This is a genomic window from Paenibacillus sp. FSL A5-0031 (assembly GCF_001956295.1).
GTDB lineage: Bacteria > Bacillota > Bacilli > Paenibacillales > Paenibacillaceae > Pristimantibacillus.
Map to the genome: position 1 here is coordinate 288,358 of NZ_MRTD01000006.1, position 82,299 is coordinate 370,656.

The window sequence follows — 82,299 nt, forward strand, 5'->3', positions numbered from 1 at the left end:
CAAACGTCGTTGCCATATGCATTCATCAAATCAATCAATACGGCATCCGTTTCAAATCCTTTTGCCAAATACTTCACATATTCGAGCTCCACCTCATCACCTCTCTAATTAAGAAGACCCTTCTGCATTCCAAAAGTTCCCGAATAGATGAGGAAAGGACATCCATTTGTGATAGTCAAAATCAGGCCCCTTAATTTCGAGTAAGCAAAAGAAATATCGGTACAACTCTCGCACCTGCAATAAATCAGGGAAAGGCAGCACTTCGTTATAACCTTTGCGGAAATAATGAGCTCCCGCCTCATCCAACGAGCATTCAATCGCTATTAAATCCATTTCACGAGGGCCAAACACATACGCTTCTGTATCAACGATCGCGCTAACCCGTTCTCCATTTGATAGAAACTGCCTCGGATCCATATCGAGCATGATGCATGAGGCATACGTCGGTACCGGCATATTTTCAGCTAATGAACAGTAGTAATCAAGAGATTCATGGATTGCCGCATTTTCCTTGTAATAACGGGCAGCCATCACCCTTAATGCATCTGCTAGCTTCTGAGGGAAATCCGCTAATGCATGCCGAACTGAGCCATTTAGAGAACCCCATTCCTTACCTTTATCGGAATGGATCTCCGCAATCGACCGTCCGAAATCCTCCATCATCATCGCGGGTTTATTTTGAAATGACAATGGAATTCCATTTATTTTTTCAACCGAAATCACTTGTCTTCCATCGATCACGGCCTTGCCAAGTACACTGGGAATAGCGATATTGCTTGTCAATCGTGAGAGATATTGATTAATAGTCTCCATATCAAACGTCTGGCTTAATTGTTTCCCGAACAAATTACTGCATGCCCATACAAAAGGAGCATCAACGGTCTCATCTACGCCGGATGATCGAACAACGTATTCCCCTGCTTCCGTGATGACTAGAAACACGTCACTAGCAAAGCCACCCAGAGTGGACTGTGACATAATAGGTTCAGAAAATAATGATTGTAGGTTCATGCTGTACCTCCCATCCAAGATAATCAAATTTTTACATATTATCATACAAAAATATAGACTTATAATTACGGCTCTGTTATGATGTTGAATAAGGTCTTTACAAAATTCCCGACTCCTCAAAACATCAAAGGACTGCTTAAAAAGTACATTTCCCGGCTTTCATTAAACGGGAGTACCTTTATAAGCAGTCCTTTTTATTTCAACATTTATTAGTAGGCAAGAACAGATTCACCGCTAATGATGGTACCATTGTTTCCGCCTTCACAAATTTCTTTCATGGATCCGGGCTTGTCGAAGTTGAACACATGCATAGGCAAATGATAGTCTCTAGCCAATATAAAGGCTGACTGATCCATTACCTTCAAATTATATTGCAAAACATCATTGTAATGGAGGGATTTGAACCGCCTTGCATCAGCATCGTATTTAGGATCGGCATTATAAATGCCATCTACGCCTTGTTTTGCAACCAAAAGCGCCTCACTATTCACTTCAATGGCCCTTTGTACCGAAGGATAATCCGTTGTTACGTAGGGTTGACCGTTGCCTCCAGCAAATATGACGATATAACCTTGCTCCAAATGGTGGATTGCACGCAGTCTGATGTATGGCTCAGCGACCGAAGTAATCGGTATTGCTGTCATTACGCGAACTTCTTTGTCTGTTTTAGCTTTCAGCACCCCGCGTAGCATCAAACTATTAATGACGGTCGCAAGTGTACCGATGTTGTCTGCTTCCGCTCTTTCGATTCCCCAGCTTTCCGCCATATTGCCGCGAAATATGTTCCCCCCGCCAATAACGAGCGACACCTCAACACCTAAACGGACCACGGATATAATTTCATTCGCAATGTAATTTAACCGTTCAGGCTCAAAACCGAATTCAGCATTTCCTGCAACTGCCCCGCCGCTAAGCTTAATAAGAACTCTCTTGTACCTCATTCGCCGTTACACCTCCATAGGATAAAAAAAAACACTAAAGCAATAGATGCTTTAGTGTAAAAGTGAAATGGGAATATGAAAAACACAATTGGATAACGTAACCCTGCACTTGATCCTCATATTCCCACTCCTTCCATTTATTAATTCTCACCTATTTTATACTGAGTACGAGCAAAAAAGCAACAACCCATTAGCAGCAATCATTTCTACTCCACTTTTGTCGCATGCTTCTGAGCAAGAAGCGACAGCTCAGCAGCTTTGAAAGCATGCTCCTGCGTCATGGCAAGCTCAGTGCCGTTCAAGCAATCGAGAATGAGTTGGCCAAAATAAGGGAAGCCGACTTTGCCGCGAAGCTGAATATGCTGCTCGCCATCTGCATTTACCAAATAAAGCTGGTCCCCATCCTTATCTTTAGCGATATCAATGTACTTCCTCATCTCGATGTAGCCTTCCGTTCCGAGAATCATAGTACGACCGTCGCCCCATGTTCCAAGACCGCTTGGTGTTAGCCAATCGACACGGAAGTAGCCGGTTGCCCCATTCTCGCCAACAAGCGTCATATCACCAAAATCCTCAAGCTCAGGGTACTCCTTATTGGCATAGTTGGCCACCTTGCTGTTTACAACATTGGCATTCTGATTGCCTGTAAAATATAGAAATTGTTCAATTTGATGCGATCCGATATCACAAATGATGCCGCCATACTTTTCCTTCTCAAAAAACCATGACGGACGAGAGGCAGCGTTCAAACGATGCGGCCCTAGTCCAATGACTTGAACAACACGTCCAATGGCACCTTGTTCGATCAATTGGCCCGCATAAACCGCGCATTCCACATGCAATCTCTCGCTGTAATATACTGCGTATTTTTTACCTGTATTTGCGTATGCAGCGCGAGCGTCCGCGAGCTGTTCAAGCGTCGTAAATGGCGCTTTATCGGTAAAATAATGTTTGCCGCTGCGCATAACGCGAACGCCTAGCGGTCCGCGCTCCGATGTAACCGCTGCAGCTGCAACCAGCTGCACCTCATCATCGGAGAGCACCTGCTCTTCCGACTCTGCTGCTCGTACCTGCGGATATTGACGGATAAATGCTTCAACCTTAGCGGGGTCAGCGTCGTATACCCATTTTAAAATGGCGCCCGCTTCCACAAGTCCGTTGCACATGCCATAAATATGACCGTGATCAAGACTAACAGCGGCGATTACGAATTGCCCATCCTCAACTACTCTATTCGGCTTTCCCTTTGGCGCATATTTCATGCCATCTGCATTACTCATCGATCTAGTCCTCCTTCTGATAGGCTGAGCTTGCGATTTTCTCTTGCAGATGCTTATAAAATAACTCCTCATCAATCGGCAAATCTACCCAGCCATCCGTCCATGTTGATAGCAGCATCGCATTCGAGAGCATAAGCCCTTTGATGCCTTCCTCGCCAGGAGCAATCAATGGTTCATTAAACAGAATCGCATTCACCCAGTTTTGTGTAATGCCTTTATGGTCGGGGTTGCTGCCATGAATCGGAATTTCACATTTCCAACATTCCGGCTGACCGAAGCCGCCTTTGAACTGCTTGTTGAATTCCGGCTCAGGAACCGTTAGACGCCAGAACGTTAATTGGTTATTTTCAATTACAATTTTACCGCGATCACCGCTCACTTCCAGTCTGTTCGTTCCCGGCGCTTCGCCAGTCGTCGTCACGAACACGCCAGTAGCTCCGTTCTCGTACTCTACGAATGCAGTTACATCATCCTCAACCTCGATGTCACGATGCTTGCCGAAGTAGCAGAAAGCACGGACGCGCTTTGGCATCATACTGATTGTCCATTGCCACAAATCGAGCTGATGCGGATCTTGGTTCAGCAGTACTCCGCCGCCTTCACCAGCCCAAGTTGCACGCCAAGTACCGGAGTCATAATAACTTTGAGAGCGATACCAATTGGTTATAATCCAATTGGTTCTTCTTATTTCACCTAGCTCGCCGTTATCTATCAATTCTTTCAGCTTCACGTATATCGGGTTTGTGCGTTGGTTATACATCATGCTGAATTTCACATTTGTTTGGCTGGCTGCATCATTCATCTCGCGAACCTGCTTCGTATAAACACCTGCCGGCTTCTCGCAAAGCACATGCAGACCACGCTTAAAGCAAGCAATAGAGAGATCTGGATGGGAGAAATGCGGCGTTGCAATGAGCACTCCATCAACAAGTCCAGAGTCCATCATTTCATAAGGATCCTCATATAATCCGACTTGATCGCCAAGCTTTTCTTTTGCCCACGCAAGATTTGCTTGTACACAATCACTAACTGCGGTTATTTCAACTCCACTGACTTCACCTTTTACTAAGTAGCCAATATGACCCTTGCCCATATTTCCTAGTCCGATAATTCCCAAACGAACGATCTGCATCCGAATACCGCCCCTTTATTTACAATGTTATAATAGCAGCTGCTTTCACAATCGTTTTGCCTGCCTATATGGTAGCATTTTGGGATACAGTGGGCTTCATTCGCATTAACTTGTTTACGCTTTTATTTGACTGTGGTTGGTGTATAATGATGGTATTTATGAGTGGAGGCGAAATGATGAGCAAGCAGCAACAAATCCAATTACCGTTCACAATGGGAACCAGCTCTGATTTTAATGCTCATATTCCCTATCATAGTCACTTTCATTACGAAATCTATTATTTCCATGGCGGCAAAGTAAACTATCTTATTAATGACCGCATCTATGTTCTGGAGCCTGGTGACTTGCTGCTTATGCACGGGATGACACTGCACCGGGCGCATGTCGATCCAAGCGCAGTTTACCACCGGTCGATCCTACATTTTGATCCGTATTACTTCAAGCAATTTATTCAGCCTTCATTTGCAGCGGATCTGCTCGAGCCCTTCGAGAAGCTTCAAAATATACGTTTGCAGCTGAGGGGCAATGAGAAAGCGGAAATAGAAGCTAGTCTTCACAAGCTTGAACAGCTTTACGTCCTGCAGGACAGCTTCTCCATTCAGCGATTTCAAGCTTTAATGCTTGATTTTCTTATTCAGATCAATCAGCTTTGCCAGAAGCCGCTGAAGGATAAGCCATCCTTTCCAACCTCCAAGGAACGACATGTTCAAGCGATTATCTCCTATTTGGAGTGCCATTATCATAATGATATTACGCTAGAGGCGATTCAAGCAGAGCTGCACTTAAGCAAATACTATTTGGCTAAAACATTCAAAGAAGTTACTGGATTTACAATCTTCCAGTTTCTCATGCAGCGTAGAATCTATCAGGCCAAAATCGAACTTATCAACACCATTCACCCCATCACCGACATTGGTTATGATGTTGGTTTTAAGCATCCCTCTCATTTCAGCCGCGCTTTCAAGCTGCATACCGACCTTACACCCGAACAATATCGCAAGCAAAATCATGTCTATTCCGATCAATTGTAAACCGCTTCATTCCAAATTTGTGGATTGAAGCTCTTGACCCATTTAGTTGTTAAGCGTATTATTGTCATAACAAGTAAATGAAAACAGCAGGTGAAAGCAATGGAAATTATACAATCAGTAGGCTATATGCTCAGCAATACAGGCCGTAAACTAAACCTTCGGCTGCATCAGCTTTTTCAAGATTATGACGTTACGCCTGAACAATGGTCGCTGCTCATGTATCTTGATGAGCACGATGGCATGACTCATAAAGATTTGGCACAGCGCTCCGATAAGGACCCCGCCAACATTACACGGCTTGTTGACCAGCTTGAACGAAAAGCGCTTGTCCGACGTGTCGCCAATCCGAATGACCGCCGCTCGCAGCTGCTTTATTTAACCGCTAATGGCAGAACATGCTCTAATGAACTGGCACCTATCGAAGAAAAATTTGTTGCACAGCTGTTGACAGATATTTCCGAAGATGAAATTCAATCCTTCAAAAAATTTATGGCCAAAATAACTAAAAACGCAGAACTGAACCACGAATCAAACACAAAAACGAGTGAATGATCGGCGAACATCTGAGAGGGGAACCTATAATGAATACGAATAAACTATGGAGCGCCGACTTCATTAAAATATGTTTAAGCAGCTTTTTTCTATTTTTTGCTTTTTATACATTAGCAACAGCGTTGTCCGTTTATGTGACCAATGGACTTGGAGGATCTGACACGCAGGCCGGATTATCGATGACTGTTTTCGTTATCGCCTCAGTACTGCTTCGGCCCTTCGCCGGCCAATTGATGACCCGTTACGGGGAGCGGAAGATCGTTATTATTTCGTTGCTGCTGTTCCTATTGTTTTCGATCGCATACTTAGGTGTTTTTGGCTACGCGATGCTGCTGCTAGTTCGTTTTTTTCATGGCGGCACGTTCGCTATCGCAACTACCTCTACGAATACGACTGCAATCGGAATCATACCCGAGCATCGCAAAGGAGAGGGAATTAGTTACTTCAGCTTATTTATGAGCCTCGCGATGGTCATTGGTCCTTTCGTTGGCTTAACGATAACAACGCATGGCGGCTTTACAGCGATGTTCGCATTATGCGCTGTCTGCGCGCTCATCGCCTTCATCCTAGGCGCTTCAACAGCCAAAAAATCCGCCGCTGCCAAAGCTGAACAACCGATCATAAAAACGAAGAGCAAGCTGCATTGGCGCGATCTTGTAGAGAAGAAAGCTGTGCCCATTGCACTTAGCGGGTTTGTAGTCGCGTTCGCCTACAGCGGGCTCGTAACGTTTATGTCGGTTTATGCACATGAACAGGCTATTGATCAATATGCCAGCTATTTCTTTGTGTGCTTCGGCATTATGATAGTATTGCCTCGTCCGCTTGTCGGAAAATTGCTAGATCGTGTGGGAGAACATGTCATTGTATATCCCAGCATCGTTATTTTTGCCATCGGCATGCTGCTGCTTAGCCAAGCAAGCTCGCCAGTTATTCTGCTTGTTTCCGGAGCTGTCATTGGCCTCGGATACGGCGCCCTGCTGCCTTGCTTTCAGACCATAGCCGTGCTTGCTGCTCCGGCTCATCGCAGAGGGCTCGCTACAGCAACGTTTTATTTGCTGTTCGACCTTGGATATGGCATTGGATCCTACACGCTTGGCTCCTTGGCTTCAAGCTACGGATACAGTGTTATGTATGTACTTTGTGCCATTATAATTGCCTTATCTTCCGTCATTTATTTCACACTTCACCATAAACGCAAAAGATTGTTGGCCACATTAGATGATAACGCCTATAGCTCATCCTAGGCCTATCGTTAGCTGATCCTCAATAGGCAGCATAATTTCCACAACTGTTCCTTCGTTCATCACACTGCTAATTTGAAGCGTACCCTTGTGCGCTTCAATAATGCGGTTGCTGATCATTATGCCAAGCCCAGTCCCTTTTTCTTTCGTTGTTAGAAAAGGCTCTCCGATTTTCGAAATAAGCTCCTCCGGTATACCTGGACCGCCATCTATAATTCGGATATGAGCAAAGCCATCCTCCAAGCTTGCAACCGTCACAACAACTTCGCCACCCTGCGGCATTGCCTCTAACGCGTTTTTAATAATATTCAAAAAAACCTGCTTAAGCTGGTCCACATTACAAAATATACTCGGCCGGGTATGGTCAAAACAAACCTTCAACTCCACATTTATAAGAATAGCTTGTGTTTCAAGCAAAGATAATACACTTCGCAGTATCGGCTCTAGAGGCTCGCTGCGATAGTTCGCGAAATGCGGCTTCGCTAACGTCATAAACTCATTTACGATTAAAGTAATACGGTCAATTTCATTGGCCATAATTGAAAAATAATGCGGGTTCTCAGGGTATTTACTGCTCAAAAGCTGTGTAAAGCCCTTTAGCGCTGTTAACGGATTTCGAATTTCATGCGCTACTCCTGCGGCAAGCTGACCAATTGCCGACAGCTTCTCCGAACGAATAAGAACCTCCTCCGAGCGTTTACGGTCGGTCAAATCACGAATCACACTGAGCATGACATCCTTGCCCAAATAATTGTTAATTCGGATACTTGAAACTTCCACATCCAGTAATTTTCCGTCCATACGAATAAGAACACGTTCCTCAAAAGGTGTTGCCTCGTCCGTCGACATAATGAGATGCATTTTCTCAAGCGTTAATGCATGGTGGCTCTGATGAATAAATTCGAACACACTTGTTCCAATTATCTTTGCTTCCGATTCAATTCCTAGCACTTCCAAAGCTAGCTTGTTCGCGTAAAGCACGATCCCTTGATCACTCATAACGATCGGTTCGGGAACAAACTTTATAATTTTTTGATACAACTTGGCATTTTCCATTAACAATTTTTCTTTTTCACGTTTAGGTGTAACGTCTTGAACGGTTCCAAGCAAGGACAGTTCTCCATTGAACATAATAACTGTACTGTTTCCCTCCAAATAGATGCGGCTGCCGTCTTTTTTTATTCCTTTACTTTTGATAGGGAATTGACTTAATCCAATACCCATTCCACTTAAAATCTTGCTTTTGTGAAAATTGATTTCATCCTGATCCATCAAATCGTTGACCGAGATGGCGTACATCTCCTCAACCGTATAACCATACATCTCCGCTAGATACGGGTTGGCATAAACAATCTTATCCCTTAGCCCTACGAATACACCTGCTACAACGTTTTCCATCAAGCTTTTATATAAATATTCCTTCTCGAGCAAGGAGGCTTCCATTCGCTTCTGCTTGGTTATATCATGAATTATAAGCTGGACAGCATTTTTACCATCAAATTTCACAGCTACTGCTCTCATTTCAACCTCTATCGCTTCCTGATCCAGACGAAGCAGCTCGTAATAGGTAAACGTAGAAGGATTAGCCTCTAGAATCAAATAGTTGATCATAGCTGGAAACCGCTCCATAAACTCGGGATGTATGAATTTGTTTATGGGGTCTCCAATGATATCATCGAAATTACTAATGCCCAGCATAGTTAGCATTGCGTGATTAGCAAATACAATATTACCTTCTAACACAACAATAAGCCCGTCAGGAAGCATATGAACTAAATGCTGATATCTCTCTTCGCTTTCCCTCAATTGTTCATTAACCTCGACGATTTTAATCCCCTCATCTCATCTCATTTCATCAAGCAGCTTCATCCTGTTGATTACTTTCAACATCTCCAGCCTTCTTCCTGCTCCGCTTCGATTTTAAAATACAAAAAAACATTGCCGCCAGCAAGTGTATCGATTAGCGGCAATGTCTATAAGAGAGTCATTTAATCCGTTTTACTACTCATTCATAAAGCCGTGCCACTAAACTCTAGCTGATAAAATGCTAACCTTTCACCCCAGCTACATTAAGTCCACCCATAATGTAACGCTGGAAAATAAGGAAAAATATTAGCGGCGGAACCATTGTAATGGAGAGCACCGCAAACTTCACATTCCACTGAATCGTGGAGCCGGAATACACCACATATCTGAAAATACCTGTTGCAAGTGGATACATATCCTTCTCCAGCATAACAAGTGACGGCCAATAAAAATCATTCCATGTGCTGGAGAAATAGAAAATGATAAGCGTCATTAGGATAGGTACCGACAAAGGAATCGCGATCCGAATGAAGCATAGAAACTCACTAGCTCCGTCGATTCTGCCTGCTTCAAACAGTTCCTTATGCAGTCCATCGAAGAAGTTTTTCATGAGCAGCAAATAAAAAGCATTCGCGCCTGCTGGAAGCCAAAAGGCCCAGTAGCTGTTTAGCAAACCTAAGCTTTGCAAGTTAAGGAAGTTTGGAATTAAATAAGTAGCAGATGGAATCATCAGGGTAGACAAGAAAAACAGCATGACCACTTTCTTGAAAGGTACCCTCATATGAGACAACGCGAATGACGTCATGCCAATAAAGACAAGGGCGAAAACAACTGTTCCAATAAAAATCATCAGCGTGTTTTTCAAAAACTTAAGCATTGGAATAACATGCCATGCATCAATATAGTTATGCCACAGCCAATCTTTTGGGAAAAACGGCGCAGGGAAAGCAAAAAATTCCCCAGTCGTCTTCAGAGAGCTAAGCAGCGTATTCAGAAAGGGATACAGCATGGATACAATGATTATGCCAATAAAAAGCACCATCACAGCGTAACCAAGCTTTACTTGCCAACGTTTGAAATCAAATGATGAGATTATGGAACGCTCGGTATTTTTCATCCTTTTTCACTCCTATTCTGCACTTTCAGGTAGAAGAAGGAGAGCACCATCATAACGGCGAACATCATCGTACCCATTGCTGTTGCTTTGCCAAAATCCAAATAAGTAAATGCATTTCTGTTCATAAGCAGCATATAAGTTAAAGTCGCGTTGTCCGGACCTCCGGCAGTCATAGCCAGTTGTGCTTGGAAGCTTTGCGAGGTGTTAATGATTTGCAGTAAAAACATTAGAAAAAGCAATGAACGCAAATTAGGCAATGTAATAAATTTAATCCGCTGCCACACGCTTGCACCGTCAATTTCCGCAGCTTCATACAGATCCCGCGGTATGCCAACGATTGAGGCTAAATATATGAGCACCGCACCGCCAAAGTTTTGCCATGTTTCCATAATAACGATCGAGATCATGGACATGCCTTTTGTGAAAAAATCAATTGCCGGCAATCCGATGCCCATAAGGAATGCATTAATTGGTCCGATTGGATCATAAAACCAAACCCACATGCCGTATAGCACGATAGCTGGTATTACACTTGGCAAATAACCCGCAACGCGAGCTAGCCCTTGAAATCTTCTGAGCTCCGATACAGCAATAGCAACCGCAGCAGGCACCCAAAAACCAATGACTACGCAAAGCCCCATATAATACAGCGTATTTTTTATTGCGATATAAAAGTCACTTGAACTCGTAATATCGATGTAGTTTTGCAGTCCAACAAAAACATTCCCTTTAACGAAATCCACCTCTTGAAAGCTGTACAGAACTCCCTTAATAATAGGAATCCAGAGAAAAAGCAAGAAAACGATAATTTCGGGAAGTACAAACAAGGCCCCCCACATATAGAGGTTCCACTTTCGCTTTTTCTTCGTGCTTATCGTTGATGTAATCGTTTGTGTTGCCATGGTTCTCCCCCTCCCAAGGTGCAGCGATACTTATGATCACTTCTAATTTGAAAAAAAACGGGCCAATACCGAGGTTATTGGTATTGGCCCTTGGTGTCGCGGCTTATTATTGGATCGTAATTTTGTCGTAGAATTCCGATTGGACTTTAGCTGCTGCTTCATCCAACACTTTTTTCAAATCAACATCTTTTGTCGTGAACACTTTTTGAATAACGTTAGCCATTTCAGCATAGAAAGCTTGTGTTTCATACTGCGGCTCTGGCTTACCATCAAGCAAAGCCATCAAAGCAGGGTCATATGTGAACACGTTGTCGTGTTTAGCTAACATTGTATCCCATTTTTTACCAAACTCAGATTCTGGTGTCCAGTAGAAAATCGTTTGTGGAATATATACTTTGTTTTCTGCTTTACGTGTAGTGACTTCACCGTCGATTGCATTTATGAATTCGTCAGTGAAGTATTCCGAAGTCAACCAGTCAAATGCTGTTTTTTGCTGTGCAGCATCTGCTTTAGGGTTGATGACTTTGAAGCTGCCGCCTAGTACGCCAGTGTGCTTGCCGCCTTTAGTTACGGATGGGATCGGATAAATAACGACATCGTCTTTGCTGATACCGCCTGTGTTGATGGCTGCATCCGCTGCGTTGCCGCTTCCGCACATAACCATTGCACCGCGTCCTTGGTTAAACAGGTTAAGTGCATCGCCGTAGCCTAGAGCCCAGTTTTTCGGAAGAACGTCAGCATCTTTTAGCTGCTTGTAAAACTCCAACGCTTTCAAACCTTGTTCGCTGTTAAATGTTGCTTTTACTTTGCCGTTCTCAACTGTTTGAATGTCGCCGCCCGCTGCAAACAAGAAGTTCGTCCAGTTCCAGCCCGCTTCTGTGCCTTTGCCCATTGGGATAAAGCCAGCAATCCCTTTAGCCGGATCGTTTACTTTTTTCGCCGTTTCAATCAGCTCTTCCCAAGTCCAGTCAAGCGATGGAAGCGGAACGCCTTTTTCTTCGAAAATTTTCTTGTTAAGCGTAATTGTCATAACATAAGCATCTACTGGAATACCGTAAATTTTACCGTCAACAGAGAACGGACCCGTCATAATTGGATTTAAATCATCTTTGTTTTTCCAATTTTCAATAAGGCTCGTAACATCAGCTGCCCAGCCTTTTTCAGCTAGAACACGTCCTTCTGTCAAATAAGCATTAAATTCTGTTGGCGCATTGTTAGCAGCCATTTTAATTCCGATTTCAGATGGATTGTACTGCCAATCATCTGTTTTGATCGTAACGTTAGGGTTTGCTTTTTTGAAACGCTCAATTTTTAGGTTCAATTGCTCGATTGCTTCTGTTCTATCCGGCGGTTGGCCTTGAACCGTAATTTCAACAGGCTCTGCTGGTTTCTCAGTTGCCGGCTGCTCCTCTGTTTTATTTACAGCTGCATTCGTTGCTTTTCCAGCATTCTCTTCTTTTCCTTTATTCCCGCCATTGTTACTGCCGCCGCTGCAGCCTGCTAATACAATCATCAATACGAGCATGCTGATTACGATTCCCCTGATCTTCATCGTGTTAGTTCCCCTCTCAATTAGGTCTTTTGTTGCTTGCATCCTCATTATAAGTCAGCTTCTTCTCTCTACACGATGGTCGCTGTTACGGTTAAGGTGTGCGCTGTTATGATTTCGACATATGGTTCGACATATAAAAACTGCTCGCGCAGCAGCACGAGCAGAAATGTTATTTTTTTAAATCTGATAGATTATAGCCAAAGTACTTTTTAAACATTTTGCTAAAATGCTCCGGCGACTCATAACCAATCTCATCCGCAATCTCGTATCTCCGCATATCAGTCGTAAGCAGCAGCCTTCTTCCCGCTTCCATTCTCTGCTTCGTCAAGTAGTCCCATATCGTAATATTAAGCACCTTTTTAAATAAATAGCTCAAATAATTGGGACTTAGATGAACAGCGTCAGCAATATCTTGCAGCTTCATTCCTTTTTTACTAAAATGTTTGTCTATGTAGCCTCTCGCTTCCTGAATATCCCCATTATGATCCTCAGTAGATTTTTTGTCTGACATATCCTCGGCCAAAAACACATGATGATCAGGATGAACCTCTGTCATTTTTAACGCGGATATCGCTTCCTTATAAAGCTCTGCCCAACTGAAAAGCCCTTCCTTAATCGTACTAATCCCAATCGTGCATTGGACATTTAAATATTCCAGCAAATGCGCATGAAGCTGTTGTCCGATCGTCGTCAGCAAGCTGCTTCGCATCGAATGGTCCAGCTCCTTCGCTGAAAGCTGCAGCACGACAGTCAGAGCTCCATTCGGTGAATAAAACAATAACTTATCCCAGCTGCTGATCGTTTCCTCTACCACGTTGTAGCAGGCATACTTAAGCAAATTCCGATCACGCAAGGACTGAATGTCTTTATCCGTTTTACCAGCGTTTTTCAAATGCAGCTGGATCGTAAATAAACTGAAGTAGGGGCCATCCATCTTTAATCCTAATGATTGAAATAAAGCTTCAACCTCCGACTCGCCAAGCCCTTCCGTAATTAATTCGTTAAGCAGCATATGCTGCTTTGGATTCGTTTCCTCCAAATAAAACTTGCGATTGAACGCAGCATCGGATGCCGTACGAAGCTCACTTTCTTTATGTCTTAGCAAACCTCCAACTATTTGAATAAGCTGCTTCGGCATGACTGGCTTCACGATATACTCTTTGGCGCCGAACTTCATTGCTTTTTGTGCATAAGCAAATTCTCCATGCGCTGAAAGCACGATAATCGGGACCGCACTATTTTCTACAAATATCGTTTCCATAAGCTCAATGCCGTTCATATGCTCCATCTGAATATCTGTAATGATCAAATCTATTTTTTCCAGTCGAAAATAATCCAAAGCTTCAAAGCCATTGCCAGCCGTAAACAGCTCGCCGATTTGAATATCCGACTGCCTTAATATTGAGCTGATCCCTTTACAAATCATTGGTTCATCATCAACAATCAGTATATTATACATGCTCTTCCTCCCTCATGAGGTCATCTATGGTATGTGAGATTGGTATCGTAAGCTGAGCCCGAAGCCCGCCTTCCGCACGCAAAGCATATTCCAAACCGAATAACTCGCCAAAATGCAATTGGATTCGTTTATTGACGTTTCGAATGCCGTATCCCGCATCCGGATTTCGGCCTTCCAAAATATCATAAATGTGCGCAACATCCTTCAAGCGATATCCGTTGTCTTCTATTGCAATGACGATGTAATCCAGCTCCAGCTTGATCGTTATCCATAGCTCGCCATCACTATCCATTCGCTTGATACCATGTACGATTGCATTTTCGATAAGCGGCTGCAGTACAACCTTCGGAATTAGACAGCTCTTCGCTTCCTCTTGAATGATCCAATTGACATTAAAATTATAGTCATAACGTTTTAGCTGCAGCCTTACATAAGCCTCTGCATGCTGCAGTTCTTCTTCAATCGTAATTAATGATTTGCCGCGGCTAAGACCAATTCGCATAACAAGAGACAGATCACGAACCATTTCCGCTGACTCGTCCGTTCCCTCAAGCGTCATCCGCCAATAAATTGACTCCAGCGTATTGTACAGCAGATGCGGATTGATTTGTGAGTGAAGGATCGACAGCTCCGCTTCCTTTTGCTTCAGCTCAAGCACATATTTATCGTTGATCGTTTCATTTAATCGCTCTGTCATATCCATAAAATTGTTGTTTAAAATTTCGATTTCATCTTTAGTACGCTGCGGATACTGTGTTAATCCTAGCGGTTTGCCTGGCTCATAAGAGCGTGTATGTCTAGCGAGTCTAGAAATTGGACGAACAATGGAACGAATAAAGTAAACGCCTAATAGGAGCAAGAGCAGGAAATAACCCATCATTGAATAATAAACGAGCTGCTCGATAACCTCATGATCACCAATAATGGATTGCAGCGGTGTTTTGTAGAGCAGCTTTGTTTTGCTTTCATCGCTTTGATGAATGGCATACAGCCACTTCTTGCCATCAACCTCCAGCGTATAATATCCACTCGGCGAACTCGATACATAGTCCGGCAAAGGGAGGATCTTTCCAATGGAGTAGTTGCTTGTTGTTGAGATGATCGTATTATCTTCATTTAAAATCAACAACTCGCCGTCCTTCGCCACATTATCAGGATCAAGATCACTTGCCAGCACACGTTCAAGTCCCGACGCGATCAAGTAACCCGCTTCTGGTGAGCGCCCATTCGTTATGCTGTTCATTTGTTTAACCATAACAAGCGTCTCCAGATCGGACGGATTATCTCCGAATTGATGCAGTACTTTCAGCACTCCCCTCCCCTGTGCACGATATGCCTCCTTATACCATGGAAGCGCATCCACATTAGTAGAGAAGTAGATGCCTCGCGTCTGAATATCCAAAGAAGGCACAAAAGAGTAAAGGCTTTCAGAATCCGGCATAAAAAAAGAATACGCTATTTTAGGAGATGTTTGTTTCAGCAGCATCTCATCCAGAGACGTGAATCGTCTAAAACGCTCGTAGGATGAAGACAACGGGATATTAAGCATTTCCTGAATTTCCTTGGTCATCATGATCGAATTCATGGTCTCTTCCATATGCATGATTGTTCGATCAATCGTTACGTGACTCGATTCCACCCACTTCACCAGCGTCGAACCCACTTGCCGCTCCGTAATTTCTGCGACATTGCGCGAGACAACCCAATCCATAAAAATAACAGGTATAACGACGAGTACAATAAACAACGCGATGAACCGCTGGAGCATCGTGAGATTAGTAAAGGATTCTCGCATCTATTATGCAGCCTCTCTCCATTGAATACTTCTTAAATCTTAATTGTAGCCGATAATACGCCCGCTTCCATGTTCAATATTATGTTTATTGTAATCGATATTCAGATCTTTTTTCGACATCTTTTTTCATAACATAATAAAATGGCCAACTTAATCGCAAAAAAAAGAGACTGTCCTTTGAGTAGATCACTCTACTTAAAGGACAGTCTCTAATGTAATGCTTTAAATTTAGCCTTCGAGAAGAAGTGCTTCTGGATCTTCTAGAAGCGCTTTGACGGTTACGAGGAAGCGAACAGCTTCGCTGCCATCTACGATACGGTGATCGTAAGACAATGCAAGATACATCATCGGACGGTTTTCCATACGAACGTCATCGATTGCTACAGGACGAATTTGAATTTTGTGCATGCCGAGAATACCAACTTGCGGTGCATTAAGAATTGGCGTGGACAGCAAGGAGCCAAATACGCCGCCATTCGTAATAGTGAAGCTTCCGCCTTGCAAATCAGAAATGGCAAGTGTGTTTGATCTTGCTTTGCCAGCAAGCTCAACGATATTTTTCTCGATTTCAGCGAAGCTTAGACGGTCCGCGTCACGAACGACCGGAACGACAAGACCTTCTTTTGCAGATACTGCAATGCCGATATCATAGAATTTTTTCGTAACAATATCTTCGCCGTCAATTTCAGCATTAAGCAGCGGGAATGCTTTAAGCGCACCAACTACAGCTTTCGTAAAGAATGACATAAAACCTAGGTTTACATCATTTTTCTCGAAGAAAGCTTGCTTGCGGCGTTTGCGCAAATCAAGAATCGCAGTCATATCCACTTCATTGAAAGTCGTCAGCATCGCTGCTGTGCGTTGTGCTTCAACTAGGCGGTTAGCAATCGTAACCCGGCGACGAGACATCCGTTTGCGTTCAGTCGGCTTCACATCTTTGCCTGCGTTAGCAGGTTCTGATTGTGTTAGCGGAGCAGATTTAACCGGAGTGGCAACCGCTGGTGCAGGTGCAGCAGCAGGAGCTTGTCCTTGCGCTGATAGATCAATGCCTTGCTCACGAGCACGTTTACGAGCAGCTGGCGATGCATTAATCGTTGCTGCACTTTCATTTGCAGAAGAGGCAACAGGCGCCGCTGGAGCAGCAGCTGGTGCCGCTACTGCGGCAGGAGCAGCAACAGGAGCTGACTCAGCTGCCGGAGCAGCAGGTGCGGCTGCGCCGCCCGCTGCTTCTCCAATCGAACCGATCGCTTCGCCTACAAGTACAACTTCTCCGTCTTGTTTAGCGATGCGAGATACAACACCGCTATTGTCAGCGCTAATTTCTATGTTAACCTTATCGGTTTCAAGCTCTAGTAGGACATCTCCCTGATTGACGGAGTCGCCTTCCTTCACGAACCATTTGGTAATTGTGCCCTCAGAAATGGACTCGCCTAGTTCCGGTACAATAATTTCAGCCATTAGTCACTACCCCCTAATCAAACTTGTTTCAACTGGTTTGCCGTTCAATGCTGTCGAAATAATCCATTTTTGTTCTGCGGCATGTACTTCTTGGTGTCCGCTTGCAGTACTTGAACGATCAGGTCTGCCAACGTAGCGAACAGCTGCCTTCTTAGGCGCTAACGCGCGAAGACGCGGTTCCATGAAGCTCCATGACCCCATGTTTTGCGGTTCTTCTTGTACCCATACGATTTCTTCAAGCTTGTCGAATTGCTTCACAATACGTTCAATTTCTGCATGAGGGAACGGATACAGCTGCTCTACTCTTGCAACGCGCAGCCATTCGTAATCTTCAGCATTTGTCGATGCAAGCGCCTCTTCAATATCGATAGCTACTTTACCTGTGCAAAGAAGCAAACGTTTTACTTTATCCTTCTGTTCCTTCGGCTCTGTCAGCTTGAATTGCGGAAGCACCGGCTTGAATGAGCCTTCGCTGAATGCAACACCATGCGACGCAACACGAGGGTTACGGATCAAGCTCTTAGGCGCCATTAGAACGAGCGGACGAACATGCTCCGTGCCAAGCGACGCTGCTTGCTTGCGCAGCAAGTGGAAATATTGAGCGGACGTTGAAAGGTTCGCAACGGTCCAGTTGTTATCAGCTGAAAGCTGAAGGAAACGTTCAAGTCTAGCGCTTGAATGCTCTGGTCCTTGGCCTTCATAGCCATGCGGCAGCAAAATCGTAATGCCTGATTTTTGCGACCATTTCGCACGGCCAGCTGAGATGAATTGGTCAAAAATAACTTGGGCAACGTTGGCAAAGTCACCATATTGCGCTTCCCAGATAACAAAGGTTTCAGGCGCAAAAACGTTGTAGCCATATTCAAAGCCGAGTACTGCCGTTTCCGACAATGGGCTGTTATGAACGGCAAAGGATGCTTTCGCTTGCGGCAAAATGTGCAGCGGCGAGAACTTAGCTGCCGTCGCATTATCATTAAGCATGATGTGACGATGTGCAAACGTTCCGCGCTCCGAATCCTGACCGCTTAGACGAATAGGTGTACCGTCTGCAAGAATCGTTGCGAATGCAAGCGTCTCGGCATGTGCCCAGTCAACCTTTTCCCCATCGTTCAAAGCTGAAGCTCTGCGCTGCAAAATACGTTGAAGCTTCGTATATTCGGTGAAGCCTTCTGGACGGTTAAGCAGCTCCAGGTTGATTTCACGAAGCGTTTCAAGCGGAACTGCAGTGCGTACTTCCTCGCCGGTAGGCAGCGTTGTTTTGTTTTGCTCACCGCGAAGCTTCGGCTCGCCTTCCTTCGCTTTCATTGCATCATAGGCTGCTTGCAGCTTGCCGTTCGTACGTTGACGCAATTCTTCAACCTGCGCTTCCGTAATCGCCTTCTCACCCTTCAACTGCTCGCTGTAAAGCACGCTAACGGTCGGATGATTGCGAACCTTTGCATACATCAGCGGTTGTGTTACTTCTGGATCGTCCATTTCATTATGACCGAAACGACGGTAACCAATCAAATCAATAACAAAACCTTTATTGTAGCGGAGACGGTATTCACAAGCGAGGCGTACTGCTGCCAAGCAAGCTTCCGGCTCATCCGCATTTACGTGTACGATAGGAATGTCGAAACCTTTCGCAAGATCACTTGCGTAATGCGTCGAGCGTGAATCTATGCTGTTCGTCGTAAAGCCAAGGCGATTATTCGCGATAATATGAATCGTACCGCCATTGTGATAACCTTGCAGCTTGTTGAAATTGAGCGTTTCCGCAACAATTCCTTCTCCAATGAAAGCCGCGTCGCCGTGAACGGCAATCGTCACTGCTTTCGCTGGATCTTGTGTAGGCATTCCCCGCTTGCTGCGATCTTCTTGAGCAGCGCGTGTGAAGCCTTCAACTACTGGATTAACAAATTCCAAGTGGCTCGGGTTGTTCGCAAGGGTAAGATTCGCACGAATCGTTTCGCCTTCCTTTACAGCTCTGTCAGCACCTAGATGATATTTTACGTCGCCGGTCCAGCCGTAATTAAGGCCCATTGATCCTTCAGACGGAATAAGCTCTTTATTCGGAGCATGGTGAAACTCAGAAAATATTTTCTCATAAGGCTTGCCAAGTACATGCGTCAGTACGTTGAGACGACCGCGATGCGCCATGCCCATAAGAATATGGTGTGCTCCATCGTGCGCAACGGAGCGGACGATTTCATCAAGCACTGGCACGAGCATGTCTACGCCCTCGATAGAGAAACGTTTTTGTCCAACGAATGTGCGGTGCAGGAAGTTCTCGAAATACTCAACTTCCATTAGACGCTCAAGCAGCGCTGAACGTTCTCTTGCTGACAGCGGTGCTGGGAAACTTCCCGACTCCGCCTGTTTGTTAAGCCAATTGCGTTCACTCTCATCATGAATATGTGTAAATTCATACGCCGCTGAACGGGTATAAATCTCTCTCAAGCGGTTGATTGCTTCCCAGCCATTCGAGATTGATGCTGGCGCATTATCCCAAATAAGCGATGCTGGAATAGAAGTTAAATCCGCTTGCGTAAGTCCGAAAGTTTCTGGCTCAAGCAGCTTTGTATCAGCAGCAGGGCTGAAGCCGAGCGGATCAATATCTGCAGCTAAATGGCCGTATCTGCGAATGTTCAGCATTAGCTGATGCGCAGCGACAACCTTTTTCAACATATTTGAATCAATCGGACCAGGTGCTGCTGCATGTGATGCAGCCTTTTGCTCGCTTGGCTTAGCCGTAATGCTCGGAGCTTCTCCTTGTAGTGTAGCCGGAGGTTCCCCGAAACGTACAAATAGCTCACGAACTGTAGACTCCACGGAGTCTGGATCAGTTAAGAACCGCTCGTATTGCTCCTGCACATACCCAAGGTTGGGGCCATAGTAGCTTTGCCAAGGCGAATAATTTCGCTCATCATGGTTGCTCATTGCAGAAAATTCCACCCTCTCTATTCATTGCCATCCTATTATTTTCTAAGGCGATGCTCGCCATACATGCTCGCCAACTTGCACTTGCCTAAATCGTTTTCAATAATAATCAAGCAAACACTAATCCCTTAACATATAAAGGGAAAAGTAAGAAAAATGAACATGTGTCAGGGACACCGTTTTATAGCTCATATATATTCTAGTACATAGTACGCTCTCCATCCATAACCATATTGGCATCGATATCATCCATTTGAAGCATTGATTGTCTCTTTTGGACAACTAATTGAGCATTAATTCTTATCTTGCTGCTCGATTGCATCAATTGAAGGCTTTAGGCCGTTTTTCAGCGCTTCCTGTAAAAACAAAATCGATTCTCGGTTCTGGTATTCGCTTACCTCATGCCCTGAAAATGGATAATCATTTAGCTGCTTAAGCGATCGTATCCGATTGTATACGGCGTAGATTGTCTCTGGCATACATACGGTATCTTTCCAGCCAACCGACATCAACACAGGCGCCTTAATGCGTTCAGCCAAATTCAACAGGTCAAAATGAGCAAGCGTAGACAGCACTGCGTTAAGCCGCTCAGGATACCTTTTAATGTACTGAGCAATTTCCGTAAGCGAGCTCGTCGAATTCATTAGGCCAAAATCCATATGGCACATGTTCGGAATATCGGCAACGACCGCGCTTACCTTGGAGTTCAGCGCTGCAGCAAGCAATGACAATCCGCCTCCTTGGCTAGCGCCAACAACCGCAATCCGCGACTCATCCACCTCATCCTGTAGGGCAGCTGTATCCACCGCTCTAACGGCATCCATTGTAATCGCCTGGTAGTAGCTGCGCTCGGTATTCGTTATTCCCTGTGAAACCCAGCCTTTGACGAAACCTTCATCAGAGGTTAGCAAGTTGCCTGTTTCGCCACCTTGCCCTCTAGCATCAACTGCAAATACGGCATAACCCAGCAGCAGCCATGCAGCATAACGCTCTGGTAGTCCCTTGTCGCCTGTATAACCCTGATAAATAACGACACAAGGCAGCTTCGCACCGTTTAATCCTTGCTGAGGCACGATGTATAACCCGTGAATAGGCGTATCATCTCCGCCTTTATAAGTTAAACGCTCCGTTCTCACCGTCGTGATTGGCGTTTCAACCGTTTGTCTCTTCACATCAAGCGGCCTCTCTGCATAGCTGTTTAATACATTTTCCCAGTATTGATTTAACTCTTCAACATCCATCGTTACGGATGGCCGATAAGCTAATAAATCATTTTTCCTTCTATTTATTGCATGCATATAAGTATACCCCTATTCCACTATGTATTTTCGTTCCGACACACAAAGAAATTGTTCTTTGAGGCATAAATAAAATAAGCTATCTCAAGTTTAACTCATTGAGCCAAACCAAAAATAGCCTTTTTTTGAAAATGAATTGTTCATTATATACCATAAGATATTAACAGTTAGCAGATACATGTTTTTTTCTTAACGCCTGCTTTGCCCAAAGAAACTGTTTTTTGGATATAATCACTAGCTAACGGGACCTTGCACGCTGTATTTCCGACATCTACATGCACCTTGCCGATGAATGCTGCAACGGCCTCTGCTTCTTCACGCAGCTCCGAGACATAAATACCGACAATCATAACGAAGGTGTTCATCGTATAACGAACACGATTTTTCTCCGTATGAATAGTTTCCTTTATTCTGTTTAACAAAAAGCGTATCTCATCAAAATTCAGCTGCTCGTCCGGTGTAATAGAAATGTAATTCGCATAAGTGCTCCAGCCGCACGTGGACACCATCTCTTCCGAGGAGTCTATCCATTCTACTGCCAGCTCATGGGCAAAAGGGCTTTCCGCTGCGACACCTGCTACCGTATATTCTGCTGCCATGTACCAATAAGCTTGTTTGACCCATTGCTGCAGCGTCTCTTTAGCAATGGTTTTTGGATTAACTGAAAGTCCCGCCAAATACATCGCATCGCTATTACTGGACGCAAACAGCTTTAGCGCTAGCTCTTCGTCTTTTTTCACATATTTAACAAGCTTCTTCAAATCACCGATTTTCACACCAAAGAGCGGCTCCATGGCTCCATGACGGATAAAGGTCATTTTCGTTTGCTCATTGCCAAGCCGCTCTAATTCCTTCATTATCTCTTCATAGGTCATATGTCAGCCCTCCATTTTAGTCCGCTTATTACTGCGCAAATAAAGGAGGTACGCCAGAAGCGGCGAACCTCCAAATCATCACATCTCAAAGCTTATTCTTGATGTACAATCAATTCAACTAAAGTTCTAACCATGACGCCGGTAGCTCCCTTGGGCTCCCAGCCTCTGCTCGAATCCAGCCATGCAGTTCCGGCAATATCGAGATGCACCCACGGCAATCCTTCGGCAAAATGTCCAATGAACAATCCGCCTGTAATCGTACCGCCATATCTTCCGCCGCTATTTTTCAAATCTGCTGCATCGCTTCTAATCTGCCGCTTATATTCCGGATAAGAAGGAAGCTGCCAGATTCGTTCGCCAGCTCTCTCTGACGCAAGCTGCACCTGTTTGTAGAGCTCTTCATTGTTTGTAATCGCGCCTGTTGCGTGCGTACCCAAGGCAACGGATACGGCACCAGTTAAAGTTGCCACATCTATCAGCTTCGTTGCTCCCCTTGTAATGGCGGTCGTAAGTCCGTCTGCCAGCACTAATCTGCCTTCAGCATCGGTATTCACAATCTCAACGGTATGGCCGCTCATCATGCGCAGCACATCTCCAGGTTTAATCGCTCGGTCCGAAGGCATATTCTCAGCTGTTGGAATGACTGCAATGACGTTGATTGCTGGTTTCAGCTCTCCAATGACGCGAATAGCACCCAGCACAGCAGCTGCGCCGCCCATGTCGGAAATCATATCCTGCATGCCTTCCGCTCTCTTCAAGGAAATACCGCCCGTATCAAATGTAATTCCTTTTCCGATTAGTCCCCATGCCTCTTCTGAATTTGGATTGCCTTTATAGTGAATAACGATCATACGCGGTGGATTTATGCTGCCTTGACCAACGCCTAATAGACCGCCCATCCGCTGCTCAGCCGCACTCCACTCATCAATGACTTCTATTTCCAAATCAAGCTCACGCGCTAATTCTTCTGCATGATACGCCAACCGTTCTGGCGTAAGGTCATTGCCAGGTAAATTCGTAAGATCTCTCGCCAAAATGACTCCTTCAACATACAACCGGCCTTTTGTTATCCCTTGCGACCACAACGCGGCTTCCTCTGCTGATGCAGCTGCTCCCTGTGGTACGAGTGCAACCTCTTTCAGTGAAAATCGCTCTGCTTTCTCCCGTTTTAACGGTTGCCGATCATGAAGCGCGAGCAGCAAGCCCTCAGTCAGCGCTTGTGCAGTAGACTCCGCTCCAAGGCTAGCAGCCGGCCCTTCAACAATTGAATCAGACAGTAGTACTTGTACATTTACCGCCTGTATTTTTTTCAACGCTTTGGCTGCAGCCGCTGCTGCAAGCCGCAGGCTCGTAGCTCCGCCATCCTGTTCAAGCCCAACAAACACGATATGAGACGCAGGATACAATCCAAGCGTCGGCATAATCTCCGTTTGCTCTGAATCCGCTTTAAACAACCCTTTAGCATAACGCCCTCTAAGCGCTTCATCGATTTGCGGCTGTACGATCGGGGTAGCTGCATCTGATTGCGTCAACTCTTTTTTACTGACAAAACGAATAACCGCATCTGCATTTGCTTGCTCTGTACCGCGAACCCCGTATGTAAAATGAATATTCATTATTATTTCCTCGCTCTCAATCGCTTTTTTCAAACTCATTATACCTAAGCATTCTCCTCTTTGCCATGTTTATAATTGCAAACTTGTCACTCAGCTAACATGATATGAAAAAGCAAAATACTCCCCGCCCACGATTGGGGGGAGAGCATCCGATTCAATTCAGCTAAGCCAATTCTTTTGTAGTTAGCATTAAGCTAATGGCAGTGTCAGAATAAATTCAGTCCCTACCCCTAATTGACTATCCACTCTAATCGTACCGTTATGATTGCGAACAATTCTGTAGCTTACCGATAAGCCTAACCCTGTACCCGACTGCTTCGTCGTAAAGAAGGGGTCAAACAATCTGCTCATCGTTGCTTTGTCCATGCCTTTTCCATTATCCTTAATAATAATTTCGGCAAATTGTCCATTTCCACGCGTAATAATATCAATAAGGCCTCTTCGCTCGCTCTGAACTTCTTCAATCGCATCGAGTGAATTTTTAATAATGTTCAAAATAACCTGCTTCACTTGTTTAACATCAATCGAGACGAGATGCTCTGAGCAATAACACTCCGCTTTAATTTCGCAATTCCGCATCAAAGCTTCACTTTCGGTCAGAAGTACAACCTCTTTTATTAAATGATCGATAGACACCAATTGTTTCATTGGTGCTGATGGCTTGGACGAATTTAGAAATTCATAAATGATATCATTTGCCCGGTCAATTTCCGTTAAAATAATACGAGCGTATTCCTCTTTGCCCACTTCCAGTAAATATGGCCGCAATAGCTGAATAAAGCCGCGAATACTTGTCAACGGATTACGAATTTCATGTGCAATTGCAGCAGCAATTTTCCCGAGCATGGCAAGCTTGTCGTTTTGCAATGCCGTCTGCTCAATTTGCTTATATTCAGAAACATCCTTAACGCTAATTAAAAAATCACCGTCTAACTGATCACCGTATGTAACCGTTACCAATAGATGTTTACCATCTTTGTGTTGGAACTCATAATACTTGCTATGCATGAGAAACATTTCTTTGTAGAGTCTAAGAACTGTTCGCTTCGTGCTGCTAGTAAGCCGCCGATGTCTTAATATTTCCTTTATCGTACAACCAATTAATGTTTTCCGAGGGATGTCGAGTAGCTTGGCCATTTGCACATTAATAAACGATAAAATTCCATCACTGTCAAACAAAGCAATTCCGCTGTCCATGTGCTGCAAAACATTCTCATACTTATTTTTGACTCGTTCAAAAGAGCGGTTGGATCTGAAAAGCATCTCTCGCATTTCAGTGAATTTTTGCTCTGTTGATCTCTCTGGCTGCAAACGAAATCGGCAAGCAACCATAATCTCCATTAAAAAAACAAAGGAACGATTATATAATCGCACAGCCTCCTCCGAGTCAACATTTGCAGCCAAAGACTGTATGCATTCCTCATGTACGGCAATAATTTCTTCAGGGTTTATTCCGTAAAGCTCCTTGCCAAGCTCGTTAGCATGGAATAATGATACTTCCTTACCACTCCGAATATACTCGGCAAGCGCCGGGAAATAGCGCTTTCGAATGGCCAACATCTTGTACTCCTCCCCGGCAACATCTATAAATAACGGTTACAGTTACTACTAATCATAGGGCGAGTTTACAATCGCTGTCAATCGGAAATCCTGTCGAATTATGCACCGTAAATAGGCAAAAAGTCTGCCCGAAAGTCATCTAGGACTTTAGCCTACTGCATTCATTTCCTGCTATTTGTTCATTTTTATATCGGAAGTCTAATCATTATTGTTGCTCCCCCGACCTTTATACCATCTATTCCAATCGTGCTTCCATTCCTTATTTTTCTTATCATCATATCGATTTTTCCAATTATGATTTTCTTGCTTGCCTTGAGGACTGTTTACGTTATTATTGCGATTATTGTTGCTATCATTATTTCTATCCTTGCGATCTCGATTTCGATCATTGTCATCATCATTATTATTTCGATCGTGATTATGATTGTTATTATTTTTGTCGTCATCTTTATTATCGTTTTTACCGCCGCTCGGCATTGTAGGCTGAACTGGCTTAGTTGGTTTCCCTGGCGTAATTACCGGCTTATTGCCCCATGTCCCGTTTTTATTGGGCTTATTAGTTGCGTTGCCTTTATTTACTCCGCTAACGACAGGCTTAGTTGGTTTTTCCACTTTTACAGGCTTGGTTGCAGTTGGAGTCGTAGTCGGTTTAATCGGTTTCGGTTTCGTCTTTGTTTCTTCCTTTTGCTGCTTAACCTTATCCTCTTTTTCCAGTGCTACCAGCTTCTTGAGCTTTTCTTTGCTCGTATCTCCCGCATTGCTAACAATCGTCTTCACTCCGCCGATAGACGCTGTTGCCTGATCGATGGATTGCTTTTTCAATTGCTCCAATTCGATACTGTAGCCTTCATCCTTTGCCATTAAATATACGGCCATCTTGCCTGAAGAAATACCATTTATAGCTGCTTCCTCACGCACCTCATTAGGCAGCGACAACGTTGTAATTGTAGCACTTGCTGCTTCTGCCTCAAGCTGCGTGAGCAGCATTTTCAGTTTCTCATCGACTTTTCCCGTCAAAATATTCTCAAAATCGCCTTTACTCGCAAAATTGTCGTCTAATAAAACACTCGTAATAAAAATATCTTTGTTTGGCGTATCCAGATAATGTGAGCCTTTAGCCCTCTTCAAAATAGAAGCAGCAACCTCTTCCACATGAATACCTGCGTATTTGAGCCCTTTAATAATGACTTCTCCATCTTCATTAAGTGCGCGAAGCTCACGTACTTTCTCGTTTTCATCGACGCCCAGCTCTACGCTTGGATTAATATCCATGCTCACGTAAGCAACTATGGATTGTGAATCTCTTTGCATGAAAAATAAAAGTGGAACAAACAGAATCAAAATAAGAGCGGCAGCACTCCCATACCAATAAATCGGCCTCTGGATGACGCGCTTCTTAAACTCTTCTTCGAATGTCACTTCTTCTCCGATTTGTGTAGTTCCCTGAATAGGGGCTTGCAAAAATTGACCGTCTGCCGTCATCACAACTGCATACTGCTTATGAATGCTCATAACGACTCCACGTTTCATTTGCTTGCCTCCTTATTCTCAATGATGCGCTCATCGGATATATGTAAATAATCATGCATGTAAGGGTATGCTCCAGAAATAATAAGTGCGATAGCAATAATATATTTCCGATTTCTTTCCACCGTTTTGCGGGAAACGCCGCACATTTCGGTCAGCTCTTTTACAGCCAGCTTATTCGTTTGCCTTAAAGAATCTAATAATTCCGTTTCACTTACGAGCGTTTGCGCGATACCAATCAACAGCTTTCTTGAATCGGTATGCTTGGGAGAATTGTCTACCAATTCTGCAAAGGAAATGCCAAATCGCAAAAGCTCTTGATTAAGCTCAGTAATCTCAAGCCTTCTCTCGTCCTCTGTGCGCTTCATTTCAAATGCAGTCATCGCTTGTCTTGTCTCGACTGAATTATATTGTGGCTGCTCCTCATCCTCTGAGTCGAACATGCTGTAAGGCACAACCTGAGAATGCCTCTGTTCTTTCCGGACATGGTCAATAAGCCGACGACGAATGACGGTTTCAGCAAATCCGAGAAATGATTTTCCAGCACTGCTGGAAAACTGATTGATGGCTTCGTTAAAAGCGAGCAGCGCTATGCTGAACTCATCATCTCGACTCGGATCGATATACCGTTTACAAAATCGACTTGTAACTTTCATTATATAAGGCTTATAGTCTGCTATGAACTGCTCACGCAGCAGCTCGTCACCTTCATGAATATGAGCAACCCATTGTTCTGGAGTGAGCTTCTGCTCATCCTCTGCTGCTTTGGCAGAAACAGACTTCCGCAGAAAGCGTTTGAACAAAACAAGTAACAACCGCTCCACCTCACTATTAGTATGATTCGTTTCTGTCTGCCCGGTTTCGGGGGGTACATTCTGAGAAAATCTTAATTTACATTTAAAAGCATCTTTAGTGCCCTTTATATCGCCAAAAAACCGTTGATTGAGAAACAAACGAATTTAATAAAATTACAAAATGATACATTTTTATATGATCAAAATAAAGAAAAGCCCCCGTGAAGGAGGCTCACCATTCATGTTTAAAAAACTAAACGGAAGTACGGCGTTGACGGAGCTTATTCCTTCTATTGTTAAGCATCCCTAGACGCTTCTTAAGAACAAGCTGCCATTCCGTATCCTCAATTTGCTTAGCAAAGCTTAGCAAATCAAGCGCCATATCGATTTGACTGTGGACAACATCCATTGGATCCTCATTCTCATGGTTAACGCAATTCTCAAGCAGCGCCTTGCCTTCTTGCTCTACGTACTCCTGAAAATCAACTTCAGCAGCACCGTCGCCATGTGCATATTCGGCTAGTATCTCATATTCATTTTCGATTAGATAATGAATATCTACACGGTGACAGACAGGACAAAACATAATGGGCACATTGTGAATATGCGTCCGAATATGCTTAAGTGTACCTTTTGTTCCAATCATACTAGCTCCACAGCAAAAACTCATTGACGACTCCTCCTTAGAGGTTTGCGCAGCAAACCTATCTTCGTAAGCATCAACTTAGGTTTGTGAAGACAAACCTATCTTCGTAAGCATCATCTTAGGCTTGCGTAAGCAAACCTATCTTCAAAACCATCATCTAAAGTTTGCGTTAACAAACCTATCATTTTTTATTATCTGTTGCTAAGTATACCATATTCGCTCTGCATGGACGAAATTCCTGCTTTCTCTCCACATTATCCGTATCGTTATGTAGACAAAAACAAAACCCGTACCATTAAATGGCACGGGTTTTGTTAATTCTGCTATTCGAAATATATTATTTCGATACCAAAGTTTGTTGACCTGGTTTCCAGTTGATTGGGCAAAGACCACCGGATTGCAAAGCTTGCAATACGCGAAGAGTTTCGTCTACGCTGCGGCCAACGTTGTTGTGGTTAACAACTTGATATTGTACTTCGCCTTCTGGATTGATGATGAATAGACCGCGAAGAGCGATACCTTCTTCTTCAATCAATACACCGTAGTCACGAGCTACGCTTTTCGTAATATCAGCAGCAAGAGGGAATTCTAGTTGACCTAGACCATTATCGTTAACCGGCGTGTTGATCCATGCACGGTGACTATGTTTGCTATCAATGCTGACACCAAGAATTTCAGTGTTCAAGCTTTTGAACTCAGCTGCAGCCATGCTTAGTGCAGTAATTTCAGTTGGACATACGAATGTGAAATCTAGTGGGTAGAAGAACAATACCAACCATTTTCCTTTATAATCTGCAAGTGATGCTGTACCGAAATCTTTACCGTCACCTGTTGCTGTTTCCATTGAAAAATCAGGGGCCTGACGGCCTACCAAACGCTCTGCCATAATAGAAAACCTCCTTGACCTATCCATAAATTTTATTGTTTATGCCACTTCGTCTGTGTGACTTACCTAGTAAATAGTATCACTAGTTTATAAACAAGTCAATATTATAATTAATATTTATTTATAATAATTATAATCTGGATACTATTTTCTTAGAGCAGCTACGATCAAATCGCCCATTTCTGTTGTGCCAATTGCTGTGCTCTTATCAACAGCAATATCACCTGTACGGTGGCCTGCATCAAGAACTTCTTTCACCGCTGCTTCAATTGCTGCAGCAGCCTCGTGGTAACCAAATGTAAGGCGGAACATAAGCGCTACGGAAAGGATTGTTGCAATTGGGTTGGAGATGCCTTGACCCGCGATGTCAGGTGCTGAGCCGTGTACCGGCTCATACAAGCCGAAGCTGCCTTCGCCAAGCGATGCAGATGAGAGCATTCCGATTGATCCAGTCAGCATTGCAGCTTCATCACTAAGAATGTCGCCGAACATATTTTCTGTAACGATGACATCAAAGCTCGAAGGACGGCGAAGCAATTGCATTGCACAGTTGTCAACAAGCACGTGCTCTAGCTCTACCTCTGGGTATTCAGGAGCGATCCGGTTTACTACTTCACGCCATAGGCGGGATGTTTCTAGTACGTTTGCTTTATCAACAGAAGCAAGACGTTTGCTGCGAGTCATAGCGATATCGAATGCTTGACGCACGATGCGCTCGATTTCTTGCACGTTGTATACGCATGTATCAACCGCTTCTTCGCCGCCAGCGCCTTCACGACGGAATTTCTCGCCAAAGTAAATACCGCCAGTCAATTCACGAACAACGATGAGATCTGTGCCTTCAAGCACTTCCGGCTTCAAAGTTGAAGCTTCTTTCAAGCAATCGAATACGGTAGCTGGACGAATGTTTGAGAAAAGGCCAAGTGCTTTGCGAATGCCGAGCAAGCCTGTTTCTGGACGAAGCTCCTTGGAGTTGTTGTCCCATTTTGGTCCGCCTACTGCGCCAAGCAATACCGCGTCTGCACCTTTGCAAAGGTCAAGTGTTTCTTGCGGCAATGGTGTGCCTTTCTCGTCAATTGCAATACCGCCGAACAAGCCGTGTTCTGTTTCGAATTTGTAGCCGTAAAGCTCTTCAGTTTTTTTGAGCACTTTAAGTGCTTCGCCAACTACCTCAGGGCCGATACCGTCGCCGGCAATAACTGCAATTTTTTTAACTTCTGACATAATAATGTAACACTCCTCGTTTTGAGTTAAACTTGTCCATTCAACGTTTTCAAAAATATAAGAATTTATAAGTTTGTTAGCTTATAAAGGGCTTATATTTCACCGTCAAAGCTACTTCAGCGTCCAAAGGACGCCAAAGGCGTTTTGCTTGGCGAATCCTGTTGAAAAATACAAGTCTACACATTCATTCTCATTCTATTATCATTTGTACCATAAAAACGAGTTGATTACCAAGATATAAAATCTATTTACTCTATAGGCTGTAACTATAGAGTCATTGATTATCCCTTTTTTGAAGCTATATCTATTAAAGAACAAAAAAAAACAGTCCGCCCAAAGGTTAAACTCTGGCGAACTGCTTTCTTTTTAGATTAGACTCATCTTATCGCGGCGACCTGGCGTCTTGCGCTTCTCGATCAGTCGGTTAAGCGCATCGATGTATGCTCGCGCGCTAGCTTCAAGAATGTCCGTGCTAAGTCCACGTCCTTGAGCAGAAACATCATCCTGCTTTAGTACAACATGAACCTCGCCTTGCGCATCCTTGCCTTGCGATACGGATTTGATCGAATAATCTTCAAGCTCCACGACTTCCTGTGTCACCTTGTCGATCGCGTTATAGATGGCGTCTACGGAACCGTTGCCGATTGCCGCTTCATCGATGACCTCACCCTCCGCTTTACGAATCCGAACGGATGCGCTTGGCGTAGATTGATTGCCATAACTTACTTGGATCATCTCTAATTTGAATACTTCCGGCGTATCAATGAGCTTCTCTTCAAGCAGAGCAAGAATATCCTCATCACTTACGGTTTTCTTGCGATCTGCCAAATCTTTAAATTTAGCAAAAGCAGCATTAACCGCTTCGTCCTCAAGCTCATAACCTAGGTCGATCAGCTTCTCACGAAACGCATGGCGTCCCGAATGCTTGCCAAGCACCAGCTTGGATTCCTTCAGTCCGATCGTATCCGGTGAAATGATTTCATACGTCGTTTTTTCTTTCAGCATGCCATCCTGATGAATACCAGATTCATGCGCGAATGCATTGGCACCAACAATTGCTTTGTTGCCTGGAACGACCATGCCCGTCAGCTTGCTGACAAGGCGGCTCGTCTTGGCAATTTCTTTCAGGTTCAGCGTCGTTTGAGCTCCGAAGTAGTCCGGGCGCGTAGCAAGCGCCATTGCAATCTCTTCGATCGCTGTGTTACCTGCGCGCTCCCCGATACCATTGATCGTACCCTCAACTTGATCTGCACCATTCAAGATCGCTGCCAGCGAATTTGCAGTCGCCATGCCGAGATCATTGTGACAATGTGCGCTCAACTGAATTTTTTCGATATTCGGCACATTTTCCTTCAACACCTTAAAGATGTTCCCGAATTCTTGCGGATTCATATAACCGACCGTGTCCGGAATGTTTACGACCGTTGCTCCCGCTTTAATGGCCATCTCAACGACCTGACACAGAAAGTCCAGCTCTGTACGTCCAGCATCCTCTGCTGAGAATTCAACTTTGTCAAAATATTGCTTTGCATACCGAATGGCACGCTCTGCCGTTTCAAGTACCTGCTCCTTCTCCATCCGCAGCTTGTGCTTGCGGTGAATTGGACTTGTAGCAAGAAATACGTGAATGCACGGATCCTGTGCGCCGATAAGCGCTTCACGAACAGCATCGATATCCTGCTCACGCGAGCGTGAGAGTCCGATAACTGTAGCATTTTTAACTGCTCGCGCTACCGCATTAACTGCAGCAAGGTCCCCCGGAGACGCAGCAGGGAAGCCAGCTTCCATGCGGTCCACTCCCAGCCTTTCAAGCTGAAGGGCAATCTCTACCTTTTCCTTCGTGTTCAGGTTAACCCCAGGAGATTGCTCTCCGTCACGAAGCGTTGTATCGAAAACATATATTTTCCGCATTTGTGCAATGCACCTCCGTGAACAAAATGATCCCGGTGCGCTCGGACCACATGGCGATACAACGTGCTCATCGTCAAACGATCCGGCGAACCGGGATATTTTCCTACATTCTATCTTTTATTACTTCTTGATCCAGTGCATCAATTCACGAAGCTGTGCGCCTGTTTTTTCAATCGGGTGAGCAGCTTCATTACGGCGAGTAGCTGTAAGCATTGCACGGTTCGATTGGTTTTCCAAGATGAAGTCACGAGCAAAACGACCGGATTGGATGTCTTCCAATACACGTTTCATTTCTTTTTTCGTTTCTTCAGTAACAATGCGAGGACCAGTTACATAATCGCCGTATTCAGCTGTGTTGGAGATAGAATCGCGCATGGACGCCATTCCGCCTTCATACATCATATCAACGATCAATTTAAGCTCGTGCAAGCACTCGAAGTAAGCCATTTCTGGAGCGTAGCCAGCTTCAACAAGCGTTTCAAAACCAGCTTTAACTAGTGCAGTAGCACCACCGCAAAGAACGGCTTGCTCACCGAACAAATCTGTTTCTGTTTCTTCTTTGAAAGAAGTTTCGATAACGCCTGCACGAGTACAGCCGATACCTTTAGCATATGCAAGACCGATAGCTTTAGCATTGCCAGTAGCATCTTGCTCAATAGCAATTAGTCCAGGAACGCCAAAGCCTTCTTGGTACGTACGGCGAACCATGTGACCAGGAGATTTTGGAGCTACCAAGAATACATCTGTATCTTTGTTTGGAACGATTTGTCCGTAGTGAATGTTGAAGCCGTGGGAGAACATAAGAGCCGCGCCTTTTTTCAAGTTAGGAGCGATTTCATCATTGTACACTTTCGCTTGTGTTTCATCAGGAAGCAAAATTTGAACAACGTCAGCCACTTTAGTTGCTTCAGCAACTGTAAGTACTTCGAAACCATCTTTTTTAGCAACGTCTGCGGATTTACCAGGACGAAGACCAATAACAACTTTCAAGCCGCTGTCGCGAAGATTTTGTGCTTGAGCGTGGCCTTGGCTGCCGTAACCGATAACTGCAATTGTTTTACCTTGTAGTACGCCTTGATCAGCGTCTTTTTCATAGTACATTGTAACTGCCATATTAATAATTGCCTCCTTTAGTTTAACCCTTTTGAGCGGGTGTTTAAGCAGAGAATGACCCTTAAGCAGCGGTTCTCCCCTTAAACTCCCGCTCAAAGCGGGATGTTGAATGATGAACTCTTATTACTTGGAATTGCCTCTGTTTAATGCTGTTACTCCTGTGCGCGACAGTTCACGAATGCCATACGGTTTAAGCAATTCAACCATAGCATCGATTTTTTCAGTGTCCCCTACTACTTGTACCATAAGCGAATGAGTGCCAATGTCCACAACCGCTGCGCGGAAAGTTTCAACAACACCTAAAATTTCCGGACGAGATGCTGGCTCTGCATTCACTTTAATGAGTGCAAGCTCGCGGCCAACCATCGGATTTGAGCTAAGATCAATGACCTTAATAACGTCAATCAGCTTATAAAGCTGCTTCGTTACTTGCTCGAGCGTATGATCATCACCAGAAGTGACGATGACCATACGCGACAAGCCTGCTTCTTCACTGGAACCAACCGTTATGCTTTCAATGTTGAAGCCGCGGCGTCCGAACAAACCAGATACGCGCTGTAGAACGCCGGGCTGATCGTTAACGATTACTGCGATCGTGTGTTTTTTCATTCCGCATCCCCCATGATCATTTCGTCGATGGTGCTTCCTTGCGCTACCATTGGGTACACGTTCTCTTCTTTGCGAACGACGAACTCAACAACAGCTGGACCAGGATGGCGTAATGCTTCTTCCCATGCGGCACGCGCTTCTTCTTTGTTCGTTGCGCGGAAGCCTTTAACTCCGTAAGCTTCTGACAGCTTAACAAAGTCTGGGCTGCCTGAGAGATCAATATGACTGTAGCGGTTGTCATAGATAAGCTCCTGCCACTGTCTTACCATACCAAGCACCTGATTATTGATAATTACTACCTTAACCGGAATGTTGTTAATTGCGCAAATCGCAAGCTCTTGCGCACACATTTGCATCCCGCCGTCACCATTAATGGAAACGACTACGCGATCCGGATTCGCCATTTGAGCGCCGATAGCAGAAGGGAATCCGAAGCCCATTGTACCTAGCCCTCCGGAAGTAACCCATGAACGAGGCTTGTTGAATTTGTAATACTGTGCAGCCCACATTTGATGTTGACCAACGTCAGTTGTTACAATCGCATCGCCATTCGTTGTCTCATGGATCAGCTCAACAACCCACTGCGGCTTAAGCTCAACGTCAGAATCCGTATAGCTGAATGGATATTCCGCACATGAAGCTTTGAGCTTCGCACGCCAATCATCCGCTTTGTCTGCACGTTTCGCAAGCTTATTCACAATCTCAAGAACAGTCTTTACATCACCGACAATCGGGATGTCTGTTGGTACGTTTTTGCCGATTTCCGCTGGATCGATATCGATGTGTACGATTTTCGCCAGTGGAGCAAAGCCCGCAAGCTTGCCGGTTACGCGGTCATCGAAGCGAGCGCCAATATTAATTAGCAAGTCTGCGCTTTGAATCGATTTATTAGCCGTATATGTGCCATGCATGCCTGGCATGCCTAGGAATAAATCATTGCCGCTTGGGAAAGCTCCCAAACCAAGCAATGTTGTTGTAATTGGTATTTGCGTTTTAGTAACGAATTCGAACAGCTCTTCATGTCCGCCAGAGTAAACGACTCCGCCGCCTGCTAGTATTAACGGGCGCTCCGCTTGTTCAATCGCCTTAATCAGCTTATCCACTTGATTTTTGTTAGGCGTAACTGTCGGGTTGTAACCACGGATGTTAACTTCTGTTACTGGCTTGAACAATGTCTTAGCCGCTGAGATGTCCTTCGGAATATCGATCAATACTGGACCTTTGCGCCCCGTGTTGGCAATATGGAATGCTTCGTGAATAATACGAGGCAAATCCTCAACGTCGCGAACCAAGTAGCTGTGTTTAGTGATTGGCATTGTGATACCCGTAATGTCTGCCTCTTGGAATGCATCGCTGCCAATCAGACTGGAGATGACATTACCGGTAATAACAACTAGTGGTACGGAATCCATATATGCAGTTGCAATTCCCGTCACGAGGTTTGTTGCACCAGGACCTGATGTAGCGATACATACGCCTACTTTGCCGCTTGCGCGGGCATAACCGTCTGCCGCGTGAATCGCGCCTTGCTCATGCCGTGTTAATAAATGATTGAAATCGGGGTTTCCGTGCATCGCGTCATAAATGTACAACACTGCTCCACCTGGATAGCCGAACACACAATCTACACCCTCAAGCAATAGACTTCTTAGCAAAATTTCCGAACCAGAAATAACCTCAGGTTTCGAAATTCTTTCCTTCATTTCCTCTTTTGACTTCAGTGTTGCACCTTGCGTTATCATCAGTCATCCTCCTCTCAGAAAAAACAAAAAAACCTCTCGTTCCTCATGCTTCAATACGAAGCAACGAGGGACGAAAGGTATATCTTCCGTGGTACCACCCAAATTCGTTACACATCTCCCGATGTATAACCTCTACAAGTAAGAACGTCATGCATATACGTTCTACCAATGGCACTGTAACGCTTGCCCTGCGATTCCCCCTAATAGGCAACACATGGTTGCTTTTCAAGGAAACAGCTCCGAGGTGAGCTCGTAGAAAAGGGATTTTGGCGATGGTTGCAGCTAATCCATCCGCTCTCTGTTCAAAAGGGCCCTAAGCACTTCGTCCTCATCAATGCTGATTTTGTATTTACCACATGGTACGAATACCAGTACGTGGTAGATAAGACTTTCCTTATTATATGCCGTGAATCTCAGTTCGTCAAGAACCATAAACAACTCTTGTTGTAAAATGTATTCGGCGCAATCCTTTAGCGCGCTACATATACTAGTTTAGCCCTAATGCGGCAAATTCATGCTGCGTCCCAGATCCATTTGGCGCGGTAGAAATGGAATGATGAGCATGATTCGTATTTATGAGCCAAGGTATGACCAAGCCGAAGTGGTTCGCCTCATTCGCAATGAGCTTATTCCCTTATCCCATACGGTACATCAGCATGATGCGCAAACGATTCGAGAGCTCCCTAAGCGTTTCCGTCGCGGCGTTACTTTTGTAGCATCCTTATCTAAAAAAAGCCCTCCAGTCTCCTTCATCCATTTTGAAGTGATGGGTGAGGTGCTTTATTTAGATATGATGGTCACGCATCCTGATCACCGGAATAGACAATGGGGCAGAAAATTAATAGCTCATAGCGAAGCTTACGGCAAAACGCAGAATTGCAAAGTTGCCAGGCTGTTTGTCGATCAGGTTAATGGTAAAGCACATCAACTCTATAGTAAGCTTGGTTACTATACCGTCCAATACTATCCTGAGCTGCGCTGCTACGAATTACTTAAACCGCTCACCCCGCTATGATTACTTAATTGCCATTAAAAACCGTTGTAGCCCTGGTTTCCATAACCGCCATAGCCAGCATTGCCGTTATAACCAGCATTGCCGCCATAACCTCCATAGTTGCCATTGCCGTATTGGTTAAAGTTGTTGTTGCAGCAGTTGCCGCCACCGTAGCCACCGCCAAAACCACCACCAAAGCCGCCACCCCATAAAGGAAGCGTGCCGATGGCAAGAAGGTCAAACAATACGAGAGGCAAAATTGCTTTCGTCTGCACGAGCTTGCCTTTGTCTTTTTCAAGTGGAGCGACGATCAGTTTATTTTGGTGTACCCGAACGAGCTTGCCAGTGACGACAGAGCCGTCAGGACGTACTGCATAAATGGATTTGCCGACCAGTTTCCGTACTTGCTGCTTGGAAACGTTACGCATGCGAAATCCCTCCCTTCCCGTTGTCCTACAGCATATTCGCGGAGGGTGGCATCCGTCTGTTTATTTGTCCTCTGCTCCTATAAATGTGCGCATGTCGGTTCATTTTCGCAAAAAAAAACGCAAAAAAGGCTGTCCAAAAATCATCGATTAGATGACTTGGACAGCCCTTATATGCGGTCAACGCCTAAGCGTTAATTTTTTCTTTTGCAATGCCAGCAAGCGAGTTGAACGAAGTCATATCGTTAACTGCAAGGTCAGCAAGGATTTTGCGGTTTACTTCTACGCCCGCAAGTTTCAAGCCGTGCATGAATTTGTTGTACGAAAGTCCGTTAATACGAGCTGCCGCGTTAATACGAACGATCCACAGTCTGCGGATGTCACGTTTTTTGTTGCGACGGTCACGGTAAGCGTACATTAGGGACTTACCAACTTGCTCCTTCGCTGTTTTAAACAGACGATGTTTCGAACCGAAATAACCTTTAGCTAGCTTTAGAATTCTTTTGCGACGACGAGTGCGGACAAAACCGCCTTTAACTCTTGCCATGAGTGGAAACCTCCTGTAGGTTGAATTAGCTTATTTGGTGTAGCTTATTATTACAAGTTAGCAAGGCCTTGTTTCAAACGACGAACATCGCCAGCAGCCATAAGCGGTTGACCAGCAAGTACGCGTTTTTGACGACCGGATTTGTGTGAAAGCAAGTGGTTACGGTAAGCTTTGTAACGTTTTACTTTACCAGTTCCAGTAATTTTAAAGCGGTCTTTCAGACTGCTGTGAGTTTTCATCTTAGGCATATCAGTTATCCTCCTTAAAGTTCTTCATCAGTTGTTAGCTGTTGGTTTTGGGTGCCAAAATCATAATCATGCTCCGGCCTTCCAGCTTAGGAGCGCGCTCAACGCTGCATAATTCGGCAACCTCTTTTGAAAGACGATCCAAAATCTTTTGGCCTAGAGATGCATGAGCAATCTCACGACCGCGGAATCTTACGGATGCTTTCACTTTATCGCCTTCATTGAGAAACTTAACAACGTTACGAAACTTCGTTTGGTAGTCATTTTCATCAATGTTAGCACGGAACCAAACTTCTTTAAGATCAACGATCTTTTGGTTTTTGCGTGCTTCTTTTTCTTTCTTCTGCTGCTCATAACGGAATTTTCCGTAGTCCATGATGCGGCATACCGGCGGTTTAGCCGTCGGTGCGACGTTCACCAGGTCCAAATTCAGCTCGATAGCAAGCTGCATAGCATCGCGAATGGATTTAATACCGATTTGCTCGCCTTCAGCGCCTACTAAACGCACTTCTCTGGCCCGGATTTCATCATTGATTTGATGTTCTCTGCTAATAACGTGCCACCTCCAAAAATGGTTTGTTCATGTCTCCACGCAATAAAAAAATGCGGGTTCGCTCGAACCCGCATCTCATAACCGTACATGTATGTCAGAGCATCACTTCAGTTGAAATGATGGAATGACTAATCGATTATCGCGAACCAGCCAGCCTGAGCCGAAAGGTGAGAAGCGGGTGCTTCTGCTTGTGCGTATTAAGTTAGTTGTAAATGTTACCGTGTTACTATACCATGGCCTACAAAGCCTTGTCAACAAGCGATTAAACTTGTTTGCTTTGAACTTCTTCAAGACGGATGACGCGTGTATGCTGGGTATGACTCCACTTTTTGTTGTTTTGCGTGAAGAATGCATGCACCGTTATCGGCCACCATGACAAGGTGAACAATAGAAAGGTCGGAATCCGCAAATATAGCTTCCACGAAACTTTAGCCATATACATGGATAAAGGTATTTGCACAAAAATATATGCCATGTACGGAATGCTCAGCCAAATTGGAAGCAGGTTGTACACGGAGGTGACGTTATCTCCGCCTGAGAGCAGGATGTCTCCCCAAATGATCGCTGCAATAAAAAATCCAGCCAAATAATTATAAGCATTGAACACATAAAGGGCCGCATCAATCTTTGTCATGCTGCGATCCTTGATTCCCTGCCAAAGCAGAGGAAGCATATGTTTACGAGTAACATCAAAGTGTCCTTGCATCCAGCGAAGCCTTTGGCGAGCTGATGCTTGGAACGTAATCGGCTTCTCGTCGAACACCTTTGCCTCAAAGTTGAACTTCGGATAAATTCCGCGTTTAATGCAGCGGACTGTAAATTCTAAATCTTCAACCAAGCTTGTAGCTCCCCAGCCCATTTCCTGAAGCAGCTTTGAATCAAAGCACATGCCTGTTCCACCTAGAAAGTTGGCAAGGCCAAGATTTGTACGCGGAAGCTGCCAAAGCCGGTTGCAGAACCAGTAGTTGATTGCATTTGCTGAGCTGACCCAAGAATCATTTGGATTTTTTGTATCCAGGTAGCCTTGAATAACTCTGAACCCATTGCTCAAATCATTGTTCATGTACTGCAAGAAATCAGTCGCTACAAGGTTATCGGCATCAAAGATCGCTACGCCGTCGTAGCTCTTTGGCATAGCCCACAACTCTTTAAGCATCCACTCAACCGCAAAGCCCTTGCCGCGTTGATTTGGATTTTCACGAACACATGCATATACTCCATCATAACTATTTACAACATCGACTGTACCATCGGTGCAATTATCGCAAATTACAAAAATATCATAAAGCTCCCGTGGATATTTCATTTTTTGCAAGTTTTCAATCAGTGCGCCAACAACCTGCTCTTCGTTATGTGCTGCTATCAGCAGTGCGAATGTTTTTTTCGGTGCATGAGAAAGATCTTCTTTTTTACGCCGCCATCCGAAAAACGTTAAAAACAGCTGATACACACCTAACAACGCAAATAGAATTTGAACCACAAACATAATCGTATTGAACATGCGGCATTACCCCTTTAGACCCCATTTTTTTTGCTTTTTTCAGCATCCACCCGTGGCTGCCGTAAGCTTTTTATTATATATTTTCTCTTTGTATGAGTGTTTCTCTGCAAACACTCTCGGACCTTAATTGATTCTCCACAGAAACAACTTCTTTGTCAAAAGTTGAATTAGTCTTCATTGCGCTTAATCTCGGCAGAAAAACGCTTGCATTGCTCACGGATGAATACATTACCTCCTTTTACGACGACTCAGCCTTATTTTCAACCAATTGCTAAGTTTTTAGCACTAACGTCCTTATTTACGTTAAAATGTGTGAAAATGTTTCTTAAATCGAAATAGGTCTATGTGACGAACAAGTGAACGAGAAAGTTCCGTTCCGACATCTTTTGCGGTTTCGACAGACCCTGTCACAACCGCGTGGAATTTGTCCATTACAGTTTTACCATCAAATGCACATTATTAAACAGTAATTTGAAATCAATATTTATTCCCTGTATTTGGAGCGAAAACAGGATACCGATAGACGCATGACAGCGCATTCTCATCAGGCAGCACCCATGGAAAGCAAGTTAGTGCTATAATACTTACTTATCCTTAATATAGGGACAAGAAATAGTTTACGCTCAGCGAACAAAAACATGCTAAAATTAAGTCTGGAATTGATAAATGTTATAGAAGTAAGCCACCGTTAGGAGGATGACAGCGATGGAACGAATGATAGGCTGGCTGAAAACGAGTGAGCAAAGATTATTGATTTGGGCAAACCGGAGACCTTCAGGGAGAAAAAGACATCGAATTCTGGGGAAATGGTTAAGTACGGTCACACATATGGGCGGCGCAACCTTTACGCTCGCAACCGCCCTTCTATATGCATTACTTGCACCTGCTCCTTGGAGCCTTACTGGGTGGCAATGCTTGACTGCGGTCGTCATAAGCCACTTGCCAGTAGCAATTGTAAAGCGTAAATTCAAACGGCTTCGACCTTATCAAGCGCTGCCTGATGTAAATACATGTCATAAGCCGCTTGTCGATTCTTCATTTCCATCCGGACACACAACAGCGATCTTCGCATGGCTAGTCCCTATATTGCTGACTAGCGGGATATGGATGACTCTGCTGGTGCCGCTTGCGTTAATAATTGGACTATCCGTTGGATGGTCAAGAATGTATTTAGGGCTGCATTACCCATCTGATGTTGCAGCTGGCGCACTGATCGGAACGATAACAGCTTTGGCAGTCAATTATTCTTGGGTATCGTCTGCAGTAGGACTAAATTAATTATCCTCGTCATCCGAATCATTCGAGACGGATTCTGATGCCTCAGCTTCCTCTTTAAGCGACTTCTCATGTTTCGCTTCACGATGCTTCCGAATAGCCTCGGAGCCGATAACGGCTTCAACACGATAAATATTTTGTCCTTTTTCCATAAACTTCATCTCATATTCCGTAAACACAAGGTCCTCTCGAGGGCCTTCTTTGTGTAAATGAAGCGAAATATTGCGCATGATAAGCTCCATTTCCGCGAAACTGTTCAATGAAAACTCAAACAGAGATTGTGAATCCGTCTTAAAATGGATCTCGCCGCGCTCGTTAAGCAGTTCAATATACTTGGCAACAAGTCTTGGATGCGTTAGTCTTCTGCGCGCATGCTTAGCCTTTGGCCATGGATCGCTAAAATTCAGATGGACGCGTTCAAGCTCACCCGGAGCAAACATCGTCTCGATTCCTTCAATATTAGCGCGAAGCAGCGCAAGATTGGGCGGATGCGACTCCCCTTTTTGCTCCCATACGATGCGTGCCTTCTCGCTTGCGCGGCGAAGAAGCTCATCATACATGTCAACGCCAATAAAATTGATGTGCGGGTAGCGAGCGCTCATTTGACTAATAAAACGACCCTTGCCCATGCCAAGCTCTACATATATAGGCTGGTCGTTGCCAAAAAACTCACGCCACTTGCCTTTGTGCGGCGCAGCATCGAGCACGACTAGCTCCGGCTGACCCTCTAAACTTTCACGAATACCTTTTCTTCCTCTTAAACGCATATGCAGTGATTCCTCCATTTATCGTAGACGATGCAACGAATAGACTAGTCCTTATTGTGCCCAAGAAATTGAGCAATGTAAAGAGGATAGAAAAAAGCCGCAGCCAATTATCGGCGATGCGGCTTGCTTATCATGTCATTGGATGTATAGTCGTTACAGCAAAAGCTGATACGGAATCGGAGCGTTCTCTTTCTGCTCACGCTCGTATGTTCCCACTAATACTTCATTCAACTTCTTGCGAGCGGAAATTTCTACACCATGATTATTGTGAAAGCGGACGCCTGTAAGCGCCATCAATTCTTTTACAGTTAGCTCAACAGTTACAGTATCGTCGCCGTGCGGTATTTTGGTTACATTATTCATCTCTAATCACCTCATCGATTTATTAGTAAGAGTATTTCCATTTAATCGACGTTTCATGAATGCAGGTGCATATGGGCTATGTTAGGTTTATTTGTTGTTTTGTCGCACTTTTAATATAACACTTCATGTAAGGTTATGCAAGTCTAAAAACACCCATTTCAAAAATTTTTTCCAATTAAAGCGTTTTCCGAACATTCAATATCTATTCGCATGACAAACGTGGCTTTTCCACTCGTTTTTCGCTAAAATATAGGGTGTAGGTCTTGAATGAAGGGGAAAACGATGATTAAATTATCAACATCGCAACACCAGCAGCCACTGCTTTGGGGCGATAAACGATTTCATACATGGAATTACGAAATGCATGAACAGTTGGGAGGCAAGGTATTCAAGGTTACGCTTGATGCCGGCTTCACTTGCCCGAATCGTGACGGGTCCATTGCGAAGGGCGGCTGTACATTTTGCAGCGCTCGCGGCTCCGGTGATTTCGCGGGCAGCAGGCGGGACGACCTCGTTACACAATTCAATAAAATAAGGGACCGTCAGCATCAAAAATGGCAAAATGCGCAGTATATTGGGTATTTCCAAGCTTATACAAATACGTATGCGCCCGTTGAAGAGCTAAGGGAATATTATGAAGTCATTTTGCAGCAGCCTGGCGTTGTTGGTTTGTCCATTGCAACACGACCTGATTGCTTGCCCGATGATGTAGTCGATTATTTGGCTGAGCTGAATGAACGAACCTACCTTTGGGTGGAGATGGGACTTCAAACCGTGCACGAATCTACTTCAGAGCTCATTAACCGTGCACATGATACGGCCTGCTATCTCGATGCCGTAAAGCGTCTTCGGGAACGCGGCATTCGTGTATGTGCGCATATCATTTACGGTCTTCCTCAGGAAACGCATGAAATGATGCTAGATACAGGTCGCGCCGTCGCCAAGATGGACGTGCAAGGCATTAAAATTCATTTGCTTCATCTCATGCGCAAGACGCCGATGGTACGTCAGTACGAGGCTGGTCTGCTTCAATTTCTTGAGCAGGATGAATATGTGAAATTGATTGTTGATACACTTGAGTTTCTGCCGCCAGAAATGATCGTGCATCGCCTTACGGGAGATGCGCCGCGTGACCTGTTGATTGGTCCGATGTGGAGCATGAATAAATGGTCAGTGCTGAATGCCTTCGACGACGAGCTTACGCGCCGCAATACGTGGCAAGGCAAGCTATGGCAGCAGGAGGTTTAGCGAAATATGGGGTTTCTATCAGTCCTAAGCATGGCTCACAAATGGATCAACGAGCGTACCTCGCCGGGTGACATTGTCATTGATGCTACTGCCGGCGGCGGTGTAGATACACTTGCGCTTGCCGAGCTTGTTGGACCTAACGGCACGGTATATGCCTTTGATATCCAGCAGGAGGCGCTTGATCGCACGCAAGAGCGCCTTTCTTCCCTTCAAAATAACAATAAGCTTCCCGATATTAAACTTGTGCTGAGCAATCACGCAAGTATGGCTGAGACTGTTGATCCTTCTATTATCGGACAAGTCTCAGCCGTAATGTTCAATCTCGGTTATTTGCCGGGAAGCGATGATCTCACGATCATAACCGAGCCTGCAACAACACTGGCTGCGCTCGATGCAGCTATCATGCTGCTTCGTCCTGGAGGTATTGTGACCTGCGTATTGTATCCAGGACATCCTGGCGGTGCTGAGGAAGCCGCCGCGGTAGAGTCTTGGGCAGCACAGCTGCCTCAAAGCTTAGCGCAGACCGTTATTTACAGGCAGACCCAGCGCAAGGCAGCACCTTACCTTATAGCGGCCGAGAAGCGTCCAACTGCTCGTTAATTTTTTTGCAACGCGCTCACCTTACAGCTCTTTAAAGCCAATTGCTCTGAATGTTATTTTTTAGCTGCAGTAGAACGACATACTACCGATATGGGAGAGATAAATAATGACAGTAAAACCTTATCCATTACAATTTAAAGCGGAAATGAAAGAACGTATTTGGGGAGGACGCGCACTAGAAGGTTTTGGCCTTGAAATGCCTGAAGGCTCAATTGGCGAAGGCTGGATGATCAGTGATCACCCTAACGGCATTACAAAAGTAATGAACGGCGAGCTTGCTGGCGTTGGACTTGACCAAATTCGTGAAACTTACGGACCTGTATGGTTTGGCTCACAAGGCTTTTCCGAGAAAAATGGACGTTTCCCGCTCCTTATCAAGCTGCTCGATTGCAATGATGACCTATCCATTCAAGTCCATCCTACAGATGCGTACGAAGGGCTGCCTGAAGGCGAGCTTGGCAAAACAGAAATGTGGTACATCCTCGACGCTAAGCCAGGCGCAAAAATCATCTATGGCCTAAAAGACGGCATTGACCGTGCGGCGATGGAAGCAGCAATCACTGAAGGCCGCATTATGGACGCGCTACAAGAAGTGACTGTTGAAGCCGGAGATGCCTTTTACATTCCTGCAGGAACCGTTCATGCTCTCTGCTCTGGCGTTGTTGTAGCTGAGATTCAACAAAACTCCGACACTACTTATCGCTTGCATGACTACAATCGCCTTGGGCTTGATGGTCAGCTGCGCGAGCTTCATATTGAAGATTCTCTTAATGTCATTGCCTATGAAGGCGCAGGCGCTGAGCGGATGAAAACAGACAGCGCAGTAGCTGGCCAGTGGCTGACCATCGCTTCTTCTCCTTACTTCATCGTTGAGAAAGGTATCGTAGCCGCGCCTTGGAAGCTGTCCACATCGCTTGATAGCTTCGTTATCCTTGTAGTTGCCGATGGTGAGGGACAAGTAAAATGGGCAGATGGCGAGCAATCCGTTAAAGCAGGCGAGTGCTTCCTCCTTCCCGCTAACCTTGGCGACTATGAGCTTTCCGGCAGCATGACTGTACTTCGCAGTATTGTACCTGCTTCTGTTTAATTTCATATTTTCAAACTAATAACAAAGAACCTCCAAACCCGTTTGCTTCATGGGTTTGGAGGTTCTTTTCATTTCAATCAGGACTACTTAATCATCGCTTCTTGACCAGCTTTAGTCTTTAAAGTGAAAGGACGCGGCTTCGGTTTGCTGCTGCCTGCCTCAAGTGCATACAGAACAACGAGCAGCGTATGATGTTCGCGATCAACCTCTCCTGTAGCAAGGAATGCTGCAAGATCAAACGGCAGCTTCTCAATAACCGCATGTTTGTGAAGCTCCTTCTCGCCAAATCGCAGTGCTGCGAATTCAGGAGATACATCCTCTGGGCGATCCGCTAAGTGGCGCATCCAGCCGCTCCACAGCGACTTGTCCATCGTAAACTCCCACCAAATTTTGCGAGGCTTATAATTATGATTAAGGAAATAATCGTATTTCATTAGCCCCAGCACGACGTCCTTATCAAGGCGTTCCCCTGCAATTGCGAGTATCTCTTCTTGAGATGCGGAAACTCTCTTCGTATCCTCTTGCAGTGCTGGCACAAGCTCGCTGTTCTTCTCCACTGAGATAGGCAGCGATCCAAGAAACGCCGAGAGCCGCGAGAACAGATCCTCCAGCTGATGGCCGATCTTTTGCCAGCCGCTTCGTTCCCAGAAATCGCCGAACGCCTGGAAGAAGTCGAATGGCGATGGAAACACACGATCAACCAAATAAAGCAGCGTATGATCCATTCGGTGCGCATTCCAATATTTCTCCAATACATCCTCTACCCGCTTAATCCGTACGATATCGCCAAATGGCATCAAATCATTGCCCAGCATTTCATAAGGCGATCTGTCCATATAAATATAGCCCCATTTATCTGCTTCACGGCGCAGACCCGTACCGCGCAGCATTTTGAGAAAGCCTAGCTGCAGCTCCTCGGGACGCAGCTCGAATACATCATTAAACGTTCCGCGGAACGTATCATAGTTCTCAAGCGGCAGACCGGCAATCAAATCAAGATGCTGATCGATTTTTTGAGAATTTTTCACTTTCATAACGGTACGCACCAGCTTCATCCAGTTTTGGCGACGCTGAACCGCTTCATTTGTTGGATCATTCGTAGATTGTACGCCAATTTCAAAGCGGAATATGCCTGGAGGGGCATTTTCAGCTAAATAATCAAGCACCTCAGGTCTCATGATATCTGCTGTTATTTCAAATTGAAAAACACAGCCCTGGTGGTTTTTAATCAAAAACTCAAAAATTTCAAGCGCGTAATCCCGTTTAATATTAAATGTTCGATCGACGAATTTAATAAGCTTGGCACCTTTTTCGATCAAATACAAAATATCTGCTTTCGTCCGCTCCATATCATAATAACGAACGCCAACCTCGATACTGGATAGGCAAAACTGGCAGCTGAACGGGCAGCCTCGGCTTGTCTCAAAATAAACGACACGGCTTCCCAAATGAGGAATATCCTCATCAAAGCGATGCGGGGATGGCAGCTCATTCAGATTCAGCTTGGGACGCGGCGGATTAATCAGCACCTCGACGCGATCCTCGCGCTGCTTCCGATACGTAATTCCGAATACCATATGGTATTTGCCATCGCCTTCAATCTCAGTAAGCAAATGATGGAAGGTCTCTTCGCCTTCGCCTACCACGATAAAATCAACCTCTTGCACACGCTCCATCCAATAGTCCATATCATAGCTGACCTCAGGACCGCCTAAAATAATTTTGATTTCAGGCATGATTTTGCGCAGCATATTAATAACCGTAATCGTTTCTTCGATGTTCCAAATGTAGCAGGAGAATCCGACTACATCAGGTTTTCTCGAAAAAATATCGGACACGATGTTCATCACTGGATCTTTGATGGTGTACTCTGCAATTTCAATATCGAATCGATCGCCGCTAAACGCCTTCAAACAGCGCAGCGCCAGTGATGTGTGTATAAACTTGGCATTTAATGTGGACAGTACCACTTTCATAAGTAATAACCTCTCTAACTTAAGCATTTGCCTATAAAGCACGCTTGCGAAAGCCTTCAGCGCTTATAGCAAGATGCCTTCTATTGTACAGAAAAAAATCAAAAAAAAGAAGAGGCATCCCTTGCCGCAGATCGCAGCAGCAGATGCCTCCATTTTTTTACACTCTTACTTTAATATAAAGCTCATTTTTGAGCTGCATATCGATGATTGGATAGCGAACACGCCATTTGTCGCCGCCAAGTGCTGTAACCTCGCCCGATTCAAAGCCGCGCGGCTCGAAACCATAATCGCGCTCGAAGGAAATGAGCACTTGAATTTTCTCATCCGGCAGCATCTTATGGAACTCATTCCCTAGATTAATTGCCCAAAGCCTGAGCTCCTGAGACATCGATGCTCCGTATAACATATAAAACCTAGGATCAATATCTGCTGTCAGCACGAGCCAGCCAGCGGAATCACGTTTGGCTTCCCACTTCGTAAACTTAGCCTCGCCTTCAGTAGTAGATACAGAAGAGAATTGATCTTTCAGCACCTTCTCGATATCAGCCAAAGGAGCGCCAACGAGCGTATCCGGCAAGCTTGAAGGTAAAAACTTGGCGTTCTTTATTTTCTCCTCTGTCACTTCGCTATTCAAACTAGCAGCATGAATAACGGATACAGCAAAATTCAAATCCGCGCTCGTCCCAGAGTATCCAAGCGTGGTGATGCCAATAAGGTCTCCGAACTCATTAAACAATGCCCCGCCTGAGCTGCCGTGATCGATCGGAGCACTTGTCTGAATGTATCGGATACCGTCTTCATAGGTGATGTTGCTAATCAGACCGTCAGAAACTGTATTTTGCAGCCCAAGCGGACTTCCAATGGCAACGACTTTGCCGCCTTTATACGAGTTTAATCCGTAACCTAGAACGACCGGCGGAATGTCTATTGATTTTTCTGTTTTAACAATAGCTAGATCTGCTGCCTTATCATAATGAACTACGCCTGTAATCTTCAGCTCGTCACCATAAACATCCAGCATAGTAGCGGAGGCTGCATCTCCGATAACATGATAATTAGTAAGAATCAGGTTATCTCCAATAACAACGCCGCTGCCTTGAGCGCGATTGGTCATAATAAGAACAACGCTCTCATCATATTTATCTACGATTTCTTTAGGAGTAAGTCTAGGAATGTTTTTCTGCTGCTCAAGCCACTCGTTGTATTCTGCTTGCTCGGCAGCCTCTTGCGATGTGATTCGAACCGCGTTAGCCGCTTTATCCCATTTCACATTTGCGTTAAGAGCTTCCGAGATGAACCGAACGGGTACAAACGTAACGCCTTTGCGAACGACAGCAGGTGAATCGAGCTTCACTGTTTTACCGTTAATGACCGCTTGCTTCATGCCTACTTTAAGAGAAATAGAACGATTGCCTTTACGTCCAATAATCGTCTCCGTCTTGCCTTCCCAAGTTACTGTAGCGCCCAGTGCTGTAAAAATATCGCGCATCGGAACAAATGTGACGCCTTTCTCTGCATACGCGCCGGCTGATAGAGATAATTTCTTGCCATCTACAATCACCTGCAGTTGTTGCGTCGATACGGCAACCGTCTTGCTTGCAGCGCTGGCTGCCGCTACAGAATCTACGCTAAGTGTTGACAATGGGGCAAGCAATAACCCGGCAATGAGCATAGGACTTAGCATAGTCTTTAAAATTTTTGTTTTCACGCGATCATTTCCTCCAAACTTTTCCTTTTTCACCATTTGGTAAATCTATCATTAATCCTACCACTCCTCTTAACTCTTTGTCTATTAGATCGAGATTCATAGAACGTTGTTAAACTGCTAAACAGAAGATTAGAACTGAAGCCCATACTCATGGTATAGTAGGAGCATTGAATCTAGGAGGTTTTTTGGCATGCACAGGGGAAAAAAGCGCGGAGCTCCTCAATCACAAGCAGATAAGAGCAAGTCTTACCCGGTTAACGAACCGATGGAACTGCTTCCCTTTCTCATAAAAAATATTTCAGGTGCTGGACGCAATGTAGTGAAATCCATATTAGCGAACGGACAAGTATCTGTAGGCGGAAAATCAACGACCGCTTACAACTATCCGCTTCAGCCCGGTCAAACCGTTACGGTTGGCAGAGACCGGCCGCAGGATAAAATACCGCTGGAAGGGCTCGCGATCCTGTTTGAGGATGAGCATATTATCGTTATAAAGAAGGAATCGGGGCTTCTGTCCATATCTTCTGATTCCGCGCCAGAAAATGAAGTGACCGCCTATCGTCAGCTTATGGCGCATGTACGGGTCGAAAATACGAAAAACCGGATTTACGTTGTGCATCGTCTGGATCGTGATACGTCAGGCGTCATGATGTTTGCAAAGAGCGAGGCGGTTCAGCAGCAGCTGCAAAACAGCTGGCAGGATTCGGTTCAAGAACGAAGCTATATCGCGCTTGTAGAAGGATTGGTTAAGAAGGAGCAAGGTACAATCAGTTCGTGGCTGAAGGAAAGCAAAACGCTCAAAATGTATTCCAGCTCCTATCCGAACGATGGTCTGCACGCCGTTACCCATTATAAGGTGCTTCGTTCCAATAAAAACTTCTCGCTACTCGAAGTGAATCTCGAGACAGGCCGAAAAAATCAAATTCGCGTTCATATGGAGGACATTGGCCATCCCGTTGTTGGCGACAAAAAATACGGCGCACGCACACGCATCATTGGCCGCCTTGGCTTGCATGCCCGCGTATTGTCCTTCACGCATCCGATAACCGGCAAGCTGGTCAAGTTTGAAACTGAAATTCCTAAGCTGTTTCTTAAGCCGTTTCATGTGACGGAGTAAACAGCAGCAAACAAACAAGCATCAATCGTTATACTGGAATGCCCACTGATTGTGAATCAGACGGCATTCCCTGGTATAAAGCGGCTGATGCTTTTTTTTGTTATACTACTATGGATAATTAATCTATCTATGCAGGAGGAACAGTATAATGCCACATTTATTATTCCGCGGAGTACCGTCCGAGCAGTTAAAGTCCGTTTCGGCACCGCTTGCTGCTGAGCTTGCCGCTATTTGCGAGTGCGGTACCGATAATTTTACAATGGCTTGTCTAAATGCGACCAGCGTTTTTGGCACTGAGACAGATGATCAAGGGTTTGCATTTATCGAGGTCGGGTGGTTCGAGCGGGGACAGCAAGTAAGAAATCGTTTTGCACAGGCAGTTACCAAATACGTCAGCCAGATTGGCTTATCCGAAATTGAAATCGTGTTTCATGCTTATCGCGAGGACAGTTATTATATTAACGGTGAAGCCGTATCGGAATAATTTCACTCCATGTATCGTGTGATGGACGTTATTTTCCAGTTGTCGTTGGAATCTTCCCACTCCCGGAGTCCCAATCCAAATGGTTTTGAGACTCCTCCATCTTTCTATTAAGCATGCTTGCTCCACGCCACATCATCGACATTTAACCAGCCCGCCCCTCCGGTAAAATAGATAGAAACGGTGTCCCCCATGTTCACGGATACAACAGGCAGCTTAACTTCTACATATTGCTCTTGTGCGTTAATCGCAAGATCTTCAATCTTTACTCCATTGATGGAAACCCCAATCATTCCACCAGCAGCGCTCGTACTCACTTTAGCAGAAAGAATATAGTCACCGTCATCAGCAACCGAGAAGGTCTGGGAAACGACACGACCGTTGCCTGGGTCAACATACATTAAGTTGGAACCGCTGTAAGGACGGTTTGAGCCGATCCCCGTGCCGGAAGTAAATGACCAATACTGCTGCCCTTCCTCAAAGCCGCCGTTCTGAAATGATTCATGAACCTTCAAAGCCACCATTGTTCCTGTACCGCTCACGACCGTATAATGTTTAAATCTTTTAATCTTATAGCCTGAATCCTCACCCGGAATAGAGTCGCTATTTTTGAAAATATAAGCCGCTTCCTCGTTTGGCTTCAGCTCTGGCTGCCCAAAATGGTATCTGCCGAATGCCCGAACAAACTGAAAGGGTTCACCTGGATTGATATAGTCGACTGTGCTCATAAACTGCTTCGGATCCATTTTTTCATAAAACAATACATAAATATAAGGCATCATCACTTGATCTGTCACATAAATATTGCCTTCCGTTTCATCCGATGCGTACTGTACAGCTTCTCCAAAGGACTCATAGAAAAGCGGGCTTATTTGCTTCGCATAAGTAGTGAAATAGTTAGCACAGAAGAAAACAAAGAAAATGGTGAACGCCGCTATAACGATAGGGAAAGAGTATTTAATCCGCTTGTGCAGCCACATAAGGCCTGCAACTGCCAAGTATACCGTCGGATAAAAAATAATATTAATACGATTGATATTCACATCTGTAATCAATGTCATTAGAATTGCCGTTCCGAACCAGATAGCAATGACTGCTGTCTCTATGCGGAAATTATTAATCAGTTTCATAACACCATATAAGATGCCAATCCCGATCAGCGGTAATGCTAACGGATACATATACCCAAATTTAGGCATGGCATTCCACAGCAAACCATCATTTTGAGTCAAATACATTTGCAAAAATGATTTGAAATTTTCCGCAAACGTTGAGAAAAAATGACCGCCAAATGCGGTAGAGATTTGCTCTACACGAGGAACAGTTAGCTTAGGAATAGAAAACAGAAATTGTATGGTCGCCATGCCATATCGATTAATAAGAAGAAACAGACCGATAGGTGCTGCTAATATAATGAGAACCGCGCAATTCCAAAGCAGAACTCGAAGCTTGAATGTCTTTTTTACAACGAGCAGAGCCAAAACGCCCACTCCAAAAACAGGTACAAAAAAATAAGCCGTTCCATAAGCATAAAGCGAAGCGGCTAGTGTTAATGTAAAGCCAATTAGCCATTTCGGCTGCTGCAGCGCTTTGAAAAAAAAGAACACTGCGATCAGCACTAGAGTAGGAAAAATATTCGACTCCAGCGCCCATCGTGACATCATAATATGCCAAGGGCATATGACGATAAAAAAAGCTGCAGCCGCAGCTGCATGCTTTCTTTTAACTAGCTGATTTGCAATCCGATAGAATAGCACCATGCTCAGTAGGCCAAATATGATGCTAACCATCCGAACTGACAGTTCATTTAAACCGAATAAATAGATAAAAGGCATAGACAGGTAAGCATAAAGCGCATTCTGACCGCTTCCCCATGCAATAAGATGAACCGGCAGCGATATGCCATTGCGATCAATGCCATAATGCAGAATAGAATAAGCCTCATAGCCGATCGATGCCTCATCCTGATTCAAGCCGCCTGGTATGGCGCCCGCATATACTACTCTCACCGCAGCCCCGACGAGAAACAGAAGCAGCAATAATGGGTTCTTTTTTACCCAATCTATAAAACTAGTCATTACTATGGGTCACCGCTCCGCTTTTTGTAATCGTATTCGTAGGACGAATAGGGTATAAATAGAAAAATAGAAGAGCTACAAGCAAAGCTATGAATGGGATGAAGCTGAGCATTGAACGAATGCCCCACACTGCCGCTTCCGCTTGAACCGCGTCCTTCACATAGCCGGTAGCCTCCAGCACAACACCCAGAACAACAGCCTGCAGTGAAATTCCCCATTTGACGATAAAGCCGTTCATCCCAAAGTACATGCCCTCTCTGCGTACGTTTGTCTGCTTCTCATCCTCATCAATAATCTCGGACAACAGAACATCCAGCAAAACGAGCAATCCAGCTAAACCGATGCCGATCACGACCGCCGCCATGGCCGCAGTTGCAACGCTGGATACGAATAAAAATGGAATCGTTGCTAATGCATAAATACTAACGGCAATCATAACGGTCATGCGCGGTCCCCATCTTTGCAGCAATTTCCCCCATATGTAGACGCACGGAATGGCAGCAACAAAAATAGCGCCCAGCAAAATCGTATTGCTGCTATCTTCAGCTCCGAGCACGTATTTGGTGAAGAAAGGGATAGCCGCGGGCAGCATGGCAAAGGTAAACTGGACGAAAAAGCTGCCGATAACGAATAAAACAAACGCCTTATTCGAAAATGTGAATTTCAAGGATTGAACGAATCCGACCTCTTCACGCGAAACTACTATTTTCTCCTTGCTCGCCGATACCATAACAATAAAGAAAATAAGCGCGATTCCGGCAAAAATCGCTCCCATCGGCCCCCAGCCCATATTCGCATAAACGAGGGGAGGAAGAGCCACACCAATAATCATCCCCAAGATGCCGAACATTTGACGCCATGAAGACACCGTAGCCCGTTCTTTCATAGTTGTAAACATTTCAGGGAAAAGTGCAGAATAGTTCAATACAACCATAACGAACATAATGTCATAGAGCAGCACGATCGTTAAGAAGTACCAGAACAGCGCTGATCCGGTGCCAACTGGAAACCAAATCGCAGTAAACAAGGCCACCAGCGGCACCATGCCAAACAGCATGTACGGAATGCGCCTGCCAAAACGGGAGCTCGTACGGTCGGAAATGTGTCCGAACAACGGGTTTAGCACCGCATTGACGATGCCGTGAATCACCATCGCTAGACTGATTAAAGTCGGTTTTACACCAAGCACATCCACATAATAAAAAACGATGTAGGATGCGAAGGCCTGTGCAATTAAGTTGACTGATAAATTTCCCGAGCTGTAAGCTAATTTCGATTTGAAGCTTGCCATAGCCATAAATAAAACGCCCCCGGTTACGATGAAAGTCTATTATAAATTACATATAACTCTCTCATCTTACCGCACAAACCCTTATTATTCCATAATTAACTTATTGAACAATTACTTCATTTTCACCATTCGGATATAAGGACTTCCGCTCACTAAAATCGTACCATCCTCAGTAAAACCAAGCTTTTTGTAAATCGCATAAGCTCTCGTATTTTCTGGCTCTACAATCAGCGACAGCCTGCTGCATCCAGCCTCTTTGCCCTTCTGTTCAAAAGCGCTAATTAGCGCCTTAGCTATGCCCTGCCCCTGATAACGTTCGGCAACTGCGATGGAATCCAAGTAAAAGTCGCCTTCTTGTGCCTCAACAGCAATCGTTTCATCCGCACGCACACCTTTATCTCGCCCAGGACGTGTAACAAATGGCACATCCAGCTCTGCAGCTCCATCGCCTGAATAGCTAAGAAGCATTCCTGCAATACCATCTTCTCTCCTATCGACAAGAACATGCTTATAGCTAATCCGATTGTCCTCGCGAACATAAAAATCGCCAAGGATGCGCTCTACTTCAGCATCATCCTCAGTTCCTGCCAATGTGTAGGCAATATGGCCGATCGCAGATAGCAGCAGCGGCATTACTTCTTTTAAGTCTTCTTTCACAGCTTGTTCAATCATGATGTCATCCCTCATTCTTTTAATGTTCTGTTATAATAAGTGAATATTATTCTTAAAGGTGATGAAGTAGTGAGTCATGTCTATTATACATTTCCCATAGGCATTCGGAACAGTCAGGTTCCTTTTGCCGAGCAAGCAGAAGCCGAAACGAGCCTTCAGCTTGTTGATGCAAGCCAGAAGGATGCCGGCTTCTTCCGGTCTTTAGAGCAATTCGGCATATCACTCAATAGGCCTCAAATTGCCGCTGTTCGCCATAACAAAGGAGCAGCGCTAACGCTGGCCGGAGCAGGATCGGGCAAGACGTCTGTACTCGTATGCCGAACTGCTTATCTGCTGGCTGTGCAAGGCGCCTTGCCGCAGCATATTTTATTAATGACTTTTTCCAAAAAAGCAGCCGATGAAATGCGAAGCCGCATTCGCGCTCTTCCTGTGCTTAATCCGCAAGCAGCAAGCGGCGTAGAGGCTCGTACCTTTCATTCCTTCTGCCTCCAACTGCTGCGAGGGCGCGGCTATCGCCAAGGCATTTTGGGTGAAACCGGACAAAAGCATATTTTTTTCAAACGTCTGATGCGGGAGCTTTTGCTGCAAAACGAATATGAGCCCGAAACCATTCTAGCACAGCTCTCCGCCATTAAGCTGCAGATGATCAACATCGAAGACCTTCCCGCTTCTACAACGGAGGAAAGAGAGCTAAAGCTGCTTTTCACCCGTTATGAGCAGTGGAAGAAAGAGATGGATAAATTCGACTACGATGATCTGCTGCTTGAAGCGTACAAGCTTCTGAGGGACGACAAGGCGCTGCTTGCTACCCTTCAGCAGCGCTTTCAGTACATCATGATCGATGAATTCCAAGATACGAATCAGGTGCAATACGTGCTCGTCCAAATGCTTGCCGACAAGCATCGCAATCTTATGGTCGTCGGCGATGACGATCAGACGATCTATTCCTTCAACGGTGCAAAAAACGATTATATATTGAACTTCGAGCATCAGTATCCAGGTGCAGCAACTTATGTACTGGATATTAACTACCGCTCAACGAGCACAATCGTGGGACTTGGCAATGCTATCATTCAATATAATAAGCTCCGCAAAGAGAAATCGCTCTTTGCTGTCAAGCCCAAAGGAGTTAGCCCTTCCTATGCACGGCTCAAGACGACGCAAGACGAGGCAAAGCTCATTACAGACACGATTAGCATGCAAATTGCTCAAGGCAATCGCTCCTTTGGCGATTTTGCTGTTTTATTCCGTACTGCGAGCAGCAGCAGGGCGCTCGTCGAGCTGCTTCTTACAAAGGAGCTTCCGTTTATCGACTTCGGCGACGGCCAGCTCTTTTATGACCAGTGGGCGATAAAGCCGCTAGTTGCCCATCTGAGGCTTGCAATGGATCGCCGCAATTTCGATGCGATGGAAATTTTGCTCCCCTCGCTTTATGTCAATCGGGAACAGGCTATGGCTTTCATATGGAACCAAGACAAGCAGCGTGCTAAGAAATGGCCGCTCATACATCTGCTTGAATTTCCGCAAATCAAAGAATTTCAGAAAGACAAAATCAAGGAACGCATTAAGCTTATTAAAGCGCTGGCCGAATTAAAGCCTGCTGAAGCTATTATGCAGCTTCGCCAATCCTTTTATGACCAATTTCTTGAAACGAGCAAGCGTCATGAAATGACGGAGCATAAGGAAGGTCTAAAGGAAGTGCTTGATGAGTTCGAATCTGCGGCGAGCACATATGATACCATTGAAGCTTTTCTGGCCTATATTGATGATATTACGGACAAGCATGCTGCCGTGCAGCAGCTTCAGAAGCATAATCATAACCGCAGTGCGATATCTTTGATGTCCATTCATAGATCCAAAGGACTTGAATTTCCTGTTGTATTCGTCATCGGCGCTTCAGAAGGCATTTTACCGCATAGCTCTGCATTAGCTGCGGATAAGCATAGTGACCGGAGCTCCATTCAAACGGGCGACAACGCACTGGCAGAAGCGCTGGAGGAAGAACGAAGACTCGCCTATGTTGCTGTTACTAGAGCCCAAGAGGAGTTGTATATCAGCTCCCCTGCTCTGTACCGAGGAAAACCGGCTGAACTATCAAGGTTCATCCGCTCTGCCTTTATGTCAGGTGAAGAAGAGGACGGTGATACTGAATCTGCTCTTGCATGGTTATGTACTAGCGATTCCTGCGAGGTATGGCAGCGTATTATAACGTACGAGGATTCACAATCAGAGACTCGTGCTTGCCCATTATGCCAGTCTCCAATGGAGCAAGGCACAAAGATATTGCCGAAGAAAAAGAAGTGAGGAGAAACGATTTGCAACATGAATGAACACCTCGTCCATTACCTTAAACTAGCTGATGCTGTGATCATCACAGATATAGAACATCATATTCTTGCAGTCAATCCGTCCTACGAGAAAATTACGGGCTACTCATCACAAGAAATAGCAGGGAAAAAAGCTGGCATCCTGCGAACATCCTATACGCCAAAGGAAACGCATGATCAGATGAAGCAAGCACTTAAACAAGGCTTGCCATGGTCAGGCGTACTAACAAATCGGCGAAGAGACAGCAGCATTTGGCATTCCTCCATTACCATAACACCTCTGCAAATCACAGGGGTAACCTATTATATCGGTATTTTTCGTGAGCTGGAGAAGTTAAAGAGCGGCTTCTATTTACCAGAGGAGCGCATCGGCTCCATTCAAAGCTCGATGCTTAAGGTGCTCGCCATTTCTTGCGAGATTCGTGATCCGGGCATCGAGCAGCATCTCGTCCGTGTGCGGGATTTAACGGAACGGCTCACTCACTTCCATAATGAACGCATGCAATTATGCTGGACGGAGGAAGCCGTGAACCGCATTTCTCATGCAAGCATTTTGCACGATATCGGCAAATCAGGAATTCCGGAGGGCATTCTATATAAGCCGGGTCCGCTCGCTTATTACGAACGAAATATTGTTGAGATGCATACCCAAATCGGCGTTGATATCATTGATAAAATTTATGCTGAGCTTACAGATGATTTATTTAAGCTTGAGCTCGAAATGGGTAAAAATATTATTTTATACCATCATGAAAAATGGGACGGCACCGGCTACCCGCATCAGCTTGCCGGAGAAAACATTCCTATTGAAGCACGTATCGTCAGCGTCGTTGATGTTTATGATGCATTGACCAGCACTCGTCCCTACAAAGAAAAATGGTCCGAAGAACGGGCGCTGGAATATATTAGTGAACAGCGCGGGCTGCATTTTGACCCTGAGCTCGTTGACTCCTTCCTCGCGCTCCATTCTAACGAGATGTAGTTGCAAAATAAAAGCGCCAATCCCGAACATGGAATGAACCGTGTCCTCGATTGGCGCTTTATTTGTTTGTTTTTATGCTCCATATAGCGCGTCGAACTCATCCTCTAATATAGACATCGTAATGAGATCATGAAACTTCCCATCCATAAACAAAGTGTCCCTCTCTACTCCCTCGCGATGAAATCCGATCTTCTCATACACATGGATGGCGCGCGGATTAAAGGCGTATACTCCGAGATGGATTCGGTGCAAGTTCAACTTTTGAAAGCCGTATCTAAGCATGAGAAGCAGCGCTTCTGTACCATAACCTTTGCCGCGATGCTGCGTCCCTTGAATACCGATACGTATATTCGCGCTGCGATTGATCGTATCCATATCATTTAGTACAACCTCGCCAAGCAGCTCTCCTGTTTCCTTCAATATAATCATGGAGTCAAATCGCTCTTCGTTTATGACGCTAATTTTACGAATCCAAGCTTCGATTTCCTCACGTGTAAAAGCTTTTTGTGACCCTGTCAGCAGGTTCATCTCCGTATCTTGTAAAAAAGCTAAATAAGGCTCTATATCGGACTCCTTTGCTGGACGCAATAATACCGAATTCCCCTCAATGATGTGTTTTGCAAGTTGTGTCATCACAATAATCTCTCCTATTTTTACTCTCAGCATTAATAAATCAACTCATGATTTTCCTGTATATTATTTTGTGCGCAAAAATCCTTATACTTCTGAAGTACAGTGAAAATATCATCTTGTCCGGTAATCTCATCGTTGTCATCGAAGTATTGCAGCGCTCCCCCTAATATAAAGAGCGTCAGCACCTCCTCGTCTTCCGTTATGAGGGTATGAATATCTCCGGGCGGTTCATAAATAAAGGTTCCCGGGGTGGCTGCCCAATCGCGCCCCTCATATCGCCATTTCCCTTGAATGTTGTACCCGATCACAGATCCGCCGGTATGCCTATGCTTGCCTAACACTTGATTGCTTTTTATTTTGAATAAATAAATCCATGTTCCATTGCTAAGATCAAAGCGTAAAGGTTTGAAATAGCAGGTATGATTTTTATCAAAAGGAACCCATGGCAAATCATCTATTTTAAATATGCGTTCAGGCAGTTGAAAGGCTTCTGCTAATTTTACAACGGTCTCGTCAATTAACTTCAAATGAAGACACCTCCCTCCTTATGATCCACCAGTATACAATTTCAACAGTTTCAGCTTATCTGGGTTTCTAACAATGTAGAGATGAAGTGCACCCCCCTGCACCACATGGAAAAGAGTAACCCCCTCGATTCCTTTATCTGATCGTAAAACAAGTCCCGTCTGACCGTTCAGAATTCTAAGCTCGGCTTTCACACTGCCATCAGCAAGTGGTCCTTTTTGAACCAAACCGAATAAAAACCGAGAAACATTTTCGCGTGTTTTAATAGGATGAATAGCAGCAGACACTTTGCCTCCGCCATCTGAAAGGAGTACAACCTCCTCTGCAAGCAGAGAAAGGACCTCCTTCACATTGCCCTCCGCAAGCTCCAATACAAAACGACGAACCCATTCTTCACCCGCAGGCTGCGCATGAACAGGTTCAGCCTCGGAAATCCCCATTTTGTCTCGCGCACGGCTCAGCAGCTTTCGACAATTGACTTCGCTTTTTTCTATAAGCTTTGCAATATCCGAATATTCGAAGCCCAGCGCTTCACGAAGCACAAATACAGCACGCTCCGAGGGGGTTATCCGTTCAAGCAAAACCAGCATTGCATAAGACAACAAATCGTGGTGAATAACGGCATCCAGTGCATCCGTCTCTTCTGTAATAATGGGTTCTGGGAGCCACGGCCCAATGTACCGCTCTCGCTGCTTTCGGGCGGACTTTAGCAAATCCAAGCTGCGGTTTGTCGCCATTTTGCACAAATAAGCCTTCGGCTCGGCTATGCTCTCTGGATCTATATCATATGCCTTCACGAAAACATCCTGCACGATATCTTCAGCGTCAGCAGCCGAACCAGTAAGCTGATATGCAATTTTGAACAAAAGCGCTTTATATTGCAGGTAAAGCTCTTTCATTTCGCCATCCCTCGTTTCCTAACAAGTGCTGCTGTTATCATTTTATGAGACTCGCATAATCCCAAGTCATTTTCCGTACCTTCCATCCGAGCTTCCCCGTTATGATAATGTCGAGGCCCCATTGCCTTGTCCATACCATTCCCCGCTCTGGCCCGAGACCAAAACAGAAAAAATCAAGATAGCTCTTGTGAACAGGTGCAGAATGACCCATTATATCTGCCGTTATGACTTTCCCCAGCCTATCTGCTTGCGCTGTCGCTTCCTTGCACGTCATCCTATCCTCAAGCCCGCTCACCGGGTCAACAATTTGAGCACAGTCGCCAATGCTATATATCCCAGGTGCTTCTTTCACACGGTAATTAGCGTCCACAATGACTCGACCATCTGTAGTAAGCGGCAGCCCCATGCTTCTGAGCATCGGATTGGGCAGCAGGCCAAGCGTCCAAATACATAAGCCCACCTTTAAAATCCCACCATCCGATAAGAGAAGCTCCCCTTCCCTCTCACGAATAGCTTTGCGTCCGTGCAGAACAGTCACTCCGCTGCCCTTAAGCAAGCGCTCCAGCTTCATGCCAACCTTTGCCGGTCCCTCCTGAAATAACCTATCCTGCGCATTTAGCAAGTAGAGAATCACTTCTGACGGATCAAGTCCGAGTGTACTTGCTTCCTTACGCAAAGCATAGACAAGCTCAGCAGATGATTCGATTCCGCTAATCCCCGCTCCTGCAACGGCAACAGTCATCCATCTTTGACGCTTCGCACGGCTTGTTTCCTTTACCGCTTTTCTCAAGTTTTCATGCCAAAGCTCTCGAATATGAGCTGCGCTTGCGAGTCCAGTCAAGGCAATACCTCCCTGATCGGCATCGGGCTGACGAATAACGCTTCCTGCTGCCAAAATGAGAATATCGTATTTTAAATTCTGCTCCTGCCCATCCTCATCTTGATACAATAACCGTTTATCCCTTTTTTCTATGGTCATTACCATTCCTTGAATAAATTCCACGCCATCCGGAAACAAGCTGCCAAAAGGAACAACAATATTATCATCATTGACAGCCGGCTTGAACAGCAGTACCTTCCTAAGATGGTATGGCTGCTTATCAATCAGAATTAAACGGAGCTTCTCAGCTCCTAATTCCGGCTGCAATGTTTTTCGTATTGCCTTGAGGGCGTTAATTCCCGCATAACCGCCGCCAATAATGACACATGTTATTTCCTTTTTCTCATTCATCTCCATCAGCTCCTGTGCATGTTTGCACATAAAACGATGAGATAAGCTCTTTTGTGACAATTACTCTAAATTTCTAAAATACTCCATCTTGCTGTCGATAAATCCGTCATCAAAATCAGCTGCTCCGATCAACTCAGATTCACTGAAGCATAAGCTAAAGAGCCAAAGCTGTCTAAGCGCTACGAATATCGGAACCGCTTGAATATCATTTTCGCCTATAGATCTGATTTCTCTATATCCGCAAACAAATGCATCCCAAAGACGTTCAACCTCATCTTTATCGTGCCTGCTATGAATTTCTCTTGCCAGTCTAAATTCTGCAATGTCATAAGCTCGCCAGCCATAACCGCAAATATCAAAATCATAATGCGTCAATGTTCCATGTTCCGTAAAAGCGACATTCGTATTGCCATGCAAATCCCCATGACAAATTCCAAAGTCCAGCCCTGCTTTCAGATGAATGTTAAGCTGATCTTTTAAGCGCATAACCAGCTCATATAGATATTGATAATCCTCTTGCCGATTTTCCATATGCTGCTTAATTATGCGAAGCGGACTGTCTATCAAATGCTCCAAATCGAGCTCTCCCCTTGTGTGCTCAGAGGTGAAATCGTCAGCAGCTTGATGAATCTGAGCAACGGATGCGCCAAATAGACGACTGTCTTCTGGATGCTGCATACGCTTTTCATGACCATCAGCAAAACTAAACATTACCCCGTACTTTACACCCTCAGGGACCAAAAACTCATTAATTAATGTGCCGTCATTTTTCTCAATCGGTACGGACACGCTTATCCCTTTTGCATGAAGAGCGTTTAATAAATCTAATTCAAAAGCAATCTCTGATTGGTTTCTCCGGTCCGCTCGGTACACTCTAAATATGTATTTGCCTTGCTCCGTCTCTAAAATATAAGTATCGTTCATCCCTCTCAAAAAATAGTGCAGGCGAGCGGACTCATGAATGCCATAGTGGGCTTTAATATGCGACAATAACGCTTCGGTTGATAATAGCGAGTATGCTACAGGAAATAAATGCAAGGGTACCTCATCCTTTTTCATTATCTATTTTAAATCGTGAATCCATCCTAGTTGTTTGCAAATGATGAATCTATTACTTTCCACTATCCATATCATAGCAAATTATTTGTCCCCGATCTGGTAGAGAATTACTATGATTAATTTTGCCCGCTTTATTGATGCGGCTTGGGACACATGACGTAGCTCATGATAGCAGCAATGAATACACTACATACAAGAAGCGCGACAGGCAGACCTCAAAGGAGGAATCCACTTGGATGTATGGAATCAAAGCTATGAGCAGCTCATCTTCCTCCAGGATCGTTCTATCGGTTTAAAGGCAATTATTGCAATAGACAGCACAAAGCTTGGTCCTTCCCTCGGCGGCTGCCGGTTTTGGCAATATGCCAGCGATGAAGCTGCTGTCCTCGATGCGCTGCGGCTAGCGCAGGGAATGACCTATAAATCAGCGATCTCAGGTTTGCCATTTGGCGGCGGCAAAGCTGTCATTCTAAGCCAGCCCGGTCAAAGCTCGCGGGAAATATTGTTTCGGGCGCTAGGCCAGCATATTCAAAACCTGCAAGGAAGCTATATTACCGGTATGGATCTGGGTACAGATGTTTCGGATATGGACTGGGTTCGCCTCGAGACACCCTATGTGACTGATGTATCCGGGTCGCTCGGAGCAGTAAATGATCTCACAGCTAAAATGACCGCATACGGCGTTTTCCTTGGCATTCAGGCCTCTCTCAAAACGGTTTACGGTTCCGAAAATATGCAGCAAAAAATCATTGCCGTTCAAGGATTAGGCAAAGTAGGTTATCAGCTATGCCGCTATTTAAAGCATGCGGGCGCAGAGCTCGTTGTAACGGACGTTGATTCAAAGCGGGTGAAGAAGGTTGTCGAGGAGTTTGGGGCAATGCCTTGCAAGCCAGATGTCATTATGCGCATACCTTGCGATGTCTTCTCGCCATGTGCTTTAGGCGGCATCCTAAATGATTTTACATTAGGCCAGCTAGACTGCAGCATCGTTGCTGGGGCAGCGAACAATCAATTAGCAGAAATCCGCCATGGCGAGAAGCTTCATGAGCTAGGCATTTTGTATGCACCGGATTATGTGATTAACGCAGGCGGGATCATCGTAACCTCTGTTGAGCTTATTGGCGGGGATGCTGCGACAGCGCAGCGAAAAGTTGAGAAAATAAATGGTACACTGTTGAACGTATTTCAAACAGCAGACGAACATGGAATTTCAACCGCAGCAGCAGCCAATCAAATAGTGGAGCAAATGCTAAAGGGCTGAATAACCACACAATCGAAAAAAGGGGATGTATCGAAAGTAGATTTCTCTACTTCCGGCACATCCCCTTATTATTCATTATTGCGGTGTCCAGCTTAAACTGCTGGAGGAGTGAAGGAGCGTCCAGCGAACTCAGCATCAAGCATATAGAATGCATTGCTATCCTTGTCGATGCGTTTCAGCTTATGGATAATGTTATCGAACAACGCCTCTTCTTCAACCTGCTCATCGATAAACCATTTGAGGAAGTTGATCGTTGCGTGCTCGCGATCGTTGATCGCAAGGTCAGATAAATTATAGAAACGTTTTGTATTTTGCTGCTCATGTCCGTAGCCTTGCTCGAAAGTGTCCAAAATGGAAGAGTATTCGTTATTCGGCTCTCCAAGAGCAGACAGCGTAGCACGACGACCACGGTCATTCAAAAACTTGTATATTTTCATTGCATGAAACCGTTCTTCCTCAGCCTGTACAATGAAGAAGTTAGCGAAACCATCAAGACTTTCACCTGAACAGTAAGCCGCCATTGCCAGATACACATGCGCTGAATAAAATTCAAAATTCATCTGTTCATTTAATGCTTCTGCTAATCCATCATTCATGCTTATGCACCTCAGCTTTCCTAGATTGTACTTATTCTAACATAAAAATAAAGAACGGCAAATGCCGTTCTTGTTAATTTATTGAAATTTAAGCTACCCAATCATTTTTTTCAATCGCTTATAGAGCTTCTCTGCGGACGGCGCGCTAACCGTCTTCGACTTGACCACGACGAAGCACTCTAGCTTGCAGGTTTTGCAATCGCCAAGGCAATCACTTTTTTTCTGCTTAATATCCGGATATCGATTTTTCATCGCCTTATAAACCGGCTCCAAACCGTTCTTGAGATTCCGTTTGCAATACTTAATCTTCTTCATAAGATACACCCCGCAGCGCAACGAAGGATTTGCTTTCTACTTGATGATAATGATTATCATCCCCGTTGTCAACTGCCGTTTTTAAGAACCTCTAACCCTTTAATCAGTTGACTGTCCTCGCGTCCAAGCTTCTCGCGTAGACGCTCCAGCAGCTTATACCCCGTTTTGTCATTAAAGCTGCCCGTTGCCTCCAGCTTCTCGGCTTTTTGGAACTTAGTTAATGCTGCTGATGTTTGTTTATCGAACATGCCTTCTTGTCCTGTAGGTGAATAACCGAGCTCCTTCAGCATCATCTGCAGCGTCTTTACATCCTCGCCATAGCTGCCTATCTTCATATGTGTACCAATCGCAAGCGGTCTAAGTTTCGTATACTCGGGAAGGGCTACTGCAAAATCCGGTGATACGCCTGTCTTGTTAATCCAAGTGCCGCCCGGCGTCTTCCACTGCGCTTCCGTTAAGCTTAAGACAGAACCGTCCTTAAACTGATTAAAAGCTTGTACAACACCTTTGCCATAGGTTTTTTCACCGACAACTGTTGCTCCCGCTGATTCCTTTAACGCAGCCGTCAGCACCTCACTCGCACTTGCTGATTGTCCATTCACGAGTACTACAATCGGCACTTTCCATTCCTTCTTCTGATCAGATTTATACGAAATCGTTTGCCGCTCATTTTTGTAAACGACATTCAAAATAACCTTGTTTTTCGGTATAAGCTTGCTAGCAATCTTAATGGTCGGCTGCAGCAATCCCCCTGGATTGGATCGCATATCCAGCAGCAATCCTTTAAGCGGCTGCTTCGCCTGCAGCTCCGTAATTGCAGCTTCAAATTCATCCGCAGTTTTCTCAGCGAAACGGCTAATCGTAACATGCCCGATACCGCCTTCAAGAAGCTCTGACGTTACCGTATGTACTGGAATAGCTTCCCGCTTCAGCTTTAATGTAATCGGCTCAACTTGATTCGGGCGCTGAATCTGCAGCGAAACTGATGTTCCTTCCTTGCCTCTAACAAGGCCAAGCAGCTCCTCAAACGTCTTTCCAGCCAGCTTCTGATCATCTACAGAGAGAATGATATCGCCCGTTAGTAAGCCGCCTCGCTCGGCTGGAGCTCCCTTCGTGAGCCCGGTAATGATGAACATGCCTTCCTCTTCGCGCAATTCAGCACCAATTCCATATATTTCGCCCTCATAGGACTGGGTATAGGCACTGCCCTTTTCCTCAGCCAAATACCGGGAATACGGGTCCTCAAGCGAGCTAACCATGCCTGCAATTGCGCCATTAATCAGCTTCTTCGGCTCAGCTCCGTTTAAGTAGTCATTCATAATTTTGTTGTATGAAACCGTAAATTGCTTAAAGGTCGACTCCTTGATCATCGGATACTGATTCCCCATCCAGAAAAACCCGATTGCAAAGCCAAGAGCAGTAAATACCACAGCTCCCATGACGCAGAGAGTCAGAAATCTTTGTTTTGCTGCCGCTGATGTAAAATAGTTCATCTGTTCATCTCCTCAAAAGTTTTACGAAGTAAAACTTACTTCGAAAGCATAAGCCTAGTCTTGAATGTCTGGATCATTTTAGCTACAATCAACCTAATCAAAGCGTAAACGGCTATCGCCACCTTGGCGGCGTATGCAATCGTTTCGCAGCGAAATATAAGCCTAGTTATACATGTGAAACTTATAACTTCTTATATTTTTAAATATAGAGAGCTGGAGAGGAGCTTCACCGCTAGTATGTATAAACTTATCGCTATTGATGTTGACGACACGTTATTAACGGATGACCTAACCGTAACGGAAGGCACGAAGCGTGCCATGGAAGCTGCTATTGCCCAAGGTGTAACCGTTACACTGGCAACAGGCCGCATGTTTGCTTCCGCTCAAAAAATTGCTAAGCAAATTGAACTCAATGTTCCTATTATTACCTATCAAGGGGCACTCGTCAAAACACTGCTTGATGGACAAGTCCTGTATGAAAGAAACGTACCGATTGATGCAGCTAAAGAGCTTCACGCTTTCGCTGAAGAGAACGGCTTGCACCTGCAGCTTTACGTTGACGATGAGCTTTACAGCACACATGACAATGACAAAATCAAAGCTTATTCTAAGCTTGCCAATATTCCTTACAAAATAGAGCCTGACTTCAACAAACTGCTCGACTTTCCGATGAACAAAATGCTTATTATCGATGATCCGGCTCGCCTCGATGAAATCGCTGAGCAGCTTAAGCCACTAATCGGTGATCGCGTGCATATTACTAAATCCAAAGCGCACTATTTAGAGTTCATGCATAAAGAAGGTACTAAAGGACATGCACTGAAATTTATGGCCGAGCATCTTGGCTGTACAATGGACCAAACAATCGCCCTTGGCGATGCATGGAATGATAATGAAATGATTATTGCTGCCGGACTTGGTGTAGCAATGGGCAACGCCATTCAATCTCTGAAGGACATTGCTGACTATGTAACATTGTCAAATAACGAGGAAGGCGTTCGCCACGTTATTGAGAAGTTTGTGCTTAACGTCACTGAATAATAAGCAAGGAGGCGACTGCATTTATGAATTGTCCCCTTTGCAATGAGCCAAACGATTGCGCTATGGAAGAAAACAATGCAGCGAAAGATTGCTGGTGCTTCCAGAAATCATTTCCCAGCGCGCTTCTAGAAGCCGTTCCTGCAGAGCTCAAAAACAAAGCCTGCATCTGCCGAAATTGCTTAAGCAAAGCAGTTGAAGAACAAAATTAAGAAGCTGTCTCTGGAAGGTAAACCACCTTTTAGAAACAGCTTCTTTTTTTAAAGCTTGCTTATCGCGCTGGCACAAAAAAACGTTCTTCCACAGCACTTGCAGACAACGGCTTGCTAAAATAATAGCCCTGTATCTTTCTGCACGAATTGTCCGTTAAAATATCCAGCTGATCCTTCGTTTCAATTCCCTCCGCAATAACTTCCATGTTCAAATGCATAGCCATCGCAATGATGGTTGAAACGATGGCTCTATCATCGCTGTTATTTGTAATATCACGGATGAAGGAGCGATCTATTTTAACTTTTTGAATCGGGAACATTTTCAAATAACTGAGCGAGCTGTAGCCTGTCCCAAAATCATCTAAGCTAATGCGAATACCATATTCATTCAACTGATTCAAAATGCTGCTGGACAATGCAGCATCCATCATCATGCTTTCTGTTATTTCCAGCTCTAAATATTTTGGCTCCAATCCCGTTTCCTGCAGTATAGCCATAATATAATCCGCAAGTTTAGGCTGATGGAATTGTTGCGAAGATAAGTTGACGGATATAGGGATAAGCGGCCCTCCCTGTACATGCCACATCCGCATTTGTTTGCAGGCTTCGCGCAGTACCCATGTTCCCATTTCATAAATGAGACCGGTTTCCTCCGCAAGCGGTATAAAGACGCCTGGGCTTAGCAGCCCTCTAGTTGGATGCTGCCAGCGTACAAGCGCCTCCATCCCAATCATCGTGCGATCCTCTGTTCGGATTTGCGGCTGGTAATGGAGCAGCAGTTCCCCTCGTTCGATCGCTTTTCGAAGATCGCCCTCTAATTCGATTTTTTCTTGCAGCACTCGGTCGAGCTCGCCAGTGAAAAATTGATAATCGTTTTTACCCTTTTTCTTGACCTCATACATCGCTGTATCGGCATTTTTGAGCAGCTGTACCGCATCCTGTCCATGACTAGGGAACAGTGCAATTCCGATACTCGCGGACACATAAAAATCACTGTCCTTTAATCGATACGGTGCTTGGATGCAGCTAATGATCTGTTCCGCTAACCGCTTAATCGTGTCTTGCGTTTCATAATGGCGGCAGAGCAGCGTAAACTCGTCTCCGCCTATGCGAGCAAGCATAACGTCTTGCCCTGCAATAGCTTGTTGAATGCGTCCGCTAACTTCCTGCAAAAACTGATCGCCGACCATATGCCCGAGTGAATCATTTATAATTTTAAAACGGTCGATATCAAGCACCATCACAGCAAAGTGTGATTCGCTTGTACTGCTCTGTTCAATGGTCTCAGCAATCGCTTGATTAAATTTGCGACGATTCGGCAAACCTGTCAATTCGTCATGAAAGGCTAAATGATTGACTTTCAGCTGCGCCCGCTTCTCAGCGGTTATATCTTTAAAAATAATATAGCTGCCTACTACTTCACCATCCACAACAACCGGTACATTAGCTACGTTGAGCTCAATTCTCATGCCGTCAGCACGGATGATGGCGGTTTCGTGATTCACAGTCTCCCCCGCAAAGGATCTTTGAAACATTTGCTTCACACGTTCTTGATCCTCATGAACGATAATCCCGCTTAACGTGGATATCGATTGATGCATAACCTGCTTGCTGCTGAAACCTGTTATCTTCAAAGCATTCGTATTATGGCTAGTCACACGGTAATGCAAATCAACAGACACGATGCCATCCTGGCTATTTTCATATAAGGACTTGTACCATTTTTCATTTTGTTCAATTTCTGAGTCCTTATGGGCAAATCGCTTCGATATATAGATCCCAAACAACGATAATCCAAGTGTAAAAAATATACCTAACGCAATAATGTAGGCCAGCCACGTTTGGTCCAAAATAACGCCAAGAAACAATGCAGTCTTATTGCTGGTATGAAAATTAGCTGCGATCATTCCCGTATAATGCATCCCAACTATCGCAGCCCCCATAATAGCGCCGCTTCCAAGCTTTTTCCACCATTGTCCTTTCTGTCTATCCTTCCGGAAATAAAACGATAGCCAAAGAGCTGCAATGGATGCGACAAATGCGATAAGAATAGAGAGCATAACGATAATCGGATTATAGGTTATATGTATAAGCATTGCAGACATGCCAACATAGTGCATGATCGTAATGCCTGTGGCAAGCAAAAGTCCGCCAGCTAGCAATTGCGATCTCGAAAGTTCACTACGACCGACAACATACAGCGCAGTAAAAGCCGCTCCAATCGCTGCAATTACCGAGATAAGCACGATAACCAAATCATATTTTATAGGGAAAGGAAGCTTTAATGCGAGCATGCCGACAAAATGCATCGACCAGATTCCCATCCCCATAGAAGCCGCTCCAAACATCAGCCAGCTTAGCTTTGTGCCTCCTTTGGAGGTGCTCACTCTCCCTGCAAGATCCAGTGCTGTATATGAAGCCATGACTGCTATAATATAAGAGAAAATAACTAATAAACTATCATAGGTTCCATGAACATGCTCCATTAAATCCCCTCTATTCTATGTAAGATGTTTATCTGCGAGAGCATTCTTATATTATACAATAATGTTTTGAAACATTTTTGAAAAATTTCGATGATGACTAGACATACAACGACCGCATAAATAAACAAAAAAGAGCCTCTCCCACATAGTGGGGAAGCCCTTCTTATAAACCTTTATGAAGTTAAGATACAGCTTTATTTCTCCGCTTGCATTGACCCTTGCTGCATGACTTGTAGTTGCCTGTAAAATCAAGCCGATGATCGGTCACTTTAAAGCCATATTCCCGTTCAATTCGCTGCTCAAGCTCGAGCAACCAATCCTCTTTAATTTCTGTCAGTGAGCCGCATTCATCGCATATGAGATGATGATGCATATGCTCATGATCCTCACCGCGAAGATCATAGCGGGCTACGCCATCCCCAAAATTCATTTTCTCAACAACATGAAGCTCAGCAAGCAGTTCGAGTGTCCGATATACAGTCGCTAGACCGATCTCAGAGTTTTTCCGCTTAACGAGCATGAAGACACCTTCTGCACTCAAGTGATCCATTTCGTTCTCAAGCAGCACTCGCAATATAATCTCACGCTGAGTTGTCAGTTTATATCCGTTCGCCATCAAATGTCGATTTATTCGATCCGTTTCTGCTGTGATGTTTAACATGCAAAGCTACCTCCTTTTATTGAAAAGCCAGTACATGAATGCATTCCACTTTATGTAAAGGCTTACTTTTAGAATGATTATAATTTAATGGTAGTATACTTTTGCGAAATTAGCAAATACCATATATTAATAAGTGTTTAACCATACTCCTTGACACAAAAATCGTATTTCGAGTATGATACAAAAATAGTTATTCGTAACAATTACAAATAAAAGGAGAGAATAAAATGAAAAGTGGCATACATCCCGTTTACCATCAAGTATTGTTTTTTGATGTGAGCAGCGGCTACAAATTTTTGACGGGCTCAACCAAATCATCCAATGAAAAAATGGAATGGGAAGACGGTAATAGCTACCCGGTCATTCGCGTAGATACAAGCTCCGCGTCGCATCCTTTTTATACTGGCAAACAACGCAATACCGATAAAGGTGGACGAGTTGACCGCTTCAACCAACGATTCCAACAAAAGAAATAAAAAATTTGTAATAATAATAGCTCCAAACAGAGCCGTTCAATGCGGCAATCTGTAAGGAGCTTCTTTCGTTTCTTATTACAGCAGACAGACTACAGCACCGCAGAAATGCCGCCATCAATATTAACAGACGTGCCCGTTACGAAGGATGCGGCTTCCGAAACGAGAAAACCGATAACATTTGCTGCTTCTGACGCTCTTCCGATTCGACCCAATGGTATCCCATGGCGCTTGTCCGCTGAGAATTCATCCCAGCTAAGCTCAGGGCTCGCAGCTTGCCACATCCGCTCGATTTGTGCGCTGCGAATCAGCCCGATGCAAACTGCATTTACACGAATTTGATCCACAGCCAGATCCTTGCTCATCGCTTTGGTCAGTGCAAGACCTGCGGCGCGGCTAACAGAGGTTGGGAGAGAGGAAGCACCCGGCGTTTTCCCGCCTATTGCTGTCACGTTGACGATAGCTCCTCCACCTGCTTGACGCATATATGGAAGTACCGCACGCGCAAAATGAACTGCTCCGAGCAGCTTTAAATCAAGGTCCGCAGTCCATGCATCAGTCTCCACCTTCTCAAAAGGCTGCGCTGCAGAAACCCCTGCGTTATTCACAAGAATGTTGACACCGCCAAAGTGTGCTGCCGTTTGCTCAACCGCTCTTGCAGCATCTTCCGGCCGACTTACATCCGCGCTGATTGCTAACGCTTCTTTGCCTGTTCGTTCCTTTATAAGTGCTGCCGCGCTGCGCAGAGACCCCTCCTCCCGTGCAACAATGGCTACCTCAGCACCTTCCTCAGCTAGCAGCAATGCTGTTGCCAGCCCAATGCCTTTGCTTCCGCCTGTAATGACTGCGATTTTCCCTTTTAGCCCAAGCTCCATCTGTAACTCCTCCTTCTCTGCTACTATATCGTTTAATGTTTACTTTCCAACTGCTTTGATCACCTTTTGTACCTCATGGTTTATATCAATTTCCGAATGAGCAGGTAAATTTACAATAAAAATACCGCCAAACACTTGCTGCGACTTGCCTTGGCACTCTCGAATTTTGTTTTTTAATAGTTTAAGCTCTAATGAATAGATCACTTCTTTGCTTAGCAGCCAATTATGTCTGGTGAACGTTGATTTCTCTATCGTTTCTATGTACATGGATACATCCTTGAACGCTCTTACGCGAATAACATCTCCAAAGGCAACATTTTCAGTAAATACAGGATTCTCCTCAATGCGATACAGGTCATCACCCAGTTGTACAACGTCTAGTATCTCGACCTCTTGACCTACACCATCGAAGCAAAGATGTAACGGAATAAAATCTTGAATGCTTCTCACCTCTATATTTATTTTCAGTGATGGCTCTTACCATTCACTTTAGCTAATATCCACATTCGTATAATGCTCCACTGCTGGAAATGGATCATAGAAATGATGCAGCAGACTTTTCCACTCCAAATATTCAGCCGATCCGCGAAAACCAACGGTATGATCCTCCAGCGTTTCCCATCGTACAAGCAATATATATTTATTATCCTCTTCTAAGCATTTCTGAAGTTCATGACTGACATAACCGTTCATGCTTGAGATAATTTTCGATGCAGCTTTAAAATTGCTTTCAAATTGTTCGGACAGCCCTGCCTTAACCTGCAATGAAGCAACCTCTAATATCATTGTAGCAACTCCTAGTTAAATATCTAGTTTTAGCAATAGCCTAGCAATCTTAATTATGTTGTTATGTATATATTATAAGTGGTACTGCAAATAAGGCAAAGAGTAAATCAAATGATGGATATCTTGTTTTCCAAACTGTCTAATCGCTCCATGTGATCCATAATTTTCAGAGCGAGTTCAATTTAATCGATTCTTCCCCTTTAAATTGTGGCATCTTTTACCGAAATCACCTGCGACCTTTACTCTTAATCCGTATTTTCCGTCATGATCCGACATTTGGATTTGACTATTATTTCATAAAAAAAAGCCCCAGAGAATGGTCTCTGAGACTTCAATCGTATCCCTAAGTAGCTGGCTCCTCTTTAGGAGCGCATTTTTGAATAAGTGAGATTTGGCCTGCATGGATGCCGGTATGGTACATCAAACGGCCAACAGCCTCAAGCGGCGTTGAGGGGCCGATCGGACAGTCCACGATTTGATGCCATTTCTCCTCTGGAAGCTCTTTCATTGCATCCATAAGATGATTGTTGGAGGCTTCAAGCAGGTCAATAAGCTCCTGTAAATTATCATAGGTTGCTTTGCTCCCAGCAGCACCTCTGCTTGTCGAGATCTGCAATCCCTCCGGCATCTTTTTCCCGAAGAACCAGTCTGCGAACATATATTCAACCTCAGCGTTATGTCGAAGCATATAGCCAATGGAGGATGCTCCAAGCTGCAAAGACAAATCCTGCTCCGGCAATGCTTTGACCGTTTTGTGGAATCTTTCTTGAATAGCACGCCAAATAGGCAGTACTGTTGTGATCGTCATAATAGAGTCCGCTCCTCTGCTCTTAATAAGCTTTCTTCGCTTGTGCATGCCCATCTCTTGCTACATGCTCAAATTTCTCGCCTGACAAGTCGATATCGTAAGCCTGACCGAAGCCTGCTACATAACGGCCTTCCGAAGCCGTCAACTCAAACAAAGAGAAATCTAGGCCGCGAAGCATGCCAATCATGTTTTTGCCGAAGGTTTGCTCAAACCGTTCAAATATCTCAATATGCCCTTCATTGCCGATATTAACGGCACTACACACGAAGCGCGCGCGCTGCCTGGCAAATAAATTTGTAGTCTGCGACTCATCCTCCAGCAGCATAACGTCCACTGATGGATTGGCTTCCATGTACCGGAAATGATGAGCGATTCTGCTAATATAGATGTAGAGCTTTCCGTTGAACTTCACAAAGGGAGCATAGGAAACAAAAGGTTTTCCCTCATCGTCGATTGTACCGAGCACGACAGATTTCAAGCTTTCCGTAAAGTTTAAATAATTCACCTTAATCATTTCAATATCCATCGCCTTCATTCGTCATCCCTCGCTTTTTTTTATAAGACTTTTTTTAATACGTGAATTCGTGGACTAGCGCTTTCGGGCATTTGCTGAATTTCTGTTTCCACACCGTAGACACTGCGAATCAGCTCCATCGTAAAAACATCCTTCGGCTTGCCAAATACATGCTTATCCCCATTCTTAATCACACAAACCCTATCGCTATAAGCGGATGCATGGTTCAAATCATGCAGCACCATTATAACCGTCAGCTTCAATTCACGATTTAGCCGTCGTACAAGTTCGAGCACTTCCAGTTGATGTGCGATGTCCAAATAAGTAGTGGGCTCATCGAGTAGAAGCACCTTAGGTCTTTGAGCGAGCGCCATAGCAAGCCATGCCTTCTGTGCTTCTCCACCAGAGAGGGATACGATAAGTCTGTCTTTAAACTCCATCATGCCCGTCTGTTCAAGCGCCCAATGTACGACCTTATAATCTTCGGCATCAAGACGCTCATACCATTTCTTATGAGGAATTCGCCCATAACCAACCAATTCCTCTACTGTCATGTCCGACGGACTGACGTTCTTCTGACAAAGCATGCACAGCATTTGCGATACTTGCTTCGTACTAAGCGAGCGAATCTCTTGATCGGCAATACAGACGCGTCCGCTAACGCATGGAATCATTCGAGATACAGCCTTCAAAATAGTCGACTTTCCCGAGCCGTTCGGTCCAATAATGGACACCACTTCTCCTTCATTCACATCAAGAGAAAAGTCGCTCACTATTGTACGATCCGCATAACGAATATTCAACGATTGGACCTTTAACAACTTAGACCCCTCCTTTTCGCATCAAATAGAGGAAGTACGGACCTCCTGCCAATGCCATGACGATACCTGCAGGCACCCCTACAGAGCCGAAGGCAGTCCGCCCAATCGTATCTGCCACTAAGAGAAGCAGTGCCCCAAGTATTAAGCTAAGCGGCAGCGTGTGGCGATAATTTGTGCCAATTAATAAACGAGCCATATGTGGCACAATTAAGCCAATAAACCCAACAAGCCCTACTGTCGACACTGAAACAGCAGCTAAGTACACCGCCACAAACGATAAAATCAAGCGGCTTCGATTAAGGTTTTGCCCCAAGTTATGTGCTACTTGCTCGCCTAAACGTAATATATTCGCTTGCCGAATACATAGAATCGCCGCAATCCATCCAATAATCGAATAGGGCAATATCATGAGCACATCGCCCATTCCTTTGCCTGCCAAACTTCCGTTCATCCATGCAAGTGCGCCAGGCAGCTTATCGCTGTATTTGATAGAGAGCAGGCCGATCATTCCTCCAAATACCGCATTTACGGCAACACCCGAAAGAATGATGCGAACAGGTGTAAAACCTGTTTGCTTGTTCCATGCCCAAGTATAAACCATTCCGGCAGCAATACCGCCGCCAATAATTGCAGCTAACGGAATAAACGATGAATAGCTAGGCATGACTAGCATAATGAATAATACGGTAACCGCTGCCCCGGACGAAACACCAGTTAGCCCCGGGTCTGCCAGTGGATTTAACATAACCGCTTGCAGCAAAGCTCCTGATGCAGCAAGGTTCGCGCCGATAATCAAAGCAAGAAATACTCTAGGAATTCGAATGTCCCAAAGAACAGAATTTGCCGCTTCATTCCCATTGCCTAATATCGCTTGAAAAGTAGAAGCTAGATCAAATCTTGCACTACCAAGCGCAACTGAGAACAAAATAGCTACAATCAGCAACAAAAATGAGAGAGCTAGAAGCGTGGTCGTTCTCATTTTTTTATTATCCGTCACCTCTAAGCTCCCTTTCATTAGTTATACAAAATTTTCGCCATATCTTGGTATGCATTTGGTGCATTTACTAACGAAGCTACGCCATACAAGCTATAATCAAGTGCAATCAGCTTGCCGTTTTTGAATGCGTTCAGCTTCTCCCAAGCTCCGTTCTTCTTCACATCATCTTCAAGCTGCTTCGTAACAGCAGAAGGATCACCATGAGCAACTAGCAAAATAATATCTGGATTAGCCGTTACGATGCTTTCCATATCAAGTGGTACATAAGCATCTTCTTTTTTCAATACTTCTGATAATACGTTTTTTGCTCCTAGCTTCTTCGCCAAGCTGCCTACAAAAGTACTATCATTCATGAACATTAATGATTCAGCAGAACCGAATAGAACCATTACGCTTGGAGCATCTTTGCCTTCGGATAGCTTAACTGCTTCCGCCTCTTGTTCGCTCAGCTTCTGCAATACTTCATTCGCTTTGTCTTCTTTCCCGTACACTCGACCTAGAACTACCGTGCTGAGTTTCAACTCGTCTAAGGAGTCTGCAGGCAAATAAGCTGTAGGTAGATTCGCTGGTTTAAAGGACTTATCCAAACTATCCTTAATGGAGCTTGGTCCAAGAATGACACCAGGCTGCAGCTTCGCAATTTGCTCTAGATCCGGCTGATGGGATGAGCCAATGCGAGGCAGGTTAACGAAAGCTTCTGGCAATTTGTTCTTCGTCGTTGGAACACCTGCTGTCTCAATTCCAAGCTCATTTAGAAGCTCAGCAATAGCTACTGATATGGTTACCGTTGATGATGGAACTTGGTTATTGAACTGTGCAATCAATTCCGCTGCTTTTGTTTCATCTACTTCTATTTTAGAATCAGACACAGGAGCTTCCGTTGCAGCCGGGCTTGGCTGCTCTGTTGCTGTGTTTCCAGTCACCTGTTCTGGCTTATTTACATTGTTTCCGCATGCTACCGTAGTCGCTAATAATAAAGTCATAATACCAATCTTCCATCCTGCTAGTTTCACTTTATTTCCTCCTGTATGATAATGATAATTAGTATCATCATATTGATACCGTTTCTCATTATACAGCGAATGAAAATCATTTTCAATTAGTATTTTTGCTAAACTTTTATTTATTTAATTATGTGGTTATTTCCCCATCCCCCCATCAGACATCCTCTTTTGATTCTCATGCTAAAGATAAAAATATCGAAAAAATCGCACGTATATTCGTCACATCATACGCTAATCAAAATAAAAAAATGCCAAGGGCAGCTGCTCGCTCCTTGGCATCCTTTTGACTCCTAATGTCAGATCTAATTTTTAATTCCCCTTAGCCTAGCTGCAATCAAGCAGCTCTTCCGAATCATGCATGTCCATGTTATTGACATCCTTGCTCTATTTGATTACGCCTGCATGACAGATTGAGAAGCTTTCCCATACGGCTCCGCCAAAAAATAAGTGAAATCCTCGCGTTTATTCAAAAACTGCTCATATTGCACCAAAGCGATCTCATCATCCGGGTTTGTCTCCAAGTAGATTTCCAATTCCGCAATCGTTTCCTCAATTTCAAGTAGGATGTCCCTGTGGCTATGGCTCATCTGTGTACTTAGCTGTAAAGGCTTCCTTGCTTCGTTCAACTTATATGCCTCCTGTTGCCCTATTCTATTGTTTTGCAAAATAAAGGTGTACCTGCAACAATAGGGCTTCGTTAACTAAGATATTCAGAACTTCGGAAAAAAGAACCTCAATTCTCAAAAAAAAGGGTAAACCATTTTTACTCGCTGTAAAAAAAGAAAAGCTATTTCCGTTATTATCCATCTTCCTCATGACAGATTCAATGGTACAAAATGATTAGGTTACCATTTACCTATCTCGACTATTTCCCAAGAAATGATCGAAAAACATCGATATATAAACGATTTTCTGCACACCATTGATTCATCATTCCCCCAGCAGGGTATTCAATATTATCAAACTCACTGAGGGAGTGATTCAAATGACGACAAGGCAACAAAATTTAGAAATTGAAGAAAGACATGTTGAAAAAAAATCAGATTCAAGTTTAGTGGCGTCTACATTCATCAAATATGCTGCCTACATTATCATTTTCTTCGGGGCTCTCTACTTTCTTGTTCGATATGTATTTCCAATGTTTTAAACAAAATAAAAACAGGCAGTCTTTCAGCAGATTAAGCTGCTTGAAGACTGCCTGTTTCGTATGTACGTTTTTCAAAAAAGATCATCCGCAGTTTTTGGGATCATTGTTTGATTTCCTTTTATAAAATACTCAAATTTGCCAAAATGCGCCAATGCCGCGCTGTCTGCTTCCCATACCCATTCGTCCATTTCGGTTTGACAGCGATGCGCACGAAACGAGGCAAGCTTAGCTTCTAACTGATGACGTACATCAATTTTGACAATGTCCTGCTTCGTGTAACCAAATCGTTCCGGAGCATTCATCATATCGCCGAAACTGATGAAATAGAGCGCACCCGGCTGCTTGCTGCGGTGGAAAGCGGTAGTTGTTGCTTTTCCAATTGCACAGTGATCAGGATGTCCGCCCAAAACTTCATGGAATGTAAGGACTACATCCGGATTGATCTCATCCATGAGTTGACCTATTTTTGAGATAAGGCTCTCCGAATCGTAAAATTCAACCATCTTGTCACGGATATCAAAAAAAATAAGATTTTGAATGCCAAGTGCCTCGCAAGCATTCCGCAGCTCTTTTTCCCGAATATCAGGCATAGTCTCTCGATTCACATAAGGCGGGTTGCCCATTCGACGTCCCATTTCGCCTTTTGTCGCACTTACGAGAGTAATTTCAACTCCCATACTTGCATACTTTGCCAATGTTCCTCCGCAAATAAAAGACTCATCATCAGGATGCGCAAACACAGCTAATAGCTTTTTAACTGTTTTTTCACTCATTCCGGAAACGGCTCCTTTCCAAGCTGCAGAGCAACGTTCATTCTGCCTTTATCATCGTAACCCGCCAGTAATAGCTTCCCATCCACCGTTAATTCATAATGGGTGAGTGCTTCTGTACGCAGCCAGCCAAGCTCATCAAAGCGAAGTGCTATCCGGTATGAACCCTCACCAGCAATATGAGCTTCAATGAGGCTAACCTTGAAATTTCGGACAAAGACGAAAGAGGTCGCTTCACTGTGAATATAAACTTCCTTGCCAATAAATGCTTGAAAAGCAGCGTTCAATTCTGAACTGTTTATTTTGATCATCGTCTCTTCATTCCTATTCTATAAGTTTGATAGGAGTTGCCAAGTAGGGGGAGTTTATAAAAAAGAGGAGTTGCTTCATGAGACCAAAGGCCTGATGCATGAACTCCTCCCCTTATACTACACGGCCTATTATCTGCTTACGAAAAACGGCAATGTTTCGATGCCCAGCAAGCGCAGATAAATGAACAATTGACCTTTGTGATGAATTTCATGATCCTTGCCATTCTCGAGCAAAACGATTCCAGCCATTTTCATGCCATGGAAGTCGATCTCTTTTTCCAATTGCTCATCCGTTAAAGATTCTAACAATGCTTTCGTTGAAGCGGTATCCGCTGCTAAGATCGTTTTCAGCTCTTCAATCGTTTCAGCTTGTTTAGCTGTTGAAGGTGGCGTGAACACGCCGTTTTTTACTGTTTGTGCGAACATATCCATTGATCCATTGATATGGAGAACAAGAGTTGACAACGACATTGCTTTTTCCCAAGGCTTATATTGGAGGTTTTCATTTTGTACAGTATCAAGCATAGCAAGCAATACTTTACGATGATTCAACCAGTTTGTAACAAATACATTCATTGTTGACATAGGATAATACTCCCCTTTTTCATTCGAAAATTAATTAACCATAGAAAAAATAGTTAATAGCCTATTCATTATACAATGGTTGTCCGACAATTGCATTTTTTCCTAAACAAACTTTTATGATTAAAAATTTGATCCATCTTAGTTGTTGTTATCATTTCACCAATTTCCTTTGTCGTTATCACGCCCTATTCCTCTGTCTTTATCTTTATCTTTATCTTTATCCTTGTGCCTCTCTTTCTTTCTCTCTTTTTCTTGTTCTCTTTCTTTTTCCTTCTGTTTTTTCCTTTCTTCCCTGTCCTTTTTCCAATCCCGTTTCTTATCAGAATCATCATCTTTGTTCGATATATTATTTTTTTCTTTTTCCTTATCCTTCTTCTTCGGCAAAAGTTCTGGTGCCTTAGGAAACGGTATAACCGGCTCATCCTTTAATGCATCTGCGAATATGGCTTGAAAGACGGCAGCCGCAGCCTTTGAGCTCGTCGACAAATAATGGCTGCTGTCGCTTTGATCGTACCCAAGCCACACCGCGCCTACAAGCTGCGGAGTGTAGCCAACGAACCAATTATCCTTTGCGCCGTAGCCCGTCGTGCCTAACATTTGTGTCGTTCCAGACTTGCCTGCAACTGGGCGGCCTTCAAGCATTGCAGCAGTACCCGTCCCATCCTTTATGACTCCCTCTAACATAGCTGTCATCGTTCGGGCAATTTCTGGCTCCGTTACTTTCACACTGCCTTCACTCTGCTCGAATTCAGCCAGTACGCTGCCGTCTGCCGATTCGATGCGAGTAATGGTATGCGCATGATTACGAACGCCATCACTAGCGAATACGCCAAAAGCTTCAGCCATCTGAAGCGGCGATACACCCTCATGAAGACCGCCGAGCGCAAGCCCTAGCGAGCGATCCTCATCTGTCAGAGGAATGCCAAAACGTGCCGCCGCATCCATTCCTTTTTCAATACCCATTTCATTAAGCAGCTTCACAGCAGGTATATTGTATGAGTTAATAAGCGCTTCATAAAGTGACACTCTCCCATGAAAGGATCCGTCTGCGTTTTTTGGCTCATAGCCGTTAATATTGATCGGTTCATCAACTAGATCATCGCTTGGCTTATAGCCAAGCTCCAGCGCAGGCGTGTATACCGCGATGGGCTTGATCGTTGAGCCTGGCTGACGGCTTAGCTGCGTCGCTCGGTTAAAGCCGCGAAATGGCTGCTCTCCTCTGCCTCCAACAATCGCCCGAATTCCGCCGTCACGCGGATCAATCAGAACAGCACCGCTTTGAATGAGCTGATCTGCAGCACTATTTGGGAATAGAGATTCCTTCGCATACACCTGTTCCGCCGACTGCTGCATTTTCGTATCCAAAGCGGTATAGATTCGAAGCCCGCCCTGCAGCACTTCATTTTCCGATAACCCATATTGCGTCATCGCCTCACGAATGATCTGGTCCACATAATAAGGATAGTTGATATCATCTACTCGATTAGGCTTTGCGCTCAGTAATTTCACAGGCTCATGAATAGCCTTATTGTATATATCCTCGCTAATTAGCGCTTGATCCTTCATAAGCTGAAGAACCACATTTCTTCGATCAACTGCTTTTTCTAGATGTTTATATGGAGTTAGGGCGGATGGAGCCTTTATTAGTCCAGCAAGCAGCGCTGCCTCCGCTACGCTAAGCTGATTTGGCTGCTTGCCAAAATACGTATGCGCCGCTCTATCGATTCCCCATGCTCCATCACCATAGTAGATCTGATTGAGGTACTTCTCCATAATATCCTCTTTGCTGTAGCTTTCCTCAATCTTTTTCGCCAAAAGCAGCTCATCCCACTTCCGCGACCAGGTTCTCTCCTGCGACAAAAAGACATTTTTCGCCAGCTGCTGTGTTATCGTGCTTCCGCCCTGTACGGTCCCGCCTGATGTTATATTTGTCCAAAACGCTCGGCTAATTGCCCGCATATCCATTCCTTCGTGCACGAAGTAACGTCTGTCCTCTACCGCAACAACGGCATCAACCATATGTTTTGGTATGTCTTCATAGGCAATCTCATCAATTTTATTGAAAGAAATACGGGTGGCTTCTGTACCATGCTGATCATACAAAATCGTAGCTGCCGGCAGCGGCACCTCAAGCTGTCCAATATCCTGCTTGCCGATCAGGAAACGAAATGCCCCCCATCCGCCTAAAACAGCGATAATAAGCAAAGCTGTACCTATGATCAAAATGTATTTTATCCTTTTCTTTTTCTTATTCGACTTTTTATTCGTATTCATCGTTTCTCCCCCTTGCCCTTGCTTCTCTCGGTTCTACATCATTCGCAGCGGAGTATCATTTTTAGTACGTTCGGCCCATGAACTGTCTTAACACACAAAAAAAAGCCCGGAAACTTTGCCTGCTCCCCAGCATCTTTTAGACTTATTTTAACAATCGTAAACAAATCGCTCATATTTTGTTTAGACGATGACAGCATTATGCTTTCATCAAAAAAGAGGGTGTCTCAAAAGCCATAGGCTTTAGAGGCACCCTCTCTTCAATGTTTTGAAATCTGTAAAAAACAAAGA

Annotated in this window: 78 protein-coding genes and 1 other annotated feature (1 of these 79 only partly in view); of the genes, 17 read left to right on the plus strand and 61 right to left on the minus strand. The window is 44.6% G+C overall.

Annotated elements, in window-relative coordinates:
* From BK120_RS13320 to BK120_RS13340, 5 genes are all read right to left on the minus strand, one after another.
* A protein-coding gene (locus tag BK120_RS13320) for an RNA polymerase sigma factor (protein ID WP_076267984.1) crosses the window boundary here: on the minus strand, positions 1-92 show its start. Its footprint begins 463 nt before the window's first position; the window shows 92 of its 555 coding nt (coding positions 1-92); it begins with the start codon at positions 90-92; the stop codon falls past the left edge of the window.
* 16 nt (positions 93-108) lie between these two features.
* On the minus strand, positions 109-1,011 hold the full coding sequence (locus BK120_RS13325) for a hypothetical protein (protein ID WP_076267985.1): 903 nt from the start codon (positions 1,009-1,011) through the stop codon (positions 109-111).
* A 209-nt stretch (positions 1,012-1,220) separates the two neighbouring features.
* Positions 1,221-1,952 carry a UMP kinase gene (gene pyrH, locus BK120_RS13330; RefSeq protein ID WP_076267986.1) on the minus strand — a complete coding sequence of 244 codons (732 nt, stop codon included), beginning with the start codon at positions 1,950-1,952 and terminating at the stop codon, positions 1,221-1,223.
* Between the two features lie 206 nt (positions 1,953-2,158).
* Positions 2,159-3,232 carry a Gfo/Idh/MocA family protein gene (locus BK120_RS13335; protein ID WP_076267987.1) on the minus strand — a complete coding sequence of 358 codons (1,074 nt, stop codon included), beginning with the start codon at positions 3,230-3,232 and terminating at the stop codon, positions 2,159-2,161.
* A 4-nt stretch (positions 3,233-3,236) separates the two neighbouring features.
* Positions 3,237-4,364, minus strand: coding sequence for a Gfo/Idh/MocA family protein (locus BK120_RS13340; protein WP_076267988.1), 1,128 nt, complete (start codon positions 4,362-4,364; stop codon positions 3,237-3,239).
* A gap of 176 nt (positions 4,365-4,540) precedes the next feature.
* On the opposite strand from BK120_RS13340, the gene BK120_RS13345 reads away from it, so the two are divergent.
* From BK120_RS13345 to BK120_RS13355, 3 genes are all read left to right on the plus strand, one after another.
* Positions 4,541-5,395, plus strand: coding sequence for a helix-turn-helix transcriptional regulator (locus tag BK120_RS13345; protein ID WP_179089795.1), 855 nt, complete (start codon positions 4,541-4,543; stop codon positions 5,393-5,395).
* Positions 5,396-5,494: 99 nt separating this feature from the next.
* Positions 5,495-5,947 (plus strand): MarR family winged helix-turn-helix transcriptional regulator, encoded by a 453-nt coding sequence (locus BK120_RS13350; protein WP_076267989.1) that lies wholly within the window; start codon positions 5,495-5,497, stop codon positions 5,945-5,947.
* Between the two features lie 29 nt (positions 5,948-5,976).
* Positions 5,977-7,191, plus strand: coding sequence for an MFS transporter (locus tag BK120_RS13355; RefSeq protein ID WP_076267990.1), 1,215 nt, complete (start codon positions 5,977-5,979; stop codon positions 7,189-7,191).
* On the opposite strand, the gene BK120_RS13360 is transcribed toward BK120_RS13355, so the two are convergent.
* Entirely contained in the window at positions 7,183-8,955 is a 1,773-nt protein-coding gene (locus BK120_RS13360; RefSeq protein ID WP_256710888.1) for a PAS domain-containing sensor histidine kinase, read from the minus strand. The two genes, BK120_RS13355 and BK120_RS13360, sit on opposite strands and share 9 nt — an antisense overlap.
* Before the next feature lie 9 nt (positions 8,956-8,964).
* Here BK120_RS13360 and BK120_RS35260 point away from each other — a divergent pair, with 9 nt between their 5' ends.
* Complete coding sequence (locus BK120_RS35260; protein WP_179089789.1) at positions 8,965-9,180, plus strand: hypothetical protein; 216 nt, start codon at positions 8,965-8,967, stop codon at positions 9,178-9,180.
* A 55-nt stretch (positions 9,181-9,235) separates the two neighbouring features.
* Here the strand turns inward: BK120_RS35260 and BK120_RS13365 are convergent, their stop codons facing one another.
* The 20 genes from BK120_RS13365 to ilvB all read right to left on the minus strand — a co-directional run bounded on the left by BK120_RS13365 (position 9,236) and on the right by ilvB (position 36,000).
* Positions 9,236-10,111, minus strand: coding sequence for a carbohydrate ABC transporter permease (locus BK120_RS13365; protein WP_076267992.1), 876 nt, complete (start codon positions 10,109-10,111; stop codon positions 9,236-9,238).
* A complete protein-coding gene (locus tag BK120_RS13370) occupies positions 10,108-11,013 on the minus strand; it encodes a carbohydrate ABC transporter permease (protein ID WP_076267993.1) in 906 nt (301 codons plus the stop codon). Before BK120_RS13370 ends, BK120_RS13365 begins: the two co-directional genes overlap by 4 nt.
* 106 nt (positions 11,014-11,119) lie before the next feature.
* The gene (locus BK120_RS13375; RefSeq protein WP_076267994.1) at positions 11,120-12,565 is read right to left on the minus strand and encodes an ABC transporter substrate-binding protein; all 1,446 of its coding nucleotides are present in this window, start codon (positions 12,563-12,565) and stop codon (positions 11,120-11,122) included.
* Between the two features lie 169 nt (positions 12,566-12,734).
* Entirely contained in the window at positions 12,735-14,024 is a 1,290-nt protein-coding gene (locus BK120_RS13380; RefSeq protein WP_076267995.1) for a response regulator, read from the minus strand.
* Positions 14,017-15,819, minus strand: coding sequence for a sensor histidine kinase (locus BK120_RS13385; RefSeq protein ID WP_076267996.1), 1,803 nt, complete (start codon positions 15,817-15,819; stop codon positions 14,017-14,019). The genes BK120_RS13380 and BK120_RS13385 overlap by 8 nt, the downstream gene beginning before the upstream one ends.
* A 228-nt stretch (positions 15,820-16,047) precedes the next feature.
* Complete coding sequence (odhB, locus tag BK120_RS13390; RefSeq protein ID WP_076267997.1) at positions 16,048-17,277, minus strand: 2-oxoglutarate dehydrogenase complex dihydrolipoyllysine-residue succinyltransferase; 1,230 nt, start codon at positions 17,275-17,277, stop codon at positions 16,048-16,050.
* 6 nt (positions 17,278-17,283) lie between these two features.
* Complete coding sequence (locus BK120_RS13395; RefSeq protein WP_076267998.1) at positions 17,284-20,199, minus strand: 2-oxoglutarate dehydrogenase E1 component; 2,916 nt, start codon at positions 20,197-20,199, stop codon at positions 17,284-17,286.
* 293 nt (positions 20,200-20,492) lie between these two features.
* Complete coding sequence (locus tag BK120_RS13400) at positions 20,493-21,497, minus strand: acetylxylan esterase (RefSeq protein WP_076267999.1); 1,005 nt, start codon at positions 21,495-21,497, stop codon at positions 20,493-20,495.
* A gap of 167 nt (positions 21,498-21,664) precedes the next feature.
* The gene (locus BK120_RS13405) at positions 21,665-22,372 is read right to left on the minus strand and encodes a DNA alkylation repair protein (protein ID WP_076268000.1); all 708 of its coding nucleotides are present in this window, start codon (positions 22,370-22,372) and stop codon (positions 21,665-21,667) included.
* A gap of 92 nt (positions 22,373-22,464) precedes the next feature.
* Entirely contained in the window at positions 22,465-24,027 is a 1,563-nt protein-coding gene (locus tag BK120_RS13410; RefSeq protein WP_256710884.1) for a leucyl aminopeptidase, read from the minus strand.
* Between the two features lie 150 nt (positions 24,028-24,177).
* Positions 24,178-25,548: an ATP-binding protein gene (locus BK120_RS13415; protein ID WP_076268001.1), complete on the minus strand. Its 1,371-nt coding sequence runs from the start codon at positions 25,546-25,548 to the stop codon at positions 24,178-24,180.
* 198 nt (positions 25,549-25,746) lie between these two features.
* The gene (locus tag BK120_RS13420) at positions 25,747-27,078 is read right to left on the minus strand and encodes an anti-sigma factor domain-containing protein (protein WP_076268002.1); all 1,332 of its coding nucleotides are present in this window, start codon (positions 27,076-27,078) and stop codon (positions 25,747-25,749) included.
* The gene (gene sigI / locus BK120_RS13425) at positions 27,075-27,890 is read right to left on the minus strand and encodes an RNA polymerase sigma factor SigI (RefSeq protein WP_076268003.1); all 816 of its coding nucleotides are present in this window, start codon (positions 27,888-27,890) and stop codon (positions 27,075-27,077) included. Before sigI ends, BK120_RS13420 begins: the two co-directional genes overlap by 4 nt.
* Positions 27,891-28,122: 232 nt before the next feature.
* A complete protein-coding gene (locus BK120_RS13430; RefSeq protein WP_076268004.1) occupies positions 28,123-28,539 on the minus strand; it encodes a hypothetical protein in 417 nt (138 codons plus the stop codon).
* 313 nt (positions 28,540-28,852) lie between these two features.
* Positions 28,853-29,401, minus strand: coding sequence for a peroxiredoxin (locus tag BK120_RS13435; protein WP_076268005.1), 549 nt, complete (start codon positions 29,399-29,401; stop codon positions 28,853-28,855).
* A 144-nt stretch (positions 29,402-29,545) separates the two neighbouring features.
* Positions 29,546-30,625 carry a 3-isopropylmalate dehydrogenase gene (leuB, locus tag BK120_RS13440; RefSeq protein ID WP_076268006.1) on the minus strand — a complete coding sequence of 360 codons (1,080 nt, stop codon included), beginning with the start codon at positions 30,623-30,625 and terminating at the stop codon, positions 29,546-29,548.
* Positions 30,626-30,991: 366 nt separating this feature from the next.
* Positions 30,992-32,536, minus strand: coding sequence for a 2-isopropylmalate synthase (locus tag BK120_RS13445; RefSeq protein ID WP_076268007.1), 1,545 nt, complete (start codon positions 32,534-32,536; stop codon positions 30,992-30,994).
* Between the two features lie 120 nt (positions 32,537-32,656).
* Positions 32,657-33,649 carry a ketol-acid reductoisomerase gene (gene ilvC / locus BK120_RS13450; RefSeq protein WP_076268008.1) on the minus strand — a complete coding sequence of 331 codons (993 nt, stop codon included), beginning with the start codon at positions 33,647-33,649 and terminating at the stop codon, positions 32,657-32,659.
* Positions 33,650-33,772: 123 nt separating this feature from the next.
* Positions 33,773-34,258 (minus strand): acetolactate synthase small subunit, encoded by a 486-nt coding sequence (ilvN, locus tag BK120_RS13455; protein WP_076268009.1) that lies wholly within the window; start codon positions 34,256-34,258, stop codon positions 33,773-33,775.
* Positions 34,255-36,000 (minus strand): biosynthetic-type acetolactate synthase large subunit, encoded by a 1,746-nt coding sequence (gene ilvB / locus BK120_RS13460; protein ID WP_076268010.1) that lies wholly within the window; start codon positions 35,998-36,000, stop codon positions 34,255-34,257. The genes ilvN and ilvB overlap by 4 nt, the downstream gene beginning before the upstream one ends.
* 514 nt (positions 36,001-36,514) lie before the next feature.
* Here ilvB and BK120_RS13465 point away from each other — a divergent pair.
* The gene (locus BK120_RS13465) at positions 36,515-37,015 is read left to right on the plus strand and encodes a GNAT family N-acetyltransferase (protein ID WP_083681944.1); all 501 of its coding nucleotides are present in this window, start codon (positions 36,515-36,517) and stop codon (positions 37,013-37,015) included.
* Between the two features lie 14 nt (positions 37,016-37,029).
* On the opposite strand, the gene BK120_RS13470 is transcribed toward BK120_RS13465, so the two are convergent.
* The 5 genes from BK120_RS13470 to BK120_RS13490 form a co-directional block, all read right to left on the minus strand.
* Positions 37,030-37,422, minus strand: a complete 393-nt coding sequence (locus BK120_RS13470) for a hypothetical protein (protein ID WP_076268011.1) — start codon at positions 37,420-37,422, stop codon at positions 37,030-37,032.
* A 184-nt stretch (positions 37,423-37,606) separates the two neighbouring features.
* Positions 37,607-37,966, minus strand: a complete 360-nt coding sequence (gene rplT / locus BK120_RS13475; protein WP_054028358.1) for a 50S ribosomal protein L20 — start codon at positions 37,964-37,966, stop codon at positions 37,607-37,609.
* A gap of 50 nt (positions 37,967-38,016) precedes the next feature.
* Entirely contained in the window at positions 38,017-38,214 is a 198-nt protein-coding gene (rpmI, locus tag BK120_RS13480; RefSeq protein WP_076268012.1) for a 50S ribosomal protein L35, read from the minus strand.
* A gap of 34 nt (positions 38,215-38,248) precedes the next feature.
* Positions 38,249-38,746: a translation initiation factor IF-3 gene (gene infC, locus BK120_RS13485; RefSeq protein ID WP_144376751.1), complete on the minus strand. Its 498-nt coding sequence runs from the start codon at positions 38,744-38,746 to the stop codon at positions 38,249-38,251.
* Between the two features lie 56 nt (positions 38,747-38,802).
* Positions 38,803-38,960 (minus strand) — a sequence feature (ribosomal protein L20 leader region).
* Positions 38,961-39,026: 66 nt separating this feature from the next.
* Positions 39,027-40,265: a glycosyltransferase family 2 protein gene (locus tag BK120_RS13490; RefSeq protein ID WP_076268014.1), complete on the minus strand. Its 1,239-nt coding sequence runs from the start codon at positions 40,263-40,265 to the stop codon at positions 39,027-39,029.
* Between the two features lie 705 nt (positions 40,266-40,970).
* Between BK120_RS13490 and BK120_RS13495 the strand changes: the two genes are divergently transcribed.
* On the plus strand, positions 40,971-41,543 hold the full coding sequence (locus BK120_RS13495; protein WP_076268015.1) for a phosphatase PAP2 family protein: 573 nt from the start codon (positions 40,971-40,973) through the stop codon (positions 41,541-41,543).
* Here the strand turns inward: BK120_RS13495 and trmB are convergent.
* Both trmB and BK120_RS13505 read right to left on the minus strand, forming a co-directional pair.
* A complete protein-coding gene (gene trmB / locus BK120_RS13500) occupies positions 41,540-42,307 on the minus strand; it encodes a tRNA (guanosine(46)-N7)-methyltransferase TrmB (RefSeq protein ID WP_076268016.1) in 768 nt (255 codons plus the stop codon). The two genes, BK120_RS13495 and trmB, sit on opposite strands and share 4 nt — an antisense overlap.
* A 153-nt stretch (positions 42,308-42,460) precedes the next feature.
* A complete protein-coding gene (locus tag BK120_RS13505; protein WP_076268017.1) occupies positions 42,461-42,670 on the minus strand; it encodes a hypothetical protein in 210 nt (69 codons plus the stop codon).
* A gap of 282 nt (positions 42,671-42,952) precedes the next feature.
* On the opposite strand from BK120_RS13505, the gene mnmL reads away from it, so the two are divergent.
* From mnmL to BK120_RS13520, 3 genes are all read left to right on the plus strand, one after another.
* Entirely contained in the window at positions 42,953-43,918 is a 966-nt protein-coding gene (gene mnmL, locus BK120_RS13510) for a tRNA modification radical SAM protein MnmL/YtqA (protein WP_076268079.1), read from the plus strand.
* Positions 43,919-43,924: 6 nt separating this feature from the next.
* Positions 43,925-44,518, plus strand: coding sequence for a tRNA 5-(aminomethyl)-2-thiouridylate-methyltransferase MnmM (mnmM, locus tag BK120_RS13515; RefSeq protein ID WP_076268018.1), 594 nt, complete (start codon positions 43,925-43,927; stop codon positions 44,516-44,518).
* Positions 44,519-44,624: 106 nt separating this feature from the next.
* Positions 44,625-45,605: a type I phosphomannose isomerase catalytic subunit gene (locus BK120_RS13520; protein WP_076268019.1), complete on the plus strand. Its 981-nt coding sequence runs from the start codon at positions 44,625-44,627 to the stop codon at positions 45,603-45,605.
* Between the two features lie 83 nt (positions 45,606-45,688).
* Here BK120_RS13520 and BK120_RS13525 read toward each other — a convergent pair whose 3' ends face one another.
* Positions 45,689-47,581: a B12-binding domain-containing radical SAM protein gene (locus BK120_RS13525; protein ID WP_076268020.1), complete on the minus strand. Its 1,893-nt coding sequence runs from the start codon at positions 47,579-47,581 to the stop codon at positions 45,689-45,691.
* Positions 47,582-47,738: 157 nt separating this feature from the next.
* The gene (locus BK120_RS13530; protein ID WP_179089796.1) at positions 47,739-49,289 is read right to left on the minus strand and encodes a stalk domain-containing protein; all 1,551 of its coding nucleotides are present in this window, start codon (positions 49,287-49,289) and stop codon (positions 47,739-47,741) included.
* Positions 49,290-49,479: 190 nt separating this feature from the next.
* Here BK120_RS13530 and BK120_RS13535 point away from each other — a divergent pair, with 190 nt between their 5' ends.
* Positions 49,480-50,406: an RluA family pseudouridine synthase gene (locus BK120_RS13535; protein ID WP_083681946.1), complete on the plus strand. Its 927-nt coding sequence runs from the start codon at positions 49,480-49,482 to the stop codon at positions 50,404-50,406.
* A gap of 148 nt (positions 50,407-50,554) precedes the next feature.
* Complete coding sequence (locus BK120_RS13540; protein WP_076268023.1) at positions 50,555-50,890, plus strand: DUF1904 family protein; 336 nt, start codon at positions 50,555-50,557, stop codon at positions 50,888-50,890.
* A gap of 107 nt (positions 50,891-50,997) precedes the next feature.
* Here the strand turns inward: BK120_RS13540 and BK120_RS13545 are convergent, their stop codons facing one another.
* From BK120_RS13545 to BK120_RS13555, 3 genes are all read right to left on the minus strand, one after another.
* Complete coding sequence (locus tag BK120_RS13545) at positions 50,998-52,965, minus strand: glycosyltransferase family 39 protein (RefSeq protein WP_076268024.1); 1,968 nt, start codon at positions 52,963-52,965, stop codon at positions 50,998-51,000.
* On the minus strand, positions 52,958-54,262 hold the full coding sequence (locus BK120_RS13550) for an MFS transporter (protein WP_076268025.1): 1,305 nt from the start codon (positions 54,260-54,262) through the stop codon (positions 52,958-52,960). Before BK120_RS13550 ends, BK120_RS13545 begins: the two co-directional genes overlap by 8 nt.
* A 105-nt stretch (positions 54,263-54,367) precedes the next feature.
* On the minus strand, positions 54,368-54,928 hold the full coding sequence (locus BK120_RS13555; RefSeq protein WP_076268026.1) for a GNAT family N-acetyltransferase: 561 nt from the start codon (positions 54,926-54,928) through the stop codon (positions 54,368-54,370).
* A gap of 69 nt (positions 54,929-54,997) precedes the next feature.
* On the opposite strand from BK120_RS13555, the gene BK120_RS13560 reads away from it, so the two are divergent.
* Both BK120_RS13560 and BK120_RS13565 read left to right on the plus strand, forming a co-directional pair.
* Positions 54,998-57,232 (plus strand): UvrD-helicase domain-containing protein, encoded by a 2,235-nt coding sequence (locus BK120_RS13560; protein WP_076268027.1) that lies wholly within the window; start codon positions 54,998-55,000, stop codon positions 57,230-57,232.
* Between the two features lie 18 nt (positions 57,233-57,250).
* Positions 57,251-58,237, plus strand: coding sequence for an HD domain-containing phosphohydrolase (locus BK120_RS13565; protein WP_076268028.1), 987 nt, complete (start codon positions 57,251-57,253; stop codon positions 58,235-58,237).
* A 72-nt stretch (positions 58,238-58,309) separates the two neighbouring features.
* Here BK120_RS13565 and BK120_RS13570 read toward each other — a convergent pair whose 3' ends face one another.
* From BK120_RS13570 to BK120_RS13590, 5 genes are read right to left on the minus strand one after another with little or no spacing between them, the layout of a single operon-like run.
* Positions 58,310-58,870 (minus strand): GNAT family N-acetyltransferase, encoded by a 561-nt coding sequence (locus tag BK120_RS13570; protein ID WP_076268029.1) that lies wholly within the window; start codon positions 58,868-58,870, stop codon positions 58,310-58,312.
* 32 nt (positions 58,871-58,902) lie between these two features.
* The gene (locus tag BK120_RS13575) at positions 58,903-59,397 is read right to left on the minus strand and encodes a 2,4'-dihydroxyacetophenone dioxygenase family protein (RefSeq protein ID WP_083681948.1); all 495 of its coding nucleotides are present in this window, start codon (positions 59,395-59,397) and stop codon (positions 58,903-58,905) included.
* A gap of 18 nt (positions 59,398-59,415) precedes the next feature.
* Entirely contained in the window at positions 59,416-60,294 is an 879-nt protein-coding gene (sigJ, locus tag BK120_RS13580) for an RNA polymerase sigma factor SigJ (RefSeq protein ID WP_076268030.1), read from the minus strand.
* A 37-nt stretch (positions 60,295-60,331) separates the two neighbouring features.
* Positions 60,332-61,525 (minus strand): NAD(P)/FAD-dependent oxidoreductase, encoded by a 1,194-nt coding sequence (locus BK120_RS13585; RefSeq protein ID WP_076268031.1) that lies wholly within the window; start codon positions 61,523-61,525, stop codon positions 60,332-60,334.
* 60 nt (positions 61,526-61,585) lie between these two features.
* A complete protein-coding gene (locus tag BK120_RS13590; protein ID WP_076268032.1) occupies positions 61,586-62,563 on the minus strand; it encodes a phosphotransferase enzyme family protein in 978 nt (325 codons plus the stop codon).
* 253 nt (positions 62,564-62,816) lie between these two features.
* Here BK120_RS13590 and BK120_RS13595 point away from each other — a divergent pair, with 253 nt between their 5' ends.
* Positions 62,817-63,845, plus strand: a complete 1,029-nt coding sequence (locus BK120_RS13595; RefSeq protein ID WP_256710885.1) for a Leu/Phe/Val dehydrogenase — start codon at positions 62,817-62,819, stop codon at positions 63,843-63,845.
* A 92-nt stretch (positions 63,846-63,937) separates the two neighbouring features.
* Here BK120_RS13595 and BK120_RS13600 read toward each other — a convergent pair whose 3' ends face one another.
* The 3 genes from BK120_RS13600 to BK120_RS13610 form a co-directional block, all read right to left on the minus strand.
* Positions 63,938-64,441 (minus strand): ferritin, encoded by a 504-nt coding sequence (locus tag BK120_RS13600; protein ID WP_076268034.1) that lies wholly within the window; start codon positions 64,439-64,441, stop codon positions 63,938-63,940.
* A 93-nt stretch (positions 64,442-64,534) separates the two neighbouring features.
* On the minus strand, positions 64,535-64,756 hold the full coding sequence (locus BK120_RS13605; protein WP_076268035.1) for a DUF1450 domain-containing protein: 222 nt from the start codon (positions 64,754-64,756) through the stop codon (positions 64,535-64,537).
* A gap of 68 nt (positions 64,757-64,824) precedes the next feature.
* Complete coding sequence (locus tag BK120_RS13610) at positions 64,825-66,249, minus strand: S41 family peptidase (RefSeq protein ID WP_076268036.1); 1,425 nt, start codon at positions 66,247-66,249, stop codon at positions 64,825-64,827.
* A gap of 237 nt (positions 66,250-66,486) precedes the next feature.
* Between BK120_RS13610 and BK120_RS13615 the strand changes: the two genes are divergently transcribed.
* Together BK120_RS13615 and BK120_RS36400 are read left to right on the plus strand one after the other, a co-directional pair.
* Positions 66,487-67,290: a Cof-type HAD-IIB family hydrolase gene (locus BK120_RS13615; RefSeq protein WP_076268037.1), complete on the plus strand. Its 804-nt coding sequence runs from the start codon at positions 66,487-66,489 to the stop codon at positions 67,288-67,290.
* A gap of 23 nt (positions 67,291-67,313) precedes the next feature.
* Positions 67,314-67,499, plus strand: a complete 186-nt coding sequence (locus tag BK120_RS36400) for a cysteine-rich CWC family protein (RefSeq protein WP_076268038.1) — start codon at positions 67,314-67,316, stop codon at positions 67,497-67,499.
* A gap of 59 nt (positions 67,500-67,558) precedes the next feature.
* Here BK120_RS36400 and BK120_RS13625 read toward each other — a convergent pair whose 3' ends face one another.
* Both BK120_RS13625 and fur read right to left on the minus strand, forming a co-directional pair.
* A complete protein-coding gene (locus BK120_RS13625) occupies positions 67,559-69,985 on the minus strand; it encodes a bifunctional diguanylate cyclase/phosphodiesterase (protein ID WP_076268039.1) in 2,427 nt (808 codons plus the stop codon).
* A gap of 181 nt (positions 69,986-70,166) precedes the next feature.
* Complete coding sequence (gene fur, locus BK120_RS13630; RefSeq protein ID WP_076268040.1) at positions 70,167-70,646, minus strand: ferric iron uptake transcriptional regulator; 480 nt, start codon at positions 70,644-70,646, stop codon at positions 70,167-70,169.
* A 227-nt stretch (positions 70,647-70,873) separates the two neighbouring features.
* Here fur and BK120_RS13635 point away from each other — a divergent pair, with 227 nt between their 5' ends.
* The gene (locus BK120_RS13635; RefSeq protein ID WP_076268041.1) at positions 70,874-71,122 is read left to right on the plus strand and encodes a type B 50S ribosomal protein L31; all 249 of its coding nucleotides are present in this window, start codon (positions 70,874-70,876) and stop codon (positions 71,120-71,122) included.
* Between the two features lie 89 nt (positions 71,123-71,211).
* On the opposite strand, the gene BK120_RS13640 is transcribed toward BK120_RS13635, so the two are convergent.
* From BK120_RS13640 to BK120_RS13700, 13 genes are all read right to left on the minus strand, one after another.
* Positions 71,212-71,994 carry an SDR family NAD(P)-dependent oxidoreductase gene (locus BK120_RS13640; RefSeq protein WP_076268042.1) on the minus strand — a complete coding sequence of 261 codons (783 nt, stop codon included), beginning with the start codon at positions 71,992-71,994 and terminating at the stop codon, positions 71,212-71,214.
* A 39-nt stretch (positions 71,995-72,033) separates the two neighbouring features.
* Positions 72,034-72,444, minus strand: a complete 411-nt coding sequence (locus BK120_RS13645; protein WP_076268043.1) for a DUF4265 domain-containing protein — start codon at positions 72,442-72,444, stop codon at positions 72,034-72,036.
* Positions 72,445-72,483: 39 nt separating this feature from the next.
* Positions 72,484-72,780: an antibiotic biosynthesis monooxygenase family protein gene (locus BK120_RS13650; RefSeq protein ID WP_076268044.1), complete on the minus strand. Its 297-nt coding sequence runs from the start codon at positions 72,778-72,780 to the stop codon at positions 72,484-72,486.
* Positions 72,781-73,123: 343 nt separating this feature from the next.
* Entirely contained in the window at positions 73,124-73,588 is a 465-nt protein-coding gene (locus BK120_RS13655; protein WP_076268045.1) for a DinB family protein, read from the minus strand.
* Positions 73,589-73,610: 22 nt separating this feature from the next.
* Positions 73,611-74,123: a HugZ family pyridoxamine 5'-phosphate oxidase gene (locus tag BK120_RS13660; RefSeq protein WP_076268046.1), complete on the minus strand. Its 513-nt coding sequence runs from the start codon at positions 74,121-74,123 to the stop codon at positions 73,611-73,613.
* Positions 74,124-74,143: 20 nt separating this feature from the next.
* A complete protein-coding gene (locus tag BK120_RS13665; protein WP_076268047.1) occupies positions 74,144-74,923 on the minus strand; it encodes an ABC transporter ATP-binding protein in 780 nt (259 codons plus the stop codon).
* Position 74,924: 1 nt separating this feature from the next.
* Positions 74,925-75,902 (minus strand): FecCD family ABC transporter permease, encoded by a 978-nt coding sequence (locus BK120_RS13670; protein WP_076268081.1) that lies wholly within the window; start codon positions 75,900-75,902, stop codon positions 74,925-74,927.
* A 35-nt stretch (positions 75,903-75,937) separates the two neighbouring features.
* Positions 75,938-76,933, minus strand: a complete 996-nt coding sequence (locus BK120_RS13675; protein WP_076268048.1) for an ABC transporter substrate-binding protein — start codon at positions 76,931-76,933, stop codon at positions 75,938-75,940.
* A gap of 383 nt (positions 76,934-77,316) precedes the next feature.
* Positions 77,317-77,550 carry a hypothetical protein gene (locus tag BK120_RS13680; RefSeq protein ID WP_076268049.1) on the minus strand — a complete coding sequence of 78 codons (234 nt, stop codon included), beginning with the start codon at positions 77,548-77,550 and terminating at the stop codon, positions 77,317-77,319.
* Between the two features lie 592 nt (positions 77,551-78,142).
* A complete protein-coding gene (locus tag BK120_RS13685; RefSeq protein WP_076268050.1) occupies positions 78,143-78,844 on the minus strand; it encodes a PIG-L family deacetylase in 702 nt (233 codons plus the stop codon).
* A complete protein-coding gene (locus BK120_RS13690; protein WP_076268051.1) occupies positions 78,841-79,152 on the minus strand; it encodes a DUF1806 family protein in 312 nt (103 codons plus the stop codon). The genes BK120_RS13685 and BK120_RS13690 overlap by 4 nt, the downstream gene beginning before the upstream one ends.
* Before the next feature lie 129 nt (positions 79,153-79,281).
* Positions 79,282-79,737, minus strand: a complete 456-nt coding sequence (locus BK120_RS13695; RefSeq protein WP_076268052.1) for a DinB family protein — start codon at positions 79,735-79,737, stop codon at positions 79,282-79,284.
* A 156-nt stretch (positions 79,738-79,893) separates the two neighbouring features.
* Positions 79,894-82,011, minus strand: a complete 2,118-nt coding sequence (locus BK120_RS13700) for a transglycosylase domain-containing protein (RefSeq protein ID WP_076268053.1) — start codon at positions 82,009-82,011, stop codon at positions 79,894-79,896.
* Positions 82,012-82,299 lie beyond the last annotated feature (288 nt).

Coding starts and splice junctions, on each gene's coding strand:
- BK120_RS13325 (WP_076267985.1), bottom strand. CDS start 1,011: ATGAACCTACAATCATTATTTTCTGAACCTATTATGTCACAGTCCACT.
- pyrH (WP_076267986.1), bottom strand. CDS start 1,952: ATGAGGTACAAGAGAGTTCTTATTAAGCTTAGCGGCGGGGCAGTTGCA.
- BK120_RS13335 (WP_076267987.1), bottom strand. CDS start 3,232: ATGAGTAATGCAGATGGCATGAAATATGCGCCAAAGGGAAAGCCGAAT.
- BK120_RS13340 (WP_076267988.1), bottom strand. CDS start 4,364: ATGCAGATCGTTCGTTTGGGAATTATCGGACTAGGAAATATGGGCAAG.
- BK120_RS13345 (WP_179089795.1), top strand. CDS start 4,541: ATGAGCAAGCAGCAACAAATCCAATTACCGTTCACAATGGGAACCAGC.
- BK120_RS13350 (WP_076267989.1), top strand. CDS start 5,495: ATGGAAATTATACAATCAGTAGGCTATATGCTCAGCAATACAGGCCGT.
- BK120_RS13355 (WP_076267990.1), top strand. CDS start 5,977: ATGAATACGAATAAACTATGGAGCGCCGACTTCATTAAAATATGTTTA.
- BK120_RS13360 (WP_256710888.1), bottom strand. CDS start 8,955: ATGCTTCCTGACGGGCTTATTGTTGTGTTAGAAGGTAATATTGTATTT.
- BK120_RS35260 (WP_179089789.1), top strand. CDS start 8,965: ATGCTGATATCTCTCTTCGCTTTCCCTCAATTGTTCATTAACCTCGAC.
- BK120_RS13365 (WP_076267992.1), bottom strand. CDS start 10,111: ATGAAAAATACCGAGCGTTCCATAATCTCATCATTTGATTTCAAACGT.
- BK120_RS13370 (WP_076267993.1), bottom strand. CDS start 11,013: ATGGCAACACAAACGATTACATCAACGATAAGCACGAAGAAAAAGCGA.
- BK120_RS13375 (WP_076267994.1), bottom strand. CDS start 12,565: ATGAAGATCAGGGGAATCGTAATCAGCATGCTCGTATTGATGATTGTA.
- BK120_RS13380 (WP_076267995.1), bottom strand. CDS start 14,024: ATGTATAATATACTGATTGTTGATGATGAACCAATGATTTGTAAAGGG.
- BK120_RS13385 (WP_076267996.1), bottom strand. CDS start 15,819: ATGCGAGAATCCTTTACTAATCTCACGATGCTCCAGCGGTTCATCGCG.
- odhB (WP_076267997.1), bottom strand. CDS start 17,277: ATGGCTGAAATTATTGTACCGGAACTAGGCGAGTCCATTTCTGAGGGC.
- BK120_RS13395 (WP_076267998.1), bottom strand. CDS start 20,199: ATGAGCAACCATGATGAGCGAAATTATTCGCCTTGGCAAAGCTACTAT.
- BK120_RS13400 (WP_076267999.1), bottom strand. CDS start 21,497: ATGCATGCAATAAATAGAAGGAAAAATGATTTATTAGCTTATCGGCCA.
- BK120_RS13405 (WP_076268000.1), bottom strand. CDS start 22,372: ATGACCTATGAAGAGATAATGAAGGAATTAGAGCGGCTTGGCAATGAG.
- BK120_RS13410 (WP_256710884.1), bottom strand. CDS start 24,027: ATGAGTTTGAAAAAAGCGATTGAGAGCGAGGAAATAATAATGAATATT.
- BK120_RS13415 (WP_076268001.1), bottom strand. CDS start 25,548: ATGTTGGCCATTCGAAAGCGCTATTTCCCGGCGCTTGCCGAGTATATT.
- BK120_RS13420 (WP_076268002.1), bottom strand. CDS start 27,078: ATGAAACGTGGAGTCGTTATGAGCATTCATAAGCAGTATGCAGTTGTG.
- BK120_RS13430 (WP_076268004.1), bottom strand. CDS start 28,539: ATGAGTTTTTGCTGTGGAGCTAGTATGATTGGAACAAAAGGTACACTT.
- BK120_RS13435 (WP_076268005.1), bottom strand. CDS start 29,401: ATGGCAGAGCGTTTGGTAGGCCGTCAGGCCCCTGATTTTTCAATGGAA.
- leuB (WP_076268006.1), bottom strand. CDS start 30,625: ATGTCAGAAGTTAAAAAAATTGCAGTTATTGCCGGCGACGGTATCGGC.
- BK120_RS13445 (WP_076268007.1), bottom strand. CDS start 32,536: ATGCGGAAAATATATGTTTTCGATACAACGCTTCGTGACGGAGAGCAA.
- ilvC (WP_076268008.1), bottom strand. CDS start 33,649: ATGGCAGTTACAATGTACTATGAAAAAGACGCTGATCAAGGCGTACTA.
- ilvN (WP_076268009.1), bottom strand. CDS start 34,258: ATGAAAAAACACACGATCGCAGTAATCGTTAACGATCAGCCCGGCGTT.
- ilvB (WP_076268010.1), bottom strand. CDS start 36,000: ATGATAACGCAAGGTGCAACACTGAAGTCAAAAGAGGAAATGAAGGAA.
- BK120_RS13465 (WP_083681944.1), top strand. CDS start 36,515: ATGCTGCGTCCCAGATCCATTTGGCGCGGTAGAAATGGAATGATGAGC.
- BK120_RS13470 (WP_076268011.1), bottom strand. CDS start 37,422: ATGCGTAACGTTTCCAAGCAGCAAGTACGGAAACTGGTCGGCAAATCC.
- rplT (WP_054028358.1), bottom strand. CDS start 37,966: ATGGCAAGAGTTAAAGGCGGTTTTGTCCGCACTCGTCGTCGCAAAAGA.
- rpmI (WP_076268012.1), bottom strand. CDS start 38,214: ATGCCTAAGATGAAAACTCACAGCAGTCTGAAAGACCGCTTTAAAATT.
- BK120_RS13490 (WP_076268014.1), bottom strand. CDS start 40,265: ATGTTCAATACGATTATGTTTGTGGTTCAAATTCTATTTGCGTTGTTA.
- BK120_RS13495 (WP_076268015.1), top strand. CDS start 40,971: ATGGAACGAATGATAGGCTGGCTGAAAACGAGTGAGCAAAGATTATTG.
- trmB (WP_076268016.1), bottom strand. CDS start 42,307: ATGCGTTTAAGAGGAAGAAAAGGTATTCGTGAAAGTTTAGAGGGTCAG.
- BK120_RS13505 (WP_076268017.1), bottom strand. CDS start 42,670: ATGAATAATGTAACCAAAATACCGCACGGCGACGATACTGTAACTGTT.
- mnmL (WP_076268079.1), top strand. CDS start 42,953: ATGATTAAATTATCAACATCGCAACACCAGCAGCCACTGCTTTGGGGC.
- mnmM (WP_076268018.1), top strand. CDS start 43,925: ATGGGGTTTCTATCAGTCCTAAGCATGGCTCACAAATGGATCAACGAG.
- BK120_RS13520 (WP_076268019.1), top strand. CDS start 44,625: ATGACAGTAAAACCTTATCCATTACAATTTAAAGCGGAAATGAAAGAA.
- BK120_RS13525 (WP_076268020.1), bottom strand. CDS start 47,581: ATGAAAGTGGTACTGTCCACATTAAATGCCAAGTTTATACACACATCA.
- BK120_RS13535 (WP_083681946.1), top strand. CDS start 49,480: ATGCACAGGGGAAAAAAGCGCGGAGCTCCTCAATCACAAGCAGATAAG.
- BK120_RS13540 (WP_076268023.1), top strand. CDS start 50,555: ATGCCACATTTATTATTCCGCGGAGTACCGTCCGAGCAGTTAAAGTCC.
- BK120_RS13545 (WP_076268024.1), bottom strand. CDS start 52,965: ATGACTAGTTTTATAGATTGGGTAAAAAAGAACCCATTATTGCTGCTT.
- BK120_RS13550 (WP_076268025.1), bottom strand. CDS start 54,262: ATGGCTATGGCAAGCTTCAAATCGAAATTAGCTTACAGCTCGGGAAAT.
- BK120_RS13555 (WP_076268026.1), bottom strand. CDS start 54,928: ATGATTGAACAAGCTGTGAAAGAAGACTTAAAAGAAGTAATGCCGCTG.
- BK120_RS13565 (WP_076268028.1), top strand. CDS start 57,251: ATGAATGAACACCTCGTCCATTACCTTAAACTAGCTGATGCTGTGATC.
- BK120_RS13570 (WP_076268029.1), bottom strand. CDS start 58,870: ATGACACAACTTGCAAAACACATCATTGAGGGGAATTCGGTATTATTG.
- sigJ (WP_076268030.1), bottom strand. CDS start 60,294: ATGAAAGAGCTTTACCTGCAATATAAAGCGCTTTTGTTCAAAATTGCA.
- BK120_RS13585 (WP_076268031.1), bottom strand. CDS start 61,525: ATGAATGAGAAAAAGGAAATAACATGTGTCATTATTGGCGGCGGTTAT.
- BK120_RS13600 (WP_076268034.1), bottom strand. CDS start 64,441: ATGAATGATGGATTAGCAGAAGCATTAAATGAACAGATGAATTTTGAA.
- BK120_RS13605 (WP_076268035.1), bottom strand. CDS start 64,756: ATGAAGAAGATTAAGTATTGCAAACGGAATCTCAAGAACGGTTTGGAG.
- BK120_RS13610 (WP_076268036.1), bottom strand. CDS start 66,249: ATGAACTATTTTACATCAGCGGCAGCAAAACAAAGATTTCTGACTCTC.
- BK120_RS13615 (WP_076268037.1), top strand. CDS start 66,487: ATGTATAAACTTATCGCTATTGATGTTGACGACACGTTATTAACGGAT.
- BK120_RS36400 (WP_076268038.1), top strand. CDS start 67,314: ATGAATTGTCCCCTTTGCAATGAGCCAAACGATTGCGCTATGGAAGAA.
- BK120_RS13625 (WP_076268039.1), bottom strand. CDS start 69,985: ATGGAGCATGTTCATGGAACCTATGATAGTTTATTAGTTATTTTCTCT.
- fur (WP_076268040.1), bottom strand. CDS start 70,646: ATGTTAAACATCACAGCAGAAACGGATCGAATAAATCGACATTTGATG.
- BK120_RS13635 (WP_076268041.1), top strand. CDS start 70,874: ATGAAAAGTGGCATACATCCCGTTTACCATCAAGTATTGTTTTTTGAT.
- BK120_RS13640 (WP_076268042.1), bottom strand. CDS start 71,994: ATGGAGCTTGGGCTAAAAGGGAAAATCGCAGTCATTACAGGCGGAAGC.
- BK120_RS13650 (WP_076268044.1), bottom strand. CDS start 72,780: ATGATATTAGAGGTTGCTTCATTGCAGGTTAAGGCAGGGCTGTCCGAA.
- BK120_RS13655 (WP_076268045.1), bottom strand. CDS start 73,588: ATGACGATCACAACAGTACTGCCTATTTGGCGTGCTATTCAAGAAAGA.
- BK120_RS13660 (WP_076268046.1), bottom strand. CDS start 74,123: ATGAAGGCGATGGATATTGAAATGATTAAGGTGAATTATTTAAACTTT.
- BK120_RS13670 (WP_076268081.1), bottom strand. CDS start 75,902: ATGAGAACGACCACGCTTCTAGCTCTCTCATTTTTGTTGCTGATTGTA.
- BK120_RS13685 (WP_076268050.1), bottom strand. CDS start 78,844: ATGAGTGAAAAAACAGTTAAAAAGCTATTAGCTGTGTTTGCGCATCCT.
- BK120_RS13690 (WP_076268051.1), bottom strand. CDS start 79,152: ATGATCAAAATAAACAGTTCAGAATTGAACGCTGCTTTTCAAGCATTT.
- BK120_RS13695 (WP_076268052.1), bottom strand. CDS start 79,737: ATGTCAACAATGAATGTATTTGTTACAAACTGGTTGAATCATCGTAAA.
- BK120_RS13700 (WP_076268053.1), bottom strand. CDS start 82,011: ATGAATACGAATAAAAAGTCGAATAAGAAAAAGAAAAGGATAAAATAC.